This window comes from Streptomyces sp. NPDC031365, from assembly GCF_055569765.1.
In genome coordinates, this window is sequence record NZ_JBVIIM010000004.1 from 270,307 (window position 1) to 382,956 (window position 112,650).

The following is a 112,650-nucleotide window of genomic DNA, read 5'->3' on the forward strand; positions in this document are numbered from 1 at the left end:
CCACCTTCTTTGCGGCCCCCCCCTTCCCCCTCCCCCCCCCCCCCCGCCCCCCCTCCCCCCCCCCCCCCCCCCCCCCCCCCCCCCCCCCCCCCCCCCCCCCCCCCCCCCCCCCCCCCCCCCCCCCCCCCCCGCCGCTGGTTGCGTTGCCTGTCAGGGCTCGTCGCGCCTGGCGGCCTCCTCCGCGGCCTCCTTGGCTTCGACCTCAGGGTCGAGCGCGCTCTGGTCGCTGCCGTCCACCGACGCCAGCTTCGTCGAGCCCGACACATCCGTCGCGGCCGGAGGCTCCACCAGCCAGTCCGGGTTGGCCTGCTTGTCCCACCACTTCCAGGCGGCGAAGGCGCCACCCGCGACGGCGCTCACGATCAGCGCCATCCTCGCGGCACGGCCGGCCCGCGCCCGCCGCTGCTGCTTGCGGATGATCTTCTGGATCTGCTGGACCGACACCTGACCCCGCAGGGCGGCCAGCGCGGCGGCACTGCGGGCCGCGGCCTCCTCCCTCGCGGGCCCAGCGGCGGCCACCGCCTGTTCGATCACCGGCCGGGAGTAGTCCGCCGCCTGCCGAGCGGCCATGCGCGTACGGACGGCGGCCTGGTGGGCGGCCTGGTCGACCTTCGGTGGTACATGCGTCCGGGCCTGCTCCAGATACGGCTGCACATGGGCGCCGTACTGGACACGGGCTTGTCCGGCGGCCTGCGTCACCTTGGGCGCCAGCCGTACGCGGGCCTCCTGTGTGTAGTGCGCGGCCCTGACCTTGGCCGTGTCGGCGTAGGGCGCCACCGCTTCCGCGGCGTGCAGCACGCTGTCCTTCGCCGAACCGGTCGCGGCGCGCACGCTGTCGATGCGGGTCACGGGTTCCTCCTCCTCGGTGGCGTACGGTATTTCGACTTTCCACCCTTTTACGGATCATGCCTGCCGGGTCGCTCTGAGGCATGCGCGGACAGGCATACGGGTGCCGGTGAAGTCGATCGATTGCGATACCACGTGCGATAGCAGATGAATCGGGCAATGGGAGCTTGTCGTCGACAATGTCACGGATCGTCGCCTTGTGCCCCCGCCGCGGGGGCACAAGGCCTGTTTTCCACAAGCAGAACGGCCCGGTTGCCCGCGTGTGCATCGAGGTCGGGCGACTGGGCGCCCCGTCCGTGCGAGGATCAGGGCGTCACGGAAAGACAACGGAAGGCACATCGTGGCTGAGCAGCTCCACGCCACCCTGAAGACCAATCACGGCGACATCGAGGTCCGGCTTTTCCCGAACCACGCGCCGATTACGGTCAAGAACTTCGTCGAGCTCGCCAAGGGCGAGCGGGAGTGGACCCACCCCCAGACCGGTAAGAAGACCACGGACCGGCTCTACGACGGCACGGTCTTCCACCGGGTGATCAGTGGCTTCATGATCCAGGGCGGTGACCCGCTGGGCAACGGTACCGGTGGTCCCGGCTACCAGTTCGAGGACGAGTTCCACCCCGACCTGCGCTTCGACAAGCCCTACCTGCTGGCGATGGCCAACGCGGGGCCGGGCACGAACGGCTCGCAGTTCTTCATCACCGTCTCCCCGACGGCGTGGCTGAACCGCAAGCACACCATTTTCGGTGAGGTCGCCGACGCCGCGAGCCAGAAGGTCATCGACACCATCGCGGCCACGCAGACCAACCCGCGCACCGACCGCCCGCTGAACGACGTGGTAATCGAGTCGGTCGAGTTCCGCGAGGGCTGAGCACCTCGTCCCCGGAGTGCGAGAGCCCTCGAAGGGAACCAATCGCCCCGCCCATCCGTAAGGATGGGCGGGGCGGGGCTTTTCCACACGACCTAGGGGATCCCATGGACGACCAGGCTGCCGGCAGCGCGCAGGACGCCCAGCGCGTCCCTGTCTGCTATCGCCACCCCGACCGCGAGACCGGCATCCGCTGCACCCGGTGCGAGCGGCCGATCTGCCCCGAGTGCATGGTCAACGCCTCGGTCGGTTTCCAGTGTCCGGAGTGCGTCCGTGGGGGGTCGGGTACGGGACACGCGCCCTCGGCCTCCATGCCCCGCACGATCGCGGGCGGCACCATCACCGCCGACCCCCGGCTGCTGACCAAGATTCTCCTCGCGATCAACTTCGCGGTGTTCATCGCTGTGCAGATCCGGCCGTCTCTGCTGGATCCCCTCGTGCTGGTCGGTACCTGGCCGCCGGAGCCGTTCCTGCCCAGGGAGGGTGTGGCCCAGGGTGAGTGGTACCGCCTGGTCACCTCGATGTTCACGCACGAGGAGATCTGGCACATCGGGTTCAACATGCTGGGTCTGTGGTGGCTCGGCGGACCGCTGGAGGAGGCCCTCGGCCGCGCCCGCTACCTCGCGCTCTATCTGATCTCTGGCCTGGCGGGCAGCGCGCTGACCTATCTACTGGCCTCGGGCAGCAGTGCCTCGCTCGGTGCGTCCGGCGCGATCTTCGGTCTGTTCGGCGCGATCGCCGTACTGATGCGCCGGCTCAACCAGGACATGCGTCCGGTTGTCGCCCTGCTGGTGATCAACGTGATCATCACCTTCGGCTGGGGCAACATCGCCTGGCAGGCTCACCTGGGCGGGTTCGTGGCCGGTGTCGTGATCGGGTACGCGATGGTCCACGCCCCGCGGGAACGGCGGGCGCTGGTGCAGTACGGCACATGTGCGCTCGTGCTGGCCGTGGTCCTCGGGATGACCCTGCTGAGGACGGCGCAGCTTACCTGAGCAATGTGGTTGTCCACAGATTGTCGCGGATCTTGTGCACAGGGTGCGATGTGGCCGGTGGTCTGGATGATCACCTTGCGTTTACGCAGGTCAGAGGGTGACGAACAAACTTTCGGCTGCCCGGTATTTCTGTCACACCGGCGTCAACCTTCGAAGAGTTATCCACAGATCGGGTTCCCTGTCCACATGTGGAAAAGGCCTGTGGATAACTCAGTGGATACCCCTGCCCAGAGCTGATGGACGGCTCTGGGCAGAGCAGCGCTCCCGTAGGGCGGGCGCTGCTACTTCCACTGCGTCGAGACGCCGAATCCGGCGGCGATGAACCCGAAGCCCACCACGATGTTCCAGTTGCCCAGGGTATCGATGGGCAGCGAGCCGTCGGTGACGTAGAAGACGACGATCCAGGCCAGGCCGATGAGGAACAGGGCCAGCATCACCGGTGCGACCCAGGCGCGGTTGGTCAGCTTGAGGGCGGTCGTCTGCTTCGCCGGAGGAGGCGTGTAGTCGGCCTTCTTGCGGATCCGTGACTTCGGCACGAGGGTCTCTCCTGTCGATGCGCTGCGTGGCCGCGCAGGGAACTGGGTGGGGCTCGGAGCAGCGTACTAGGGGACTCTGAGCGCTCCCCCGGGCGTCCGTTAGCGTAGTGCTTCCGCGGCGCCGAAGGAGATAAGGGTACGTTGAGCAATTCTGCCGACTTCCCCGGACCGGAATCCAGTCCTGTCCGCCGACGCCGTGTCCGGCCGGTGCGGATCCTCACCGCGGGTGTCTTCGCGCTGGCGGGACTCATCTTCTTCACCAGCTTCGACACGGCCAAGGGCACCAACATCCGCACCGACGCCTCGCTGCTGAAGCTGTCCGACCTGATCCACGAGCGCAGTCACAAGAACGGCGAGCTCGAAGAGTCCAACGGCGCGTTGCGCGAGGACATCGAGTCCCTCGCCGAGCGGGACGACGGCAGCACCGAGGCGGAGGACGACAGGCTCGCCGATCTCGAGAAGCGTGCCGGCACGCAGAAGCTCAAGGGCGAGGCGATCACCGTCACCCTGAACGACGCCCCGCCGGACGCCACCGCCAAGCTCCCCGGCTACCCCGAGCCCCAGCCCGACTACCTGGTCATCCACCAGCAGGACCTCCAGGCCGTGGTGAACGCGATGTGGCAGGGCGGCGCCGAGGGCATCAAGGTCATGGACCAGCGGCTGATCTCCACCAGCGCGGTGCGGTGTGTGGGCAACACCCTGATCCTCCAGGGACGCGTCTACTCACCCCCGTACAAGATCACGGCGGTCGGGGACCCGGAGAAGCTGAAGAAGGCGCTCTCCGCCTCGTCGGCGATCCAGAACTACATGGTGTACGTCAAGGTCTACGGACTCGGCTGGCAGGTCGAGGACGAGGGCACGGTGACGCTGCCCGGCTACGCGGGCACGGTCGACCTGCACTACGCGAAGCCCGTGGAGTAGCGGCCGTCCGCGGACGGCCGGTGCCCGATGTTTCACGTGGAACATGCCCGGACATCGAGGCGATCGGCTCCGCGCCGCGTACAGGTGGGTATGCGCGGCCGGGCCCGTACGGACTTCACGCAGCCTCTGGAGGCCGGGAAATCGGAGGGGTCGCGCCGTTAGTCTGGTGGCGTACGGCGTGGGTCTGGTGCCGTGGTACGAGGGAAGGGACGGCATGTACAGCTGGATCTGGCGGCATCTGCCGGGCAATGGACTGGTGCGGGCACTCATCTCACTGGTGCTGGTCACCGCCGTGGTCTACGTCCTCTTCCAGTACGTCTTTCCGTGGGCCGAGCCGCTGCTGCCCTTCAACGATGTGACGGTGGACAACCAGTGAGCGCGCGGATTCTCGTCGTCGACAACTACGACAGCTTCGTCTTCAACCTGGTCCAGTACCTGTACCAGCTGGGCGCCGAGTGCGAGGTCCTGCGCAACGACGAGGTGGCCACGAAGCACGCCCAGGACGGCTTCGACGGGGTGCTGCTGTCGCCGGGTCCCGGCACCCCCGAGGAGGCCGGCGTCTGCGTGGACATGGTGCGGCACTGCGCCTCGACCGGGGTTCCGGTCTTCGGGGTGTGTCTCGGCATGCAGTCGATGCAGGTGGCGTTCGGCGGGGTGGTGGACCGTGCGCCCGAGCTGCTGCACGGCAAGACGTCACCGGTGACGCACGAGGGCAAGGGCGTCTTCGCCGGGCTGCCGTCCCCGTTCACGGCGACCCGCTACCACTCGCTGGCCGCCGAGCCGGCCACGGTACCGGTGGAGCTGGAGGTCACGGCCCGGACGCCGGACGGCACGGTGATGGGGCTGAGGCACCGTGAACTGCTCGTCGAGGGTGTGCAGTTCCACCCCGAGTCGGTGCTGACCGAGCACGGTCACCGGATGCTGGCCAACTGGCTGGTGGAGTGCGGGGACGAGGGCGCGGTGGCGAGATCGGCGGGGCTCGCCCCGGTGGTGGGCAGGTCCACGGAGTGACCGCACTGCGCCCCGAGCGCGAGTCCGGCGCCCATGCCTACGGCGCCGGCGACCAGGGCACCTCGTACGGCGGGCAGCCGTACGGGGCGCCGGGTACGTACGGGGACGGCTGGAACGACAGCACCGCGGCTCCCGGCCCTCATGGGGGCGCCTCGGACAGTGCGGCGGCGCCCGGCTCCCCCGGCGGCGCGTCCGACAGCACCGCGTATCTGCCGCCGGTCGACGAGGAGACCGTGGCGCTGCGCATCCCTGAGCCGCCGGAGCGTACGGCGCGTGAGGACACCGCGTCGGCAGAGGGAGGCCGGGCGGCCCGCAGGAAGGCCGCCAGGAAGCGCCACGGGCGCCGTGGAGGCTCCCACAAGGCCCCGGAGGCCTCCAGGGACGCCGGAGGTCGAGAGGGGCCGTCAGGAGCTTCTGAGGGGGCGTCCCGGGCACCGCTGTCCCGGATGGAGGCGCGTCGGCAGGCGCGGGCACGCAAGGCGAGCCCTGCCGTCGTGGCGAGCCGGGCCATCGGCGAGGTGTTCATCACCTGCGGTGTGCTGATGCTGCTGTTCGTCACCTACCAGCTCTGGTGGACGAACGTGCGGGCGCAGGCGCAGGCCGGCCAGGAGGCCAGCGATCTCCAGGAGGACTGGGCGAACGGCGAGCGGAAGCCGGGGGCGTTCGAGCCGGGTCAGGGCTTCGCGCTGCTGCACATCCCCACGCTGGATGTCGTGGTGCCGATCGCGGAGGGCATCAACAGCAAGAAGGTGCTCGACCGGGGCATGGTGGGCCACTACGCGGAAGGCGCGCTGAAAACGGCGATGCCGGACGCGAAGACGGGCAACTTCGGACTCGCGGGGCATCGCAACACACACGGGGAGCCGTTCCGGTACATCAACCGGCTGGAGCCGGGCGACCCGATCGTCGTCGAGACACAGGGCGAGTACTTCGTCTACAAGATGGCGTCCTTGCTGCCGGTGACATCGCCGAGCAATGTGAGCGTCCTCGATCCGGTCCCGAAGGGATCGGGCTTCACCGGGCCGGGCCGTTACATCACGCTGACCACGTGCACTCCGGAGTTCACCAGCAAGTACCGCTTGATCGTCTGGGGCAAGATGGTCGAGGAACGGCCGCGCAGCAAGGGCAAGCCGGATGCGCTCGTCAGTTAAGGGCAGAGGAAACGTGGCAGCGACCGCCGACGACACCGAACAGCACACCGACCCGTCCGCGTCCTCACCGTCGCGTGCGCACCGCCGCCGTCGTATGGGGCCGGTGGCGATGGTCGTCAGCTTCTTCGGGGAACTCCTCATCACCGCGGGTCTGGTGCTCGGCCTGTTCGTCGCCTACTCGCTGTGGTGGACGAACGTTGTCGCGGACCGAGCGGCGGACGAGCAGGCGGACAAGGTCCGCGACTCCTGGGCGCAGGGGTCGGACGACGGCGGGAGCCGTGGCGCGCCCGACTCCTACGACAGCAGGAACGGCATCGGCTTCCTTCACGTACCCGCGATGACCGGTGACGAGATCCTCGTCGAGAAGGGCACCTCGATGAAGGTCCTCAACGACGGCGTCGCCGGCTACTACACCGACCCCGTGAAGGCGGCCCTGCCGACATCCGGCAAGAAGGGCAACTTCTCCCTCGCGGCCCACCGGGACGGCCACGGCGCCAAGTTCCACGGCATCCACAAGATCGGGAAGGGCGACCCGATCGTCTTCGAGACGAAGGACAAGTGGTACGTCTACAAGACCTACGCGATCCTTCCCGAGACCTCGAAGTACAACGTCGACGTCCTCGGGAAGATCCCGAAGGACTCCGGCAAGCAGAAGGCCGGCCACTACATCACGCTGACCACCTGCACGCCGGTGTACACCAGCAAGTACCGCTACATCGTCTGGGGCGAACTGGTCCGCACGGAGAAGGTGGACGAGAACCGCACTCCGCCGAGGGAACTGCGCTGACGCAGGTCATGGCGCCGACACCACGCGGGACAGTCCGCGAAGGAAAGGAGCCCCGGCCCTCTCGGAAGAGGGCCGGGGCTCCTGCCGTGTGCCGTGCGGTGTCCCGCGGGTTCAGTCGTCCTCGTTGCCGCCGGTGAGGCCGCCGAAGATGCCGCCGTTGTTGCCGCCGTTGTCGCCGCCCTGGTTCGAGGTGAACAGGGTGACGGCGGAGCCCTTCTCCACCTGGGTGCCCTGCGGCGGGTTGGAGCCGAAGACACGGGAGTTGGGGTCCTGCGACCCGGCGACGCTGCCGACCGCGAGTCCGGACTCCTGGAGCATCCTCTGGGCGTCCTTGAGGGTCTGGCCGTTCACGTTCGGGACGGCGACCTGCTCCTTCTGCTTGGCCTTGCCGACGAAGATCTGCACCTGGGAGTTCTTGTCGACCTGGGTGTTCGCACCCAGGCTGGTGCGGATGACCTTGCCGACCTGGTTCGGGTCGTCGGTTTCCTCGTCGACGCAGTTGCCCACGAGGTCGTTGTCCGTCATCTGTGCCTTGGCCTCGTCACAGGTCTTGCCGATGACGTCCGGGACCGTGGACTTGGCCTCTTCCTTGGCGACGGTGAGGGTGATGGTGGTGCCCTTCTCCACCTCTTCGCCGAGACCCGGGTCCTGCTCGAGGACGGTGCCCGGTTCCTGGGCGTCCACCTTCTCCTTGACCTCGACGACGAACTCGTACTTGTCGCCCTCGAGCTCGGCCTTGGCGTCCTCGACCTTGTCGCCGACGACGCTCGGGACCGCCACCTTCGGCGCCCCGGTGGAGACCACCAGGTTGACGGTGGAGTCCTTCTGGACCTTCGTGCCGGCCGTCGGGTCCTGCGAGCAGATCTTGCCCTTGCCCTGGTTCTCGCAGGGCTTCTCTTCGAAGCTGAGTTTCAGATCGGCGTTGACGGCGAGCTGTTCGGCGCTCGCTTTCGTCTCGCCGACGAAGCTGGGGGCCGCGACGGTGTCGTTGCCCACGCCGCCGCTGCCGCTGATGGCCCAGCGGCCGATCAGGATCGCGCCGATGAGGACCAGGACGCCCGCCACGACCAGCAATATCGTCGAGGTGTTGTTCTTCTTCGGCTGGCGGCGCCGGCTCTGACGGTCGTCGTAGCCGTAGCCGCCGTCGTCCGGGTTCATCGGCGGCAGCATCGAGGTCGCCGCACTGGGGTCCGCGCCCTGGCGCAGGGCCGTCGTCGGCTGGTCGTCCGGGTAGCCGCCGTAGCCGACCGCGCCCAGTGCCGCGGTCGCCGCGACGGGCTGACCGTCGAGGCAGGCCTCGATGTCGGCGCGCATCTCGTCGGCCGACTGGTACCGGTAGTCGGGGTCCTTGACCAGCGCCTTCAGTACGATCGCGTCCATCTCGGGCGTGATCTCGGGGTCGAAGACACTCGGCGGCTGCGGTTCCTCCCGTACGTGCTGGTAGGCGACCGCGACCGGGGAGTCGCCCACGAAGGGCGGGCGGACGGTCAGCAGCTCGTACAGCAGACAGCCGGTGGAGTACAGGTCGGAACGTGCGTCGACCTGCTCACCCTTGGCCTGCTCCGGCGAGAGGTACTGCGCGGTGCCGATGACGGCGGCGGTCTGTGTCATCGTCATGCCGGAGTCGCCCATCGCGCGGGCGATGCCGAAGTCCATGACCTTGACCTGGCCGTTGCGCGTCAGCATGACGTTGGCGGGCTTGATGTCGCGGTGGACGATGCCGGCCCGGTGGGAGTACTCCAGCGCCTGGAGGATGCCGATGGTCATCTCCAGCGTCCGCTCCGGCAGCAGCTTGCGGCCGCTGTGCAGGAGCTCACGGAGTGTGGAGCCGTCGACGTACTCCATGACGATGTACGGGATGGAGACCCCGTCGATGTAATCCTCGCCCGTGTCGTAGACCGCGACGATCGCGGGATGGTTGAGCGAGGCGGCCGACTGGGCCTCCCGGCGGAACCGGGCCTGGAAGGACGGGTCGCGCGCGAGGTCCGCGCGCAGCGTCTTCACCGCCACGGTGCGGCCGAGGCGGGTGTCATGCGCGAGGTAGACCTCCGCCATGCCACCACGGCCGAGCACATGGCCCAGTTCGTACCGGCCGCCGAGGCGACGCGGCTCTTCCATAGCTACCTACCAGCCCTCTCCGTCGGTCCCGACCGGCAGGTATCTGCGGTCGGAGGCTGCGTTCCGGGCCTACCGTACCCGGCTCGATTTGTGTGACCTGGCCAAGTGCGTCAGCCGATACAGGACCGGTACCGCAACGTGCACCGATGTGAAGCGGACGTGACCGGGGTCACTGCTTGCCTTTGACGACCGCCTCCATCACGCTCTTGGCGATCGGGGCCGCGAGGCCACCGCCGGAGATGTCGCCGCGCACGGCGTCCTCGTCCTCGATGACCACCGCCACGGCGACGGGCGAGCTGCCGTCACTGCTCTTGGCGTAGGAGATGAACCACGCATAGGGGTTCTTGCTGTTGTTCTCACCGTGCTGGGCCGTGCCCGTCTTGCCGCCGACCGTGACGCCGGGGATCTGCGCGTTCCTGCCGGTGCCGTCGTTGACGACCGTCTCCATCATCGACTGGAGGATCTGGGCGTTCTTCGCCGACATCGGCTCGCTCAGCTTCTCCGGGTCCGTCTTCTCGATGGTGTCCAGGCTGGGGGCCTGGAGTTCGTCGACCATGTACGGCTTCATCAGGGTGCCGTTGTTGGCGATGGCCGCGGTGACCATGGCCATCTGCAGGGGGGTGGCGGCGGTGTTGAACTGGCCGATGGAGGAGAGCGCGGTCTGCGAGGGCTCCATGTTGTCGGAGAACACGGAGGCGCTGGCGCGTACCGGGGTGAACTGCTCCTCGGTGAACCCGAACTTCTTGGCCGTCTCCAGCATCTTGTCGTTGCCGAGGTCGGCGCCGACCTTGCCGAAGACGGTGTTGCAGGACACCCGCAGCGCCTCGCGCAGGGTGGCGTCCTTGCAGGGGAGGTTGCCGTCGTTCTTCAGTTCGGTCCTGGTGCCCGTCATGACCCACGGCAGCGGGGTGTCGGTCTTCTGGTCCGCGTCGTCGACCAGTTCGTGCTCCAGCGCGGCGGCCGCGGTGACGACCTTGAAGGTCGAGCCGGGCGGGTAGACCTCGCGCAGTGCCCGGTTGAGCATCGGGTCGTCCGGGTTGTTCTTCTTCTGCAGCTTCTGCCAGGCCTTGGTGTCCGTGTCGAGGCTGTTGCCGGCGATCGTGGACGGGTCGTACGACGGGAAGGAGGCCAGGGCAAGGATCTTGCCGGTGGACGGCTCGATGGCGACGACGGAACCCTTGCCGCCCTGCTTCTCCAGACCCTCGTAGGCGGCCTTCTGCGCGGCGCCGTTGAGGGTGGTGACGACGTTGCCGCCCTCCTTCTTCTTGCCCGTCAGCATGTCGAGCGTGTTGCGGAAGAAGAGACGGTCGTCGTTGCCGGTGAGGATGCCGTCCTCGATGGACTCCAGCTGGTTGGCGCCGAAGGCCTGGGAGACGAAGCCGGTGACGGGCGCCCACATGGCGCCGTCCTTGTAGGTGCGCTTGTACGCGAAGTCGCCCTTGGTGGCCTTGTGCCCGGTGATGGGCTCGCCGTCGACGATGATGTCGCCGCGCGGTGAGGCGTACCGCTCGATCGCCACGCGGCGGTTGTTCTCGTCGTTCCTCAGCTTGTCGGCCTCGGCGTACTGGATCCAGTTGTTCCGGACGAGCAGGGCGAGGATGAGCAGGCCGCAGAAGATCGCGACCCGGCGCAGGGGCTTGTTCACGGGCGGACCACCTGGGTCATCTCGGCGTCGGGGTTGGCGGCGGGGGCGGGCGCCGGGCGGCGGGCGGTGTCGCTGATTCTGAGCAGGATGCCGATCAGCGCCCAGTTGGCGATGACGGAGGAGCCTCCGTACGCCAGGAAGGGCATCGTCATACCGGTCAGCGGGATCAGGCCCATGACGCCGCCGGCGACGACGAAGACCTGGAGCGCGAAGGCGCCGGACAGGCCGATGGCGAGCAGCTTGCCGAACGGGTCGCGCGCGGCGAGGGCGGTCCGTACGCCACGCTCCACGATCAGCGCGTAGAGCAGGATCAGCGCCATGACGCCGGCCAGGCCGAGCTCCTCGCCGAAGGTGGCGAGGATGAAGTCGGAGTTGGAGGCGAAGCCGATGAGGTCGGAGTTGCCCTGGCCCCAGCCGGTGCCGAGGGTGCCGCCGGAGCCGAAGGCCCACAGGGCCTGCATGGCCTGCTCGGAGTGGACGATGCCGTCGCTGACCCCGGCGCGGCTGAGCTCGTACTCGCGCATCGGGTCGAGCCAGGCCTGGACGCGCGTCTGGATGTGGGGCTCGAAGCTTGCCACGCTGACGGCGCCGACCGCGGACATCAGCAGGCCGAACACGATCCAGCTGGTCCGCTCGGTGGCGACGTACAGCATGATCACGAACATGCCGAAGAACAGCAGCGAGGTGCCGAGGTCGGTCTCGAAGACGAGGATCAGGATGGAGATGATCCAGACGACGATGATCGGGCCGAGGTCGCGTCCGCGGGGCAGGTAGAGCCCCATGAAGCGGCGGCTGGCGAGGGCCAACGCGTCGCGTTTGACCATGAGGTAGCCCGCGAAGAAGACCGCGAGGACGATCTTGGCGAACTCGCCCGGCTGGAGGGTGCCGAGACCGGGGATCTTGATCCAGATCTTGGCGCCGAAGACGTTGTGCCCGAGGCCCGGAACCAGTGGCAGGAGCAGCAGGACCAACGCCCCGGCCATGGAGATGTAGGTGTAGCGCTGCAGGACGCGGTGGTCCTTGAGGAAGAACAGCACGGCCACGAACAGGGCGACGCCGAGCGCGGAGTACATCAGCTGACGTGGTGCCGCCTCGACGAACGTCCTGCTCGCCTGCAGCCGCTCCGAGTGGTCCAGGCGCCAGATGGCGACCAGGCCGATGCCGTTCAGCAGCGTCGCCAGCGGCAGCAGCAGCGGATCGGCGTACGGGGCGAACTTCCGTACGGCGAGATGGCCGACGCCCGCCATCAGGCCGAGGCCCAGGCCGTAGCTGAGCAGCCCGGAGGGTACCTCGCCGTTGAGTGCGAGCCCCACGTTGGCGTAGGCGAAGACCGGGATGACGACGGCGAACACCAGCAGTGCGAGCTCGGTGTTGCGTCGGCTGGGTGCGCCGATCGCGCCGATCGTGGACGTGTGCTGCGTCGACGGGTTCGTTGTGCTGCTCATCGTGTGACAGGGCCTCTCACGGCTTGCCTACTGCTTACCGCACAGCGAGACGACCTTCTGCTCCTCCTCCGAGAGGCTGGGGCCGGGGCTGGAAGTGGGTGCGGTCGTGGACGGGGGCGTGGTCTGCTCCGGGGCCTTCGCCGAGCCCGAGGGGGTCGGCGACGGCGAGGCCTTGGACGTGAAGGAGACGGGTGTGGTTCCCGTCGTGCCTCCGGCCTCGCCCTCACCGGTCTTCGCGTTCTTCTCGCTCTCGGCGGCGCGCCGCTCGGCCTGCTTCTGGCACGCGGAGGCCTGCACCGACAGTTCCTCGATCTTCTCCCGTGCGCCGTACAGGTCGCCTTCGGCGATGGTCGCCTCGACCAGCTTCCGCTGGTAGGGCGGCAGGTACTTGAGTTCGATCTCGGGGTGGTCCTTCTCGACCTTCGAGAGCGAGATCCACGCCAGGTCCTGGCTGATGCCCCGGTAGAGAGCCACGTGCTCGCCCTTGGTGCCGACGTAGTACTGCGTCTGTGTCCAGCGCCAGCCGCCGTACATGGCGCCGCCGAGGACGGCGAGGGCGAGCAGGCTGTACACGGACCTTTTGAGCCACCGGCGGTTCTTGGCGGGTTTGACGAAGTCGTCGTCGCCGTAGTCGAAGCCGTCGGTGGGGATGAATCCGGTGACGTCGCCGCTGCCGGGCGGGCCGAACTCGCCGCCGCCGTGCCCTCTCCGGCGGCCGAGGCCGGAGGCGCGGCCGGCGGGCGTCTGCATGATGCCGTTGTCGTGGAGTTGGTTCTGGTTCTCGGCGACGGCGCCGACCACGACCGGGGTGTCGGACAGCTGCCCGGCGAGGGTGTCACCGGTGTCGAGGTCCAGGACGTCCGCGACGATCACGGTGATGTTGTCGGGACCGCCGCCGCGCAGGGCCAGTTCGATCAGGTTCTGGACGGTCTCCTCGGGTCCCTGGTAGCTCGCCAGGGCCTCCTCGAGGGTCTGGTGGGAGACCACGCCGGACAGACCGTCGGAACAGATCAGGTACCGGTCGCCGGCCCGGACCTCGCGGATGGACAGGTCGGGTTCGACGTGTTCGCCGCTGCCGAGGGCCCGCATGAGCAGGGACCGCTGAGGGTGGGTGGTGGCCTCCTCCTCGGTGATCCGGCCCTCGTCGACCAGACGCTGCACCCAGGTGTGGTCCTGGGTGATCTGGGTGAGGACACCGTCGCGCAGGAGGTAGGCACGGGAGTCGCCGACGTGCACCATGCCGAGGCGCTGACCGGTCCACAGCAGGGCGGTCAGGGTGGTGCCCATGCCTTCGAGCTGGGGATCCTCCTCGACCATCATGCGCAGCTGGTCGTTGGCGCGCTGGACGGCCGTGCCGAGGGAGGTCAGCAGGTCGGAGCCGGGGACGTCGTCGTCGAGCGCGACGATGGTGGAGATCGCCTCGGAGGAGGCGACCTCACCGGCGGCGGCACCGCCCATGCCGTCGGCGATGGCGAGCAGGCGGGGGCCGGCGTAACCGGAGTCCTCGTTGCCCTCCCGGATCATCCCCTTGTGCGATCCGGCGGCGAAGCGCAGGGACAGACTCATGCGCACCTCGCCTGTCGGCTCCGGGTACAGCCGGTCGTGTCGAGCCACACTGCCCACCCTCCGGTCGGGAGCGCGCCGGGCCCCTGGGTGGGGACCCCCACTGCGTGCTCGCTCCGCTCGCTCATTGTCGTACTACTTCCGCAGCTCGATGACGGTCTTGCCGATGCGGATCGGTGCGCCCAGCGAAATCGGCGTGGGGGTCGTCAGCCGCGTCCGGTCCAGGTAGGTGCCGTTGGTGGAACCGAGGTCCTCGACGATCCACTGGCCGTCGCGGTCCGGGTAGATCCTGGCATGGCGGCTGGAGGCGTAGTCGTCGTCCAGCACGATCGTGCTGTCGTGCGCCCGGCCCAGGGTGATGGTCTGGCCCTGGAGGGCGACGGTGGTGCCGGTGAGGGTGCCCTCGGACACGACCAGCTTGGTGGGGGTGTTTCGGCCGCGGCGGCCGCCGCCGGACTGCTGGCGCTGCGGCGGTGGCGCCTGGCGGGCGGCTTGCTGCGCCCGGCCGGCGTCCCGTCGGGATCCGCGCTGGGTGACGCGGGTCCCGAACAGGTCACTCCGGATGACCTGCACGGCCACGATCACGAACAGCCACAATACGGCCAGGAACCCCAGCCGCATGACCGTGAGGGTCAGCTCTGACATTGCCCCCGCTTCACCCTTCGGCTTGCCTATAGATAACGGTGGTGCTGCCCACGACGATTCGCGAGCCGTCGCGGAGCGTAGCGCGGGTGGTGTGCTGTCCGTCCACCACGATGCCGTTGGTGGATCCGAGATCCTGGATCACCGAGGGCGTTCCGGTCCGGATCTCGCAGTGCCTACGGGAGACGCCGGGGTCGTCGATCCGCACGTCCGCTTCGGTGCTGCGGCCCATCACCAGGGTGGCGCGGGAGATCTGGTGGCGGGCGCCGTTGATCTCGATCCAGTAGCGGGTGCGTCCGCCGGACGCGGGTGCGGCGGGGGGCCGCTGGCCGCCCGTCGGCTGCGGGTAGCCGTAACCGCCGGGTCGGCCGCCGGGGGGCGGCGCGGCCGGCATGGGCGGGACACCCGCGGGGGCGGCCGGCGGATAGCCGTAGCCACCGGGACGGCCGGCCGGCGGGGCGCCGTAGCCACCGGGACGGCCGGGCGGCGGGGCGCCGCCGGGGCCCGCGGCTGAGGGCCCCCCGGCCTGGCTGGCCGAGGAGGCGAGCGTGCGGCTGCGGACCCGGTACAGGCCGGTGTCGAGGTCCTCCGCCTTCTCCAGGTGCACCTTGATGGGACCCATGAAGGTGTAGCGCTGCTGCTTGGCGTAGTCGCGCACCATACCGGCGAGCTCGTCGCCGAGCTGGCCGGAGTACGGGCTGAGGCGCTCGAAGTCCGGGGTGCTCAGTTCGACGATGAAGTCATTGGGCACGACGGTGCGGTCGCGGTTCCAGATGGTGGCGTTGTTGTCGCACTCCCGCTGGAGCGCTCCCGCGATCTCCACGGGCTGCACCTCGGACTTGAACACCTTGGCGAAGGTGCCGTTGACCAGACCTTCGAGACGCTGCTCGAACTTCTTCAGGACTCCCATGGGGCACCTCCTCCGTCGCTGCCGTCCTGTGTACTGCCCCGTGCACCGTTTTGTGCACCGCTTACCTGGTACTGCTTACTGATCGTATCCACGCGCCGCTCGATCGGCTGGTTCCCCCTGCCCGCCCGGTCGACGGGTGTCGACGCATGACGGAGTTCCCTGCGGGGCTCCTCTTCGAACTCCTTCGGCCGTGCTCGTGCGCGTCGTTCTGCCATGGATCGTAGAGGGGGCCGCAAACCAGTGTCCCGCACCCGACTGTGGACTCCGCCCGGCTTCTGGGGAGACGGGTACGACCGGTACGAGGTTGATACGTGAAGCAGTCGCCGTTGTTGCGCGGCGCGCGCCGGGGAGGGGCCGACAGAGGCGGTCGCGGGAGGCGGTCGAGGGTGGTCGTCGGCGGTCGCGGGCGGTCGTGGCCGGTCGGGCCGGGGCGGGAGAAAGGGATGTGAATCCACCCCGGCCAGCGTGCTAATGTTCTGGGTGTCGGAAGGCGCAAGGCCCCATGGGCAAGGGCTCGAAGACACACCCAATGCGCGGGTGGCGGAATAGGCAGACGCGCTGGATTCAGGTTCCAGTGCCCGCAAGGGCGTGGGGGTTCAACTCCCCCCTCGCGCACACCGTCGAACGGGCGGCATCCATCGGATGCCGCCCGTTTCGCATGCTCGGGCGAGCATGGGGCGGGGTGTCGTGTGAGGAACATCTCATGATCCATTTGGTCGCGGGGTGCCTTTATGCCCGGTTGTGGCAGGGCGCGGGGAGGCCGTGCGGAGGGTCGCGCGGAGGCACGGAGAAGGCTGTGGGGGACTGGCTCGCGGTGGTGTGCGGCGGTCGGGCCGGCGTGGACTGGCGGAGCAGGGACCGGTCCGTCGGCCGTGGCGTGCTGTTGGGGCCGTGCTGTTCGGGGCCGAGTCCGGCGGGGTCCGTGCGCGGTCCTCACGCCGCCCGCCCCGGCGCTGCGGCGTCCCGGAGATTGAGGGCTCAGGAGGGCGGCTGGAGGCCGTGTGCCGGTGGAGGACTGGGGAGAACGGCCGGAGCGGCTTGGGGGTGAGCCGGGTGGCGGGACCTGCTCGCGGGTGGTGGCCGATCGCAGGGCTGCCGGGCGGTGGAGGGTGAGCGGGGTGCTGAGAGCGGGCCGGGCGAGGCGGGTGGTGAGGCCGGCCTGCTCGTGGGTGGTGGCTGAGAGCGGGCCGGGCGGTGGGGTCTACTCGTGGGCGGTGGCTGAGAGCGGGCCGGGCGAGGCAGGTGGTGAGGCCGGCCTGCTCGCGGGCGGTGGCCGAGAGCAGGCCGGTGGAATCTACTCGCGGGCGGTGGCCGATCGCAGGGCCGGGCGGCGCAGGGTGAGCGCGGCCCGGGCGACGGCGGCGGCTGTGGCGAGGGCGGCGCAGGCCGTCGCGACCCGGGCGAGGGCCGGCCAGGGCAGGGCGAGGGGGGCGGGAGCCGACTGGAGGGTCAGGGCTGCCCACATCCCGGCCAGGTTGAGCGCGGTGACGGTCACGCCGAGGACCGTGCCGATCGCGACCGCCGTCAGGGCCTCGCCGCCCACCAGCCGCAGCACCTGCCACCGCGTGGCGCCGGCCAGCCGCAGCGCCGCGAGATCGCGCCCTTGGTCGGAGGTCGCCATGACCACGGTGTTGACCAGGGAGATGCTCGTGTAGAGCAGGGCGATGCCGAGGACGAGGAGGAGGCCGTAGCGGGTGGTGCGTGTGGTTCCGGGATATGTGGCGGAGAGCCACCGCTCCGCGGTCAGGACGGTGCCGCCCGCGGTCCCCACTGCCTGCTCCAGACCGGCGGCCACCACGCGCGCGTCCGCACCGGCCACGACGGCGACGTCGACCCGGTCCACGCGCGCGCCCCGCGCGTTGGCGGGCGTGACGTAGACGCCGTTGTCGCCGGTGCCGGTGGCCATCACCGCGGCGATCCGCAGGGTTCGCTCCGTGCCGTCCCCCAGCCACACGCGGACGCGCTGCCCGACCGTGTGCCGCTCCCACTCCTCGTTGACGATGACGGATCCGTCATCGAGGTCGGTGACCTTCCCCGCGGTGAGCGGCAAACGCGCGGTGGCCGCCAGAGCGCCGGGGTCGACGGCACGCGCCCCGGATCCGATCAGTGCCACGCCCTCCTCCAGGACGTACACCGCGCTGGGCGCACTGGCCGAGATGCGCGCGCCGGGCACCGCGCGGAGCCGGTCCAGCGTCCGGGCGTCGAACGCGCCGTCCCCGGCGGCCGTGACGACGAACGCCGCGGTGGTCCGCTCCCGGGTCTCGGCGGCCCTGGCCCGGTCCAGGGTCGCTGTGGCGCCGAGCAGCGAACCCGCGAGGGCCACCGTGGCCAGGACGGGCGCCGCGACCGCGGCCGTACGGCGCACCCCGGCGACCGTGTGCTCGCGCACCAGGAGTCCGCCCGCCCCCGGGAGCCGGGCGGGCAGCGCGGTCAGCAGTCGGGCCAGCGGGCGCACCACCAGCGGTGCGAGCAGTGCGGCGGCGGTGATCAGCAGCATGGGCCGGGTGACGTAGGTCTTGCGGTGCAGCAGGTCGCCGGGGTCGCAGAAGAGCGCGACGACGAGCGTCACCGCGGCCGCCAGCAGCAGAACCCCGCCGCACAGCCACCGCCCCGGCGTCATGGCTCCGGTGTCGGCGGACGCCTCGCGCAGCGCCTGGACGGGGCCCGTGCGCCCCGCCCGCCAGGAGGCCGCGACCACCCCGCACAGGGCGACGAGAAGTCCGGTCCAGAACGCCACGTGGTACGGCCAGGTCGCGTCGCCGATCGTGAACCAGCCGGGTGCCAGTCCCCCCTCGGCCACCCACGCGGCCAGCCGGGGTGCCGCACGCCCGCCGAGCGCGCAGCCGGCGGCCGAGGCGAGTACGCCGACCACCAGGGCCTCCAGGAACACCGTCCGCCGCAGCTGCCCCGGGGTGGCCCCCACGACGCGCAGCAGCCCGAACTCCCGGCGGCGCCGGTCGACCGCGAAGGCGAAGGTGGATGCCACCACGAACACCGAGACGAAGGCGGAGACGCCGCCGGCCGTGCCGAACAGGGCGTTCATCGCGGTCAGCGCCTCCCTGTCGCGCTCGGGACCGGCGTCGGCGAGGCGACGGTCGTCACCGGTGAGGACCCGGACGCCCTCCGCGCCGCGCACCGCACCCCGTACGGCCGCCGGGTCGGCGTCCACCACGAGCTGGAGGACGGCGGGGGACAGCTCGGCGGCGCGCGCGTCGGTGTGGAAGAGGGCGTGCTCGAAGCCGCGACCGGCCACGGTGCCCACTACCCGTACGGTGCCGTGATCCGTGCGGACCCGCTCTCCCGGCCGCGCCCAGTCACCACTGACCACGACCTCGTCGTCCGTGCGGGGGGCGCGGCCGGAATCGATCTCGTACGGGGCGAACGCGGCGGTGGACCAGGGGTGGCCGGTCAGGTCATCGGGTCCGCCCTTCGTGCGGACGGGGTAGGAGCGGTCCACGACGACGGTGCCGAGGCGGCGCAGCTTCGCCACGGTCGCGTCCGGCACCGCGCGGGAGTGCGCCAGCTTCCCGGTCCGGTCGCCGTTCGGTGTCGGGACGCGCACCGTGTCGGCGCCCTTGACCACCACGGGGGCGGCGGCGAACCGTTCCGGCCCCCGCGCGGGGGCGTCCAGCGAGGAGGCGAGGGCGAGTCCCATGACGGTGAGCAGGGCCACGCCGAGCGACAGGGCGGTGAAACTGCCCGCGAAGGTGAGCAGGCGCGCACGCACAGTGCGCAGGGCGAGGCTCAGCACGCGACGGCCTCCAGCCCGGTCATCCGCGCGGCGATGGCGTCGGCCCCCGCTCCGGCCAGTTCACCGTGGACGCGGCCGTCGACCAGGAAGACCACACGGTCCGCGCGGGAGGCGGCCACCGGGTCGTGGGTCACCATGACGACTGTCTGCCCCTCACGGTCGGCCATCTCCCGCAACAGCGCGAGCACCTCGTGCCCCGTCCGGGAGTCCAGCGCCCCGGTCGGCTCGTCGGCGAACAGCACCTCGGGGCGGGTGATCAGCGCCCTGGCCAGCGCGACGCGCTGCTGCTGACCGCCGGACAGCTGGGCGGGCCGGTGCCGGGCGCGGTCACCGAGACCGACCTGATCGAGCGCCGCGCGGATCCGGGTCCGGGGAACGCGCCGGCCGGCCAGCCGCAGCGGAAGGGCGACGTTCTGCTCGGCGGTCAGCGCCGGCAGCAGGTTGAACGCCTGGAAGACGAACCCGATCCGCTCGCGGCGCAGCAGTGTCAGCCGTCGTTCGCCGAGCCCGGTCAGCTCGGTGCCGCCCAGGGTGACCGAGCCCGAGGTCGGCCGGTCCAGTCCCGCGGCGCACTGCAGCAACGTCGACTTGCCGGAGCCGGAGGGGCCCATCACGGCGGTGAAGCTCCCGCGCGGGAAGGCGAGTGAGACCTTCTCCAGCGCGCTCACCGCGCTGCCGCCCGCCCCGTACCTCCGGCTCACGCGACGCAGGGTGATCGCGTCGCCGTCCCCGTGGTCCATGTCCCACTCCCCTGTTCGTCCCGGCCGTCGCGGGCTCACCGACGAGGGAAACGAAACCGTCCGGGAGCCGGCCCGCGCAGTGCGGCTGGGGTGAGAAGAGGGGTAGGGCCAGGCATACCCCGAGACCTCCGTCAGGGCCCATGGCCTCCGCGCGGCGCCGGCTTCTACGGTGATCCGCATGCAGCCCCGCAATCCCTGGCAGGCCATGACCCGCCCCGGCTACGTGCTGTCGGTGTGGCCGTGGCGCTCGGCCGGATATCTGCTCACCGGTGCGGTGGCCGGGGCCCTCGTGCTCGTGGGCCTCGTGGTGTCGGTGGCGGCCGGCAGTGTGCTCGCCATCGTCCTGGTGGGGCTGCCGCTGCTGCTCGGCACCGCGCTCGGGGGTCTGCCGGTGGCCCACCTGGAGCGGTGGCGGCTGCGACTGGTCGACGGCGAGCCGGCACCGGACCCGCACGTGCCGCCCTCCGCCCCCGGCCTGAGGGCTTGGCTCACCACCCGGCTGCGGGAGCGGGCCACGTGGCGGGAGCTCGGCCACGCCCTGCTGTTCGCGTGCCTGCTGTGGCCCGTCGACGTCCTCGCGTTCACGGCCGGCCTGCTCCTGCCGGCCGCGGTGGCCGCCACCCCGCTGCTGATGGCCACGGCCGGGGAGGGCCAGGAGGCGAAGGTCCTCAAGCTGTGGACGGTCACCAGCTGGCCGGCGGCGGCCGGTGTCGCCCTGCTCGGCATCCTCCTGCTCGCTCTGGGCGCCTACCTGCTGGCCATCGCGGCCGGTGCCCGCGCGGGACTGACCCGGCTGCTCCTCTTCCCGCGCGAGGTCGAACTCGACGCCCGGGTGAGCGAGCTGACCCGTTCCCGGGTGCGTTTGGTGGACGCGTTCGAGGCGGAACGACGGCGCATCGAACGCGATCTGCACGACGGGGCCCAGCAGCGTCTGGTCGCCCTGACGATGACGCTCGGGCTGGCCCGCCTGGACGTACCGCCCGGCCCGCTCGCCGACCAGCTCGCCAAGGCGCACGAGGAGTCCGGCCGGGTCCTTCAGGAACTGCGGGAACTGATCCACGGCATTCATCCCCAGGTCCTCGCCGACTACGGCCTGGCGGCCGCGGTCGGCGACGCCGCGGACCGGTCCGCCGTGCCCGTGGACGTGGAGCTGAGCCTCAGCGGCCGGCTGCCCGCGTCCGTGGAGGCCGCCGCCTACTTCGTGGTGTGCGAGGCGCTCGCCAACATCGCCCGGCACAGCGGTGCGAGCCGCGGGCGGGTGGAGGGCGAGCACCGCGACGGACGGTTGCTGCTGGAGATCCATGACGACGGGCGGGGCGGCGCACGGGCCGGGACGGGCAGCGGGCTGACCGGACTGGCCGACCGGGTGTCGGTGCTCGATGGCAGACTCGCTGTGTCCAGTCCGCCGGGTGGACCGACCCTGCTGCGTGTGGAGATCCCTTGCGTCCCCTGCTCGCCCTGACAGACGGCCGGGCGCTGCGGGTCGTGCTGGCCGAGGACAGTGTGCTGCTGCGGGAGGGCCTGACCGGTCTGCTCCAGAGGTGCGGGCACGAGGTGGTCGCCGCGGTCGGTGACGCCGAGGCGCTGATCGCCGCCGTCGGGGAGCACGACCCGGACATCGTGGTGACGGACGTCCGGATGCCGCCGGGCTTCCAGGACGAGGGCCTGCACGCGGCCGTTCGGCTGCGCGCCGAGCGGCCCACGCTGCCCGTCCTCGTCCTCAGCCAGTACGTCCAGCGCCGGTACGCCGCCGATCTGCTGGACTCGGGTGACGGCACGGGTGTGGGCTATCTGCTGAAGGACCGGGTCGGTCAGGTCGAGGATTTCGTGACCGCGCTGGGTGACGTCGCGGCCGGTGCCACGGTGGTGGACCCCGAGGTCGTACGGCAGTTGCTGCGCCGCCGCCGAGACCCGCTGCAACGGCTGTCCCCGCGGGAGCGCGAGGTGCTGGCGCTGATCGCGGAGGGCAGGTCCAACAGCGCGGTCGCGCGTGAGCTGGTGGTGTCGGAGGCGGCTGTCGGCAAGCACGTCGGCAGCATCTTCGCCAAGCTGGACCTGCCGCCCGCGGACGGGACGCACCGACGGGTGCTGGCGGTACTGGCCTACCTCAGGGCCTGATAGGACAAACCGACGGAACGGTTTTCAGGGGCCGGCCGTCATGTGTGTCCGGTACCAGGGCGCGGACCGTGCGAAGGCGGTCGCGAAGCCGTCACCCGGTGAGCAGTCCAGGTCTTTCCAGAAGCCGTCGTCCGTGAACCAGTGGTCCACGGTGAGCATGTCGAGGTGGTGCAGCGCGCGGGGGGATCCGGCGGCCCGCGCGCGGGCCGTGGCCATGTCCACGCGGGCGCCGTCGTCGGGCCGCTCCACCTGCTCGCACACGGCTGTGAGCAGCTCGGAGGCGGGCACCGGGTCCGGGTGGTTGACGTAGTGGGCGCCGGGTCCGTGGTGCGGGGACAGGGCTGCGGCGACGACCGCGCGGCCCAGGGTTTCGACGTCGATCATCGACTGGAGGGCCGAACAGCCGGTGATCGTCGCGGACAGTTCCCGCAGCAGGCCCACCAGCCCGGGGACCACCCAGCGGTCGCCCTCGCCGTGCACCAGGTGGGGGCGCAGCACCAGGCCGCCCGCGTCGAGGACATGCCGTTCGGCCGCCGCGCGGGTGCGGCTGGTGGCGGAGACGGGTGCGACCGGGGCCTCGCCGGGCCGCACGCCGTGGAAGGGGCCCCGGCCGTGGACGGCGGCCGTGCTCACATACACGATCCGGCGCACCCCGGCCCGTAGGGCCTCGTCCACCAGGGCTTCGGTGCCCAGGTCGTTGACCGTCGCGACGGCTTCCGGGGCGCCGCCCACGCGGGAGGCACAGTGGACGAGCACGTCGATGCCGGCACAACTGCCGTGCAGCGTGCGGGGGTCGGCGAGGTCGCCGGGTACGGTCTTGGTGTCCTTCGGCCCTCCCGGCGTACGGCGGGACAGCGGCCGGACGTGGATGTCGGGGTGTCTGCGGGCCGCTGCGGCGACCCGGCTGCCGATGAAGCCCGTCGCACCGGTGACCAGGAGGGTGGCGGTCACGTCAGCGACCGTACCGGGGCGGTGGGCGCGCAGGTGAGAGTGGCGGCGAAGACGGGCTCGTCGTCCTGCCGTCCCGACACCCGTACGGTCACCTCGTCCTCACTCTTCTTCAGTACGTCGGCGTGCACCCAGCAAGGGCTGCCCAGTTCGGCGTAGCGGCTGAAGGAGACGGACAGTTCGGACGGCAGGAAGGGCAGTCGGCCCGATGCCGCGGTCGCCGCCTGGCGGGCGGCCTCGAACAGGACCATCCCGGGGACGTGGTCGTTGGGCCGGGGGAAGAGCACCGGGTGTGAGGTGTCGACGCGCAGGAGCCAGGTGCCGGGCCGGTCGGCGGGGGCGAGGACGACGTCCTCCGAGCGGTGACGGCCCACCTGTTCGGGCGGAACCGGGGCCGGCAGCGGTATTCGTCCGTGTCTCGCGGCCAACTGGCGCGCTCGCAGGCGGCGGTAGGCGGCCGGTGAGGTGCATCCCGTGCTGCCGGTGCCGCGGGCGACGAGCAGGCCCGCGCGGTGGAACTCCATGGTCGTGCGCATACCGTTCAGGCCGCGGCCCCGCCGGCGGACCTCGGAGCAGACGACGTCGACGGTGACCGGTTCGGCGGCGTCGGCGAGCAGTAACGCGGCGGGGTCGGTGGAGATCTCCAGGTCGTGCATGACGAAGTGGGTGTCGGCCGGGGCGCCGAACTCGGCGTGCGCCAGGACCATCGAGGTCTGGCGCAACGTTTCGCCGACGATCATCGGATCCTGGTGGCGGCCGTCGAGAGGGCCGAAGAAGGGGTGTCCGGCGGGCCAGTCGGCGGTGACGCGGAAGTGTTCGTCCGAGAGCCGGATCCATCCCACTGGGAAGACGTCGGCCGCGCGGGGACGGTGGGCGAGTTCCGGTGTGACCAGGGTGCCGGGGACGGGCCGCCCCGGCGCGTTGGCGAGTGAGGCCCGCTGTCCGGTCTCATCCTCCAAGGGTGCGCTCAAGTAATCCGGCTGCGGCATGAGGAACCCCCGGGATCGGCAATCTGGCTCCGGTCGGTTCACCCTAAGATACGGACGAGACGGTTTTTTCCAAGGGTGATCCACATCGCCGGATTGGCGCTCACGCGCCCCGCAGCGCGGCAGGCCGCGGCGCGGCTTTACCCCGGCGGCACGGTGACTGCACGGTGCGACCCACGAGATCCACCAGGATCCACGCAGATCAGGAGGCACCCGATGGCGCGACAGGAGCGCGCGATCCGCACCCGGCGGATCATTCTGGAGGCGGCGGCCGCCGTGTTCGACGAACGCGGATACACCTTGGCGACCATCGGGGAGATCCTGGAGCGGGCCGGGGTCACCAAGGGCGCGCTGTACTTCCACTTCGGTTCCAAGGAGGAGCTGGCGCTCGGGGTGTTCGAGGAGCAGTTGGCGATCTCCCTGCCGCCCCAGTCGAGCAAGCTGCAGGAGCTGGTCGACTCCGGTCTGGTGCTGGCCATGCGGCTGCGGACGGAGCCGCTGGTGCGGGCGAGCGTCGGACTGGCACTGGACCAGGGTGCGCTGGGCCTGGACCGCACCCCGGCGTTCGGCATGTGGATCGACCAGACCACCCGGACGCTGGCCGAGGCGAAGACGGGTGGCGAGCTGCTGCCGCACGTGGATACGACGGAGACGGCGGAACTGCTGGTCGCGAGCTTCTCCGGGGTGCAGCTGCTGTCGCAGCTGCGCTGCCAGCGACAGGACCTGGAGCACCGGGTCGTCGTGCTGTTCCACCACATGCTGCCCGGCATCGCGGTTCCCGCGGTGCTGGCCCGGCTGGACATCTCCCAGGATCGTGCCGGGCGGCTGCTCGCCGAGGGACGACTCCAGCCGGTGGCGGGGAACGTGGCGGAGGCCGGGTAGGCACCGGAGGGGGGCAGCCCGGTTGTCCACAGGACGGGGGCGGGGCGGGCTGCTTGTCCACAGGGGGAGAGTTGTCCACAGGGGCCTGACGCTTTTCGGCCACCGGTTGTACGGTCTGCACGTTCGATGTCGACGCGTGTGTACGGCACGCACAGGTACGGGGGAGGCGGTTGCCGTGACGGAGCTCGTTGCCGGGGTGGCCGGGACCGAAGGTGTCGCCGGGGCGGCGGAGGCCGGCCCGGCCGGCGGCGCGGACCCGATGCGGCGGCTGCCGCGGGTGCCCGGGTTCGCCGAGTGGCCGGCCGCGGGCACGCCCAAGCAGGAGGGCCGGGCGCTGCGCGCGGAGGTGCCGCGCGGCGCACACGCCACCCTCGACCCGGACGCCTCCCGCCCCGACGCGGTCGGCGCCGTCGAGGAGTCCAGCCGCGGCAGACTGCCGGAACTGGCCCCGATCCGGGTGGGCAGGATGGCGGCGACACCGTTCGCCTTCCTGCGCGGATCGGCCGGTCTGATGGCGTACGACCTGGCCCGCACGCCCATGACCCGGATCGGCGCCCAGATCTGCGGTGACGCCCACGCGGCGAACTTCGGCCTCTACGGGGACGCACGCGGCGGACTGGTCATCGACCTGAACGACTTCGACGAGACCGTGCGCGGCCCCTGGGAGTGGGACCTCAAGCGGCTCGCCGCCTCGCTGGTGCTCGCCGGGCGGGAGGCAGGCGCGGACGAGGACATCTGCCGCGCGGCGGCCCACGACGCCGTCGGCGCCTACCGGCGCACCATGCGGCTGCTGGCCAGACTGCCGGCGCTCGACGCGTGGAACGCCATCGCGGACGAGGAACTCGTCTCGCACACCGACGCCCACGATCTGCTGGGCACGCTGGAGCGGGTCTCGGAGAAGGCCCGCGCGAACACCAGCGGCCGGTTCGCGGCCAGGTCCACCGAGCCGACCGGGGACGGCGGACGCCGCTTCGTCGACGCGCCGCCGGTGCTGCGCCGGATACCGGACGCCGAGGCCGCCCGGGTGGCAGCCTCCCTCGAGGAGTACCTGGGCACGCTCCCGCCGGACCGCCACCCGCTGCTCGCCCGGCACGCGGTGCACGACGTGGCGTTCCGCGTCGTCGGCACCGGCAGCGTGGGCACCCGCTCGTATGTCGTGCTGCTCCTGGACCACCGGGGCGAGCCGCTGGTCCTCCAGGTGAAGGAGGCCCGCCCCTCGGCGCTCGTACCGCATCTGGCGACGGCCGGCTTCGACGCCCCCGAGGCCGGGCACGAGGGCCGGCGCGTGGTCCACGGCCAGAAGCGGATGCAGGTCATAAGCGACAGCCTGCTGGGCTGGACGACGGTCGACGGCCGCCCCTTCCAGGTGCGTCAGTTCCGCAACCGCAAGGGCAGCGTCGACCCGGCGGCGCTGGCCGCCGACCAGGTCGACGACTACGCCCGGATGACCGGAGCCCTGCTGGCCCGCGCCCACTCGCACAGTGCCGACCCCCGTCTGATCGCCGGCTACTGCGGCAAGAACGACGAGCTGGACGAGGCTGTGGCCACCTTCGCCGTCTCCTACGCCGACCGCACGGAGGCGGATCACACGGATCTGGTGAGGGCGGTGCGGTCGGGACGGATCGCGGCGGAGACCGGGGTGTGAGCGGGCGTCCCGGGCAGGCGCGCACGGCCGGCCGGGCAGTGCGCCACCGGAGCGGGCGTGACGTCCGGCCGGGTGGCCTACGCTGTCCGGGTGACGACCTCGGAAGGTGAGCAGGGTGGCGGCGGCGCGGAGCGGACGCCCGGTGGCGGTGACGCGGCGCGGCCCGAGGACCGGCTGGAGCAGGCCGTACGGGCGGCCGAGCAGGCGCTGATCGAGTTCGAGATCGCCGTGGAGACCTTCCGCGTCGAGGTCGAGAACTTCTCCCGGCTGCACGAACGGAAGCTCGGCCCGGTGTACGCCCGCCTCGAGGAGCTGGACGCCCGGATCCTGGAGGCGAAGGCGTCCCGCAGCGACGACCCCGATGACCGGCGCCTGGCCGACGAGGCGCGTGCCCGGCTCATGCCGATCCCCGGCGTCGAGGAGCTGATGAACGGCTGGATGGACGGGGACGGTCTGTTCCCCGAGGCCACCGCCATGCTCACGGACCAGCCGGTGCGGCCTCCGCAGCGGGTGCGGCCCAGCGAGGAGGCCCGCAAGCTCTACCGCGACCTCGCCCGCAAGGCCCACCCGGACCTGGCGCAGGAGGACGAGGAACGTGCCCGCCGCGAGGAATTCATCACCCGCGTCAACGCCGCCTACGCCCGCGGCAGCGAGGCGGAGCTGCGGGAACTCGCCGAGGAGTGGGCCGCCGGCCCGGAGCTGAAGCGCGTGCCGAGCGCCGGTGAGGAGCTCTACGCCCGCCTCGAATGGCTCTCCCGGCGCAAGGAACTGCTCACGCTGGTCGCCAAGGAGCTCGAGGAGAGCGCCATCGGCTCGATGCTCCGCCTCGCCCCGGACGACCCCGACCGGCTGCTCGAGGAGATCGCCGGTCAGCTTCAGGCACAGGTGACCGAGCGCGAGGCCGAGCTGGCCGCTCTGCTGGCCTGAGCTCGCGTCCGCCGGGTCGGGTAGCGTCGTGGGCATGAGTTTTGGAGCTGGTGTGCCCACGGTCCAGGTCGCGGACCTCAAGGACGGCGACTTCCTGCTGGACGTCCGGGAGGACGACGAGTGGAAGGCCGGTCACGCCGAAGGGGCGCTGCACATCCCCATCAGCGAGTTCGTGGCCCGCTACGGGGAGCTGACCGGGGCCGCCCCGCAGGACGGCCGCGTCCATGTGATCTGCCGCTCCGGGGGGCGGTCGGCCCAGGTCACGATGTACCTGGCGCAGCAGGGTATCGACGCCGTGAATGTGCAGGGCGGCATGCAGGTGTGGGAGTCCGCCGGCCGCCCGGTCGTCACCGACGACGGAGAGCCGGGGCACGTCCTCTAGCGGGCCGGGGCCGCGGGCTCCTACCGGTCGAAGTCCAGTTCCACCCTCTCCGTCACCGGATGCGACTGGCAGGCCAGGACGTAGCCCGCTTCCGTCTCCTCCGATTCCAGTGCGAAGTTGCGGTCCATCCGCACCTCGCCCGTGACGAGGAAGGCGCGGCAGGTGCCGCACACCCCGCCCTTGCAGGCGTAGGGCGCGTCGGGCCGGTTGCGCAGCACCGTGTCCAGCAGGGACTCGCCGGCCCGGACGGGCCAGGTGCCGCCGCGCCCGTCGAGCCGGGCGGTGACCGTGCTGTGCGCGGGGGCGGGCGTCGTGGAGACGGTCGCCGTACCGGCGTCCACGTGGAAGACCTCCTGGTGGACGCGGGAGCGGGCGACCCCCAGTCCGCGCAGCGCCCGCTCGGCGCCTTCGACCAGTCCGTACGGCCCGCACAGGAACCAGCCGTCCACCTGTTCCACCGGCAGCAGCGCCGGCAGCAGCCCGGTCAGCCGCTCCTGGTCCAGCCGTCCGGACGGCAGTCCCGCCTGCTGCTCCTCACGGGAGAGCACCGTCACCAGCTGGAACCGCTCGGGGTAGCGGTCCTTCAGGTCGGCGACCTCCTCCAGGAACATGGTGGAAGCGGTCGTCCGGTCGCTGCGGATCAGGCAGAACCTGGCCTTCGGTTCGCGGGCGAGGAGGGTCGAGACGATCGACAGCACCGGGGTGATACCGCTGCCACCGACGACCGCCGCGTACCTGCCGGGCGCGGGAGGAAGCGTGAAGCGGCCGGCCGGGGTCATCACCTCCAGCTCGTCGCCGAGGCCGATCTCCTTGAGCGCGAACGTGGAGAAGGCGCCGCCCTCGACCAGCCGCACACCGACCCGGAGGGTGCTCGGCGCCTCGCCGTTGGGGGCGGGGGAGCAGATGGAGTAGGTGCGCCGTATCTCCCGTCCGTCGGCGGTGCGCCGCAGGGCCAGATGCTGGCCGGGGGCGTACCGGTACTCCTCGCGCAGGTGTGCGGGGACGGCGAGGGTGAGGGCGACGGAGTCGTCGGTGAGCCGGTCGACCGCGGCCACCCGGAGCCGGTGGAAGCGGGCCATCACAACTCCTTGAAGTGGTCGAACGGTTCACGGCAGGCGAGACACCGGCGCAGCGCCTTGCACGCGGTGGACGAGAAACGGCTGAGCAGTTCGGTCTCGGCGGACCCGCAGTGCGGACAGTGGACGGGGGCCGGTCCTTCGTCCGGCCGGGTGGTGCGGGTCGCCCCGAGCTCCACCCGCACCGGGCCGGAGGAGGCCGCCCGCACGCGGGGCGGGGCGATGCCGAACTCCCGCAGTTTGCGCCGCCCTTCGTCCGTGATGTCGTCGGTCGACCAGGCGGGCGCGAGCACCGTGCGCACGGTGACCTCGCGCACCCCGTGCTCGCGCAGCACCCGCTCTATGTCGAGGCTCATCGCCTCGATGGCCGGGCAGCCGGTGTAGGTCGGGGTCAGTTCGACCTCGACGGATTCCGCCCCGCGCAGGTGCACCGCGCGCACCACGCCGAGCTCGCGCAGGGTCAGCACCGGGAGTTCGGGGTCGGGCACCGATCCCGCGAGCTCCAGGAGTTCCGCCTCCAGCGGGGTGGTGGTCACCATGCCGCCCCCGGGTGGCTGCGGTGCAGGTGCTGCATTTCGGCGAGCATCCGGCCGAAGGGTTCGGTGTGCAGGCCCTGACGGCCCGCACCGGCCGCCCATGCTCCCGTGCGTGGGCCCTCGGGAAGCGTGAGCGTGGACCGGCGCAGCACCTCGCCGGTCCACTCCAGCCAGGCCGCCTCGAGACCGGTCCAGTCGACGTCGACGCCCTCGACCGGCTGGAACATCTCGCCGGTGTAGCGCCATAGGGCGTCCACGGCCCGCTGCATCCGCGCACGGCTCTCGTCCGTGCCGTCACCGAGGCGCAGGGTCCACTGCTCGGCGTGGTCGCGGTGGTAGGCGGTCTCCTTGACGGCTTTCCCGGCCAGCGGCGCGAACGGACCGTCACCCGCGGCCAGTTCTCCGTACAGGAGGAACTGGTGGGCGGAGAAGAACAGCTGTCGGGCAATGGTGTGGGCGAAGTCGCCGTTGGGCTGTTCCACCAGCTGGAGGTTGCGGAAGGCCCGCTCCTCGCGCAGATAGGCGAGTTCGTCCTCGTCGCCGACCATCGACAGCAGGACCCGGGCCTGGCCCAGCAGGTCCAGGGCGATGTTGGCGAGGGCGACCTCCTCCTCCAGCACGGGGGCGTGGCCGGCCCACTCGCCCAGGCGGTGGGAGAGCACCAGGGCGTCGTCTCCGAGGGCGAGCGCGGCGGCCGTGGCGGCGGTGGTCCCGGCGGGTGTCGTCGTCACAGGTGCTGCACCCCCTCGGGGATCTCGTAGAACGTCGGGTGCCGGTAGGGCTTGTCGGCGGCCGGTTCGAAGAACGGGTCCTTCTCGTCGGGAGAGGAGGCGGTGATCGCGGTCGACGGAACGACCCAGATCGAGACGCCCTCGCCGCGCCGGGTGTACAGATCGCGGGCGTTGCGCAGGGCGAGCTCCGCGTCCGGCGCGTGCAGGCTGCCGGCGTGGGTGTGGGACAGTCCCCGGCGCGAGCGCACGAAGACCTCCCACAGGGGCCAGTCGGTGTGGGTCATGCTCGCGTCGCTCCTGTCTCGCCGTTCATGTGCTTGGCCGCGTGGGCCGCTGCCGCGTCCCTGACCCAGGCGCCCTCCTCGTGGGCCCGCCTGCGCCGGGTCAGGCGCTCTTCGTTGCACGGGCCGTTGCCCTTGAGGACCTCCCAGAACTCCGCCCAGTCGATGGCGCCGAAGTCGTGGTGCCCGCGCTCCTCGTTCCACTTCAGGTCCGGGTCGGGGAGGGTGAGACCGAGGGACTCGGCCTGGGGAACGCAGATGTCGACGAAGCGCTGGCGCAGCTCGTCGTTGGAGTGGCGCTTGATCTTCCAGGCCATCGACTGCGCGGAGTGCTGCGACTCGTCATCGGGCGGGCCGAACATCATCAGTGACGGCCACCACCAGCGGTCCACCGCGTCCTGTGCCATCGCGTGCTGCTCCGTGGTGCCCTTGCTGAGGGCCAGCAGCAGCTCGTAGCCCTGGCGCTGGTGGAAGGACTCCTCCTTGCAGACGCGGACCATGGCGCGCGCGTACGGTCCGTAGGAGCAGCGGCACAGGGGTACCTGGTTGGTGATCGCCGCGCCGTCCACGAGCCAGCCGATCGCGCCGACGTCCGCCCAGGTCAGCGTGGGGTAGTTGAAGATCGAGGAGTACTTCTGGCGGCCGGAGTGCAGCTTGTCGAGCAGTTCTTCGCGGCTGGTGCCGAGCGTTTCGGCGGCGCTGTAGAGGTACAGGCCGTGCCCGGCCTCGTCCTGCACCTTGGCCATCAGGATCGCCTTGCGGCGCAGCGAGGGCGCGCGCGTGATCCAGTTGGCCTCCGGCTGCATGCCGATGATCTCGGAGTGCGCGTGCTGTGCGATCTGCCGGACCAGCGTGGCTCGGTAGGCGTCCGGCATCCAGTCGCGCGGCTCGATCCGCTCGTCGGCGGCGACGGCCGCGTCGAAGGCGTGCTCGCGGCCGGCGGTGTCGTCCGCGCCCGCCATCACGTCGTACGCCCGGCTGCCCGCCGTATCGCGGGCGGCTGCTGTCGCCATGAGGTCCCCCTCGACCTGGATTTCCGGAGCACGCTCCCGACCGATCGTTCGGTTCGTGCGATTCCATGGTGAGACGGGCACCGCGAGGTGTCAACCGCTGTGGATAACCTGCGGGTGCCGCTGTGGACCACGGTGCTCGGCCCGCGCATGTGGTGACGGCCACAGCGGGAGTCCAGGGGGACTGTGCCCGGGCGTCCGGTGGTGAGTACCGTTCCGTGCGACGCGGCGGAGCGGTCGTGCGGGGCGGGACGAATCCCCGCGGCCGGGGTGAAGCGGCGACGGACCGGGATCGGTGGATCGGGGCGGAATGAACGCGTACGACAAGGGCTCGGACGCCCGGCACGGGCCTGCAGGGCAGGGCAGCGGGCCGGACCCGAGTCCCGCCCCGCCCGTGTACCCGGCCGGCCCGCCCGTGCCCGGGGTCCCGCCGGTCGGCCCCGTCCACCCGGCGGCGTACGGCCCGCCCCCACCGCACTCCCCCGACCCCGGCCCCGATTCCGGCCCCGGTCCCGTCCCGGGGCACGGCCCCGCCCCCATGACGGGCCCGCCCGTCATGGGGGCGGGCCCGCCCGCCGAACCCCGTACCGGCGTGGCCGCCCTCTCTCTGCGCTACCGGATCGGCGCCGCGCTCGCGCTCGCGGGCGTCGCCGTGGGGGTGTGTGTCCACCTCGGCATGATGTTCCTGCACGTCGCGCCTTCGAACACGGTCAGCAAGCAGCACGGCGAGACGATCCAGAACTGGGTCTACCCGGAGTTCGAGCAGAACTGGAAGCTGTTCGCGCCGAACCCCCTGCAGCAGAACGTCGCCGTCCAGGTGCGTGCCGAGATCCGTACGGCGGACGGGACGTCACGGACCACCGGCTGGTACGACCTGTCCGCGCAGGACGGCCGGGCCATCGAAGGCAACCCGCTGCCCAGCCACACCCAGCAGAACGAACTGCGTCGCGCCTGGGACTTCTTCGTCTCGACGCACGACGACGAGAACCGGCCGGTGGGTTTGCGCGGGGCACTCTCCGAGGCGTATCTGCGCCGCATCATGGCGATGCGCCTCGACCGCGCGGGCGCGGCCGGTGCGGACGGTGTCGTCGACCGCGTCCAGGTCCGCTCGCGCACCACCAACGTGCCGCCGCCGGACTGGAGCGACGAGAAGATCTCCACCACGCCCGTGTACCGCACCCTGCCCTGGTGGTCACTGCGCGAGGACGAGACCCGGGGAGGTGTCGGGTGAACCGCTTCTCGCCGGTCCTCTCCCGGGTGATCGCCCGGGGCACCGACTCCGCGCTCGGCCCGCACCAGACCGCCGTGATCCGCATCGGCTTCAGCCTGACCTGGCTGCTGTTCCTGCTGCGCGAGTTCCCGCACCGCCAGGAGCTGTACGGCCCCGACGGGCCCTGGGACTTCGGCCTCGCCGAGCAGCTGGTCGGGACGAACGGCGCCTTCACCGTGCTGCTGTGGTCCGACAGCCAGATCTGGTTCGAGGCGGTCTACACGCTGGCCGCGCTGTGGAGCCTCCTGCTGCTGCTGGGCTGGCGCACCCGCACCATGTCGGTGCTGTTCATGGTGGGGGTGCTGGGGCTGCAGAACCGCAGCGTGTTCATGGGGGACGGCGGCGACAACGTCCTGCACCTGATGGCCGTCTACCTGGTCTTCACCCGCTGCGGCCAGGTCTGGTCACTGGACGCGTGGCGGACGCGCCGCGCGGCCGAGGCCGGCGCGCGGGGGGAGCGACCACGTGACCGGGTCGGCCCGGCCCTGTGGAGCGTGCTGGGTTTCCTGCTGCTCCTGGCCACACTGGCGGGACGGATGGACGGGGACTGGTTCATACCGGCGCTGCTGTGGGCCGTTTGGCTCGCGCAGGCGCTGTGGTGGCTGGTCGGACGTCGCGCGAGGACCGCCCAGCCGCGGATCCTGCTGGACGTCGTCGCGAACACCGTGCACAACGGCGCGCTGCTGGTGATCATGGCGGAGGCGTGCCTGATCTACGCCACGGCCGGCTGGTACAAGGTGCAGGGCTCCCGCTGGCAGGACGGCACCGCCGTCCACTACCCGCTCCACCTGGAGTACTTCTCCCCCTGGCCGGCCCTCGCGGACCTGCTGACGGCCAGCGGGGGCCTGGTGATGCTGGTGACCTATGCGACGGTCGCCGTACAGGTCGCCTTCCCGTTCACCCTGTTCAACCGGCGGGTCAAGAACGTCCTGCTGAGTTTCATGATCCTTGAGCACGCGGTGATCGCCGTCGCGCTCGGGCTGCCCTTCTTCTCCCTGGCGATGATCGCGGCCGACGCGGTCTTCCTGCCGACGTCCTTCCTGCGCCGTCTGGGCAACCTGGCGGCACGCGTGCGTGGGAGGCTGCGCCCGCGCGGGGGCCGGGCACCGGTTCCGGGACCGCGGTCCCCGGCCGACCCGCCCGTCGGCGGGATCCCCGCTCCGCTGGAGGCGGCTCCGGCAGCCGGTGGGGCGCCGGGCCCGCGCACGTAGGCTGCAGGCCATGACCGACCCCGCCCGCACCGCGGGACCCGAGAACCCGGCCGACCCGGTGTCCGCCTGGCGCCGCCTGGCCGGCGAAGCCGTCCTGCTCGACGGATTCCACGCGCTCAAGCACGCGGTGCGCTTCGGGGCGGAGGTGCGGACGGCGCTCGCCGCGGACCGGGGCGCCGCGCTCGCCCTCGCCGACGAACTGGCCGGGGACGTACGGGAGGCGCTGGCGGAGCTGCTGACCGAGGTGCCGCACGAGACGTACGCCTCGCTCGTGCCGCGCCCGCACCCGACCGCCGTGGCCGCCCTCGCCGTACGCCCCTCCCGCGCGGGCAACCTGGAGAAGCTGGCGCACACGCCGCGCACCGCGCCCGTGGTGGTCCTGGACAACCCGCGCAACCTCGGCAACGCGGGCGCGGTGATCCGGCTGGCCGCCGGTTTCGGGGCGACCGGTGTCGTGACCACCGGCACGCTCGATCCCTGGCACCCCACGGTGGTGCGCGGCGGGGCCGGGCTGCACTTCGCCACCGCCGTGGAGCGGATGGCCGTCGGAGAACTGCCACCGGGACCGGTCTTCGCGCTCGACCCCGAGGGCGAGGACATCCGCTCCCTGAAGCTGCCGGACGACGCGCTGCTCGCCTTCGGCTCCGAGCGCAGCGGACTGTCGCCCGAACTGCGCGCGCGGGCCGACCATCTGGTGGCGCTGCCGATGCGCCCCCAGGTGTCCAGCTACAACCTCGCGACCAGTGTGGCCATGACGCTGTACCACTGGAGCGCAACCGGGGGCGCACCTCACGCCTCCTAGGCCTCCTTGCGGACCTCGACCACCCGGAACCGGTTGGCCACGAAGGCGCCGTCGCACAGGGCCGCGTTGGCCGCCGGGTTGCCGCCGGAGCCGTGGAAGTCGGAGAAGGCGGCCGTCTGGTTGACGTACACCCCGCCGGTGAGGTTCAGGGAGAGCTGGGCGGCCTCCTCCAGACAGACCTCACGCACCGTCTCCTCGACCTCCGGGGACGTCGTGTACGCGCCGACCGTCATCGCGCCCTTCTCGCGGACCGTCCGCCGCAGCAGCTCCGCCGCGTCGTCGGCCGAGTCGACGGCGACGGCGAAGGAGACCGGGCCGAAGCACTCGCTCATGTAGGCGGCCTCGGCGTCCGGCTTCGCACCGTCCAGCTTCACGATCACCGGCGTACGGACCACCGCACCCGGGAACTCGGGGTGGGCGATCTCGCGGGAGGCGAGGGCGACCTCGCCCAGACCGGCGGCGGCCTCCAGCCGGGCCTTGACGTCCGGGTTGACGATCGCGCCCAGCAGCGCGTTCGCGCGGGCGTCGTCGCCCAGCAGGCCGTCGACGGCCTTCGCGAGGTCGGCGGCGACCTCGTCGAACGACTTGGGGCCCTGATCGGTGGCGATGCCGTCGCGCGGGATCAGCAGGTTCTGCGGGGTGGTGCACATCTGGCCGCTGTACAGGGACAGGGAGAACGCCAGGTTGGCCAGCATCCCCTTGTAGTCGCCGGTCGACTCCACGATCACCGTGTTGACGCCGGCCTTCTCCGTGTACACCTGCGCCTGGCGCGCGTTGCCCTCCAGCCAGTCGCCGAACTCGGTGGAGCCGGTGTAGTCGATGATCCGGATCTCCGGGCGGGTGGCGAGGGTCTTGGCGATGCCCTCACCGGGCCGCTCGGCGGCCAGCGCCACCAGGTTCGGGTCGAAACCCGCCTCGGTGAGCACCTGGCGGGCCACCTGGACGGTGAGCGCGAGCGGCAGCACCGCGCGGGGGTGCGGCTTGACCAGGACCGCGTTGCCGGTGGCGAGGGAGGCGAACAGGCCCGGGTAGCCGTTCCACGTCGGGAAGGTGTTGCAGCCGATGACGAGACCGATGCCGCGCGGGACCGGGACGAACTGCTTGGTGAGCGCCAGCGGGTCGCGCTTGCCCTGCGGCTTGGTCCACTCCGCGGTGTCCGGCGTGCGGACCTGCTCCACGTACGCGTAGGCCACCGCTTCCATGCCGCGGTCCTGCGCGTGCGGACCGCCCGCCTGGAACGCCATCATGAACGCCTGACCGGAGGTGTGCATGACCGCGTGGGCGAACTCCATCGTGCGGTCGCTGATCCGCTTGAGGATCTCCGCGCAGACCACCGCGCGGGCCTCCGCGCCCGCGTCGCGCCAGGCGCGCATCCCGGCCTTCATGGCGGGCAGCAGCTCGTCCAGGTCCGCGTGCGGATAGCTCACGCCCAGCTCGATGCCGTACGGGGAGGTCTCGCCGTCCACCCAGCCGTCCGTGCCCGGCTGGCCGAGGTCGAGGCGGGTGCCGAGCAGGGCGTCGAACGCGGCCTTGCCCGCCGCCATGTCCAGGCTGCCGTTCTCCCCGTACGCCTTGGGGTGCTCGGGGTGCGGGGACCAGTACGCGCGCGTGCGGATCGCTTCCAGCGCCTGGTCCAGGGTGGGACGGTGGCGGGCGATCAGCTCGTGCGCCGTGAGTTCGGCGGCCATGCGGGACCAACTCCTCGTCTCAGGAACTCTTCGTCGAGCTCATGGACCTGTGCGGAAACGTAGGCAGGAACGGGCGGTCAGAGTTAGGGTAACCGAACGATCGGTCGGGACAAGGGGGTCCGCCGCATCTGTGGAAAACCCCGTGCGGGAGGATCGCGCACATGACAGCACTCGACCTCAGCAGTCCCGTGGCCGTGGTCGGCACCGGCACCATGGGCCAGGGAATCGCCCAGGTCGCGCTGGTCGCGGGCCATCCTGTGCGGCTGTACGACGCCGCCCCGGGGCAGGCCCGGCAGGCGGCCGACGCCATCGCCGCCCGGCTCGACCGGCTGGTGGAGAAGAAGCGGATCGGCGCCGCCGAGCGGGACGCCGCGCGTGCCCGTCTCCAGCCCGTCGACGAGCTGAGCGGTCTCGCCGGCTGCTCCCTGGTGGTCGAGGCGGTCCTGGAGCGGCTCGACGTCAAGCAGGAGCTGCTGCGGGCGGTGGAGGACGTCGTCTCCGACGACTGCCTGCTCGCCACCAACACCTCCTCCCTGTCGGTCACGGCGATCGGCGGCGCCCTGCGCGTGCCCGGACGCTTCCTGGGCCTGCACTTCTTCAACCCCGCGCCGCTGCTGCCGCTCGTCGAGGTCGTCTCCGGGTTCGCGACCGACGTCACCAGCGCCACGCGCGCGTTCGAGACCGCCCGCGCCTGGGGCAAGACACCCGTCGCCTGCGCCGACACCCCCGGCTTCATCGTCAACCGCGTCGCCCGGCCCTTCTACGCCGAGGCCTTCGCGGTGTACGAGTCCCAGGGCGCCGACCCGGCCACCATCGACGCGGTGCTGCGCGAGTCCGGCGGTTTCCGGATGGGCGCCTTCGAGCTGACCGACCTCATCGGCCAGGACGTCAACGAGTCCGTCACCCACTCGGTGTGGCAGTCCTTCTTCCAGGACGTGCGCTTCACGCCGTCCCTGGCGCAGCGCCGGCTGGTCGAGTCCGGCCGGCTCGGCCGCAAGACCGGGCACGGCTGGTACGACCACCGGGAAGGCGCCGAGCGTCCCGAACCGCACACCGCCGAGCCCGCCGAACCGCCCGCGTACGTCGTCGCCGAGGGCGACCTGGGACCGGCCTCGGAACTGCTCGCCCTGATCCGTGAGGCGGGCATCGAGGTGCGCGCGCAGGACGAGGACGGCGGCACCCGGCTGGTGCTGCCCGGCGGCGGACAACTGGTGCTCGCCGACGGCCAGACCTCCGTGGAGTTCCTCGACGTCGTCTACTTCGACCTCGCCCTCGACTACCGCACGGCCACGCGGATCGCCCTGTCCCACTGCCAGGACACCTCCGCACGGACCGTCGCCGAGGCCGTCGGCCTGTTCCAGGCGCTCGGCAAGAAGGTCAGTGTCATCGGGGACGTCCCCGGAATGATCGTCGCGCGGACGGTGGCCCGGATCATCGACCTCGCGCACGACGCCGTCGCCAGGGGCGTGGCCACCGAGGACGACATCGACACCGCGATGCGGCTGGGCGTCAGCTACCCCCTCGGCCCCTTCGAGTGGGGCCGCCGTCTCGGCCGCGGCTGGGCGAGCTCCCTGCTCGCGGATCTGCACGAGCGCGAACCGTCCGGCCGCTACGCTCCCTCCCTCGCCCTCTCCCGCCACGCGTGCGCCACCGGGAAGCGGGAGGACACCCCATGACCACCGCCAGGCGCGACACGTACACGCCGGAGACGTTGCTGTCCGTCGCCGTCGGGGTGTTCAACGAGCGCGGCTACGACGGCACCTCCATGGAGCACCTCTCCAGGGCCGCCGGCATCTCCAAGTCGTCGATCTACCATCACGTGGCCGGCAAGGAGGAACTGCTGCGCCGCGCGGTGAGCCGGGCGCTGGACGGGCTCTTCGGCATCCTCGAGGAGGAGCACGCGCGCGTGGGGCGCGCCGCCGAGCGTCTGGAATACGTCGTACGGCGCATGGTCGAGGTGCTGATCGCCGAGCTGCCGTACGTGACGCTGCTGCTGCGGGTGCGCGGCAACACGGACACCGAACGGTGGGCGCTGGAGCGGCGCCGCGAGTTCGACCACCGGGTAGCCGCGCTGCTGAAGGCGGCGGCGGCCGAGGGGGACGTGCGCGAGGACATAGAGGTGCGCCTGGTGACCCGGCTGGTCTTCGGGATGATCAACTCGATCGCGGAGTGGTACCGGCCGGACCAGCGCGGCATGGATGAACGCGAGGTGGCCGACGCGGTGGCGCGGCTGGCCTTCGGAGGGTTGCGCAAGGCCGTCTGAGGCCGTTCCCGGCCGACCCCTGCGCCGTCTCAACCCTGGGGCTCCAGGTCCTCCTCCTCGAACACCAGCAGGGTGCGCGTGCTCAGTACCTCGGGGATGGCCTGAAGCCGGGTGAGCACCAGTTCGCGCAGCGTCCGGTTGTCGGGCGTGTGCACCAGCAGCAGTACGTCGAAATCCCCGCCGACCAGCGCGATGTGGGAGGCGCCGGGGAGCTGTCTGAGCTGCTCGCGGACCGTGCGCCAGGTGTTCTGGACGATCCTCAGCGTGATGTAGGCGGACGTCCCGTGACCGGCCCGCTCGTGGTCGACACGGGCCCCGAAGCCCCTGATGACGCCGTCCTCGAGGAGCCGGTTGATCCGCGCGTAGGCGTTCGCGCGGGAGACATGGACCCGTTCGGCGACCGAGCGTATGGACGCGCGTCCGTCCGCCTGGAGCATGCGCAGGATGTCCTGGTCGATCGCGTCCAGGGGCCGCGCGGGAGGCGGCTGCCCCATCCCCTCCTGGCTCTCGGCCATTTGTTCAGATGCCACCCGCCCCCACCTCTCCGCTGTGGACGTACTGCATCCATCACAGGGTGTGGAGAACCGTTTGTCCACAGCCTGGTGCCACCTGTAGCCAAAATGTGCCGGCGACCGAACAATCGGTTGGTGAGGCGCGTCACAGACGCCGCGCCTCCGACATCCCACGAGGAGGTGCCGTCATGACGGTCATGGAGCAGCGGGGGGCCTACCGGCCGACCCCGCCGCCCGCCTGGCAGCCCCGTACCGACCCCGCGCCGCTGCTGCCGGACGCGGAGCCGTACCGTGTCCTCGGCACCGGGGCCGCCGCCGAGGCCGACCCGGAGCTGCTGCGCCGGCTGTACGCGGAGCTGGTGAGGGGCCGTCGGTACAACGCGCAGGCCACCGCCCTCACCAAGCAGGGCCGTCTCGCGGTCTACCCCTCCAGCACCGGCCAGGAGGCCTGCGAGGTCGCTGCCGCGCTGGTGCTCGAAGAGCGCGACTGGCTCTTCCCGAGCTACCGCGACACCCTTGCCGTCGTCGCCCGCGGGGTGGACCCCGTGGAGGCCCTCACCCTGCTGCGCGGCGACTGGCACACCGGGTACGACCCCCACGAGCACCGCGTGGCCCCGCTGAGCACCCCGCTCGCCACCCAGCTGCCGCACGCCGTGGGTCTTGCGCACGCCGCCCGCCTCAAGGGCGACGACGTCGTCGCGCTCGCCATGGTGGGCGACGGCGGCACCAGCGAGGGCGACTTCCACGAGGCGCTGAACTTCGCGGCCGTCTGGCAGGCGCCGGTGGTCTTCCTCGTGCAGAACAACGGCTTCGCGATCTCCGTACCGCTCGCCAAGCAGACCGCGGCCCCGTCGCTGGCCCACAAGGCCGTCGGCTACGGCATGCCCGGCCGCCTGGTCGACGGGAACGACGCCGTCGCCGTGCACGAGGTCCTGGCCGACGCCGTGCGCCGCGCCCGCGCGGGCGGCGGTCCGACCCTGGTCGAGGCGATCACGTACCGCGTGGAGGCGCACACCAACGCCGACGACGCGACCCGTTACCGGGGCGACGCCGAGGTGGAGACCTGGAAGCAGCACGACCCGATCGCACTGATCGAGCAGGAGCTGACCGGGCGCGGACTGCTCGACGAGGCCGGCGCCGAGACCGCGCGCCAGGACGCCGAGGCCATGGCCGCATCCTTGCGGGCCCGCATGAACCAGAACCCCGCGCTCGACCCCATGGACCTCTTCGCGCACGTCTACGCCGAGCCCACCCCCCAGCTGGAGGAGCAGCGGGAGCAGCTGCGGGCCGAGCTGGCGGCCGAGGCCGGGCCGGAAGAAGGGGCGCAGCGATGACCACCGTCGCCGTCAAGCCGGCCACCATGGCGCAGGCCCTCACGCGCGCGATGCGCGACGCCATGGCCGCCGACGCGTCCGTGCACGTCATGGGCGAGGACGTCGGCGCCCTCGGCGGTGTCTTCCGGGTCACCGACGGGCTCGCCAGGGAGTTCGGCGAGGACCGCTGCATGGACACGCCGCTGGCCGAGGCGGGGATCCTGGGTACGGCCGTCGGCATGGCCATGTACGGCCTGCGCCCGGTCGTGGAGATGCAGTTCGACGCGTTCGCCTACCCGGCGTTCGAACAGCTCGTCTCGCACGTGGCGAAGATGCGCAACCGCACGCGCGGGAAGATGCCCCTGCCGCTCACCATCCGTGTCCCCTACGGCGGCGGCATCGGCGGCGTCGAGCACCACAGTGACTCCTCCGAGGCGTACTACATGGCGACTCCGGGGCTCCATGTCGTCACGCCCGCGACCGTCGCGGACGCCTACGGCCTGCTGCGCGCCGCCATCGCCTCCGACGACCCGGTCGTCTTCCTGGAGCCCAAGCGGCTGTACTGGTCGAAGGACTCCTGGAACCCGCAGGAGCCGACGGCCGTTGAACCGATAGGCCGTGCGGTGGTGCGGCGCTCCGGCCGTAGCGCCACGCTCATCACCTACGGGCCGTCCGTCCCCGTCTGCATGGAGGCGGCCGAGGCGGCCCGGGCCGAGGGCTGGGACCTCGAGGTCGTCGATCTGCGCTCCCTGGTGCCGTTCGACGACGGGACGGTGTGCGCCTCGGTACGGCGGACGGGACGCGCGGTCGTCGTCCACGAGTCGGGTGGCTTCGGCGGCCCGGGCGGTGAGATCGCGGCCCGGGTCATGGAGCGCTGCTTCCACCATCTGGAGGCGCCGGTGCTGCGTGTGGCCGGGTTCGACCTGCCGTATCCGCCACCGATGCTGGAGCGCCACCACCTGCCCGGTGTGGACCGGATCCTGGACGCCGTGGGGCGCCTGCAGTGGGAGGCCGAGAGCTGATGGCACAGGTGCTGGAGTTCAAGCTGCCCGACCTCGGTGAGGGACTCACCGAGGCGGAGATCGTGCGCTGGCTGGTGGAGGTCGGTGACGTCGTCGCCGTGGACCAGCCGGTCGTCGAGGTCGAGACGGCCAAGGCGATGGTGGAGGTGCCCTGCCCCTACGGCGGTGTGGTCACGGCCCGCTTCGGTGCGGAGGGCACGGAACTGCCCGTCGGTGCTCCGCTGCTGACGGTGGCGGTGGGGGAGGCGGACGAGGGCCGCACGGGCGCCGGCGCGGACGCGGGGGACGCGGGGGACGCCGCGGACGCCGGGGGAGCACCCGGCCGGGGACCGGCCACTGAGGGCTCCGGCAATGTCCTGGTCGGCTACGGCACCTCCGAGGCACCGGCCCGGCGCCGCCGGGTGCGCCCGGGGGAGACGGCACCAGCCGCGCCGGCCCCCCGCGCTCTGAACGGGCAGTTCAGGACCGCGGAGCCCGCCGACGCGCAGGCTCCCGCCTCCGGGGCCGCGGACGGACCCGTTCCGGTGATCTCCCCCCTGGTGCGCAGGCTGGCCCGGCAGAACGGCCTTGATCTGCGGGAGATGACCGGCTCCGGGCCCGACGGGCTGATCCTGCGGGCGGACGTGGAGTACGCGCTGCGCGCCGCCGGCACCCAGGGCCGTACGGACGTGCCGGCCGAGACACCGCGGACGGCGGGCGTACCGGCACCGGCCGGTCCCACGAGCACCCCGGCCCTCACCCGCGTCCCCCTCAAGGGCATCCGCGGTGCCGTCGCCGACAAGCTCTCCCGCAGCCGCACCGAGATACCGGACGCGACCTGCTGGGTGGACGCCGACGCGACGGAACTGATGCGGACCCGCGCGGCGATGAACGCGGCCGGCGGGCCGAAGATCTCCGTCCTCGCTCTGCTGGCCAGGATCTGCACCGCCGCGCTCGCCCGCTTCCCCGAGCTCAACTCCTCGGTGGACACCGGGGCCAGGGAGATCGTCCGGTACGACGGCGTGCACCTCGGCTTCGCCGCCCAGACCGACCGGGGGCTCGTGGTCCCCGTCGTACGGGACGCGCACACGCGGGACGCGGAGTCGCTCACGGCGGAGTTCGCCCGGCTGACCGAGGCGGCCCGGGCCGGGTCGCTGACGCCCGCGGAACTCACCGGCGGCACCTTCACGTTGAACAACTACGGCGTGTTCGGTGTCGACGGTTCCACACCCATCATCAACCACCCCGAGGCCGCCATGCTCGGCGTCGGCCGCATCGTCCCCAAGCCGTGGGTGCACGAGGGCGAGCTGGCAGTGCGGCAGGTCGTGCAGCTCTCGTTCACCTTCGACCACCGGGTCTGCGACGGCGGTACGGCGGGAGGCTTCCTGCGGTACGTGGCGGACTGCGTGGAGCAACCGGCGGTGCTGCTGCGAACGCTGTGAGTCCGCTTGCGACTCCTTCGCGGTCTCACCGACCGTGTCCGCGTGCCCCCGCGTTCACCGTGATCGTGGGGGCACGCATACTCGGGGGGTGACCGAGTATCAGCCACCCGGTGATCCGCCCGGTGATCCGCCCGGCGGTCCCTCCGGGCCGTCCACTGGCGTGTACGACGCCGTCGTGCTCGCCGGCGGTGCCGCCCGGCGGCTGGGGGGCGCCGACAAGCCCGGTGTGCGCGTCGGCGGACGGGCCCTGCTCGACCGGGTGCTCGCGGCCTGCGCCGACGCCCGCACCACGGTGGTCGTCTCCGACTCCCGGCCCACCGCACGGCCCGTGGTCTGGGCCCGCGAGGAGCCCCCGGGCGGCGGACCCCTGGCCGCGCTCGACGCCGGTCTCCGGCACACCACGGCCGGCCATGTCGTCCTGCTCTCCGCCGACCTGCCGTTCCTCGGCCGCCGCACCGTCGAGGCGCTGCTGGCCTCCCTCGGCAGCGGCACGGCCGACGGCGTGCTGCTGACCGACTCCGACGGCCGGGACCAGCCGCTCGTCGCCGCTTACCGGGCCGCGTCCCTGCGCCGCGAACTGACCGCGCTCACCGGCCGGCACGGCGGTCTGAGCGGACTCCCCCTGCGCCGGCTGACCGGCGCTCTCGACCTCACCCGTATCTCCGACCCGGTGGCGTCCTTCGACTGCGACACCTGGGACGACATCGCCACTGCCAGGGCACGCATCAGGGAGCATGGACACGTGTTGGATGAATGGATTTCCGCAGTCAAGGACGAGCTGGGCATCGACCTGGACGTCGACACCGGCGTGCTGCTCGACCTCGCCCGCGACGCCGCCCACGGCGTGGCCAGGCCCGCCGCGCCGCTGACCACCTTCCTCGTCGGCTACGCCGCCGCGCGGGCGGGCGGCGACCGTGAGGCCGTCGCCGAGGCGGCCCGCAAGGCCGCGGCGCTCGCGCTGCGCTGGGCGGAGGAGGACACCCGGCACACCCCGGACGCCCCATCTGCCACCGCCGCCGAGCCCGCCCCCGAACCCGATACCCGCCCGGACGCCGGATGACCGCCCACGGCACCCGGACCGACAAGGACGCCGACGATCTCGACGTCGAGGAGGCGCTCGCCCTCGTGAAGGATCGCCCCGAACGCTCCGTCGGCGACCACACCCCCGGTGGCAGGACGAGCCACCCGCACCATCGGGCAACCGCCTGGGCCGAGGCCCGCGCCCTCGCCGAACGCGCACCTCGCCACGGCACCCGAAGCCGCACCGGCTGTCTGACCCCGGTGGCCGTCCCCCTCGCCTCCACCCTCGGTCTCACGCTGGCCGCCCCCCTCACCGCCCTCACCGACCTGCCCTCCTTCGACACCTCGGCGATGGACGGCTGGGCGGTCTCCGGCCCCGGCCCTTGGGACGTACGGGAGGAAGGCGTCCTCGCCGGGCATGCCGGGCACGCACCGCTCACCGACGGCGAGGCCGTCCGTATCGCCACGGGCGCCCGTATCCCTCCGGACACCACCGCCGTGCTCCGCAGCGAACACGGCCGCACCGATGACAAGGGCCGGCTGCACGCCACCGCCACCGGCCGGGCACCGCACACCGTCACCCACGGCCAGGACATCCGCCCCCGCGGCCAGGAGTGCCGCAGCGGTGACCAGCTGCTGCCCGCGGGCACGCAGGTGACCCCGCCCGTCCTGGGCATGGCCGCCGCCGCCGGATACGACACCCTCATGGCCGTCCCCCGCCCCCGCGCCGCCGTGTTCGTCCTCGGCGACGAACTGCTCGGCGAGGGACTGCCGCACGACGGGCTGATCCGGGACGCGCTCGGCCCGCTGCTGCCGCCCTGGCTGCGCGCACTCGGCGCGGAGGTCACCGACGTAGGCCGGGTCGGTGACGACGATCAGGCGCTGTACGAGGCGATCCGCGCCTGTGACGCCGATGTCGTTGTCACCACCGGTGGCACCGCCGCGGGCCCGGTCGACCATGTGCACCCCACGCTGCGCCGCATCGGCGCCGAACTGCTCGTGGACGGCGTCATGGTGCGCCCGGGCCACCCCATGCTCCTGGCCCGCACCAAGGACAACCAGTACCTCGTCGGCCTGCCCGGCAACCCGCTGGCCGCCGTCTCCGGCCTGCTCACCCTCGCCGAGCCGCTCCTGCGGACCCTCGCGGCCCGCCCCGCCCCCGAGCCGTACATGCTGCCGCTGCGGGACGCGGTGCAGGGTCACCCGAACGACACCCGGCTGATTCCCGTCGCCCTGCGCGGCGACCGGGCGCTGCCGCTGCTCTACAACGGTCCGGCCATGCTGCGTGGTATCGCGGCGGCCGACGCGCTCGCTGTCGTACCTCCGGGTGGTTCGGGGCCCGGTGGGGAGGCGGAACTGCTCGACCTGCCCTGGGCGTCCGGGGGAAGCGGGGTGTGTTTCACGTGAAACTTCCGGGTCAGGACGCCATCGCTCGCCAGGCGGACGAACATCTGGTGACCCATCGGGTGAAACTCCCGAGGAAGCTGGTGGAGCATCCGATCCGCCAGGTCACCAAGCGGCTGTCGGTGGCTCTGGTGGTGCTCGTGGTGACGGCGTTCGTCGTGTACGCCGACCGTACGGGCTACAACGACAACTCCGACGGATCCATCGATCTCCTCGACGCGTTCTACTATGCGACCGTCACCCTCTCCACCACCGGGTACGGCGACATCACGCCGGTCAGTGACGGTGCCCGGCTCACCAACATCTTCGTCATCACGCCGTTGCGCGTGCTGTTCCTGATCATCCTGGTCGGCACCACCCTTGAGGCCCTCACCGAACGTACCCGGGAGGAGTGGCGACTGAACCGCTGGAGGTCCGCCTTGCGCGATCACACCGTTGTCGTCGGGTTCGGGACCAAGGGAAGGTCCGCGATCAAGACGGTCTGTGCGACAGGACTCCGGAAGGAGCAGGTCGTGGTGGTCGACCCCAGTGCGAAGGCGATCGAAGCGGCCACGGCGGACGGCTACGCGGGCGTCATAGGGGACGCCACGCGCAGTGAGGTGCTGAAGCGGGCCGAGGTGTACCGGGCACGGCAGATCATCATCGCGACGCAGCGCGACGACACGGCGGTCCTGGTAACGCTGACGGCGCGGCAGCTCAACCGCGGTGCGAAGATCGTGGCCGCGGTGCGCGAGGAGGAGAACGCCCCGCTGCTGAAGCAGTCGGGCGCCGACGCGGTCATCACCAGCGCCAGTGCGGCCGGGCGGCTGCTCGGGCTCTCGGTGCTCAGTCCTTCGGCCGGCATGGTCATGGAGGACCTCATCCAGCAGGGGACCGGGCTCGACATCGTCGAGCGGCCGGTCATAAAGGCCGAGGTGGGCAAGACTCCGCGCGAGACCAACGACCTGGTGGTGAGTGTCGTACGCGGACACCGGGTGCTCGGCTACGACGATCCGGACGTCGGGACGCTGGAGCTGACCGACCGGCTGATCACGATCGTGCGGGCGACGCCGGGCACCCAGATCGCACCCGACATCCGCCCGCTCCCCCGGAGCTGAGCCCCGGCCCCCGGAGCTGAGCCCCGGCCCCCCGGCCCCCGGCCCGGCTACTTGCGGTTGTAGAGCCGCATCGTGACCGGCCCGAAGACGAGCACGAACAGTGCGGCCCAGCCGAGCGTCCAGGCGACCTCGTCGGCCGGCCAGTCGCCCGCCATCAGTCCGCGCACCGCGGACGCGAGGTGGGTGACGGGGCTGTTGTTGACGAACGCCTGGAGCCAGCCCGGCATGGTGCGCGGGTCGACGAAGACGTTGGACAGGAAGGTGAGCGGGAAGATCACCATCATGCTGACGCCCATCACCGACTTCTCCGTGCGCAGCATCAGCCCGAACATCGTCCAGATCCACGAGAAGGCGAAGGAGAACAGCACCAGCAGCGCGATGCCGGCGAGCACTCCGTGGACCCCGCCGTCCGCGCGGTAGCCGAGGATCATGCCGACGGTCAGCATCACCACCGACGCGATGGTGTAGCGCAGGGCGTCGCCGAGCAGATAACCGACCATCGTCGACGGCCGCCAGATCGGCAGGCTGCGGAACCGGTCGAAGACACCCTTCTCGATGTCCGTGTTGACCGAGACGCCGGTGTACATCGTGATCATCACGACCGACATCACCAGGATGCCCGGCAGCAGGAACTGGATGTACGCCTTCGGTGAGCCGGCCAGTGCTCCGCCGAACAGGTACGTGTACATCAGCACCATCATGATCGGGAACGCCGTGACGTCGAAGAGCTGCTCCGGCACGTGCTTGATCTTGAGGATGGCGCGCCAGCCGAAGGTCAGAGAGGCCGACCAGGCGCTGGGCCGCTGGGGCCGCTCCTTGGCCACCAGCAGCTGGGCGAGGGAGTCGGCGCGCACCGGGGCGAGTTCGGCGCTCTCGGTGGTGGTCGTGGTGCTCATGCGGCGACCTCGTCCTTCGGGTCGTGGGCGGAGCCGGAGGCGGGCTGTTGGGTGTCATGGCCGGTGAGGGCCAGGAACACCTCGTCCAGGCTGGGCTGGCCGAGTGAGAAGTTGTCGACGGTGACGCCGGCGCGGGCCAGTTCGTTCAGCGCGCGTGCGGCCTGCTCGGCGGCGGTGTCGTCGCTCGCGGCCGTGGTGAGGTGGGCGGTCAGGGCCACCGGGTCGGGCTCGTTCTGCACCTGCGTGCCGAGCGCGCGGCGCAGCAGGTCCGAGGCGAGCGGCCGCTGGCCGGGGTCCCGCAGCCGCAGGTGGACGGATCCGGCGCCGACGGACGCCTTCAGTTCGCCCTTGGTCCCCTCGGCGATTACCCTGCCGCGGTCGATGACGGCGATCCGCGAGGCGAGCTGGTCGGCCTCGTCCAGGTACTGCGTGGTCAGCAGCACCGTGGTGCCCTGGGCGACGACCGCGCGCACGATGTCCCACACCTGGTTGCGGCTGCGGGGGTCGAGGCCGGTGGTCGGCTCGTCGAGGAACAGCAGGTCGGGGGTGTTGAGGATGGAGGCGGCGATGTCGATACGGCGCCGCATGCCGCCCGAGTAGTGCTTGACCTGCTTCCCGGCCGCCTCCGTGAGGCCGAAGGCCTCCAGGAGCTGGGCGGCGCGGGTGCGGGCGGAGGGCTTGCGATGGCCGAGGAGACGGGCCAGCAGGACCAGGTTCTCGGTGCCGGTGAGGTCCTCGTCCACGGACGCGTACTGGCCGGTGAGGCTCACCCGGCCGCGCACCTCGTCGGCCTCGCGGACGATGTCGTGGCCGAAGACACGGGCCTCGCCGCCGTCGGGCCGCAGGAGGGTGGCGAGCATCTTCACGGTGGTGGTCTTGCCCGCGCCGTTCGGTCCGAGGACGCCGTACACCGTGCCGGCCGGCACGGTCAGATCGACCCCGTCGACGGCCCGTGTCTCACCGAAGGTTTTGACCAGGCCCACGGTCTCGATCGCCGGGCCGGACGATTGCGTACTCATGCTGGGGGTCCTTCCGCGTGCTCGGGCTACGCAGGGAGAGACCTTCACCGTCGCGCGAACTCATCGGTCCCGCACATGGATTTCCGCTCGCCGTATCCGTGGCCCCCGCGCTCCCAGGGGTACCGTCCCCCTCATGCATGCGATCACGATTCCCGAACCCGGTGGGCCCGAGGCGCTGGTGTGGGACGAGGTCCCCGATCCGGTGGCCGGTCAGGACGAGGTCCTGGTCGAGGTGGTGGCCGGGGCCGTCAACCGGGCCGACATCCTCCAGCGGCAGGGCTTCTACAACCCGCCGCCCGGCGCTTCGCCCTACCCCGGTCTCGAATGCTCCGGGCGGATCGCCGCGCTCGGTGACGGGGTGAGCGGCTGGGCCGTCGGCGACGAGGTCTGCGCGCTGCTCGCGGGCGGCGGTTACGCCGAGAAGGTCGCCGTCCCGGCCGGGCAGCTGCTGCCCGTACCCGCAGGGCTCACCGTCGATCAGGCGGCGGCGCTCCCCGAGGTCGTCTGCACGGTCTGGTCGAACGTCTTCATGGTCGCCCACCTCCGCCCCGGCGAGACCTTCCTCGTGCACGGCGGCTCCAGTGGTATCGGCACCATGGCGATTCAGCTCGCCAAGGCCGTCGGTGCGACGGTCGCGGTGACGGCCGGCACCGCGGAGAAGCTGGAGCGCTGTGCGGAACTCGGCGCCGACATCCTGATCAACTACCGCGAGCAGGACTTCGTCGCGGAGCTGAAGCGGGCCACCGACGGGGCGGGCGCGGACGTCATCCTCGACAACATGGGCGCCAAGTACCTGGACCGCAACGTGCAGGCCCTCGCCGTCAACGGCCGGCTGGCGATCATCGGGATGCAGGGCGGCGTCAAGGGCGAGCTGAACATCGGTGCCCTCCTCGCCAAGCGCGGCGCCATCAGCGCGACCTCGCTGCGGGCCCGGCCGGCCGGGGAGAAGGCGGCGATCGTGGCGGCCGTACGGGAACACGTCTGGCCGCTCATCGCCGGTGGCCATGTCCGTCCCGTCGTCGACCGGGAGATCCCGATGCCGGACGCGGCCACCGCCCACCGGGTCGTGGAGGACAGCGGCCACATCGGCAAGGTCCTGCTGGTCACACCGGAGTGACCCGGTCCGCCGGGTCAGCGGCAGGGCCTGCGGGGCCGTCGGGTCAGTCGACTGGGGGTTGGCCCTGGTCGGCCGGTCAGTGGATCGGTTCGTGCGGGCGGGAGGCGGTGGTCGTCAGCCCCAGGTGCCGGGCGAGTTCGGCGTCGTCCGGAGCGGACAGCAGGACACCGTCCGGGAACCGCACCAGCGGCAGGGCGCCCCGGCCGCTCGGCCGGCAGTCCGAGGGCTTCCGGGCCGCGCTACGGTGATTGCCGCCTCGGTCTCCGCGTACGCGGTGAGCACCACCCGGCGGGCGTCCGGGTAACGGCTGACCGCCTCCAGCAGGAACTCCACGCCGGTGATCTCCGGCATCCGCTGGTCGACGAGGAACAGCGCCGGGTCGTGGCCCCGCTCGTCCAGCGAGTCGAGGATCTTCAGGGCGTCTGCGGCGGAGGAGGCGCCGAGGATGCGGTAGCGGTCGCCGTAGGCGCTGCGCAGGTCGCGGCGGACGGGCCCGCAGTACCTGGGGGGGTCGTCGTCGACGGCGAGGCCCCGCTCCGTTGAACCAGGGTTCCTCAGCCGGAGGCCCGGCGCACGGGCACGTCGGTGAGGACCGGCCCGGGGTGCCGCCGGGGCGCGGGATCCGCGTGAGCGTGCCCGGCATCGCGGATCCCGGACTCGGCGGGGGCGCCGTACCGGTTCGGCGTCGACTCGCCGGACCTCAGCCGGAGGCCTGGCGCATGCGCAGGGCGATGAAGGCGAGGCCGAAGCCGAGGCCGATGAGGACCAGGCCGCTGCCGAGGGGCAGGATGCGCAGGACGGGTTCGGTGCTCGTGACCGCGTGGGGTGCCGCCGCCCCGGACGACGTGGAGGGCACCGGCACCGCCGCCGAGGAGGCCGGCGCCTCCGGAGCGGTGTCATCGGCCCCGGGTGCCCTGGACGCCGCCTCCTCGCCCACGTCCGGCCGCTCGGCCCCGTCCGCCTCGCCCCGCTGCTCCCGCTCGCGTGACTCGGTGTCCCGCGGGTCCTCGGCCGCCTCGTGCCGCCCGGGCCACTCCCGGCCCTCGCCCGGCCGGCTCCCGGCCCGCGACGGCCGTTCGGAGGGGGAGGACGAGGAGGACGAGGAGGACGAGGAGGACGACGAGGGCGACGTCGAGGACGAGGCGGAGGGCACGGGCGTGCGGGACGTCGGACCGGCGCCGACCTCAGCGGCTCCGTAGGCCACAGGCGTCGCCGCCGTCGCCGTACCGACGGGCCCCGTGGCAGGGCCGTACGGCATCACCGCCGCCCCCGCCCCCAGAACTACCGTCGCCCCCACTACACGCAGCCATGGAGTCACGGCCGTGACCTCCCGCGCCGGCCGGTGCTCGGTCACACCGTCGGCAAGATGGGCCGGATGGACGCCCAACAGCCTCGCATTCCGCAATGAGCCCGGCATTCCGGACGCGTCCATCGGGTGGATCCCCCCGCGGACCCGACTTCCGGGGGCACCGCCGAGGCGGACCACGGGTGTGCGCGACAATGGCGGCATGGAGATGCCGAGGAACGAACGGTCGCCGGAGAATCCGCAGATCCTGGTCGTCGGCCAGGACGGGATGGCGCTCAGCGGAGGCGCCGGGGACGAGGATTCCCGCGAGACCCCGGTGACGGAGCAGGTGGAGCAGCCGGCGAAGGTCATGCGGATCGGCAGCATGATCAAGCAGCTGCTGGAGGAGGTGCGAGCGGCTCCCCTGGACGAGGCCAGCCGGGCCAGGCTCAAGGAGATCCACTCCAGTTCGGTGAAGGAGCTGGAGGACGGTCTGGCCCCGCAGTTGGTCGAGGAGCTGGAGCGGCTCTCCCTGCCCTTCACGGACGAGGGGACCCCGAGCGACGCCGAACTGCGGATCGCGCAGGCCCAGTTGGTGGGCTGGCTGGAGGGCCTCTTCCACGGCATCCAGACCACGCTCTTCGCCCAGCAGATGGCGGCCCGCGCCCAGTTGGAGCAGATGCGCCGAGCGCTTCCGCCCGGCGTCGGCGACGGTCCGGAGGAGCCGCCCATGGGCGGCCGCTCGGGTGGCCCGTACCTGTAACCGCCCCACTTGTCCTGCCCGAACGACCCGAAGGGGCCCGGCATCCGATGCCGGGCCCCTTCGCCGTGTCGTGTACGGCCGGAGTCAGGACGGCGGGTTGCCCGTCGAGACCTTGAGCGTGATCTCCGGCATGTCCTCGGGGTCGACGTCCGTGCCGGCCGGCGGGAACTGCTCCCGGACGGAGCCCTCGCCGTAGGTGTTCTCATCCACGTTGATGATCTTGATGCTGCTCCAGCCGGCGGCCTGGAAGCACTCCTTCACCGACGTGATGTGCTTGAACTTGAAGTTGGGGAGCCGGACCTTGTCCGGGTCGTTGTACGACTCCTGCGGCTCCTCGCACTCCTCCGCGTCGATCTTCTTCGACGTGTCCGGCCCGCGGTAGCCCTCCGCCTTGGTCGCCGACGCCGACGCCGAAGGGCTGCTGCCCCCGCCGCCCTGCGGGTCCTTGTCGTCGCCGTTCATCAGCAGCGCCGCGATCAGTCCGCCGACCGCCAGCACGGAGACGGCGATCGAGCCGATGATGACCGGCTTGTTCCGGCCGCCGCCGCCCCGGCCGGAGCCCGACGTCTGCGGCGTGATGTTGTACGGCGGCGGGGTCGACGTCCCCTGCTGTGCGGAGTACGCCGCCGGGGAGGGCGTCTGGTAACCGCCGTGCTGCGGATAGCCGTACGCCGGGGCGGGACCGGCCGGGGCCGGAGTGCCGTACGGGTTCGGCGGCGGGGTCGGCTGGTACGGCGTCTGCACGTTGCCCGTGGGTGCCGTGCTCGCCTGGTCCACCGGTGGGAACACCGCGGAGCCGACGCCCGCGCCGCTCTGCGTCTGCGTGCCCGGCACGATGCTCGGCGCAGCCGCCCGGAAGGACTGCGACACCCGCAGGCACTCCCCGCGCATCGCCTCCGCGCTGGGAAAACGCTCGTTCGGGTTCTTCCTCAGCGCGCGGGCGATCAGCGCGTCCACGGCCGGCGGCAGCGAGCGGTTGATGGAGGACGCGACCGGCGGCTCCTCCTGGACATGCGCGTACGCGATGGCCAGCGGCGAGTCCGCCTCGAACGGCAGCCGCCCGGTGACCAGCTGGAACAGCATGATGCCGACCGAGTAGAGATCGGAGCGCGCGTCCACACCCCGGCCGAGCGCCTGCTCCGGCGAGAGGTACTGCGGGGTGCCGACGACCATGCCGGTCTGTGTCATCGATGTCACACCGGACTGCATGGCGCGGGCGATGCCGAAGTCCATCACCTTGACCACACCGCGCTTGGTCATCATCACGTTGCCCGGCTTGATGTCCCGGTGGACCAGCCCCATCTCGTGGCTGATCTCCAGCGCCGCCAGCACGTCCGCGGTGATCTTCAGCGCCTTGTCGGCGGGCATCGCGCCCTGCTGCCGGGTGTCCTCGTCGAGCACGGACCCCAGCGGGCGGCCCTCGACGTACTCCATGACGATGTACGGCGTCGTCATGCCGTCCACATCGTCCTCGCCGGTGTCGAAGACCGACACGATGTTGGTGTGCGTGAGCTTCGCCACGGACTGGGCCTCGCGGCGGAAGCGCTCACGGAACGCCTGCTCCCGGCCGAGTTCCGTGTGCAACGTCTTGATGGCGACCTGACGGTCGAGCACGCTGTCGTAGGCGAGGTACACCGACGCCATGCCGCCCTGGCCGAGCAGGTCCCGCAGTTGGTAGCGTCCACCGGCGAGCGCCCGCCCCACGTACTGGCCCTCTGCGCCGTCCTGGCTCATGTTCCGCGTCCCCCGTAGCCTCTCCGGCGCCGCCGTCGGTGACTGTCTCGTCGTAGATCCAATGTGCTATTCCCGGCCAAGTCTGCCCCAGGCCACTGACACGTCAAGCGCGGTGCCCGTTCCGTGACCGTACGCGAAAGAAGCGTCGCGGAAGCGTTACAGCGGTCGTACTACCGGTACACGGAATTTGCACGACAGTACGGAGAGCGGGTTTCATGACCGGTCCGTCTGGTGCCGGCCCCGGCAGCCCGTCCCGCACCGGAGCCTTGTGCAAAGGCTGTAGCGTGGGCCGACGGAGACCGTAACAACACCGCGCGCACCGCGGGCAGAAACGACGGCGAGGACTGATGGCACAGCAGCAGCGCGCTCAGGGCCCGTCCGACCCCGAGGCGACTGGCGGCGGCATCTCGGACGCGCCGGACAACTGGGGCAACGGAGGGCTCGTCGGCGACGGCCGGTACCGGCTGACCCACAGACTCGGCCGGGGCGGAATGGCCGAGGTGTTCGCCGCCGAGGACGTACGCCTGGGCCGCACGGTCGCCGTCAAGCTGCTGCGTGCCGACCTGGCCGAGGACCCCGTCTCCAAGGCGCGTTTCACGCGTGAGGCGCAGTCGGTGGCCGGTCTCAACCACCACGCGATCGTCGCCGTGTACGACTCCGGCGAGGACGTCATCGGCGGCCAGTCGGTGCCGTACATCGTGATGGAGATCGTTGAGGGCCGCACCATCCGCGACCTCCTGCTGAACGCCGAGGCACCCGGACCCGAGCAGGCGCTGATCATCGTCTCCGGGGTCCTGGAGGCGCTCGCCTACTCCCACCAGCACGGCATCGTGCACCGCGACATCAAGCCGGCCAACGTCATCATCACCCACAACGGCGCCGTGAAGGTGATGGACTTCGGCATCGCCCGCGCGCTGCACGGCGCGTCCACGACGATGACGCAGACCGGCATGGTCATGGGCACCCCGCAGTACCTCTCCCCGGAGCAGGCGCTCGGCAAGGCCGTCGACCACCGCTCCGACCTGTACGCCACCGGCTGCCTGATGTACGAACTGCTGGCGCTGCGTCCCCCCTTCACCGGTGAGACGCCGCTGTCGGTGGTCTACCAGCACGTGCAGGACATCCCCACGCCCCCGTCGGAGGCGTCGGACGCCTGCCCGCCGGAGCTGGACGGCCTGGTCATGCGCTCCCTCGCCAAGGAGCCCGACGACCGTTTCCAGACGGCCGAGGAGATGCGCGGACTGATCCAGTACGCGCTGCAGATGCTCTACGACCAGGGCGGCCACACCGGCACCTGGAACACCGGCCCGGTGGACATGCACGACGGCCCGCGCACCCCGGCGGCCGGCTTCGCGGGGGCGGCCGTGCTGCCGCACCCGGACGCCGCCGGTACGACGGCGCTCCCACAGCCGATCCTGCCGGGCGGATACGGCAACGGTGACGACGGCGGCTTCGAGGGCAACGGCAACCAGGGCAGCGGACGCGGCAAGCTGTGGATCCTCGCGGTGCTCGCGGTGATCGCCGTCGTGGCGGGTGTCGCGCTGGCCCTCAACAACAAGGACGACGACGGGGGCGGCACCAAGACCGACCCGTCGCCGTCCGTCTCGCAGAGCACCGAGGACAAGAAGACCAGCGAGGCCCCGAGCGACGACACGACCGAGGAGACGACCGATCCCGGCACGGACCCGGGCAGCGGCTCGGGCGGCAACGGTGACTGGACGCCGTCGTACACGCCGTCCTGGACGCCGTCGCAGACGGAGACGGGTGAACCGACGGGTGAGCCGACCGGTGAGCCGACGGGCGAGCCCACCACACCGGCGGACCCCGGGACCGAGGACCCGCCGGACTCGCCGCCCGTGACGCTGCCGACGGGTGACACCGAGGGCGGGGACAACGGCGGCGAGGTCGGCGGCGGCGGAGAACCGGGCGGCGGCGGCGAGTAGCGGGCGGAGACGGCGGCGAGGCCGGGCGCGCCCGGCTCGTCGTACCGTCCTGGCGCCCGAACGCCGCTTTCCGTGCACCCTGTGCCTCTTTTCGCGGCACCCCGTGCCGTCACGAAATCGGCTCTTCCCGTGTCCGGGGTTCCGGGATAACGTGCCGTTGCTCCGGCCTCCTGCAAGGCTGTGACCAGCGCGCCTTCGGGGCCTTTCTCGATTTACTTGGAAACCCAAGCAAAATCGCAGGTCAGAGGGGTTTCACAGAAATGTGGAGCACTGGGTAACGTGCTTGTTGCAGGGCGCTCGCCGGGGCACCTGTCACGCCTGTTCCCGGCCGAGTGGCACCCACCCCGTGCCCGGTGGTCGAGAAACAGGTGAGCCGCACTGGCCTACCGGCAACCCCGGGGGCCGGACCGACGGAGGAGCACACGTGACCGTGGAGAGCACTGCCGCGCGCACACCGCGACGCAGCGCCGGAAGCAAGGCCGGCACCACCGGCGCCAAGCGCACCACCAGCACCACCAAGAAGGCCCCCGGCGCGGGGAAGAGCGCCGAGCCCGCCCTCGTCCAGCTGCTGACGCCCGAGGGCAAGCGCGTCAAGAACGCCGAGTTCGACAAGTACGTCGCCGACATCACCGCCGACGACCTGCGCGGTCTGTACCGCGACATGGTGCTCACCCGCCGCTTCGACGCCGAGGCCACCTCGCTGCAGCGCCAGGGCGAGCTGGGCCTGTGGGCATCGCTGCTCGGGCAGGAGGCGGCGCAGATCGGCTCCGGCCGGGCGCTGCGCGACGACGACTACGTCTTCCCCACCTACCGTGAGCACGGCGTCGCGTGGTGCCGCGGGGTGGATCCGACCAACCTGCTCGGCATGTTCCGCGGTGTGAACAACGGCGGCTGGGACCCGAACGGCAACAACTTCCACCTGTACACGATCGTCATCGGCTCCCAGACGCTGCACGCCACGGGCTACGCGATGGGCATCACCAAGGACGGCGCGGACAGCGCCGTCATCGCCTACTTCGGCGACGGTGCCTCCAGCCAGGGCGACGTGGCCGAGGCGTTCACCTTCTCCGCGGTCTACAACGCCCCGGTGGTGTTCTTCTGCCAGAACAACCAGTGGGCGATCTCCGAGCCGACCGAGAAGCAGTCCCGCGTGCCGCTGTACCAGCGCGCGCAGGGCTTCGGCTTCCCGGGCGTGCGCGTGGACGGCAACGACGTGCTGGCGAGCCTGGCCGTCACCAAGTGGGCCCTGGAGCGGGCCCGCGCCGGTGAGGGCCCGACGCTGGTCGAGGCGTTCACGTACCGCATGGGCGCGCACACCACCTCCGACGACCCCACCCGCTACCGCCACGACGACGAGCGGGCAGCCTGGGAGGCCAAGGACCCGATCCTGCGCCTTCGCCGCCACCTGGAGTCCGCACACCACGCGGACGAGGCGTTCTTCGCGGAACTGGAGGCCGAGAGCGAGGTGCTGGGCAGGCGGGTGCGCGAAGCGGTCCGTGCCATGCCGGACCCGGACCACTTCGCCATCTTCGAGAACGTGTACGCGGACGGCCACGCGCTCGTGGACGAGGAGCGGGCGCAGTTCGCCGCCTACCAGGCGTCGTTCGCGGACGACAACGGGGGTAAGTGAGATGACGGACAAGATGGCCCTGGCCAAGGCGATCACCGAGTCGCTCCGGCGTGCCATGGACGAGGACCCGAAGGTCCTCGTCATGGGTGAGGACGTCGGCAAGCTCGGCGGCGTGTTCCGGGTGACGGACGGGCTGCAGAAGGACTTCGGCGAGAGCCGCGTCATCGACACCCCGCTCGCCGAGTCGGGCATCGTCGGTACGGCGATCGGCCTGGCCCTGCGCGGCTACCGCCCGGTGGTCGAGATCCAGTTCGACGGCTTCGTCTTCCCGGCGTACGACCAGATCGTCACGCAGCTCGCGAAGATGCACGCCCGCGCGCTGGGCAAGGTCAAGATGCCCGTCGTCGTGCGCATCCCCTACGGCGGCGGCATCGGCGCCGTGGAGCACCACTCCGAGTCCCCGGAGTCGCTGTTCGCGCACGTGGCGGGCCTGAAGGTGGTCTCCCCGTCGAACGCGTCGGACGCGTACTGGATGATGCAGCAGGCCATCCAGAGCGACGACCCGGTGATCTTCTTCGAGCCCAAGCGGCGTTACTGGGACAAGGGCGAGGTCGACACCGAGGCGATCCCGGGCCCGCTGCACACCGCGCGCGTGGTGCGCGAGGGCACGGACCTGACCCTCGCCGCCTACGGCCCGATGGTGAAGCTCTGCCGGGAGGCCGCCGACGCCGCGGCCGAGGAGGGCCGCTCCCTGGAGGTGCTGGACCTGCGCTCGGTCTCCCCGATCGACTTCGACTCCCTCCAGGCGTCCGTCGAGAAGACCCGCCGGCTGGTCGTGGTCCACGAGGCACCGGTGTTCTTCGGTTCCGGCGCGGAGATCGCCGCGCGGATCACGGAGCGCTGCTTCTACCACCTGGAAGCACCGGTACTGCGGGTGGGCGGCTACCACGCCCCGTACCCGCCGGCCCGTCTGGAGGAGTCCTACCTTCCGGACCTGGACCGGGTGCTCGACGCCGTCGACCGCTCGCTGGCGTACTGAGGAGAGGGTCGTGACGACGATGACGAGCGCGTCCGTACGCGAATTCAAGATGCCGGACGTGGGCGAGGGCCTCACCGAGGCCGAGATCCTCAAGTGGTACGTCCAGCCGGGTGACACGGTCACCGACGGCCAGGTGGTCTGCGAGGTCGAGACGGCGAAGGCGGCCGTCGAACTGCCCATCCCCTACGACGGTGTGGTCCGCGAACTGCACTTCCCCGAGGGCACCACGGTCGACGTCGGTACGTCGATCATCGCGGTGGAGGTCGCGGGCGGCGCGGCCCCCGCGGCGGAGGAGGCACCCGCCCCCGCACCCGCCGAGGAGCCCGACGAGAAGCCGGCCGCCCGCCAGCCCGTCCTGGTCGGCTACGGCGTGTCGACGTCCTCGACGCGCCGCCGCCCCCGCAAGACGCCGGTTCCGGACGCCGCCGCCGAGCAGGCGGCGGTGGCCGTCCAGGCGGAACTGAACGGCCACAGTGCCCCCGCCGCCCCCGCTCCCGCCGTTCCCAGGGAACGCCCGCTGGCGAAGCCGCCGGTGCGCAAGCTGGCGAAGGACCTGGGCGTCGACCTGGCCACGGTCACGCCGACCGGCCCGGACGGCATCATCACCCGCGAGGACGTCCACGCGGCGGTGGCGACCTCGGCACAGGAGCCGGCCGCCCCGGCGGCCGTGTCCGCACCCGCCGCTGCCGCCCAGGCCGCACCGGTGTCGTACGACACCGCGCGGGAGACCCGCGTCCCGATCAAGGGGGTGCGCAAGATCACGGCGGCGGCGATGGTCGGCTCCGCCTTCACGGCGCCGCACGTCACCGAGTTCGTGACGGTGGACGTGACGCGCACGATGAAGCTGGTCGAGGAGCTCAAGCAGGACAAGGAGTTCACGGGCCTGCGCGTGAACCCCCTCCTGCTGATCGCCAAGGCCCTGCTGGTCGCGATCAAGCGCAACCCCGACGTCAACGCGTCGTGGGACGAGGCGGCCCAGGAGATCGTGGTCAAGCACTACGTCAACCTGGGCATCGCGGCGGCCACCCCGCGCGGTCTGATCGTCCCGAACATCAAGGACGCCCACGCCAAGACGCTGCCGCAACTGGCCGAGTCCCTGGGCGAACTGGTCGCGACGGCCCGGGAGGGCAAGACCTCCCCCGCCGCGATGCAGGCGGGCACGGTGACGATCACCAACGTCGGCGTCTTCGGCGTCGACACGGGCACGCCGATTCTCAACCAGGGCGAGTCCGCGATCCTCGCGGTCGGCGCGATCAAGCTCCAGCCGTGGGTCCACAAGGGCAAGGTCAAGCCCCGCCAGGTCACCACCCTGGCCCTCTCCTTCGACCACCGCCTGGTCGACGGCGAACTGGGCTCCAAGGTCCTGGCCGACGTGGCGGCGATCCTGGAGAACCCGAAGCGCCTGATCACCTGGGCGTGAGGCCCACGAACCGGATGGGTTCATGAGACAGGAGGGGCGCCGCAGCTTCGGACTGCGACGCCCCTCCTGCCGTTCCGGTCCGCTCGGCCCGGATGGAGCACGTACCACCCGTAAGCGTCGGAGGCTGGTGCCGCCGAGTTTGCCGCTGGAGGACGGCTCCGGCTCGGCGGCGAGGGCATTGATCGCTTTCACCAGTGGCTTCACCGCATCGCCGTCTCGGGCGCGGAGCCGTTTGAGCCCTTCGGAGGCAGTCCGCTCCCAGGTGATCGTGTAGCTCACGAGACCTCGGCTCCCGCGACGAAGGCGTTGATCTCGTCCTGGGTCGCCGTGGGCCCTTCCACGAGCCGTGCGTACAAGGAGACGGTCACGTCGGCGAAGTCGACGGCCTGCTCGCGTGAGTCCCCATTCGGCGCGGAGTCGGCGAGCGCCTGCGTCCACCAGTGGTTCAGGAAGGCGTCGAAGCCACCGGGATCACCCAGGGCGCTCAGCTCCGCGTAGAACTCGGTGCGCCGGTCGATGCGGAGAGCCGTACCGATCCCCTCCACGGTGCGGGGTACGACGTTGCCGGCGAACCCGGTGGTGTCTTGCGCCTCGGCCACCGCGTCCTGCCACTCGCCTGCCATCCGAGCCTCCCTTCGCCGTGAAGTCACAGTACTGCCGCGGTGCGTCGGCCGACGCCTGAGCGGACTACGCATCGGCCCTCCCCGTCACGGTCAGTTCGGCCCACACCGTCTTGCCCACGCGAAGCCGCTCCACCGACCACTTGTCCGCCAACATTTCCACGATGAGGAGGCCGCGCCCGAACTGGGCGTCGAGGTCCGAGGTCCTGCGCTGCGGAGGTCGCTCCCCCTTCGGGTCCGTGACGGCGATGCGCAGGGCGCCGCCGGTGAGGGAGGTCTCCACCCGGAACAGCCGGTCCCGCAGACAGCCGTGCAGCAGGGCGTTGGTGCACAACCCGCTCGTGGACGCCGTCGTCGAACGCTCTGCGGCGTGCGGCCGGTGACCGCTTCCGACATCCCCGGTAGACCCTTTGACGTGGTGCTGTGCGACCTCGACAACGTGATCCGCTTCTACGACACGGCCCCACTGGCCGAGCTGGAACGCGCCGCGGGACTGGCCGAGGGCACCACCAAGGACGTGGCCTACGCGCCTGACGTGGATCTGCCGCTCCTGCTCGGCAAGATCACCAAAGAGGAGTGGGTGCACTCCATCGCGTCGGCACTCTCCGGCCAAGTGCCGCAGGCGTACGCTCGTCGGCTGGGCAGGGCACTCGCCGATGCCCCGTTCCGGGCCGATGGCGCGGTGGTGAGCCTGCTGCGTCAGGTGAAAAGGCATGCCCCCCTGGTCCTGGTGACCGATGCGACCCTGGAGCTGGAGCGCGACCCGGAGGCGATGGGGCCGGCGGATCTCGCGGATCACATCGTCAGCAGCGCGCGGGTGGGGGTGGCCAAGCCCGACCGGGAGATCTACGAGATCGCAGTCCAACGGGTGGGAACCACCGCCGGCCGGTGCTTGTTCGTGGACGACCGGCTGGAGAACGTCGAGGCCGCCGTCACAGTCGGGATGACCGGTGTGCACTACCGCGAGCCCGCCGATCTCCGGAAGGGGCTGTGCTCCGTGGTCGGCGCCGAGGCCGATGCCGCAGCCCATGCCTGGAAGGAGCCCGCCCACTCTCGGCACCACTTTCTGCCTGCGGAAACGATGAGACCGTAACCTCCGGTTGGGGTCTCGGGGTTGCAGTCATCCACAGGGAAAAGGGGCCCACCCGTGCAGGCGGGCCCCGTCGTGTCCGTGCGTCAGATCTTGCCGAAGCCGTAGCCCAGGAGCTTCTTGGCGTCCTTCTCGCGCTGGGCGGCGGAGGAGGAGGCGAGGACCGTGCCGATGACCGTCTTGCCGTTGCGGGTCGCGGCGAAGACCAGGCAGTACTTGGCCTCCGGGCCCGAGCCGGTCTTCACGCCGATCGTGCCGCTGTAGTTGCTGAGCAGCGTGTTCGTGTTGGTCCACGGCGCCATCGTGCGGGTGCCGCCCGACTTCGTCTTCGTCTTGGCCGTGTACTTCTTCGTCTTCACGATCGAGCGGAACGTCGAGTTCTTCATCGCGCTGCTGGCGATCTTCGTCAGGTCGCGCGGCGTGGAGTAGTTCTTGCCCTTGCCGATGCCGTCGAACGAGTCGAAGTGGGTGTTCTTCAGGCCCAGTTTCTTCGCCTCCGCGTTCATCTTGCCGATGAACGACTTCACCCGCGCCGACCGCGTCGTGCCGCTACCGAACTTGTCGGCCAGCGCGTATGCCGCGTCGCAGCCGGACGGCAGCATCAGTCCGTACAGCAGCTGGCGCACGGTGACCTTGTCGCCGACGATCAGCCGTGCCGACGAGGCGTTGTTCTTCACGATGTAGTCGCTGTACGCCATCTGGATCGTGACCTTGGCGTCCAGGTTCAGGTTCTTCTGCGCGAGCACGACCTTCGCGGTCATGATCTTCGTCGTCGAGCCGGTCGAACGGCGGGTGTTGTCCGTCTTCCCGTACAGCGTCTTGCCGTTCGCGTTGTTCATCACGAAGCCGCCCTTGGCGACGATCGTGGGCGCGGCGGCGGCTGCGTAGTAGGCGGCTGCCTGAGCGGCGGCGGCCCGCACGGGGGCGGGCTGCGCGGGAGCGGCCTGCGCGGGTGCTGCGTAGAGGGCTCCGGTCGAGAGCATGGCGCCGGTGGTCACGGCGACGCCGACGGCTCTGCGGAGGCGGATGCCCTGAATGCCGATCTTCAAGTCAGATACCCCGAATACCTTGAATGGCCGAGTGAGGCGGCCAAGTTGAGGTGCGGCCACACAGGAGGGGCCGCATATGTCTGACTGCTGCGCGGAGCGGATGGTTGTGCGGGAGGCGGGGTGACTTTCCGAGGGCGTCGGTCCGCATCGTGGACGTACGATTCCATGCGTACGTGTTGTATCTATCCTGTCCGCATGACCAGCCTGGCTCCCGTGAAGCAACCGCCCGCCGCCGAGCGCGTCTACGGTCACGTCAAACAAGGCGTCCTGGACCGCCGTTACGAGGGCGGCACGCTGCTCACGGAAGGCGAGCTGGCCGAGGCCGTGGGGGTCTCGCGCACCCCCGTGCGCGAAGCGCTGCTGCGGCTGGAGGCCGAAGGGCTGATCAAGCTCTACCCGAAGAAGGGCGCTCTCGTCCTGCCGGTCTCCGCCCAGGAGATCCACGATGTCGTGGAGACCCGGCTGCTCGTCGAGGAGCACGCCGCGAGGAAGGCCGTCCCCGCGCCCCCCGGTCTCATCGAGCGCCTCGAGCAGCTGCTCGCCCGGCAGAGGGAACAGGCCGCCGCCGGTGATTTCGCCGCCGCCTCCGTCACCGACCGGTGCTTCCACGCCGAGATCGTCCGCAGCGGCGGCAACGAGATCCTCTCCCGCCTCTACGACCAGCTCCGCGACCGCCAGCTGCGCATGGGCGTCGCCGTGATGCACTCCCACCCCGATCGCATCGCCAAGACCCTCGCCGAGCACGGGGAGATCCTGCAGGCGCTGCGCTCGGGTGACGCGGAGGCGGCCGTCGGGGTCGTCCAGCGGCACGTCGGCTGGTTCTCCCACCTGGCCAGGGGAGAGGTGCGATGAGCGGCGTCACCCGGCCCGGTGATCCTCCCCCAGAGGGGGCACCCCCAGGCGGGCGGCGCGCCCTCGCCGTGTGGGGGATCGGCGTCTCCGTCTACTTCGTCGCCGTCATCTTCCGTACGTCCCTGGGGGTGGCCGGCCTCGACGCCGCCGACCGCTTCGGGGTCAACGCCTCCGCCCTCTCCACGTTCTCCATCCTCCAACTGCTGGTCTACGCGGGCATGCAGATACCCGTCGGGCTGCTGGTGGACCGGCTCGGCACCAAGAAGGTACTGAGCATCGGAGTCGTGCTGTTCACGGCCGGGCAGCTCGGCTTCGCGTTCTCCCCCTCCTACGGCATGGCGCTCGCCTCACGGGCGCTGCTCGGCTGCGGTGACGCGATGACGTTCATCAGCGTGCTCCGGCTGGGCACCCGGTGGTTTCCGGCCCGGCGCGGGCCGCTGGTCGCGCAGATGGCCGGGCTGGCCGGCATGGCGGGCAACCTCGTCTCCACGCTGGTGCTCTCCCGGCTGCTGCACGGCATCGGCTGGACGGCGGCGTTCGCCGGCAGCGCGGTCGCCGGGGCCGTGGTGTTCGTGCTGCTGCTCCTCTTCCTCAAGGACGACCCCGAGGGGCACGAACCGGGGCCCGTCCCGCACCGGGGCGCCGCCTATGTACGCCGTCAGATCGCCGCGTCCTGGCGGGAGCCGGGGACCCGGCTGGGACTGTGGGTGCACTTCACCACCCAGTTCCCCGCGATGGTGTTCCTGCTGCTGTGGGGGATGCCGTTCCTGGTCGAGGCGCAGGGGCTGTCGCGGGCGGTCGCCGGTGAGCTGCTGACGCTGGTGGTGCTGTCCAACATGGCCGTCGGGCTGGTCTACGGACAGGTCGTCGCCCGGCACCACGGGGCGCGGCTGCCGCTGGCACTGGGAACGGTCGCCGCGACGGCGTCGCTGTGGGCCGCGACACTGGCCTACCCGGCGGATACGGCACCGATGTGGCTGCTGGTCGTGCTGTGCACGGTGCTGGGGGCCTGCGGGCCGGCTTCGATGCTCGGGTTCGACTTCGCGCGGCCGGCGAATCCGCCGGAGCGGCAGGGGACGGCGTCCGGGATCACGAACATGGGGGGCTTCGTGGCCTCCATGACCACCCTGTTCGCGATCGGGGTGCTGCTGGACGCGACCGGGGGCGACTACGCCGTCGCCTTCTCGTCGGTGTTCGTGCTCCAGGCGCTGGGGGTCTCGCAGATTCTGCGGTTGCGGAGGCGGGCGGCGCGGGCCGAGCGGGAGCGGTTGGTCGCGAGCCGGGTGACTTCGGTGCACGTGCCTGTGTAGGTGCCCGGTGTGGTGGTGGGGGGCCGGGCGGGGAGTGGGACGCGTGGCCGACGCTGCCGGGTGCCTCCCCCACCGGCCCCCTGCCCCACTCCCGGCTTCGCTCGAGCGGGGATACCCCATCGCCCCCGGGGTGCCTCGCCCAGGCCCCTTCGGGCTCTGGGCGAGGCACGGCGCAGCGGCGGCGGGCAGCCCCGCCGGGACGGTCCGCCTCTACGCCGTGACCGTGAAGTACCGGAGGATCGCCCCCGCCAGGTCCAGGTCGCCCTCCGTCTTCACCCGGTCCGCCACCGCCTCCGGTGTCACGCGGCCGCACGCCAGACGGACGTAGGTCTCCCAGTCGAGGGTGAGGGTGGCGGCCGGGCCGAGGGCAGGGGCCGTTTCCAGGGTGCCGCGGCCCTGGATGTCGACGCGGATCGTGCGCAGGAACTCCACCGGACCGTGGACGTCGATGACGACGGCCGAGCTGCGCGGTGCCTGCGCCCGCTCGGCGACCACGCGCGGCAGCTCGGCGAGCAGCACGTCCCGGGCGACGTGCGCGCCGGGGGAGTCGAGGTTGCCGGGGCGGCCGAGGGCCGTGCGCAGGTCCTGCTCGTGCGCCCACACGTCGAAGGCGTGCCGGCGCATGGCCTCCTCCAGGGTCAGCTCCGTGCCGAGCGGGCCGCGCACCTTGGTGCCCGGCTCGCGGTTCTCGTTGCGCAGCTGCCGGTTGCGGCGGATGATCATGAGCTCCAGCTCGGAGGTCATCTCCGGCGCCGTGTGGTGACGACGGACGTCGACCTGCATCTCCATGTACCGCTGGTGGTCGTTGGTGACGTGGAACAGGTCGCGCGGCAGCGTGTGGATGGGGCGCGGGTCGCCGTACATCTCGGAGTCCAGGCCGATGACGTGCGAGACCACGTCACGGACCGACCAGCCCGGGCACGGCGTCCGCCGGTTCCAGTCGGCCTCCGGGAGCGGCTGCACCAGCTCGGATATCGCCTCGATCGAGTGGGTCCAGGCGTCGGCGTAGGGCTGGAGGGTGGGATGCAGACTCACGGAACGGGACCCCTCGGCGGTCGGTACACGGGCAGGTTGTGGCGGCGGTGCCAGTGGGCGGTGGCTGCACTGCGTGGGTGTCTCGGGTCTCCCCCGGTTCTCGGCTTCGCTCGAACAGGGGGGACCCCCAAGTTACGCTGCTGAGTGGCACCCCTGCAGTGCTTTCGTGTGACGATCGTAGGCCCGTGTGCGCGGGTCGAATGCCAGGACGGTGGTAGTGTGCGCGCTTCCTTGCTCCAAGTCGCCGTGAACGAGGACGAATCGGTCGAATCACGTCGGCGCCGGGTCGCCGGGATGGTACGGGATCAGGCCGGTGCCGATCTCGTTGTGCTCCCGGAGCTGTGGACCACGGGTGCGTTCGCGTACGACGGGTTCGCCGGCGAGGCGGAACCGCTCGAGGGTCCGACCTTCGAGGCAATGGCCAAGGCCGCGAGCGACGCGGGCGTGTGGCTGCACGCGGGCTCCGTCCCGGAGAGGGACCCGGACGGCCCCCTCTACAACACCTCTCTCCTCTTCTCCCCCTCCGGCGATCTGGCCGCCGCCTACCGCAAGATCCACCGCTTCGGCTTCGACAAGGGCGAGGCCGTGCTGATGGCAGCGGGCGACGCCCTGGTGACGGTCCGTCTTCCACAGACCGTGCTCGGTGTGGCCACCTGCTACGACCTCCGTTTCCCCGAACTCTTCCGCGGGCTCGTCGACGCCGGCGCCGAGACCTTCGTCGTCCCGGCGGGCTGGCCGGAACGCCGCCGGTCCCACTGGACGCTGCTGGCACAGGCGCGGGCCGTGGAGAACCAGGCGTTCGTCCTCGCGTGTGGAACGGCCGGGACGCACGCCGGAGTTCCGCAGGCGGGTCACTCGATCGTGGTGGATCCCTGGGGCGAGGTCCTGGCCGAGGCGGGCCCCGGGGAGGAGGTCCTCACGGTCGACTTCGACCCCGCGACGGTGGCGGGCACCCGCGAACGCTTCCCGGCCCTGAAGGACCGCGTCCTGGGCCTGGACCGCCCCGGCCCCCGGCCCTAGTCCCCCTCCCGTTCCTTCTCCCCGAGCTGAATCACGCACACCGCCACCGCGATCAGCAGCGCCGGGTCCGCGTCGTCGCGGACGACGTCGATGCCGTAGGTGTCCCGGATGGTCAGCCACCGCCGTGAGATCACGGCGAGCAGTTCACCGTCGTACTCGACGGCGAACTCCCGGTCGAGGATCCGGCCGCTGACGTCCAGCTCGGTGCTGCCGTCCGCCAGGACCACCCGGTAATGGTTGCGCAGCAGGGACATCCGTTTGCGCCGGACGGTGGCGAGCGGCTCGCCGTCCCGTTCGATCACCATCGTGTCCCGCAGCGCGAACATCTTCTGCCGGATGTCGATCAGCACCCGCCCCTCGGTGTCCTTCAGCTCGAAGGTGTCCCGCAGCCGCATGGCCTTGCCGTCGACGAGGAAGACCCTGTTGCCCCGGTCGTCCTCGATCCAGTAGTCGTCCCCGATCCCCAGAATCCGGTCCCGTACGAGAAATCTCATGCCCCAGGACTTCCCCGCCCCCGTTCCCGAAACCTGGCGTCTAGCCCGACGGGCCGAGCCCCGTCACCCGGACCGGTCCGCGTCCACGGCCGGCCGCCCTCGCGGGGCGAGGCTTACGCGCGCTGCGCTCCCCCTGCCGTGGGGAGCGCTCTCCCGCTGCTCCGAGACGGCCACGCGCTGAGGGCCTCCAGCACCGGAAGGGCGCGGGAGAGACGATTCTCCCGCGCCCACAAACGTGTCGACCCCCGGGGTCAGACGCCGTACCCGTCGCTGTAGCCGTCGCGGGTGTGCGGCCGGGTGGTGTCGTCGACGACCGGGGTGGCGGGTGGTACGACGACCCGCCGGCGCCGGGCGATGCTGCTGAAGGTCGCGACGCCGATCAGGCCGACGATCATGAAGATGACGCCGACCAGGTCAAGGTTGACACCCTGCATGTCCCAGTCGGTCGCGAACGTGAGGATTGCTCCTGCGGCGATGAGGATGATGCATCCGCCGAGGCCCATGAGTGTCGCCTCCCTGTCCGGTGTCTCCGGTGCGCACCGGGTACCCGGGCGGGCGGTTCCCATGCGCCGTGGCACGGGGAGCAGTTGACTAGTCCCCCAGGAACGCCACGAGCGCGTTCGCCAGCAGGAACGGGTCGTCGGCGCCGCACAGTTCGCGTGCGCTGTGCATCGACAGGATGGCCACGCCGATGTCGACGGTCCGGATGCCGTGCCGGGCCGCGGTGATCGGGCCGATGGTGGTGCCGCACGGCATCGCGTTGTTGGAGACGAAGGACTGGAAGGGGACGTCCGCCTTCTCGCAGGCCGCCGCGAACACCGCCCGGCCCGAACCGTCCGTGGCGTAGCGGTTGTTGACGTTGACCTTGAGGATGGGGCCGCCGTCGACGCGCGGGTGGTGCGTCGGGTCGTGCCGCTCCGCGTAGTTGGGGTGGACGGCGTGGCCGGTGTCGGAGGACAGACAGACGGTGCCGGCGAAGGCGCGTGCCCGGTCCTCGTACGAGCCGCCGCGCGCGAACACCGAGCGTTCCAGGACGCCGCCGAGCAGCGGGCCGTCCGCGCCGGTGTCGGACTGGGAGCCGTTCTCCTCGTGGTCGAACGCGGCGAGCACCGGGATGCCGGAGAGGTCCGGGCCCCGGCCCGCCGCGGCGGCCAGCGCGGCCGTACCGGCGTGTACGGAGAGCAGGTTGTCCATGCGTGGGCCGGCCACCAGCTCACGGTCGCGCCCCAGGTAGGCGGGCGGCTCGACGGGGTGGACCATCAGGTCCCAGCCCGTGGCCTCGCCGGTGGAGAGACCGGCGGTCTCCTCCAGGAAGGCGATGAGGTCGCCGTCGCGGACGCCCTCGCCCATGCCCCAGACCGGCTGCATGTGCCGCTGCTTGTCGAGCTTGAGGCCGTCGGTGTTCACCGAACGGTCCAGGTGGATGGCGAGCTGGGGGACTCGCAGCAGCGGACGGTCGACGTTCACCAGACGGGTGGAACCGTCGCGCAGGGACAGCCGGCCGGCCAGGCCCAGGTCCCGGTCGAGCCAGGAGTTGAGCAGCGGACCGCCGTAGATCTCGACGGCCACCTGGCGCCAGCCGTGCGCCCCGCTGTCGGGCCGGGGCTTCACGCGCAGCGTGGGGGAGTCGGTGTGGGCGCCGACGATCCGGAAGGGGGTGTGCGCGGCGGCGCCCTCGGGGACGTACCAGGCGATGATCGCACCGCCGCGCAGCACGTACTTGCCGCCGGTCGTCGCGTCCCAGACGTCCGTCTCCGCGACCTGCCGGAAGCCCGCCTTCTCCAGCCGCTCGGCGACGTTCGCCACGGCGTGGTACGGCGTGGGGCTCGCCGCCAGGAAGGACATGAGGTCGTCGGTGTGGCCGCGATCGAAGCGGGGGGGTTCGCTCATGGGTTCACCTTAACGAGAGCGAGGGCCCGCCCCCCTGTGCGGGAGCGGGCCCTCGCCTGCGCCGGTACGGCTCGTCCGTCAGGTCTGTACGGAGTCGTCCTAGAACGCCGCCTCGTCCAGCTCCATCAGGTCCAGCTCGACACCCTCGGCGATCTTGCGGGCCAGGGTGACGCCCGGAAGGACGGTGGCCGCGAAGAACTTCGCCGCGGCGATCTTGCCGGTGTAGAAGGCCTTGTCCTTGGCGGTCGCCGTCGCCAGCTTGTCGGCGGCGACCGCGGCACCCTTGAGGAGCAGGTAGCCGACGACGACGTCGCCGGAGGCCATCAGCAGGCGGGTGGTGTTCAGGCCCACCTTGTAGATGTTCTTGACGTCCTGCTCGGTGGCCGCGAGGTCGGTGAGCATCAGGCCGACGACGGCCTCCAGCTCGACGGCGGCCTTGGCCAGGTGCTCGCGGGCGCCCGCCAGCTCCTCGCCGCCCTCACCGAGCGCCAGGAACTTCTTGATGTCCTCGGCGAGCGAGTTCAGGGCCGCACCCTGGTTGCGGACGATCTTCCGGAAGAAGAAGTCCTGGCCCTGGATGGCGGTCGTGCCCTCGTACAGGGTGTCGATCTTGGAGTCCCGGATGTACTGCTCGATCGGGTACTCCTGCAGGAAGCCGGAGCCGCCGAAGGTCTGCAGCGACTGGGCGAGCTGCTCGTAGCCCTTCTCGGAGCCGTAGCCCTTGACGATGGGGAGGAGCAGGTCGTTGAGGGCGTGCTCGGCGGAGACGTCCTCGCCCGCCGCCTCCTTCACCGCGATGGTGTCCTGGACGGACGCGGTGTAGAGGACGAGGGCGCGCATGCCCTCCGCGTACGCCTTCTGCGTCATCAGGGAGCGGCGCACGTCCGGGTGGTGGGTGATGGTGACCTTCGGGGCGGCCTTGTCCATGAAGTTCGCCAGGTCGGGACCCTGGACGCGCTCCTTGGCGTACTCCAGCGCGTTCAGGTAGCCCGTCGACAGCGTGGAGATCGCCTTCGTGCCGACCATCATCCGGGCGAACTCGATGATGCGGAACATCTGGCGGATGCCGTCGTGGCGGTCGCCGATCAGCCAGCCCTTGGCGGGGTGCTGGTCGCCGAAGGTCATCTCGCAGGTGTTGGAGGCCTTCAGGCCCATCTTGTGCTCGACGTTCGTGGCGTACACGCCGTTGCGCTCGCCCAGCTCGCCGCTCTCGAAGTCGAAGAGGTACTTCGGGACGAGGAAGAGGGACAGGCCCTTGGTGCCGGGGCCGGCACCCTCGGGGCGGGCCAGCACGTAGTGGAGGATGTTCTCCGACATGTCGTGCTCACCGGAGGTGATGAAGCGCTTCACGCCCTCGATGTGCCACGAGCCGTCCTCCTGCTGCACGGCCTTGGTGCGGCCGACGCCCACGTCCGAGCCGGCGTCCGGCTCGGTGAGGACCATGGTGGAGCCCCACTGCTTCTCGACGGCGATCTGCGCGATCTTCTTCTGGACGTCATTGCCCTCGTCGTGCAGGATCCCGGCGAAGGCCGGACCGGAGGAGTACATCCACACGGCCGGGTTCGCGCCCAGGATCAGCTCGGCGTACGCCCAGATCAGCGAGGGCGGAGCGGTGGTGCCGCCGATGCCCTCGGGCAGGCCGAGGCGCCAGTACTCGGAGTCCATGAAGGCCTGGTAGCTCTTCTTGAAGGACGGCGGAACCGGTGCCGTGCCGGTCTCCGGGTCGAAGACCGGCGGGTTGCGGTCGGCGTCGGTGAAGGACTCGGCCAGCTCGTTCTCCGCGAGGCGGGTGAGCTCGTCGAGGACGCTCTTCGCGGTCTCGGTGTCCATCTCCTCGAACGGGCCCGTGCCGTACAGCTTGTCGCGCCCGAGTACCTCGAAGAGGTTGAACTCGATGTCGCGGAGATTCGACTTGTAGTGCCCCATGGCGACGGCTCCGTAAGAGAGGGATCGGCGAGGCACTGACTCCTCGCACCTAGTACGCATACCAACAAGTAGCTACGATGATGCTACCCGTCGGTAATAAGAAGCAAGCCCTATCCGGACATCTGTGACCCGGTCCTCCCGTCGGGTCGTTAGTCTGTGCGGCATGTACGGCTACGACCAGAGCGCGGGGACTCAAGCGGGTTACGTCCCGCCGCAGCAGCAGATGCCGGGCGGATACGGGCAGCAGACGCCGCTGTATCCCGAGCCGTCCGCGCCCTCGCTCGCCGACGCCGTGCGCGCGTTCACCACGGGTCAGATGGCGGCCGAGGACTTCCAGCAGATCTTCGCCACCTCCAAGGTCTACTGCCCGCGCGGTGACAACCCCGGATTCCTCGCCCTGCACAACACCCAGCAGCCGGTGATCCCGATGTTCACCTCGCTCAAGGAGCTGCGGCGGTACGCGGGCAAGGAGTCCAAGTACTTCGTGATCACCGGCGCCGAGGTGATCGACCTGCTGCCGACCGGCTACGGCTTCGTGGTCGACATGGAGGGTGAGCACCGGATGGTCTTCGACGCGAAGGCCGTGGAGCAGATGGTCGAGTTCGCCATGCGCCGGATGTACGGCTGAGGCGAGGTCCGCGCGTCCGCGGGTCCCGCGACGCCTTGCTCCGCGGACGGCCCGCCTGTGCCCGCACGAAAGCCCGGAGGGAATTCCCTCCGGGCTTTCTCCGTTCCCGGTGGCAGGAAGTTCAACGCTCAACTAAAGTGGGCGTACCCGAGGAGGTACCGACATGCCTGCAGTGACCGTCGAGAACCCGTTGACGCTGCCCCGTGTGACCGCGCCCGCCGATGCCGCGGCACGTCCCGTGCTCACCGTCACGACCGCGCCCAGCGGTTTCGAGGGCGAGGGCTTCCCGGTGCGCCGGGCGTTCGCCGGGATCAACTACCGCCATCTCGACCCGTTCATCATGATGGATCAGATGGGCGAGGTGGAGTATCAGCCTGGGGAGCCGAAAGGGACCCCGTGGCATCCGCACCGCGGCTTCGAGACCGTCACGTACATCGTCGACGGGATCTTCGACCACCAGGACTCCAACGGGGGTGGCGGCACCATCACCAACGGCGACACCCAGTGGATGACCGCGGGAAGCGGTTTGCTGCATATCGAGGCGCCGCCGGAGCAGCTCGTGATGTCCGGCGGGCTCTTCCACGGGCTCCAGCTGTGGGTGAACCTCCCCGCCAGGGACAAGATGATGGCGCCGCGCTACCAGGACATCCGCAGCGGCAGCGTCCAGCTCCTCACCTCCCCCGACGGCGGCGCGCTGCTGCGCGTCATCGCCGGTGAGCTGGACGGCCACGAGGGCCCCGGCATTACGCACACGCCGATCACGATGGTCCACGCCACGCTGGCGCCGGGTGCCGAGGTCACCCTGCCCTGGCGGGAGGACTTCAACGGGCTGGCATACGTCATGGCCGGGCGCGGGTCGGTCGGTGCCGAGCGGCGCCCGGTCCACCTGGGCCAGACCGCGGTCTTCGGCGCCGGCGGCTCGCTGACCGTCCGCGCGGACGGGAAGCAGGACTCGAACACGCCGGACCTGGAGGTCGTCCTGCTCGGCGGCCGGCCGATCCGTGAGCCGATGGCCCACTACGGTCCGTTCGTGATGAACACCAAGGACGAGCTCATGCAGGCCTTCGAGGACTTCCAGAAGGGCCGGCTCGGCACGGTTCCCGCCGTGCACGGGATGTCGGAGAAGGGCCCGCAGGAGGCCTGACCTGCCGGCCGCGGGCGGCCCTGCCCGTCGGCAACGACGGTGCCCGGAGACTGCCCGGACCAGGCAGTGATCCCGGCCGCGGACGGACGCGATGATGTCCGTACGCGGCCGGACGGCTGCCGGGGCACGGGAGGGACGGGGCGCGATGAGCGAACGCCGGGTCATACGGACGATGCTGCGGCGGATGGAGAGCGGGGAGCCCGTCGAGGTCACGCGCACCCTGTCGTCCACGACGAGGCTCGCCCGGCTCGCTGCCATGGCCCAGCAGTTCGGATACGAGTACGCCGATGTGCGGCAGGGCGGCGGGCCCCAGGGCAACGGCTACGTGATCACGGTCGTGCCCGATCCCCGCCCGGGGGCCCGCGCGCGGGCCGCGCGGAACAGGACGCGGTACCCGCACGCGAGCAGTGGGGACGAGCTGCCGGACATCGACCCCCGCGAGGTGGAACTCCTCAAGGCCCGTCTCACGTACGACATGAGCACCATGTACACCACGAGGCAGCTGGTCCTGCTCACGGGGATCGGCGCCGTCCCCCTGGCCCTGCCCGTCGGCTTGGCGCTCGGTGCGGGCACCACGGCCGTCGTTGTCCTCACCGGCGTCGTCTGGGCCGCGCTGATGGCCCTCCTGCCTGTCGGGTTCGCCGTGAACCGGCGCTTCAAGGCCAAGTACGCCGGTCTGCTGCGGGCCGCCGGGTTCACGCCGGTGACGGACCCGGGCGGGCGGGTGCGCTACGTGCCGCCGGGCGGGCGGCTTCCCGGGCACGGCGATCCCTTCGCGTGAGGTGAGAGCACCGGCCGCTCAGCGGGTCACCGCCCGTCGGGGCCGACCCCGTCCTTCTCGTACAGCTCGAACCAGATGCTCTTGCCCTCGCCGCGCGGGTCGACGCCCCAGGTGTGGGCGAGGAGTTCGACCAGGACCAGACCGCGGCCGGAGGACGCCAGCTCACCCGGTCTGCGCAGATGCGGCAGGTCGTCGCCGGCGTCGGTGACCTCGATGCGGATCCGGCGGCCGTCTCCCCCGTCGGTGACCTCGGCGAGCAGCAGGGCGTCGGCGTCGGTGTGCACGAGGACGTTGGTGAGCATCTCCGACAGCAGCAGCTCCGCCGAGTCCACCTGGTCCGTCGAGGACCAGTCGTGCAGCAGCTCCCGCAGCTGGTGCCGGGCCACGGCGACCCGCTCGGGCTCGGCCTGCGCCACGGTCAGCATCGTGCGGCGCACCGGCGGCCGAACGGTGTCCTGCGCGCCGCAGCCGCAGCCGTCGCCCTGCCGGGAAAGGAGCAGGACGGCGATGTCGTCCTCGCGCCGGTCGATCAGCGGGCCGGTGGTGTGGTGGGAGGAGGGCCCGTGCACCGCCTGGACCAGGGCGTCGGCCAGTTCCTCCTGGTTTCCCGTGTGCTCCTCGAGGATGCCGCGCAGGCGCCGCCAGCCGGTGTCCAGGTCGTGCCCACCGGTCTCGATCAGCCCGTCCGTGCAGATCATCATGGTCTCGCCGGACTCCAGGATCAGCCGCGTGGTGGGGTAGTCGGCGTCCGGGTCGATACCCAGCGGCAGCCCGCCCGCGGTCGGCCGGGCCAGCACCGTCGCGTCGGCCATGCGGATCACCGGGTCCGGATGCCCGGCGCGGGCCACCTCCAGTACGCCGCTCACGGGGTCGACCTCGGCGTACAGACAGGTCGCGAAGCGCAGATCGGCCGGGTCCTCCTCGCCGATGCCGTGCAGGAAGCGGGAGGCGCGGGAGAGCACCGCGTCGGGCCGATGACCCTCGGACGCGTAGGCCCGCAGGGCTGTCCGCAGCTGGCCCATCAGCCCGGCGGCCCGTACGTCATGCCCCTGGACGTCGCCGATGACCAGGGCGAACCGTCCTGCCCCGGACTTCGTCCGTGAGGTGCCCCCGGGCAGCGGGATCACGTCGTACCAGTCGCCGCCGACCTGGAGTCCGCCACCGGTGGGGATGTAGCGGGCGGCGATGCTCAGGCCCGGGATGCCCGGGCCGAGCTTCGGCATCATCGAGCGCTGGAGACCGTCGGTCAGTGCCCGCTCGCTCTCGACCGTGCCCGCGCGGGACAGCGCCTGGGCCAGCATCCGAGCCACCGTGGTCAGCACGGACCGCTCGTCCGGGGTGAAGGCGACCGGGTAGGCGAACGCCGCCAGCCAGGCGCCCATGGTGCGGCCGGACGCGGTCAGCGGCAGGAACGCCCAGGAGCGGCGTCCGAAGCGCCGGGCAAGCGGCCAGGTGAGGGGGTAGCGGGTCTGGTACTGCTCCGGGGAGGAGATGTAGACCGCGCGGCCCGTGCGTACCACCTCGGCGGCCGGGTAGTCCGTGTCCAGCGGCATGTAGAACGGGTGGTCGGCGCCGGGTTCGTGTCCGTGGTGGCCGATGATCGTGAGCCGGTCGCCCTCCACCCCGAACACGGCCAGTCCGTCCGGCGAGAACCCCGGCATCGACAGATTGGCCGTGACCCGCAGTACCTCCTGCGTCGACCGGGCCTCCGCCAGCGCACGGCCCGCGTCCAGCAGGAACGCCTCCCGTGAGCGCCGCCAGTCGCCGGTGACCGCGCTGCGCCCGGCGGCGGTTCCCGGTGCCGGCTCGGTGACCTCCTGGAGGGAGCCGGTCAGCACATACCCCTTGCGGGTGCGGTCGAAGGAGGGCTTGGAACGGCTGCGCACGACCCGCACGACCCGCTGCTGGTCGTCCATGATCCGGATCCGCACCTCCGCGAGGGTGCCCTCGGCGACGGCGAGCTGGACCACTCCGGTGATCTCGTTCCAGTCGACGGGGTGCAGGCGCGCCCGGACCTGGGCCTCCGTGAGGGTGACCTCCCGGGCGGGCAGCCCGAGCAGCCGTGCTGCCACGGCGTCGACCGTGACCAGCCCGGCGGCGGTGTCCCAGTGCCACACACCCGTGGCGAGTGCGGCGAGGATGTCCCCCAGGGCAGGCAGGGGCTCACCAGTACGCATTGCACCACTTTATGAAGATGCTGTCGGAAAGTTCCACCGCACCCCACTCGTCGGCGCAGAGAAGTGATCTTGGCCCGGCCGGTAGTCTTGGGGGAGTTTCACGTGAAACAACGACCCCGATCCGCGAAGGCTGGATGAACGACGATGCATCGGTACAGGTCCCACACCTGCGGCGAGCTCCGCGCCACTGACGTCGGCACCGACGTCCGGCTGAGTGGCTGGCTGCACAATCGGCGCGACCTGGGCGGCATCCTCTTCATCGATCTGCGCGATCACTACGGCATCACGCAGCTTGTGGCGCGACCGGGTACGGAGGCGTACGAGGCGCTGGACAAGCTGTCCAAGGAGACCGTGGTCCGCGTCGACGGCAAGGTCGTCTCGCGCGGTACGGAGAACGTCAACGCCGAACTCCCGACCGGTGAGGTCGAGGTCGAGGTCGGCGCGGTGGAGGTGCTGGGCGCGGCCGCCCCGCTGCCCTTCACGATCAACGCCGAGGACGGGGTCAACGAGGAGCGGCGTCTGGAGTACCGCTTCCTGGACCTGCGCCGCGAGCGCATGCACCGCAACATCCTGCTGCGTACGTCGGTGATCTCGGCGATCCGCCAGAAGATGACGGCGTTGGGCTTCAACGAGATGGCGACGCCGATCCTGAGCGCCACCTCCCCCGAGGGCGCCCGTGACTTCGTGGTTCCCTCCCGGCTGAACCCCGGCAAGTTCTACGCGCTGCCGCAGGCCCCGCAGCAGTTCAAGCAGCTGCTGATGATCTCCGGCTTCGACCGCTACTTCCAGATCGCGCCCTGCTTCCGTGACGAGGACGCCCGCGCGGACCGTTCGCCGGGCGAGTTCTACCAGCTCGACGTGGAGATGAGCTTCGTCGAGCAGGAGGATGTCTTCCAGCCGATCGAGAAGCTGATGACCGAGCTGTTCGAGGAGTTCGGCAACGGCCGTCATGTGACGTCGCCGTTCCCGCGTGTCCCGTTCCGCGAGGCGATGCTGAAGTACGGCTCCGACAAGCCGGATCTGCGCGCCCAGCTGGAGCTCGTTGACATCACCGACATCTTCGAGGGCTCGGAGTTCAAGGCGTTCGCCGGCAAGCACGTGCGTGCGCTGCCGGTGCCGGACGTCTCGGGCCGGCCGCGCAAGTTCTTCGACCAGCTCGGCGACTACGCGGTCTCGCAGGGCGCGAAGGGGCTGGCGTGGGTGCGGGTCGGCGAGGACGGTGCGCTGAGCGGCCCGATCGCGAAGTTCCTCACCGAGGAGAACGTCGCCGAGCTGACCAAGCGGCTCTCCCTGGCCCCCGGCCACGCGGTGTTCTTCGGCGCGGGCGAGTTCGACGAGGTCTCCAAGATCATGGGCGCGGTGCGGGTCGAGGCCGCCAAGCGCGCCGGTCACTTCGAGGAGAACGTCTTCCGCTTCTGCTGGATCGTCGACTTCCCGATGTACGAGAAGGACGAGGACACCGGCGCGATCGACTTCTCCCACAACCCCTTCTCGATGCCGCAGGGCGGTCTGGAGGCCCTGGAGACGCAGGACCCGCTGGACATCCTGGGCTGGCAGTACGACATCGTCTGCAACGGTGTCGAGCTGTCCTCCGGCGCGATCCGGAACCACGAGCCGGAGATCATGCTCAAGGCGTTCGAGATCGCGGGTTACGACCGGGAGACGGTCGAGGAGAAGTTCGCCGGCATGCTCCGCGCGTTCCGCTTCGGCGCCCCGCCGCACGGAGGCATTGCCCCCGGCGTCGACCGCATCGTGATGCTCCTCGCCGACGAGCCGAACATCCGCGAGACGATCGCCTTCCCGCTCAACGGCAACGCGCAGGACCTGATGATGGGCGCGCCGACGGAGCTGGACGAGACCCGTCTGAAGGAACTCCACCTGACGGTCCGCAAGCCACAGCCGAAGTAGTCCCGACGGCAGCAGCAGCGAAGGGGCCCGGAACCGCCGAGACGGCCGCCGAGACGGTTCCGGGCCCCTTCCGCGTCCGAGGGCCTTCAGGCCGCCGGGCCGTCCTCGGTGAAGAGGTCTTCGGCGCGCTCGACCGTGCCGGAGCGGTCGAGCCAGTCGTTGAGGCGGTCGAGGTCGGTGCAGGCGGTGATGCGCTCACGGACGTCGTCGGAGAGCGGGAGGCCCCGTACCTCCAGCACGCGCACGATCCCCCGGGCCTCACCCCGGGCCTCACCCCGGGCTTCGCCCCGGGCCTCACCCCGGGCTTCGCCTTCGGCCTTGCCCTCCAGGTACTTCTCTTCGAAAAGCGTTCCATGCCCCGGGAAGTGGGTGACGACGTTCTGCATCAGTTTCCTCCAGTTCTTCCTGGTCGGAGTGGACTCAAGGCCGACCTCCACCACCTCGAACCAGTACTTCGTGATGTCCGGATCGAAAGAGGCGAGTCCGCAGGCGACCGTTTCCAGTATGGCGTTCGCCCGCCGGCTTTGGCTGTGAACGATGGCCGAGAGTGCCGCCAGGGCCGGCTGCTGGACCACCACCGTCTCGTCGGTGACCTCGGGGACCGTCTGCGGGCCCAGGACGAACGGGCGGGTGACCTGGGTCGTCCAGGGGCCCACGGTGCACTCGAACGGGCCCATCGCCCAGGCAGCCGTCGAGCGGTCGCGGCAGACCGCGACCAGTAGTACGGGCAGGTCGTACTTCGCGCGCAGGTATGCGACGTAGTACGCCCAGCTGTTCGCCTTGTCCGGGTCCTTCTTCGTCTGAGCCTCGACGGCCAGGACGAAGTGCTCACCCATGTCGGGTTCGAACATGAGGACCGTGTCCGCGCGGCGCTCCATCGGGCGGATTTCGGTGACGTCGGCGGAGAGCTCGTGGAAGTCCGTCTTTACGGGCGGCGGAAGGCCCAGCGCTTCGAAGACGGGCGTGAGGGCCTCCGGGTGATTCCGGAAGAGCTGGTGGGAGGCCTCGTGTGTTGCTGTGACCATGAGCGCAAGCCTGGTGCGCTCATGGTCTATGCGTAGGGCATATGTGGGATGTTCACCCGATCGGGTCAGCGGGCCACGAACTGGGTCAGGATGGCCTGGACTTCGTAGATGTCGACGCCCTTGGTGAAGGTCTTCTGGATGGGGGTCGGGGAGCCCGAGAGCCAGATCTTCAGTTCGGCGTCGAGGTCGAAGGTGCCGGCGGTCTCCACCGCGAAGTGGGTGATGCTGCGGTAGGGGATGGAGTGGTACTCCGTCTTCTTGCCGGTGATGCCCTGCTTGTCGACCATGATCAGGCGGCGGTCCGTGAACAGGATGGTGTCGCGGATCAGCAGGAACGCGGCGTGCACCTGCTCGCCCTGGCCCAGCAGACGGGCGTAGTCCTGCTGTGCCTGGGCCGGGTCGATGGTGTGCGCGTTGCCGAAGAGTGCCATGGAACGGGTCCCCCCACGTGAGCGGTGACGGCGGCCGGGCGCCGGCCGTCCTCACGTGATCTTCGCAAAGGGAGGGGCCCGGGAGAAGGTGTGTTCGTCTCCTGGGCCCTGCTGTAGCGCGCGCGTTACGTGGTGGGTGACGGGCGGGCGCCGACGGAGGCGGAAGAGAGCCGCAGAGGCCCGGAAACAAGCCGTTTCCGGGCCTCTGGACGTACGCGATACGTCCTATGCGGTCGGCTTCTCCTCGAGACGGGGGAACAGCACCGCGCCCTTGGTGACCGTCGAGCCGGCGGGCAGTCGGCCCCAGTCGGCGACCTCACTGATCTTCTGGTCGGCGAGTGCTCCGAGGGACGCGTCCGCGCCGAGGGAGTCCCAGAGCTTCTGGGAGGTTTCCGGCATGACCGGGTTGAGGAGGACGGCCACCGCGCGGAGGGACTCCGCGGCCGTGTAGAGGATCGTCGCCAGGCGGGCCCTGCCCTCGTCGGAGGTGTCCTTGGCGACCTTCCACGGCTCCTGCTCCGTGATGTAGCCGTTGACCTGCTTCACGAAGTCGAAGACGGCCAGGATGCCGCCCTGGAAGTCCACCTCGTCGCCGATCTTGCGGTCCGCTTCCGTGACGGCCTTGGTCAGGCCGTCGTGGATCGCCTGCTCCGCGTCGCCGTCGGCCGCCGACGCCGGCAGCTCGCCGCCGAAGTACTTGCCGACCATCGCCGCCACGCGGGAGGCGAGGTTGCCGTAGTCGTTCGCCAGCTCGCTGGTGTAGCGGGCCGAGAAGTCCTCCCAGGAGAAGCTGCCGTCCTGGCCGAAGGCGATCGCGCGCAGGAAGTACCAGCGGTACGCGTCCACGCCGAAGTGCGAGGTCAGGTCCTGCGGCTTGATGCCGGTCAGGTTGGACTTGCTCATCTTCTCGCCGCCGACCATCAGCCAGCCGTTCGCGGCGATCTTCCCGGGCAGGGGGAGGCCCTGCGCCATCAGCATCGCCGGCCAGATGATCGCGTGGAAGCGGAGGATGTCCTTGCCGACCAGGTGGACGTCGGCGGGGAACGTCGACTCGAACTTCTCCGGGTTCTCGTTGTAGCCGACGGCGGTGGCGTAGTTCAGCAGCGCGTCGATCCACACGTAGATGACGTGCTTGTCGTCCCACGGGACCGGCACGCCCCAGTCGAACGTCGAGCGGGAGATGGAGAGGTCCTGGAGGCCCTGGCGGACGAAGTTCACGACCTCGTTGCGCGCGGACTCGGGCTGGATGAAGCCGGGGTTGGCCTCGTAGTGGGCGAGCAGCTTCTCGCTGTACTCGCTGAGCTTGAAGAAGTAGTTCTCCTCGCTGAGGATCTCCACCGGCTTCTTGTGGATCGGGCACAGCTTCTGGCCCGCGTACTCGCCCTCGCCGTCGAGCAGCTCGCCGGGGAGCTTGTACTCCTCGCAGCCCACGCAGTACGGGCCCTCGTAGCCGCCCTTGTAGATCTCGTCCTTGTCGTACAGGTCCTGCACGAACTCCTGGACGCGGTCGGTGTGCCGCTTCTGTGTGGTGCGGATGAAGTCGTCGTTCGCGATGTCGAGGTGCTCCCACAGGGGCTTCCAGGCCTCCGTGACGAGCTTGTCGGCCCAGGCCTGCGGGGTGACCCCGTTGGCCTCGGCCGTGCGCATGATCTTCTGACCGTGCTCGTCCGTGCCGGTGAGGTACCACACCTTCTCGCCGCGCTGGCGGTGCCAGCGGGTGAGCACGTCGCCTGCGACGGTCGTATAGGCGTGGCCCAGGTGAGGAGCGTCGTTGACGTAGTAAATGGGGGTCGAGACGTAGTACGCCTTCGCTCCCTGCTTCTCTGATCCAGTGGCCGCCATGGTCGAAATCCTACTGGCCCGGCGGGGGGCGGCTCACACGCGTTTCGGGGGGCGGACGGGATCCGTCCGCCCCCCGAGGGGTGGTGAGGGGTGAGGCCGGGGTTACGGGCGCCAGGAGGCCAGCACGCCCTCGTACAGCTCCTTGTCCGTGAGCTCGCGGGGGGAGGGGCCCGCGTGGAAGAAGGAGGTGTTCTCCGTCTTCAGTTTGCGGAGGTAGTCGAAGGCCTTGTTGTCGTGCTCACCGAAGGCGACGAAGGAGAAGAACACGTTGGGGTGGTTCTTCGCCGCGTCGGTGAGGGCCTGGGTGGCGGGGGTCTTGGCGTCGGGGGCGCCGTCGGTCTGGAAGACCACCAGGGCGGGGGTGCCGGCCTCCTCGTTGGCGTGCTGCGCGAGGACCGCCTCGACGGCGGCGTGGTAGCTGGTACGGCCCATGCGGCCGAGCCCGGCGTGCAGCTCGTCGATCTTGTTCTCGTGGTCGGTGAGGGTCAGCTCGCCGGTGCCGTCGAGTTCGGTGGAGAAGAAGGTGACGTGGACGGTGGCCTCGGTGTCGAGGTGGGCGGCGAGGGCGAGGGTCTGCTCGCCGAGGGCCTGGGCCGAGCCGTCCTTGTAGTACGGGCGCATGGACGCGGAGCGGTCGAGTACGAGGTAGACCTTGGCGCGGGTGCCGGTGAGGTCGTTCTTCTCGAGGGCTGTGGTCGCGGCCTTGTAGGCGGGGGTGAGGAGCATTGCATTGGGCTGGGCAGGGGGTTCGGCCTCGGCTTCGCCTTCGGCCGGGGATTCGTTCCCACCCGCACCACCCGTGCGGCTTTCGTCGTCGGGTGCGGGTGGCCCCTGTGGGGCGTCCTCGCCGTCGGCGGCTGCGGGTGAGCCCTCGGCTGCGGGGGCGGGGGCGGGGGCGGGCTCGGGGGCCGCCTCCGGTTCGGGCTCCGCCTTCGCCTCCGGTTCGGGTTCGGCCTTCGCTTCCGGCTCCGGCTCCGGCTCGGGCTTCGCCTTTGTTTCCGGCTTTGCTTCCGCTTCCGGCTTGGCCGCTGCCTCGGGCTCGGTCTCGGTCTTGGTCTCGGGCTTTGTCTCCGGCTCCGGAGTGGGCTCCGGCTTGGCCTTCGTCTCCGGCTCCGTCTCGGCTCCCGCCTCGGTCTCCGGCTCCGGCTCCGGGGTGGCCTTCGTTTCCGGCTCCGCCTCGGCCTCCGGCTCAGCCTTCGTCTCGGCTTTCGCCTCCGGCTCCGGGGCTGACTCCGGCTCCGGGGCCGGCTCCGGTTCGGGCTTTGTCTCGGCCTCGGGCTCGGGGGTCGGCTCGGGGGTTGCTTCCGGTTCCGGGGCGGGGGCCTTCGCCGTGGTGGGGGACGGGGGGTCGTCCGAGCCGGTGGGCTCGGGGACCGTGATCTTGTCGAATGCGGCGCTGACGAGGTCGTGTTCGTCTCCGCGGGGTTCCGGGACCGAGGGCGCGGCGGACGCCGGCGCCGGGTTCGGTTCCGCGGACGGGGAGGGAATCGTCGGTGTGCTCGCGGCGGGCTCCGGAGCCGGTTCGGGCGATGTCGGAGCGGCCGTTTCCTTCGGCTCGGCGGCCTGCGCCGCACCCTCCGCTTCGGTGGTGCTCGCTTTGCGTGACCGTCCGAACGCGTTCCGCAGGAGAGTGAGAATGCCCATGTGCGCAACCCTTCGCGTGAGTTGATGCCCGTCAATCCCTGGCCAGGACGGACACGTAAGGTTAGCGGCCCGCAAGGGCGATCTTGGGCAGGGTGGGGTTTGCGGAATCGTATATGTCAAGAGCGCGATCCGGCCTGCCGGTGAAGGTTTCGGCTCACTCGGTGCAACTTCCTTAATGCTGCCGCAGGTTCACTCGCCGTTCATCAGGGCGCCCGGCTGCCGCACATATGTGCTCCTACCGTCACGCTGACACCACGGGCATCCAAGGAGAAAATACGTGCGAAAGCTGCTGCCGTTGATCGGAACGCCGTCCGGTTCGCACCCTGGCGGGCGGTCCGCCATGACTTGTCGTTTCCGGTGTGGTGACGCCTGTTTCCACGAGGTGCCCAACACCAGCTCCAACGAGTACGTCGGTGACGTGATCGCCGGCGCCCTCAGCCGCCGGTCCATGATGCGCGCCGCCGCCGTCGTGACCGTCGCCGCGGCCGGCGCCGGGGCGGTCGGCATCGCGGCCGCGCCCGAGGCGCAGGCGGCGCCCGCCGCCAAGCGCCGCGGCCCTCACCACACCCCCAAGGGCGCCCGCGGTCTGCGGTTCACGCCCGTCGCGCCCAACACGACCGACGCCGTCACCGTGCCGGAGGGTTACCGGCAGAACGTCGTCATCCGCTGGGGCGAGCCCATCCTGCGCGGTGCGCCCGCTTTCGACCCGGAGCGGCAGAGCGCCAGGGCGCAGGCCGGACAGTTCGGGTACAACTGCGACTACCTCTCGCTGCTGCCGCTGCGCGGGGAGCGCGGCCGGCAGCTGCTCGTCGCCAACCACGAGTACACCGACGAGATGCTCATGTTCCGCGACTACGACCCGGAGAACCCCACCCGCGAGCAGGTGGAGATCGCCTGGGCCGCGCACGGGCTCGCCGTGGTCGCCGTCGAGGAGGAGCGCGGGAACGGCAAGCTGACGCCCGTCACCCGGCACCACCTCAACCGGCGGCTCACCGCCACCTCCGAGTTCCGGCTCACCGGGCCCGCCGCCGGGTCCGACCTGGTGAAGACCTCCACCGACCCCAGCGGCACCAAGGTGCTCGGCACCCTCAACAACTGCGCCGGCGGCACCACCCCGTGGGGCACGACCCTGCACGGCGAGGAGAACTTCAACCAGTACTTCGCCCACGGCAGCAGCGCGACCGACAAGCGGTACGGGATCGGCAGCGGCGGCACCGAGCGCAAGTGGGAGCGGTTCGACAAGCGGTTCGACCTCGCCCAGGAGCCGAACGAGGCGCACCGGTTCGGCTACGTCGTCGAGCTCGACCCGTACGACCCCGACTCCACCCCGCGCAAGCACACCGCGCTCGGCCGGTTCAAGCACGAGGCGGCGACCGTGCGGCTGACGCACGACGGGCGTCCGGTCGTCTACACCGGGGACGACGAGCGGTTCGACTACTTCTACAAGTTCGTGGGCAGCAAGCGGATGCGGCACGGCAGCAGCCGCTGGGCCCGCGAGCACAATCTCTCGCTGCTCGACGAGGGCACGCTGTACGTCGCCAGGCTGACCGGTGACTCGCCCGCCATCGAGATCGACGGGACGGGCAAGCTGCCGAAGGACGGCGAGTTCGACGGCAGCGGTCAGTGGATCCCGCTGGCCACCGCGACCGCCGACGGCGCCGTCTCGCACGTGGAGGGCATGACCGCCGAGGAGGTCTTCGTCTTCACACGCCTCGCCGGTGACAAGGTGGGTGCCACCAAGATGGACCGGCCGGAGGACATCGAGCCCAACCCGGTCACCGGCAAGGTGTACGTCGCCCTCACCAACAACTCCCGGCGCGGTGTCGACGCCAACCCCAAGGCGGACGAGGCCAACCCGCGCCACGCCAACAAGCACGGTCATGTGCTGGAGCTGACCGAGCGCTGGAACCGGCCGGAGAGCACCCGCTTCGCCTGGTCGCTGTTCCTGGTCGCGGGCGACCCGGAGGATCCGGCGACGTACTTCGCGGGTTTCCCGAAGGACTCCGTCAGCCCGATCTCCTGCCCGGACAACCTCGCCTTCGACGACCACGGCAACCTGTGGATCTCCACCGACGGCAGCGCCCTCGGCTCCCACGACGGCCTCTTCGGCGTCGCCACGCGCGGGGACCGGCGCGGTGAGCTGAAGCAGTTCCTGACCGTGCCGACGGGTGCGGAGACCTGCGGCCCGGTCATCCAGGACCGCCGGGTGCTGGTCGCCGTGCAGCACCCGGGCGAGGTGGACGGGGCGACCGTCGACACGCCCGCCAGCACCTGGCCCGACGGGCCCGGCACGTACGTCCGTCCGGCCGTGGTCGCGGTGTGGCGCGCGGACGGGCGGGACATCGGCGTCTGACGTCAGCCGGACGGGGAGAGGCTGGGGCCGGGGCCGGGCACCAGCTCCTCCAGCTCCTCCAGCTCCTCCAGCCACTCCCGGTACGCCGGTACCTGGCGTGCCACCTCCCGGTACGCGTCGGCCAGGTCGGGGTAGACGCCCTCCAGCTCCGTGTCCGTGCGGGCCGCCAGCAGCAGCTGCACGCCGAGCGGATCGCCGTACAGCCGGCGGACCGCCGTCTCGGGGCGGGAGGGCGAGGTCGGCTGGCACACGGTGACGACCTCGCCGATGGCGACCAGCGACGCGGCGGTGTGATAGTCGCCGTGCAGCACGCGCGGGCTGATCCCGGCGGCGTGCAGGACACGGCGTACGGCGTCCCACTCGCCGTCGACCGCCGGGTCGATCATCCACCGGTCGCCGGCCAGGTCGGACAGGTGGACGACCGGATGCGCGGCGGCCGGATGGTCGGCAGGCAGGGACACGAACTGCGGCTCGCGCTCGATGAGGACCCGGGTGCGCAGGCCCTCGGGGACGCGCAGCGGGCAGCCTTCGACCTGGTGCACGAAGGCCACGTCGAGTTGGCCGTCGGCGACCATGCGCAGCAGGGCGTTGGCGGAGACGTCCATGTGCAGGGTGGGTTCCTGCCAGTGCCGGCGCAGTCGGCGCAGCCAGCCGGCCAGTGCCCGGCTGGCGGTGGAGCCGATGCGCAGCTGCCGGTCGCCGACGGCGGCGGCGCGGGCCTCGGTGACCAGGGAGCGCAGCTCGGTGACGAGCGGGCGGGCACGGCTGAGCACCAGCCGGCCCAGTGGGGTGGGGCGGCAGCCGGTGCGCGCACGCACGAACAGGGCGCCGCCCAGCTCCTGTTCGATGCGCCGCAGCTGCGTGCTCAACGAGGGCTGAGCCACGCCGAGTTGACGTGCGGCGCGGTGCAGACTGCCGGTGTCGGCGATCGCGCACAGCGCCCTGAGGTGCCTGACCTCGAGCTCCATGCCCTGGGAGGGTAAGGCGGAAGTTCAGGTTTCACCAGACACACAAACCCCGTCCGTTCAGGCGGAGTCGGGCGGCCGGGACCGCTTGGCCGGAGTCCGGCGATAGGGCGGTCCTATCACCGGTTGCCATCATCACACCGACCGTACGGGCACGGACACTCACCGATGACACGTGGCTCAACCCCCACCTCTAGGAGTCATCGATGCGCATGCGCCTTCCCCTGTCCGTGCTCACCGCCGCCGGCCTGAGCGTCACCGCTCTCGGCCTCGGCGCCACCCCGGCCACGGCGGCCCCCGCCCCCCTCGACGCCGCCGCGTCGTTCGCCGCGTACGACGGTTCCTCGGAGGAGGCCGCGGCCAACCGCGCGTTCTTCGAGGCCGTGCTGAAGTCGGCGGCCGAGAAGCGGGCCGCCAGCCCGTCGGGCGCGGCGGCCGTCACCGTCGTGTACAACGCCTCCCGGGCGCCCTCGTTCGCCACGCAGATAGCCCGGAGCACGCAGATCTGGAACAGCTCGGTCTCGAACGTGAGACTCCAGGCGGGCACGTCGGGCGCCGACTTCTCGTACTACGAGGGCAACGACTCGCGCGGCTCGTACGCCTCCACGGACGGGCACGGGCGGGGGTACATCTTCCTCGACTACCGGCAGAACCAGACGTACGACTCGACGCGGGTGACCGCGCACGAGACGGGCCATGTGCTCGGTCTGCCGGACCACTACTCGGGGCCCTGCAGCGAGCTGATGTCCGGGGGCGGTCCCGGGCCGTCCTGCACCAACGCCTACCCCAACTCCACGGAGCGGTCGCGGGTGAACCAGCTGTGGGCGAACGGGTTCGCCGCGGCGCTGGACAAGGCGGAGAAGGCGTTGCAGAAGTCCTCGCGGTAGCCGGTAGCCGGTAGCCGGTAGCCGGGGTCCCGGTTACCGGCGCCTGGAGTCCGCCAGGTGCACGGTGTGGTGGCGGTCCGGGGGGTGTGGCGCAGCCCGGCGTTTGCGGGGTGCCGCCGCGCCCACCCGTGCCTCCCCCAGTGCCTCAAGGGCCTGGGAGGTACCCCCAGCGGCACGATTGGCCGCAGTCGGACGCGGGGCGGGACCGCCCGCAGTCGGGCCCCGCGCCTCGGCTACGTTCCGCGGTGCAGGGTCAGGTCGACGACCAGTGCGCGGTGGTCGGTGCCGGGGAGGTCGAGGAAGCGGGCCCGGTTCGCGGCGAACTCCTCGGACACCAGGACGTGGTCGATCTGCGTGCCGAAGGCCGGCGTGGTGCGGGTCGGCCACGTCGGGGTCCGGTCGGCGCCGTCGAGACGGGCCGCGTCGCGCAGACCGGTGTCGAGGATGCGGCGGAACGCCGCGTGGTCCTGCGAGGCGTTGAAGTCCCCGGCGAGCACGGCCGGGGTGTCCGGGGCGGCGGCGGCCGCGTCGCGCAGCCGGCCGAGCTCCCGCTGCCACAGGCGGACCTGCTCGGGCAGCGGCGGCATGGGATGGGCGAGCTGGAGCCGTACGGTGTGCCCGTCGACGTCGGCCACGGCGCCGGGCATGCCCATGGTGCCGGGGACGCCGTCGGTGGCCTCGAGCGGGAAGCGGCTGAGGATGACCGAGCCCTCGGAGCCGCCGCCCTCCACGGCCTGCCGGTGCGGATGGGAGTCCGCGAGCTCCCGCTTCAGGGCCGCGTCGCAGGTGTACTCGCACTCCTGGACGAACACGATGTCCGGTTTCTCGCGGCGTACGGCGTCGATCAGCGCGTCGGTGGCCTGTCCGAACTCCACGTTGGAGGTCAGCACCCGCAGCTCGGCGACGGGCGGCCCCGCGGGATCACCGGTCTTGCCGTACGGCTCGATGAACCAGGCCAGCAGACCGAGCAGGGCCACCCCCCACACCGCGCCGGTCCACCAGCGGGCGAGCAGGGTGAACAGCAGGCCGGCGGCGGTGGGAACGAGCAGCCACGGCAGGAAGGCGAGCAGTTGGGGCACGGGGGTGATGCCGTCGGTGTCGGCGGTGCGGCAGCCGACGACCGCGCTCACCCCGGCGAACAGCAGCCCCGCACACCAGGCACCGAACCGTCGCCCTCCCCCGGGCCGCCGTCCGCTCCCGTCGCCCGTGACCGTCGGGTCGGCAGTGGCAGTGTTCAACGTTCCGGCCTTCCGCTCACGGGTGCGATGCCCCGAATCCTCCCTCAGAGACGAGGGAGCGTGGCGGGCGGTTGCCGGTGACGGCTGTCCGGGGCGGTCGCGGGGGACGGGGATGCGCGGCCGGTTGCGTGGCGGCCGGTCAGCCAGGAGGCCAGGGCCACGGTCAGGCCCAGCGCGAGCAGCAGCCAGGACGCGGTGCGCAGGGTGGCGGTGAGGGCGTCGTAGATCGCGGCCGCGGCCGGGCGGTGGAGGCGGTCGGGCAGGTCGGCCAGGGTGATCCGGCGGCCGACGGTGACCGCGAGGGCCAGGAGGGCGCCGCCCAGCGCCGTGCCCAGTCCGGTGGCGGTGAGTGCGCGGCGGCGGCAGGCGGCGACGGCGATCCCGGTGACGGCGAGGACGACGGCCGAGAGCGGCAGCCAGAACGCGGCGGCGTCCAGCACGTGGTACCCCCTTCGGAGTCCGGCCACCTCCTCGGCCGGAACCACCGCGACCTCGGTGTGTTCGACGGGGATGCGGTGGGCGTAGGGCATGTGGTCGACGGTGAGCCGCTGTCTTACCTGCGTGGTGACGGGTGCGAGGTCCACGGTGACCGGGCCCCGTGGGGTCACGTCGTCGCGCAGGGCGTGCAGGACGGCGTCGTGGACGGCTCTGTTTCCCGCGTCCCACGCGGTGCGGAACGCTTCGGTGCGGGTGAAGGAGTGGACCGCGTCGCGTACGAACGGGGCGAGGGTGGCATCCGCCGGTGATGCGGTTTCCGGGGCCAGTTCCTGTACGACCGCGTCCCCTACGGCGTCGGCCACCGCGTCGCGTACGGCCGGGTCGGTGGCCAGGGGTGCCATGGCGCTGACGTAACGGCCGGTGTCGGCCAGACCGAACGCCGCCCAGGCGGCGAGGGTGCCGCAGGGGGCGAGGAGGCAGGCGAGGGCGACGAGGGTTGCGGAGAGGGTGTTGCGCAGCCGTGTGCGGCGGGGTTCGGGTTCGTCACGGGGGACCACGACTCCAGGCAAGGTGCATGAGGCCGCGTGCGCGAGTGCTGGGGGCCCGAACGGGCGGTGGGCCCGCGGCGTCAGGTGGTGCGGTGGCCCTGGGCGTCCTCGCGTGTGTAGAAGCGGTAGAACATCACGCCGAAGACGCCTGCCGCGACCCCCAGCGCCAGTGCCGTGGAGCGCAGGACGCTGCCGCCGGACTGGCTGAAGAGGAAGCCGACCGCGATGCCGCCGAAGGCCGCCCACACCACCGCGTGCACCTCGCGCCGCAGCTTCGGGGCCACGGCCAGGAGCGCCATGAGGACCACGGCGAACACGAGCGCGGTGAGGAAGCCGAACAGGAGGTTCCAGCCGGTGATGGGCCCGCCGTAGCGCCGGTTGGCCGCCGCCCAGAAGCCGTACACGAGCCCGAGGAGGACGGGAAGCGCGACCAGCGCCGCCTTGTGGGCCCGCCCGCTGAAGACGTCCGTCGTGCCGCCCCGCTCGATCGCTCGCCGGGACCGGGGTGCCGCGTGCGCCATGAGAGCACTCCTCTCTCCTCGCCCCCGCCTACCAGGGCACACCCGCCGGGGTCCGTCGGCAAGTCGGCCGGGCGGTCCCCGGCGGTCCCCGGGGACCGGATGCGGGCCGCACGTCCCCGTGTTTCGCTGGGGCGGTGAGTCCGGACAGCGGGGGATACGGCCTGCACGACCGGTACCCGCGGGCCGGCCGCCGGGATGTCGTGCACCGGCACGAGATGCTCCGGGTCAGAGGCCGCAGCGTCGCCTGGGTCCCGCCCCTGCTCCTGCTCGTGACCATCGTGGTGATCGACTACAACACCGGCGGCGAGTTCCGGACCATCTCCTGGATCGTGCTGGTGCCCGGCATCGCCGCCGCGATCTGCGGGGTGTGGGGCACGTCCCTGTTCGCCGTCCTGGCGATCGTCGCCTACACCATGGTCGACAGTGCCTGGCCGCACCAGTTCCAGGCGGGGCTGGCGGACTTCATCCTCGTCATCACCGGCGGCGTCCTCGCCACGCTGGCCTGTGTGGTGCGGGTGCGCGGTGAGCGCCGCGCCCTGCACATGCGGGACGTCACCGACACCGTCCGCCAGACCGTGCTGCGTCCCCTGCCGCCCGGCTGGGGCGGCCTGGAGCACGCCGGGGTCTATCTCACCGCGGACGCCCAGGCCCGGGTGGGCGGCGACTTCTACGACATCCAGCCGGGCCCGCACGGCACCCGTGTCTTCGTCGGTGACGTGCAGGGCAAGGGGCTGGGCGCGGTGGAGACGGCGGCGGTGCTGCTGGGCGCGTTCCGGGAGGCCGGCTACCACGAGCCGGAGCTGATGGGCGTCGCCGACCGGCTGGAGGACCGGATGGTGCGCCACCGCGAGTACACCACCGCGGTCGGCCGGGCCGACGGCGACCGGTTCGCCACCGCCGTACTGCTCGGCTTCCCGGCGGGCCGCGACGATGCCGTGGACGCCGTCGTCTTCGGCCACGAACCCCCGCTGGCCGTCGGCCCCGGTGGCGTACGGATCCTGCCGGTCGCGGGAGGGCTTCCGCTCGGTTACCGCGACCTCGCCCCCGGGGCGCCGCCGCGGACGCGCCGGTTGCCGCTGGCCGCCGACGAGACGCTGCTGCTGGTCACGGACGGGGTGACCGAGGCACGGGACGCCGACGGACGCTTCTACCGGCTCGCCGAGCACGTCTCCCGCGCGGTGGCGGCGGACCCGCGGATCGCCGCACCGGCCCGGCTGGTCGCCTTCGTACGGGACGGCACGCTGCGGCACTGCCGGGGCCATCTGGCCGACGACACCACGGCCTTCGCGGTGCGGCGCACCCGCACGACGGGTCGCGAAGGGCACGAAGGGGGACGTTCACGGTACTGACCCCACCCTTTGCGGCCGCAGCGGATACCGTGCTGCCGTAGCTGATCGACAGGGGAGGGGACCATGCCCGGAACCGTGCTGCTGCTGGCGGCCGCACCGCTGGGCCGCGGGCGGCTGGTGGACGCGGCGTCCGTGCTCCCGGTCCTCGCCGCGGTACCGCCCTCCGTGCTGTCCGGCACCGACACCGCGAACGTCGTCGAACTCGCCGACCCGCTCCAGCCGCAGGCCGTACTGACCCGGCTGCGCGCGGCCGCCGCCGCCCCGGGACCCCTGACCGTGTACGTCGCCGGCCAGCTCCAGCTCGACCGCCGACAGCGGCTGCCGCACCTGGCGCTGGCCCGGACCACCGCGTCCACCGTGCGGTACACGGCGCTGCCCTGGCACTGGTTCCGGGAGGAACTGCGGCTGCGTCCGGCGGGCGCGACGACCCTGATCCTCGATCTGCACACCGACGCGGAGACCTGGCAGTCGCTGTGCGCGCCGCGGCCGGCGGGCCCGGACCCGCTGGACGTCGGCCGGGACAACGCCGTGTACGGGCACATCGCACCGCCGCCGTCCCGTCGTACGGTCGCGGCACCGGCGTACATGAAGGCGGTCGCCACGATTCTGCGCAGTGGACGGCGGCCACCGGTGGAGGAACTGCACCAGCGGGCGCTGGCCCGGATCGCGCCGGAGAGCGCGGGCACCGGTCTGGTGCTGGAGCGGCACGGGCCGCTCCCGGGCGATCCGCACGCGGCCGTCACCGCCGCCGTGCGCTCCGGCCGGCACGAGGACGCCGACGCGCTCGCCGCGCGGCTTGAGCAGGCGGCCCGTCTCGCCCATGGGCCCGTCTCCGAGGAGGCGATGCACTGGAGCGAGGTCCGGGCGGATCTGGCGATGCTGGCCGGGGACGCCGCGCGCAGTTGCCGTACCTGGCTGTCGGTGGCCACGACGCGGCTGGCCGCGGGGCAGCCGGTGGACGCGCCCGCCGTCGAGGCCGCCGTGGACCGGGCACACCACCAGTGGGGCCGGATCGACGACCCGGTCCACGCCCGTGAACTCGGCGCAATGCTGGCCGAGCTGCGGGGCCGTGTGCCCGGCCGGCAGGAGGGTGCGCTGGACCATGTGCGCCGCCAGCTGCGGCAGTTGCAGACACAGAGCTGAGTGACGTACGAACCCTCCCCAGCGGGCGACCGCGATGCCATGATGGTGAGTCATGGCTGAGGGGGACGGTGTGGCCAACCAGGGTATTCGCGTACGCCTGGACGGGACGGCGACCGAGAGAGACATCGGGGCGCTGCGCATGTGGCTGGAGCGGGAGCAACCGCTCGACGAACGGGTGCACGCCGGCGAGTTACGGATCCACGAACGGCCCAGGCCGGACGGCACCGGTGCCCCGATGGGTGTCGGCACGGAGATCGTCCTCGTCGTCACGGGGGCGGGCGCGGCCGTGTTCTTCCAGGAGCTGCTGGAACAGGTCAAGCGGGCGGTGTCGGCCTGGCGCGCCAATCGGGCCGCCGTCGAGGCCGGCGATCCGCCGGACGCGGAAGTCGAACCGGTGAACGTCGACGACAGGTAGGCCGGTGACCCCCCACGGCCCGCGCGAGCGGGTGAACCGGGCGCTGCTGGTCGGCGTGTCGGAGTACGACTTCACCGAGCCGCCGCACGGAGTGCCCGGCGACCTCCCCGCGGTCAAGCACAACGTGAACCGGATGCGCGAGGTGCTGGAGCGCGGCGGGGCCTTCGGCGAGCGGGAGATCAGGGTCGCCCACTCGCCGTCCCTGGACGACTTCGGCCGGGCGCTCGGAGCGGCGGCGCATGAGGCGGAGGGGGTGTTGCTGCTCTACTTCGCCGGACACGGCGCCATCCCCAGCGCGGCCGACGAGCTGTTCCTGCAGATGCGCAACGCCCGGGTGTTCGCGGGCGAACGGACCGTGTTCCCCGGCGCGGAGACGTTGACGACCGTACTGACGGTGCTGACGACCAGCCCGGCCCGGCGGATCGTGGTGATCCTCGACTGTTGCTTCGCGGGCAACGCCGCCTGGGTCCTGGAGAGCTTCCGCGAGAAGTCGCGGGTGCTGCTGCTGATGAGCGTGCAGGCCAACAACCGCATCGACGCGGGCGACCCGACGACGCCGACACCGTTCACCACCGAACTCGCGGCGCTGCTCGAGGGGAGGGCGGACGGCGGGGCGCGACTGTCGGAACTCATCGAGCCGCTGCGGGCACGGATGGCCGCGCTCGGTCACCGCACGGTGCGCGGTGAGCCGTGGGTGCCGCGGCTGCGGACGGAGCACGGCGTGGATGTGCTGCTGACGCGGAAGGCGGTACGGGTCGCGCCGCGTCCGGGACCCGTCGTGGTGGAGCCGGCCGGGGGCACGGGTGTGGCGGAAGGTGACGGGGACGCGCCCGGATCCGGCGGTGGTCGCGTGGAGACCGTGCCCGTCGGGCCGAAACTTCCGCCTGCCGGCGGCTCCGGAGAGGAACACCAGGAGGGGCGGTCGGGTGCCCGGACGTCCCTGCGGCCCCTTGGCCTTCCCGCGCTCCTCGGCCGGTTACGCGCCTTCGTCTCCCGTACGGTCCGCTCCCGGCTGCCCGGTTCGCAAAACCCGTCGGGAAGCCCGGGCAAGGGCGCGTCCAAGCCGGAGGGCCGGCCCGGGGACGGGATACCGGGCGGGCCTCAGGGCGGGGCTCAGGGCGGGATGTCCGAGGGCGCCCCCGGTGGGACGTCGGGCGGGACGTCCGAGGGCACTCCCGGTGGGACGTCGGGCCAGGGCTCCGGCGGGCGCCGGGCAGGAGAGCCCGGCCGGCGAACCGCGCTCCGCGTCGTCCTCCCGGCCGTGTTCGCCGCCGGACTCCTCGGCCTCGGAGGCTACGGCCTCACCGGGGTCATCGGCGCCGACGGCGCCCCCTGCGTTCCGGCGCTGGAACTGAGGGTGCTGACCGACCCGGATCTGGAACCGACCGTCCGTGCCGCCGCCGACGCCTATCTCACCTCCGACGAGAACACCACCGGCGACGGCTGCCGGCGCACCGGCGTCACCGTCTACAGCGCGGGTTCGTCCGACGTGGTCGGTGCCCTGCACAGCCGGTCGGGCGCCTGGCACGAACCCCACGACGAGGACGTCAACCCACAGCGGGACATCGGCCCGCAGCCGGACGTCTGGATCCCCGCCTCCCGTGCCGACGCCGACCGGGCCGTGGACGGCCGGGACACGGACGCCGTCGCCGTCCTGGAACCCGACGAGGAGCCGCTCGCCTACTCCCCCGTCGTGCTCGCCGTCCCGCACGCCATGGCCTCCGAGGCCCTGCAGGACCGTACCGGCCTCTCCCTGACCGAGATGATCGACGACCTCACCGCGCTGCACGAGGACGCCGCCGTGCACCGTCCCGACCCGGAGTTCACGGACGTGGGACTGCTCGCCACGGTCGGCCTGTACGGCGCGCAGGCGAGTGGCGTCTCCCGGGGGGAAGAGATGGTCGCCCAGTTCGGGTCGCCCTCCCCCACGGCCGCCGAGCTGCTGTGCACGCTGCCGGACAACGATGCCGTGGACGACCGCACCGCGGCCCTCGTCCCGGAGTTCCTGCTGCTCAGCGGCGTCGGCTGCGACCACTCCACGCGCAGCCCGCGTATGGCCCAGTACCCGCAGGACGTCCCCGGCGTGGAGCCGGTGTTCGTGCGGGTCCGCTGGCGGGGCGCCGACCGCGACGAGGAGGCCCGGGACGCGTCGGTGGCCGGCTTCCGCGACTGGCTGACCGGTGAGGGGGGCCGGGCGGTCTTCGCCCGGGACGGCTTCCGTGCCGCGGACAGCCGGGAACTGCTGGACCGGAGCGAGGTCACCGAACACGGATTGCTGAGCGCGCCCACTCCGCTCGACGAGTCGGCCGGCCGGGACGCGATGACCCGGGCGCTGCGCGCCTACCAGGACGCCGGTGGTCCCGGGCGGGTGCTGTTCCTGCTGGACAGCTCCGGTTCGATGGCCGGCCGGTGGGAAGGGCCGAGCGGCGGCCCCGGGCTGCTGCGGCAGTCGCTGGGCGGACTGGGCGGTCGGGACGAGTACGGGGTGTGGGCGGTGGCGGGCACCGGCGACCGTCCGTACGAAACGCTCCTGGACCTCGCCGTGCACCGGCGGGCCGACGCCGAGCGCGCCGTCGGCGCAGGCGCCCGGGTCCGGGACGCCGAGGCCGATCCGCACGCGGCGCTGCTCGCCGCGCTCGACGAGATGAAGGGCCGCGCGGCCGACGACGGACGGCCGCAGCTGATCGTGCACCTCACCGACGGCGAGGACAACGACCGGCTGACCGGCAGGCGCCTGGACGGTCTCCTCGACCGGGCGCGCACCTCCGGCGTCCCGGTGACGGTGGTGTCCCTGCAGAGCGGGGGCTGCGATCCGGACCGGCCGGACCACCGGATCGCCGAGGTGAGCGGCGGTCGCTGCCTGGACGCCGGTGACGATCTGGGCGCGGACCTCCTTGACGAGGTCGCCCGCGCCGGAACGGGGGAGGGCTGATGGCCGGAGCGGGGGGAGGGCCGGTGGTCCGACGGTTCGCCGTGCTGCTGTCGCTGCTGCTGGTGCTGGCCGCCTGCACCGGTGGCGGGGACGGGGGCGGTGGGCCGGCCTCGACCGACGCGCGGGACGTGCACGGCACGATCGTCGTCGTCAGCGGCCGGGACGTCACCGGCAAGAACGGCGTACGCCAACAGCTCATCGAGGCCTGGAACCTGCGTGAGCAGCGGGCCGGATCGCAGTTCCAGGCCCGGCTGGTGGAGCTGCCGGGCAGCGCCGACGAGCAGCGCAGCCAGCTGCTCGGCGCGCTGCAGTCCCGCAGCGCCGACTACGACGTGGTCAACCTGGACGTCACCTGGGTGCCGGAGTTCGCCGCGGCCGGGCTGATCAGGGAGCTGCCGGAGGACCTGGTCGACCGTGACGTCATCCCGTCCGTGGCCGGTACGGCCCGGTGGGACGGCAAGGTGTACGCGGCGCCGTTCAACAGCGATGTCGGCCTGCTGTACTACCGGCGCGACTATCTGGAGCAGGCCGATGTCGAGCGGCCCGACCCGCGCGACGGTCTCACCTGGGGGCAGCTGCAGGACCTCGTCGAGGCCCTCGACGCCCGTCTGGACCGGGGCGCCTACCGCAAGGGCTGGACGACCCAGCTGGCCGCGTACGAGGGACGTACGGTCAACGCGGTGGAGGCGTTCGCGTCCGCGGTGGAGGACTTCGCGCTGGTCGACGAGGAGGGCCACTACACGGGGACCGTCGAGGAGCTGGCCGAGGGGATCGCGGAGCTGCGCCGGCGCACCGATCCGCCGTACACCCTCCAGGACGCCGGCCGCTCCGACGAGGCGGCCTCGCTGAGCGACTTCGCCGAGGGGCGTACGGCGTTCCTGCGGCACTGGCCGTACGCGTATCCGGCGCTCTTCAGGACGTTCACCGAGAAGCAGCTCGGGGTGGCCCCGCTGCCCGGGAGGGCGGTGCTCGGCGGGCAGAACCTCGCGGTGACCAAGGCGTCGCCGCGGCCCGACAAGGCGGCCGACCTGATCCGGTTCCTCACCGGAAGGCAGAGCGAACGGTGTCTGCTGGAGGCGGGGTTCGCGGCGACCCGGACCTCGGCCTACGAGGACGGGGAGCGCTGCACGACGGTCACCGCCGCGCCGTCCGTGTCACCCAGGGGCGAGGGCGCCGACCAGGTGCCGCGCGACGAGGACGGCCGTCCTCTCTACGCCGACAGCATTCTGAAGGAGGCCCTGCGCGACGCGGTGCACCGGCCGAGGACCCCGCTGTACGGGGCGTTCACCCAGACGCTCACCGCCCAGCTCGGCCCGCTCCTCGGTGACGATCCGCCGGGCGACGAGGCGCTGGCGGAGCGGCTGGACGAGGCACTGCGCAGGGCGCTGCCCGGCTGACGGGTGCCGCCGCGCCGCACCGCCCCTACCGCACCGCCGCTTCCACGGGCACGGCGGTCTGCCGGTCCGGCTCGGGATCGGCGGCCTTGGCCGGGCCCGCGTTCGCCGCCAGGACCAGCGCCGCGACCGCGGTGACGGCCGCGGCGAAGCCTCGGGCGTAACGCTCGGTGGTGCGTGTGCGTCCCAGCACGGCGACCTCGCAACAGCGATGGGTTAAGCAGGTTTAATACGCGGTTTAACCTAAGGGCTGCCGGACACGAACGGCAAGAGTCACTGGGGGAGTTGGCATGGGGGAGCGGGACGAGCAGGGGACCATCGGGCGCCGGGTGCAGCGGTTGCGCGTGGAGCGCGGCCTGACCCAGAAACAGCTGGCCGAGCCGGTGTACACGCCCGCGTACATCTCCACGCTGGAAGCCGGACGGGTGCGTCCCTCCGACGACGCGCTGCGCCATCTCGCCGACCGGCTGGGAGTCGAGTTCGACGAACTGGCGACCGGACGTCCGGCCCGGCTGGTGACCGAGTTGCGGCTGCGGCTGACCGAGGCGCAGCGCACGCTCGCCGTCGGTGAGGCCGGGGCCGCGGTGGAGCAGTACAACGGGCTGCTCGCCGAGGCGGAGTCGCACGGACTGGCCGCGGAGCAGGCCGCCGCGTTGCTCGGGCTCGGGGAGTGCGCGCTGGAGACCGGCGAGCTGGCCGAGGGCCGCCAGTACTTCGAGCAGTCCGAGGCCCGGCTTGCTGACGCGCCGCTGACCGCCCGGGTGCCGGCGCTGCGCGGGCGGGCCGTCGCGCACTACCTCGCGGGGGAACTGCGGTACGCGGTCTACCTGCTGGAGTCCACGCTCGACGAGCTGAACCGGGGCGGCCTGCACGACCCGGACGCGCTGGTGCTGCTCTACGCCAGCGTGATCGGGCCGTACATGGACATGGGCGCGCACGTGCGGGCCGCGCAGGCGGCGGAGTTCGCGCTGGCGCTCGCGCCGCAGTCCGGCGACCCGGCGCTGGTGGCACGCATGCACCGCTCCGTCGCCCGCACGCTGCTCGCCGAGGGCCGTCTGGCCGAGGCGGACGCGTCGCTGGTCAAGGCGGCGGAGCTGTACCGGGGGCTGCGACTGCGCACCGAACTGGCCAACTGCCACTGGATGCGCGGGTACGTGTACGCGCAGAACGGCGAACTGGAGCGTGCCGAGGAGGAGATGCGCGAGGCGCTGGACATGCTGTCCGCCACCCGCGCGGCCCTCTACAGCAGTCAGCTGACGGTCGAGCTGGCCGACGTACTGCACCGGCGTGGCCGTTCGCGGGAGGCGGCGGCCCTGCTGCGGGACGTGCTCGGCGGGCTGTCCTCCGAGCGGGGCGCCGTGCACGCGGCGGCCGCGCACCGACTGCTCGGCATCATCGCCGAGGACGCCCGCCGGCCCGAAGAGGCGGAGGAGCACTACGTCCGCGCGATGAGCCTGCTGGAGCGTGCGGGCGCCGCCGGTGACCTGGCCGACCTGTGCCGCCTCCTCGGCGACCTCCTGCGCCGCACCGGCCGCATCGAAGCGGCCCTGGACGCCTACCGCACCGGCCTGGGCCACCGCACAGCCCCGGGCACGACCACCTTGGGCCCGGCCCCGGCCCACCCCCAGATATGACCCCCACCTCCGGCCCGTCCCTGGCCGATCTCCGGCCCACTTCCGGTCGGCTCGTCGCCGGCTTGCCTCCGCCAGGCCTGTCCCCGGCCTACCGCCGGCCTGTCCCCCCGTCGACCTTCCGCCCGCCTCTGGCCGGTTCGCCGGCCGGCCTCCGGTCCGTCTTCCGGAGTGCGTCACCGGCCCCGGCCGTCCCCGGCGTAAAGGCTGGGGATCCGCCTCACCTGCCGTCCCCTGGCTCACCCCGCCCGCCCCGCCCCGCCCCGGCTCGGGGCGGCGCGGCGCGGCGTTTCGGGGACGGCTGGGAGGGTAGTCGGGGGGCGCTTTCGGACGTGAACGGGAGGCGGTGGGCGTGCGGCCCAGGGACGACCCTGGGGGACCGGGGCCGGGACCGGACCACCCGGGCCGGGGTACCGGTGGCGGGGCGTACGAGCAGGTTGCCGAGGCGATCGCGACGGGGCTGCGCGGGGCCGGGCCCGCCGCCGCACCGGGACGGCTCTGCGCCGTGGCCGTCGCCCTGCTGCCGGTGAACGGCGCCAGCGTGTCCCTGCGCGGTGACGGGTTGCCCGTACAGCTCGCCGCGTCCAGCACGCACGCAGCGCATCTCGCCCAGCTCCAGGCGACGTTGGGCGAGGGCCCCTGCCGCCACGTCCTGGAGACCCGCCGCCCCGTGCTCACCCGCGACCTCGCCGACGACGACTGCACCCACCGCTGGCCCGTCTTCGCGCAGCAAGCGCTCGGCGCCGGTGTCCGGGCCGTGTACGCGCTCCCCCTCGGCAGCGGCGACGTCTGCGTCGGCACCCTCGACCTGTACCGCGACACGCCCGGCGGACTCACCGCCCGCCAGCTCCACACGGCCCGGGTCGTCGCCGGCGTCATGACGGTGGCGCTGATGGACCTGCCGTACGGCCTTCCGGACGGGGACGAACCCTGGCTCGGCGGTCTGGCCGCCGAGCACGACCGCGTCCACCAGGCCGTCGGCATGATCATGGTCCAGCTCGGCATCGGCGCCGACGAGGCCCTGGCCCGCCTGCGCGGCGACGCCTTCGCCCGTGGCCGCACGGCCCTCGAGGTGGCCCTGGACGTCGTTTCCCAACGTCGTCGCTTCGACGCCTCCTGAGCGCGGGCCACTTAGGGTGGGCGACCATGGACATAGCCATCCTCTTCCTCACCTCCGTCGTGATCCTCGGCATGATGACGGTCCAGAGCCGTCTCTCCCGTGCCGACCGCCGCGCCGCCCGCATCGAGCGCAAACTCGACTTGGTTTTGGGCCACTTGGGGCTTGAGGAGGAGATCCCGAGAAGGGACGAGATCGTCGGCCTGGTCCGCCGGGGCAAGCAGATCCAGGCGATCAAGCTGTACCGCGAGACCACGGGCGCGGACCTGCTCGAGGCCAAACAGGCCGTGGACCGCCTGGGCTGAACCCGGCGGCCCCACCGTCTTCAGATCTGTACGCGTCCCTGGCGGCCGATTTCCGCCAGGCGGTCCGCGCCGAGCTGGGTCGCCGCCTGGGTGACCTCCGGCAGGACCGCGCCGAAGCCACCGTTGGTGAGGGTGATCGTTTCCTCGCCGACGCGGACCGCCGCGACGTCCACGGCGAAGGAGGTCCGTACTCCGTCGGAGGCCTCCCCGGTCATGCGCAGGCGCAGGCCGGACCGGGTGTCGCCCGCCTCCGGGAGCGGGAGCCGCGTCACCTCGACGGTCTGGTTGCCGGCCCGGACGGTCGTCGCCCGGAAGCGCGCGCACTTCTCGGGCAGGGTGCCCAGCCAGGTCAGCACGCGGTCCACGTCGGCCGGACGGTACGCGGCGATCTGGTAGCGCAGCTGGGTGTCGTTGTAGGTGTCGTCGAGGGCGACCGTGGCGCGCGGGCCGGACGGGGTGCCGAAGAGCTCCTCGGTGTAGAGGACGTCGAGGAGGCGGCGGCAGTCGGGGTGGTCGGTGGTCCCCTTGAGCAGTCCGTCCCGCCAGGTCGCCGCACCCCGGCTGGTCATCCACGGCTCCCCCAGGTCCGTCTCGGTGATCAGTGCCTCCCGCAGCTGTGCCTCGCCCAGCGCGGGCGGGGACGGTGCGGGCCGCTCGCCGGCGGAAGCGGCGGAGGACGTGGACGCGGACACCGTCGGCTCCGGGGGCTGGGAGACGCCCTCGGGCAGTGGGCGGGGCACGTCCCGGGTGTCCGCCATGCACGCGGCCGTGGTGAGCAGGGCCGTCACCGACAGCGCGGAGGCGGCGAGGGCGCGGGCGGCGGCCAGGGCATGAGTCATCGGGGTGCCTCCTGGGGGACCGGGCCGTCCACGAGCGGACGTGCTCTTTACGGCACCACCGAGCCGGACGCCCCACCAGCGCGGCGAGCCGTTTGGGTGAGAGGTGACCGTGCCGGCGGATGCCCAGGCGCCGGGAGTCCGCGGACGGGCGCTGCGTGCTTCCGTCAGGAGCACATCGCGCGCAGCCCGGGGGCGGCCGGCCGTGCCGGGTTGGGGTGAAGTGGTCGAGGAAACACCGGGCACACCGGTCACAGGGGCCACAGTGCGACTTCCCGTTGATCACTACACCCCATCCGCAACCTGCGGTGATGCGAGGAGGGTTACGCCATGTCCCTCATATGACCATTTCGGGAATGGATGATTCCGTTCAATCCGTGTGTTCACTTTTAGGTTGGTGTGGACAGATTCCCGCCGTCACCCGCACGCACCCAGAGGAGATCGTGTGACCGACCGCACCCCCACGTCCGACGCCCGGCCGCCGCACCCCGCACCCGACGCCACGCCCGATCTCTCCTCCCGGAACCCCGACTGGTGGCGGCAGGCCGTCGTCTACCAGGTCTACCCCCGCAGCTTCGCCGACGGCGACGGCGACGGACTCGGTGACCTGCGCGGCATCACCCGGCGCCTCACCCACCTCGCCGCCCTCGGCGTGGACGCCCTGTGGCTGAGCCCGTTCTATCCCTCCGAACTCGCCGATGGCGGCTACGACGTCGCCGACCCGCGCGACGTCGATCCTCGCCTGGGCACCCTCGACGACTTCGACGCCCTGGTCGGCGAGGCCCATCGACTCGGCCTGAAGGTGATCGTCGACATCGTCCCCAACCACACCTCCCACCAGCACGTCTGGTTCCAGGAAGCGCTGCGGGCCGGCCCCGGCTCACCCGCCCGCGACCGCTACGTCTTCCGTGACGGCCGGGGGGAGCGGGGCGAGCTGCCGCCCACCGACTGGCAGTCCGTGTTCGGCGGCAGTGCCTGGCAGCGGGTTCCGGACGGGCAGTGGTACCTGCACCTCTTCGCCGCCGAGCAGCCCGACCTCGACTGGGGGCACCAGGACGTCCGCGACGACTACCGCGCCACCCTGCGGTTCTGGTCCGACCGGGGTGTGGACGGCTTCCGGATCGACGTGGCGCACGCCCTCACCAAGGACCTGAGCGAGCCGCTGCGCGACCTCGGCGATCACGCGGCGGGCGGTGAGACCGCCCTCGCCGGGTTCGCGCCCGGCACCCACCCCTTCTACGACCGCGACGAGGTGCACGAGATCTACCGCGACTGGCGCAAGATCCTCGACGCCTACTCGCCACCCCGGATGGCCGTCGCCGAGGCATGGGTCCCCGGCGCCCGGCGCGCCCTGTACGCACGCCCGGACGAGCTGGGCCAGGCCTTCAACTTCGAGTACCTGCAAACCCCGTGGGACGCGCGGGAGCTGCGCCGGGTCATCACCGACTCGCTCGCGACCGCGCACGCGGCCGGTGCCTCGGCGACCTGGGTGCTCTCCAACCACGACGTGATCCGTCACGCCTCCCGGCTGATGCTCCCGCCGGGCACCGACGAGAACGCCTGGCTGCTGTCGGGCGGTCATGCCCCCGCCGTCGACCTGGACGCCGGACTGCGCCGGGCCCGGGCGGCCACCCTGCTGATGCTGGCGCTGCCCGGCTCGGCGTACGTCTACCAGGGTGAGGAACTCGGCCTGCCCGAGGTCGCCGACCTGTCCACCGAGGTCCTCCAGGACCCGATCTGGGAACAGACGGGGCACGTCCGCAAGGGCCGCGACGGATGCCGGGTGCCACTGCCGTGGACGACCACCGGCCCGTCGTACGGCTTCGGGGCGGGCGGTGCCTGGCTGCCGCAGCCGTCCTCGTTCGCCGCGTACGCCGTCGAGGCGCAGGACGGGGTGGCGGGTTCGACCCTGGAGCTGTACCGCACGGCCCTGCGGCTGCGCCGCAAACTCCTGGCCGACGAGACGCTGACCTGGGCGGAGGACACCCCGGCCGGTGTCCTGCGGTTCGACCGCGGTGACGGCTGGCGCTGCGTGACCAACCTGTCCCCCGACCCCGTCTCCCTCCCGGCCGGCGAGGTCCTGCTGACCAGCACACCCCTGGAGGACGGCCGCCTCGGCCCTGACACGACGGCATGGCTCAGCCACTGACCGCACGGTGCCCGCCCCACCCCGCCGTCGCCATCGTGGCCCTGCGGCCCTGCGGCCCTGCGGCCCGCCCCGACGGGCCGGAGCGGGCCGGCGAGGTGAGATTTCCCGTCGGCGCCCTTCGGGGGCCATGTCGGGGTGGGTGCGGGGGAGGGCTCTCCGGGGGTATGCGGGAGGGGGCGCCGAGGGGCAGCTTGTGCGGCCGACCGGCCGGTCCGGACCGGGGTGGGCACGGGATGGGGTGGCACGGGAGCCCGCGACGGGGTCGGTCGCCCGCGCCCCGGTGGGCCCGTCCGCGGCGGCCGTGGCGGGACGGAGCCTTCCCGTTCGTTCTGGCGGTGCCCGCCGACGCGGTGCCGGGAACCCGGCTGGGCGGCTGTGTCCTGCGGCTCGCGGACGCGGACGGTGTGCCGCTGGAAGGGCGGCCGGTGATCACCCGCTGGGCCCGCGAGGGCGACTGGACCACCCTGAACGGGGTGAGCGCGTCGAGCGGGCAGATCCAGATCACCGTAGGTCAGTAGCGCACCGCCCGTGCCACCTCGGGGCGGGCGTCGGAGGGCAGGTCGTGCGAGCTGCGCGCGGTGGCCTGCGCGGACTCACCCGCACCCACGTCGTCCACGGTCACCAGGGCCACGTCGACCACGTCGTCGTTCGCGTCCCTGAAGTCGATCTGCACCAGGAACGACCGCGCCGAGTCGTCACTGTTGCGCACGGTCACCTCGACGGATGCGCGGCCGTCCACCGGGACGGACGGGGAGCCGAGGGTGACGTCGTCCTTGACGTCGAAGCCCCGCGTGAACTCCTCGAACCGGCGCCCGGCCTCGGCCGTCGCCGACTCCCACGCCTCGGTGGCCCGGGAGGCCGCGGAGGCGGTGGGCGGTTCGGCGCCGTCCCCGTCGCCGGTGCAGCCGGCCAACGCGCCGGCCAGCAACGCCGTCAGCGCGACCGCGCCCGCGGCCGCGCCACTACGTCGGCTCGCCATCTCAGACGTGCCCCGGGCCTCCGCTGCCGAAAGCCCCGCTGGATCCGGGCAGCCAGCGCTTGCGGTTCTGGTCCTTGCCGGTCCTGGAACCGGAGTGATGGATCTCGTAGGGCATGAGCCTGGATCCGCTCCGCTCCACCCGCGGCATCTCGTCCGGCTCCCGCATTTCCCGCATCTCGTGGACCGCGCCGCCGTCCGGCAGCTTCGGCTGTTGCTCGGGGGTGGGGCGGGGGGACTCCTGGTCCATGACCCGCATTCCGACACGAACGGCCCAGATCAGCGCGCCGGCCACGATCAGCCCGCCGATGAAGGCCGCGGTCACGTTCCACACGTTTTGGCTGACGGCCAGAAGTTCATACGTTGCGGTGCTCATGCCTCCGAGTATGGATGAGAAATAGTGATAAAGCTCCCGGAATGCCTGAATTGTCGAGGGAGGGTCGGGCTGCCCCCGTGACCGCCTCCGCAGGGCCGGTCGAGGGGTCCCCTCGACCGGCCCGCCCTCTCATTCGGCCCGCCCCGGCGGGCGGCCGGTCCCGGCCCATGGCAGATTGCGGCCAGAGGGAAGGCCGGGACGGGCCGTCGCGTCCCCACGTGTGCAGCTCGGGGCCCGGCCCCGGCCTTCCCGCATCCGCATCCGCGTTCCTGCACCGTCGGCCGGGCGACCGTCCTCTCCGCCTCCGGGGCGCCGGTGGACCGGGCGGCCCCCCGGGGGCCCGGGCCGGCGACGTTCTGTGCCTTCAGCCCGCCCGGTCGTCCGTCCCGGTCGTCCCTCCCGGACGTACGGGCAGTGCCGTGAGGTTGCGCAGCAGCGTGCCCGAGCGCCAGGTGAAGGGCTCCGGGGCGGCGAGGGCGAGAGCGGGGTGCCGTTCCAGGAGGAGGCGGAGCGCGACGGCGGCCTCCACGCGGGCGAGCGGGGCACCGAGGCAGTGGTGCGCTCCGTGTCCGAAGGCCAGGCGGCCCTGAGGACGGCGGGTGATGTCGAAGCGGTCGGGGTCGGGGAAGGCGAGCGGATCCCGGGAGGCCGCGGCGAGGGAGACGAGGACCGCGTCACCGGCGGCCACCCGGGTGCCCGCCAGGTCGAGCGGATCCGCCGCGAAGCGGAACGTGCCGGCGTGGGCGGGGGAGTCGAAACGCAGCGACTCCTCGATCGCGGGCCCGGTCAGCGCGGGATCGGCGCGCAGCAGAGCGAGCTGGTCCGGGTGGGTGAGGAGGCGGTACACGGTCGCCGAGATCAGATTGACCGTCGTCTCGTGACCGGCGACGAGGAGCAGGAAGGCCATACCGAGAAGTTCCGCGGGGGCGAGGGCGGCCTGCGTGCCGGACGGGTCGGCGGTCGTGGTCAGGTCCGCCGGCAGGAAACCGTCCGGTGCGCGGGTCTTCTCGGCGATCAGCTCGGTGAGGTAGCCGGTCAGCGCGGCCCGCGCCGCCTCCCGCGTCACCACCAGCCACGCGTCCCCGCTCCCCGGAACGTGGACACGGTGCACCGGTCCCCCCGGCCCGCAGGGCCGCGAGCACGGAGAACGGGTCGGCGGCCAGGTCGTGGCCGAGGGGGCCGGCTGCTCCAGGGTGGGCACCCGCACGTCGCCGTCCTCTCCGCGCTCGCCGCGACCAGCTGACGGGCACCATGGCGGCCGGTGAACAGGCCCGGACCGCGCCGGATGCCTGGACGGGGCTGACCGGCTACCTCCACGCCGTCTTCACCACCCTGGCGGCCGACCGGGGCACCAACGACCTCATGACCACCCGTGTGCCGGACATCGAGGTTCTCCGGACCGTGCACGCCCACAACCGCCGGACCGTCGACCTGCTGCTCAACCGGGCCCGTGACCAGGGCACCGTGCGCCCCGACGCCACCACCGAGGACCTGCTGTTCGCCCTGGCCGCCCTCGGCCGCGCCGTTCCGCCCCTCGTCACGGCCGCCCCACCCGATGCCTGGCACCGTCCTCTGGCCCTGCTGCTCGACGGGTTCCGCGCCGCACCGCCACACCCCCCCCCGGCAGGGCTCTCACCGAGGCCGAACTCGGGAACGCACTCGGAGAGATGCGACCGCACCGCACCCGCCCGGCCGGAGATCCGAAGGGGGAGGCGAGGCGTAGTGGCCGGAGGGGAGCGGCCGGGACGCACCGGGAGTCCCCGCCACGGAACCGGACGGAACGGCATCTGCCTCCGCCACGACAGTTTTTCCACCGGGGCGACTAGAGTTCTCCCGCGGGGAACCCGTCCCCGTGGCGGGCCGTGCCTTCTGTGGTCCGCGGAGAGGTGCGTATGCCTTCGGAAGGTCAGCCGTACGCCGACGGCCGGCAGCCGGACCGGGACCGGCTCCCCGTCGCCGACCGGCTCGACGACGACCACTTCCCGGCCTACACCATGGGCAGGGCCGCCGAACTGGTCGGAGCCACCCCCGCGTTCCTCCGGGCCCTGGGCGAGGCACGGCTGGTCACCCCGACGCGCTCCGGGGGTGGCCACCGCCGCTACTCGCGCCACCAGCTGAGGCTGGCCGCCCGGGTCCGCGAGCTGGTCGGCCAGGGCACACCGGTCGACGCCGCGTGCCGCATCGTCAGCCTCGAGGAGCAGCTGGAACAGGCCGAACGGGCCAACGAGGAGCTCCGTCGGCGGGAGGCGGGCGCGGTCCCGGGAGGCCGGTGAAAATCTATCGCCGTCGGAACAGTATTTCCGCTCCCGCTGCGGAAAATCTCTTTCCCTAAACACGCCGCCGGTGTTTAATTCCAGTGATTTTCCTCGCTTGCCGCGGATATGGATCGTGCTAGGCTGACGTCAGTTGCAGTTGTGGTTGCCAGTTTGCTACCGGTTCTCCGGGCAGGTGATCATCGCGACGATGGAGGGATTCGTAAAGTGCGGGTTCCGACACTGTCTCAGGAGATTTGATATGGCCACCGGTACGGTGAAGTGGTTCAACTCGGAAAAGGGCTTCGGCTTCATCGAGCAGGACGGCGGCGGCGCTGACGTGTTCGCCCACTACTCGAACATCGCCACCTCGGGCTTCCGTGAGCTCCAGGAAGGCCAGAAGGTGACCTTCGACGTCACCCAGGGCCAGAAGGGCCCGCAGGCGGAGAACATCGTTCCCGCCTGACCTGTACGCAGGGTTTCAGGAGCAGGGGTCCGCACTTCGGTGCGGGCCCCTGCTCCTTGTTTTCCCCTGCTTCTTCACCAGACTTTCGCCCGGCGATCAGACCGCCGGGCGGGGGCATGCGGGCCGCCGGGCGCGCGCGTACGGATCACCGCGACCGCAACCGTGCCGCCCGCAGCGCGTCCACCGCGATCCTCGCCGCCGTGCCGATCACCGCGTCCGCCGCCGGAAGGGTGGCGGCGGTGTGCGCCGTACGGGTGAACACGGCGACGGCGTAACGGCCGCCGTCCGGGTACTCGACGACCCCCACCTCGTTGCGCAGAGTCGGCAGGCTGCCGGTCTTCCCGGCGACATGGACGTCGTCGAACGGAAACCCGGAGGCCAGCCGGTGCGGCCACACCTGGAGCCCCATGATCCGCCGCATGGCCGCGCCGTGTTCCGGCGTACAGGCCTCGTCCCGCCACACGGCGGCCAGCAGACGGGTCAGGTCGCGCGGAGTGCTGCGGTTGGTGCGGGCGGGGTCCAGGGCCCGCAGCCGGGTGATGACCCGCGGGTCGGCGAGCGCGCGGGCGCCGTCCGGACCGGCGTCCTCCTTGACGGTGGCGAGCATGTCACCGAAGGAGTGAACGGCGAGCGTCCGCGTGAGCCCGAGCCGGGCCGTCGTCGCGTTGACGGCGTCCAGACCCACCCGGCGCAGCAGCAGATCGGCGGCGGCGTTGTCACTGACCGCCATCATCAGATACGCCAGATCCCGCAGGGACAGCCGGGCAGCGTCCAGCATGGCGGCCAGTCCGGTGGGCCCCGTGGTGCGCCCGTCGGGCAGGCACTCGACCTGCTCGGTGAGGTCCAGCCGGCCCGCCGCGGCCTGTTCGTGCAGCGTGAGCAGGACACACAGCTTGTGGATACTGGCCGTGGGCACCGGCTGGTCCGCCCCGGCGTCGAGCTGCCCGCCGGAGTCGATGTCGAGGGCGTGCAGCCGGCCGGTGACGCCGGCGTCGGCGAAGGCCGCGTGGATGCGGGCGACGGCGTCGGTCACAGCCAGTACTCCGATGCCGGACGCAGGTGCAGGGGGCGGGTGGGCACGTCGGGGGTCGCGCCGGCGGCGGTGCGCAGCGCGTGCGTGGCCGCCTCGGCGAAGGCGTGCACGGCGGCGTCGCCGCGCCCCTTGGGCCAGACGGCGGAGTGCCGCAGCGCCGGCGCCCCGCCGGTGAGCGGACGCCACACGACGTCCGGGTCCCCGTCCCCCGCGGGTGGCCGGGAGTCACGCGGGCACAGGGCGACGGCCCCGGCGGACAGCACCAGCCCGCGGACGAAGGCGTCGCCCTGGCCGTGACGTACGGCGGCGGGGGTGAAGCCGCCCCGGGCGCAGGTGGTCAGCAGGTCGTCGTAGACGGCCGGGGCCGCCGCGCGGGGGAAGAGGATCAGGTCGTGGCCGGTCAGCGCGACCAGGGGCACCTCGTCGAGCCCGGCCGCGGGAGTCCCGCGCGGCAGCAGGACACCGAGCTCCCGCCGCAGCACCGGGCCCAGTTCCAGGCCGGAGACGTCGCACGGATGGTGCACGATGCCGACGTCGAGTTCGTGGGCCGCGAGCCGGGCGAGCTGCTGTGCGGTGGGCAGTTCGTGCAGTTCCAGCTCGAGACCGTGGTGACGGCGCCCGAAGTCCGCGAGCAGCGCGGCGACGGTCCCGCCCGAGAGGTCCGGGGGGAGGGCGGCCCGCAGCAGCCCTGTCTCGCCGTCGCGCACCCGGCGCGCGGTGGCGAGGAACGACTCCGAACGGGCGAGGAGTTCACGGGCCTCGGCCAGCAGCAGCCGCCCCGCCTCGGTGATCGTGACCTGACGGCTGGTCCGCTCGAAGAGCCGGACGCCCAATTCCCTCTCCAGTCGCTGGACGCGCTGCGACAGCGGCGGCTGGGCCATCCCCAGACGGGCCGCCGCACGCCCGAAGTGTGACTCTTCTGCAACAGCCACAAAGCACTCCAGGTGCCGCACCAGGTCCACGACCAGTAATCATATCGGGTATTAATCAATCCATGATTGATAGCGGACTTGGACGGACGGTCCTCCCCACTGTTGTTGTCGGGGCATGAACTCCTCTCTCGTATTCCCCCCTGATGGTCCGCGCCGCCACCGCCCCCGCAGAACGGCCAAGTCCCTCACCGCGGTGGCCGCGGTGGCCGCGGTCGCCCTGGGCGGGGCGTACGCGGCCGGGCTCGGCCCCTTCGGGGGCGAGCCCGGACCCGACCCCGAGGCGGTGGCCGAGGCCCGCGCGTTCCTCGCCGACTGGGCTGCCGGACGACTGCCGCAGGCCGCCGCCCGTACGACCGGACCCGACCGCGCGGAGCAGGTGCTGGCGAGCTTCACCACCGGACTCGACATCGGCACACCACGGTTCACGGCCGGAGAACCCGAGGAGACCGGTGACGGCACCCTCACCGTGCCCTTCACCGCGAAGATGCCCGTCACGGGCCTCGGCACCTGGACCTACAGCTCAGAACTGCCCCTGCGGGAGCACAAGGACGGTGCCTGGAAGGTGGAGTGGAAGCTCTCGCTCGTCCACCCGAGGCTCACCGGCACGGAGAAGTTCCGCCTGGAGCGCGAGGAGACCGCGCCGGTCGAGGCCACCGACCGTGACGGCGAGACCCTCTCGGCCGCCACCCACCCCTCACTCGCCCCCGTCCTGGCCCAGCTGGCCGGAGGCGCGGACGGCGGTGGCCCGCGCGGCGCCGTACAGCTCGTCGACCGGACCACCGGGGAGGTGCGGCGCACCGAGGCGTCCTTCGGCGGGAAGGACACCGTCAGGGACGACGGACCCGTCCGCACCACCCTCCACGCCGGCTGGCAGTCGGCCGCCGAAGGCGCCCTTGCGAAGGCCGACGGCAAGAACGCCGCGCTCGTCGCCCTGCGCATCGACGACGGCGAGATCCTGGCCGTGGCCAACGCGCCCGCCTCCGGCTTCAACCGCGCCGTCTCCGGCACCTACGCGCCCGGCTCCACCTGGAAGATCGTCACCAGCAGCGCCCTGCTGCTGAAGGGCGCGGTCGCACCCGACGACGTCGTGGACTGCCCCAAGTACCTGACGGTGGGCAAACGGTTCCAGAACGTCGAGACCTCCGCACACCCCGGCGCCACCTTCCGCAAGGACTTCACCGAGTCCTGCAACACCGCGTTCATCAGCCTGCGCGGCAAGCTCGGCGAGGGCGAGCTCGGCGACGTGGCGGAGAAGTACTTCGGGGTCGGCCAGACCTGGCACGTGGGTGTTCCCTCGTACGACGGTTCGGTACCGGTCCCGCGCGACGCCACCGAGAAGGCCGCCTCGATGATCGGGCAGGGGCGAATTCAGGCCAACCCGTTGATCATGGCGTCGGTCACCGCCACGGCCGTATCGGGCACCTTCCACCAGCCCTCGCTCGTCGACGGCACCGAGGACTCGACCAGCACCACCCCGCTGCCGCCGGAGGTGGTGACCCAGCTGCGCGCACTGATGCGGGCCACCGTCACCGAGGGCACGGCCCGCGTCCTGGCCGGCCTGCCCGGCGGCATCGGTGCCAAGACCGGCACCGCGGAGGTCTCCGAGGACCAGGACAACAACGGCTGGATGGTCGCCCACCGGGGCAATGTGGCCGTGGCCTGCGTGGTCGAGGAGGGCGTCACCGGAGGCGGTTCGGCGGGACCGGTGATCGAGGCCCTGCTGTCCGCCGTACCCGAGTCCTGACCGCACCGTCCGAAAGCGAGCGTCTCCCCGTGACCCCACACCCCTCCCGCCGCGCGCTGCTGCTGGCCGCGGCCCTCGCCCCCGTGGCCGGATGCGCCACCGACGACGCACCGGCGCGCGAACGCGGCCGGGGCGGCACGGCGACGTCCGGCCGCCCCGCGCCCGCGCCCGTGAAACCCCGGAGTCTCACCGACCTCGAACGCGAGTACGGCGCCCGCCTCGGGATCCACGCCCTCGCGACCGGCACCGGGGCCACCGTCGTCCATCGTGCCGACGAACGCTTCGCGTTCTGCTCCACCTTCAAGACGCTCGCCGCGGCCGCCGTCCTGGACCGCCGTCCGCCCGCCCGCCTGGGCGAACGCGTCACCTACACCCGGGACGACCTCGTCCCCTACTCACCCGTCACCGAGAAGCACACCGGAACCGGCATGACCGTCCGGGACCTCTGCGACGCCGCCGTCCGGCACAGCGACAACACGGCCGCCAACCTGCTCCTGCGCGACCTCGGCGGCCCGCGCGCCCTCACCGCCCACCTGCGCGCACTCGGTGACTCCGTGAGCCGCCTGGACCACGGCGAACCCGAGCTGAACAACAACCCGCCCGGGGACCCGCGCGACACCACGACCCCCCGGGCCGTCGCCGCCGACTACCGCGCCCTCGTGCTCGGCGACGCCCTGCCGGCCGCCGGGCGGGCCCTTCTGACGGACTGGCTCGTCCGCAGCACCACCGGCGGCCGGCGCATCCGGGCCGGCGTCCCCCACGGCTGGAGGACCGGCGACAAGACCGGTACCGGCCCCTGGGGCCGGGCCAACGACGTCGCCGTGCTGTGGCCCGGGCGTGGCGCCCCGCTGGTGCTGGCGGTCCTCACCGACCGCCCCGACCGCGACGCCGCCCCCAGCGACGCGCTGATCGCCGAGGCCACCCGCCGCGTCCTCGCCGCCCTCGGCTGAACCGAGGGGGCCGTTCTCGTCGTCATCCCTGCTTGGGCGCGGCCTGCTGGACCACCTCGAAGGACCACAGCGTGGCGTCCGTGGCCGCCGGACGGGGCTTGTCGCCCTGCGCCCCGCTGCCCGCCCCGCCGTGCGCGGCCTGGCCGCGGCCGGCCATCCAGCGCTGGAAGTCCTCCTCGGTCCGCCAGCGGGTGTAGACGAGGTAGGTGTCGGTGCCCTCGACGGGGCGCAGCAGCTCGAACCACTCGAACCCGTCCGAACCCTCCACCGCCCCCGCCCGCGCGGCGAACCGCTGCTCCAGCGTCTCGCGCTGCTCCTCCGGGACCGTGAGTACGTTGATCTTGACGATGCTCATGTCCCGATTGTTCCGCAGGGGCGGCACGGGACGCGCGGCGGGTCAGCCGAGGCAGATCACCAGGAGGCAGAGCCGGGAGGAGTCGGACTCGGTGGCCGGCGGTGTGGAGGGGGCGGTTCCGGAACTCTCGCCCTGGTCCGTGCCACCGGTGCCGTTGTCGGCGGCCGGAGGCGGGGGCGTGGACGTGGGCGGGGCGGTCGTACCGGAGCCGGAGGCCGGTCCGGAGGCCTGCTCCGGGTCCGCGTCCGCATCCCTCTCCCCGACCGCGTCCGAGCGGGCGCCCGAGCGGGAGACGGCGTCCGGGGCCGTCGTCCGTGGCGGGGACGTCTGCTCCGTCCGGGTCGCGGGGGCGTTGTCCGTGCGGTCGCGGGACGGCGTGGTGGAGGCCGGCGTGGCGCCGTCCGGCGTGCGGCGCCTGTCGTCGGCCGGGGGCGACTGCGCCGTACGGTCAGGGGAGACGGTGGGGGAATCCGGGCCGGCGGAGCCGTCCGCGGGGCCCGTCGCGCCGCCCATGCCCTGGATGTCGGGTGCGGTGGCGGCCTGGGTGCGGTCACCGGTGCCGCTGTTCGCCGAGGTGAGGGTCAGCCCGCCGCCCACGAGGGCCACCGCCGTGGCGACCAGGGCACGCCGCTGGGTCTTCTTCCAGCGGGCCAACTGCCGCCGCCGCGCCGCACGGCCGGTGCCCGAGAGCGCGGGCGTCTCGCCCGGCACGTCTGGCGGCACGTCACCGGGCCGTGCCGCGGGGGACGTTACGGCGGGGGGACCGGTGGCAGTGGTCGCCGCTACGGGAACGGTCTGACCGCCGATGGCGCTGGGCGCGATGTCGGGGGCGTAAGCACCGCAGCCGGGGCAGACCAGGGCGCCGTTCAGATGCCGGCGGCACGTGGAGCAGTAGTCCATCCGCTGTCTTCCTGAGTTGTCGTACCGGCCGCCCGGAAGGTGACCGGTCCGAGCAGGGGACAGCAACGCTAGCCAGACCCGCCACCCACTGTGTGCAGCCCGTGTGCCGCTCCTGCGCACATTCTCCGTGCGCCGCGCGAGAAGGTCGTGAGCATGCGTGCCGCATCACCGCACAACGGACACACTGCTGACCGGTGTTCAGGATGTGGCCGGAAGTCGGCCTTGACGCCGTACCGAGGTGCCGCGTTGGCTTTCCAGCCACTTGGCCGCCCACGCCGCACGACCGCCCGGAAGGCACCCCACGTGAACCCGCGTACCACCC

The 112,650-nt window shown here is 71.7% G+C and carries 103 protein-coding genes, 1 tRNA gene and 2 pseudogenes (1 of these 106 only partly in view); 57 read left to right on the plus strand and 49 right to left on the minus strand.

The window, feature by feature from the left end; all coding sequences use genetic code 11:
• Positions 1-150 precede the first annotated feature (150 nt).
• Entirely contained in the window at positions 151-849 is a 699-nt protein-coding gene (locus tag ACZ5C2_RS09160; protein WP_468788220.1) for a DUF5324 family protein, read from the minus strand.
• Positions 850-1,186: 337 nt separating this feature from the next.
• Between ACZ5C2_RS09160 and ACZ5C2_RS09165 the strand changes: the two genes are divergently transcribed.
• Together ACZ5C2_RS09165 and ACZ5C2_RS09170 are read left to right on the plus strand one after the other, a co-directional pair.
• On the plus strand, positions 1,187-1,714 hold the full coding sequence (locus tag ACZ5C2_RS09165) for a peptidylprolyl isomerase (RefSeq protein ID WP_468788222.1): 528 nt from the start codon (positions 1,187-1,189) through the stop codon (positions 1,712-1,714).
• Positions 1,715-1,818: 104 nt separating this feature from the next.
• Positions 1,819-2,706 carry a rhomboid family intramembrane serine protease gene (locus ACZ5C2_RS09170; protein WP_468788224.1) on the plus strand — a complete coding sequence of 296 codons (888 nt, stop codon included), beginning with the start codon at positions 1,819-1,821 and terminating at the stop codon, positions 2,704-2,706.
• A gap of 281 nt (positions 2,707-2,987) precedes the next feature.
• On the opposite strand, the gene crgA is transcribed toward ACZ5C2_RS09170, so the two are convergent.
• Complete coding sequence (gene crgA / locus ACZ5C2_RS09175) at positions 2,988-3,242, minus strand: cell division protein CrgA (protein WP_468788226.1); 255 nt, start codon at positions 3,240-3,242, stop codon at positions 2,988-2,990.
• Positions 3,243-3,383: 141 nt separating this feature from the next.
• On the opposite strand from crgA, the gene ACZ5C2_RS09180 reads away from it, so the two are divergent.
• The 5 genes from ACZ5C2_RS09180 (at position 3,384) to ACZ5C2_RS09200 (ending at position 7,112) form a co-directional block, all read left to right on the plus strand.
• On the plus strand, positions 3,384-4,163 hold the full coding sequence (locus ACZ5C2_RS09180) for a DUF881 domain-containing protein (protein WP_468788228.1): 780 nt from the start codon (positions 3,384-3,386) through the stop codon (positions 4,161-4,163).
• A 214-nt stretch (positions 4,164-4,377) separates the two neighbouring features.
• A complete protein-coding gene (locus ACZ5C2_RS09185) occupies positions 4,378-4,539 on the plus strand; it encodes a hypothetical protein (RefSeq protein ID WP_181007601.1) in 162 nt (53 codons plus the stop codon).
• Positions 4,536-5,174 carry an aminodeoxychorismate/anthranilate synthase component II gene (locus tag ACZ5C2_RS09190; RefSeq protein ID WP_468788230.1) on the plus strand — a complete coding sequence of 213 codons (639 nt, stop codon included), beginning with the start codon at positions 4,536-4,538 and terminating at the stop codon, positions 5,172-5,174. Before ACZ5C2_RS09185 ends, ACZ5C2_RS09190 begins: the two co-directional genes overlap by 4 nt.
• Positions 5,171-6,325, plus strand: a complete 1,155-nt coding sequence (locus ACZ5C2_RS09195) for a class E sortase (protein ID WP_468788232.1) — start codon at positions 5,171-5,173, stop codon at positions 6,323-6,325. The genes ACZ5C2_RS09190 and ACZ5C2_RS09195 overlap by 4 nt, the downstream gene beginning before the upstream one ends.
• Before the next feature lie 13 nt (positions 6,326-6,338).
• Complete coding sequence (locus tag ACZ5C2_RS09200) at positions 6,339-7,112, plus strand: class E sortase (protein WP_468788234.1); 774 nt, start codon at positions 6,339-6,341, stop codon at positions 7,110-7,112.
• A 111-nt stretch (positions 7,113-7,223) separates the two neighbouring features.
• Here the strand turns inward: ACZ5C2_RS09200 and pknB are convergent, their stop codons facing one another.
• The 6 genes from pknB to ACZ5C2_RS09230 all read right to left on the minus strand — a co-directional run bounded on the left by pknB (position 7,224) and on the right by ACZ5C2_RS09230 (position 15,435).
• Entirely contained in the window at positions 7,224-9,230 is a 2,007-nt protein-coding gene (gene pknB / locus ACZ5C2_RS09205) for a Stk1 family PASTA domain-containing Ser/Thr kinase (RefSeq protein WP_468788236.1), read from the minus strand.
• A 169-nt stretch (positions 9,231-9,399) separates the two neighbouring features.
• Positions 9,400-10,875, minus strand: a complete 1,476-nt coding sequence (locus tag ACZ5C2_RS09210; RefSeq protein ID WP_468788238.1) for a peptidoglycan D,D-transpeptidase FtsI family protein — start codon at positions 10,873-10,875, stop codon at positions 9,400-9,402.
• Positions 10,872-12,320, minus strand: coding sequence for an FtsW/RodA/SpoVE family cell cycle protein (locus ACZ5C2_RS09215; protein ID WP_468788240.1), 1,449 nt, complete (start codon positions 12,318-12,320; stop codon positions 10,872-10,874). The genes ACZ5C2_RS09210 and ACZ5C2_RS09215 overlap by 4 nt, the downstream gene beginning before the upstream one ends.
• A gap of 27 nt (positions 12,321-12,347) precedes the next feature.
• Positions 12,348-13,934, minus strand: a complete 1,587-nt coding sequence (locus tag ACZ5C2_RS09220; protein ID WP_468788242.1) for a Stp1/IreP family PP2C-type Ser/Thr phosphatase — start codon at positions 13,932-13,934, stop codon at positions 12,348-12,350.
• Positions 13,935-14,018: 84 nt separating this feature from the next.
• A complete protein-coding gene (locus tag ACZ5C2_RS09225; protein WP_398368356.1) occupies positions 14,019-14,528 on the minus strand; it encodes an FHA domain-containing protein FhaB/FipA in 510 nt (169 codons plus the stop codon).
• A 10-nt stretch (positions 14,529-14,538) separates the two neighbouring features.
• Positions 14,539-15,435, minus strand: a complete 897-nt coding sequence (locus ACZ5C2_RS09230; RefSeq protein ID WP_468788245.1) for an FhaA domain-containing protein — start codon at positions 15,433-15,435, stop codon at positions 14,539-14,541.
• A gap of 531 nt (positions 15,436-15,966) precedes the next feature.
• Here ACZ5C2_RS09230 and ACZ5C2_RS09235 point away from each other — a divergent pair.
• A tRNA-Leu gene (locus ACZ5C2_RS09235) sits at positions 15,967-16,050 on the plus strand.
• A 679-nt stretch (positions 16,051-16,729) separates the two neighbouring features.
• Here the strand turns inward: ACZ5C2_RS09235 and ACZ5C2_RS09240 are convergent.
• Both ACZ5C2_RS09240 and ACZ5C2_RS09245 read right to left on the minus strand, forming a co-directional pair.
• Positions 16,730-19,186, minus strand: coding sequence for an ABC transporter permease (locus ACZ5C2_RS09240; protein WP_468788247.1), 2,457 nt, complete (start codon positions 19,184-19,186; stop codon positions 16,730-16,732).
• The gene (locus ACZ5C2_RS09245; RefSeq protein ID WP_468788249.1) at positions 19,180-19,926 is read right to left on the minus strand and encodes an ABC transporter ATP-binding protein; all 747 of its coding nucleotides are present in this window, start codon (positions 19,924-19,926) and stop codon (positions 19,180-19,182) included. The genes ACZ5C2_RS09240 and ACZ5C2_RS09245 overlap by 7 nt, the downstream gene beginning before the upstream one ends.
• Before the next feature lie 178 nt (positions 19,927-20,104).
• Between ACZ5C2_RS09245 and ACZ5C2_RS09250 the strand changes: the two genes are divergently transcribed.
• Both ACZ5C2_RS09250 and ACZ5C2_RS09255 read left to right on the plus strand, forming a co-directional pair.
• The gene (locus ACZ5C2_RS09250) at positions 20,105-21,388 is read left to right on the plus strand and encodes a sensor histidine kinase (protein WP_468788251.1); all 1,284 of its coding nucleotides are present in this window, start codon (positions 20,105-20,107) and stop codon (positions 21,386-21,388) included.
• Between the two features lie 23 nt (positions 21,389-21,411).
• On the plus strand, positions 21,412-22,044 hold the full coding sequence (locus ACZ5C2_RS09255; protein ID WP_468788552.1) for a response regulator: 633 nt from the start codon (positions 21,412-21,414) through the stop codon (positions 22,042-22,044).
• 24 nt (positions 22,045-22,068) lie between these two features.
• On the opposite strand, the gene ACZ5C2_RS09260 is transcribed toward ACZ5C2_RS09255, so the two are convergent.
• Positions 22,069-22,995 (minus strand): NAD-dependent epimerase/dehydratase family protein, encoded by a 927-nt coding sequence (locus tag ACZ5C2_RS09260; RefSeq protein ID WP_468788253.1) that lies wholly within the window; start codon positions 22,993-22,995, stop codon positions 22,069-22,071.
• On the minus strand, positions 22,992-23,951 hold the full coding sequence (locus ACZ5C2_RS09265) for a ScbA/BarX family gamma-butyrolactone biosynthesis protein (protein WP_468788255.1): 960 nt from the start codon (positions 23,949-23,951) through the stop codon (positions 22,992-22,994). Before ACZ5C2_RS09265 ends, ACZ5C2_RS09260 begins: the two co-directional genes overlap by 4 nt.
• Before the next feature lie 243 nt (positions 23,952-24,194).
• On the opposite strand from ACZ5C2_RS09265, the gene ACZ5C2_RS09270 reads away from it, so the two are divergent.
• From ACZ5C2_RS09270 to ACZ5C2_RS09285, 4 genes are all read left to right on the plus strand, one after another.
• Positions 24,195-24,860 (plus strand): ScbR family autoregulator-binding transcription factor, encoded by a 666-nt coding sequence (locus ACZ5C2_RS09270; RefSeq protein ID WP_468788257.1) that lies wholly within the window; start codon positions 24,195-24,197, stop codon positions 24,858-24,860.
• Between the two features lie 259 nt (positions 24,861-25,119).
• Positions 25,120-26,505, plus strand: coding sequence for a DUF2252 domain-containing protein (locus tag ACZ5C2_RS09275; protein WP_468788554.1), 1,386 nt, complete (start codon positions 25,120-25,122; stop codon positions 26,503-26,505).
• Between the two features lie 90 nt (positions 26,506-26,595).
• Entirely contained in the window at positions 26,596-27,432 is an 837-nt protein-coding gene (locus ACZ5C2_RS09280; RefSeq protein WP_468788259.1) for a hypothetical protein, read from the plus strand.
• Between the two features lie 52 nt (positions 27,433-27,484).
• On the plus strand, positions 27,485-27,814 hold the full coding sequence (locus ACZ5C2_RS09285) for a rhodanese-like domain-containing protein (RefSeq protein WP_468788556.1): 330 nt from the start codon (positions 27,485-27,487) through the stop codon (positions 27,812-27,814).
• Positions 27,815-27,834: 20 nt separating this feature from the next.
• Here ACZ5C2_RS09285 and paaE read toward each other — a convergent pair whose 3' ends face one another.
• The 5 genes from paaE to paaA are packed head-to-tail and all read right to left on the minus strand — an operon-like array spanning position 27,835 to position 31,451.
• Complete coding sequence (paaE, locus tag ACZ5C2_RS09290) at positions 27,835-28,893, minus strand: 1,2-phenylacetyl-CoA epoxidase subunit PaaE (RefSeq protein WP_468788261.1); 1,059 nt, start codon at positions 28,891-28,893, stop codon at positions 27,835-27,837.
• Positions 28,893-29,429, minus strand: a complete 537-nt coding sequence (gene paaD / locus ACZ5C2_RS09295) for a 1,2-phenylacetyl-CoA epoxidase subunit PaaD (RefSeq protein WP_468788263.1) — start codon at positions 29,427-29,429, stop codon at positions 28,893-28,895. Before paaD ends, paaE begins: the two co-directional genes overlap by 1 nt.
• Positions 29,423-30,157, minus strand: coding sequence for a 1,2-phenylacetyl-CoA epoxidase subunit PaaC (paaC, locus tag ACZ5C2_RS09300; RefSeq protein WP_468788265.1), 735 nt, complete (start codon positions 30,155-30,157; stop codon positions 29,423-29,425). Before paaC ends, paaD begins: the two co-directional genes overlap by 7 nt.
• Positions 30,154-30,441, minus strand: coding sequence for a 1,2-phenylacetyl-CoA epoxidase subunit PaaB (gene paaB, locus ACZ5C2_RS09305; RefSeq protein WP_184819245.1), 288 nt, complete (start codon positions 30,439-30,441; stop codon positions 30,154-30,156). The genes paaC and paaB overlap by 4 nt, the downstream gene beginning before the upstream one ends.
• On the minus strand, positions 30,438-31,451 hold the full coding sequence (gene paaA / locus ACZ5C2_RS09310) for a 1,2-phenylacetyl-CoA epoxidase subunit PaaA (RefSeq protein ID WP_468788267.1): 1,014 nt from the start codon (positions 31,449-31,451) through the stop codon (positions 30,438-30,440). Before paaA ends, paaB begins: the two co-directional genes overlap by 4 nt.
• 307 nt (positions 31,452-31,758) lie before the next feature.
• On the opposite strand from paaA, the gene ACZ5C2_RS09315 reads away from it, so the two are divergent.
• Genes ACZ5C2_RS09315 through ACZ5C2_RS09325 form a run of 3 tightly spaced genes read left to right on the plus strand, consistent with a single transcriptional unit; the run spans position 31,759 to position 34,731 of the window.
• Positions 31,759-32,679, plus strand: coding sequence for a DUF5819 family protein (locus ACZ5C2_RS09315; RefSeq protein WP_468788269.1), 921 nt, complete (start codon positions 31,759-31,761; stop codon positions 32,677-32,679).
• A complete protein-coding gene (locus ACZ5C2_RS09320) occupies positions 32,676-33,929 on the plus strand; it encodes an HTTM domain-containing protein (RefSeq protein ID WP_468788271.1) in 1,254 nt (417 codons plus the stop codon). Before ACZ5C2_RS09315 ends, ACZ5C2_RS09320 begins: the two co-directional genes overlap by 4 nt.
• Positions 33,930-33,939: 10 nt before the next feature.
• Positions 33,940-34,731, plus strand: coding sequence for a TrmH family RNA methyltransferase (locus ACZ5C2_RS09325; RefSeq protein WP_468788273.1), 792 nt, complete (start codon positions 33,940-33,942; stop codon positions 34,729-34,731).
• On the opposite strand, the gene paaN is transcribed toward ACZ5C2_RS09325, so the two are convergent.
• Entirely contained in the window at positions 34,728-36,419 is a 1,692-nt protein-coding gene (paaN, locus tag ACZ5C2_RS09330) for a phenylacetic acid degradation protein PaaN (protein ID WP_468788275.1), read from the minus strand. The two genes, ACZ5C2_RS09325 and paaN, sit on opposite strands and share 4 nt — an antisense overlap.
• Before the next feature lie 161 nt (positions 36,420-36,580).
• Here paaN and ACZ5C2_RS09335 point away from each other — a divergent pair, with 161 nt between their 5' ends.
• Together ACZ5C2_RS09335 and ACZ5C2_RS09340 are read left to right on the plus strand one after the other, a co-directional pair.
• Positions 36,581-38,095, plus strand: a complete 1,515-nt coding sequence (locus ACZ5C2_RS09335; RefSeq protein WP_468788277.1) for a 3-hydroxyacyl-CoA dehydrogenase — start codon at positions 36,581-36,583, stop codon at positions 38,093-38,095.
• On the plus strand, positions 38,092-38,682 hold the full coding sequence (locus ACZ5C2_RS09340; protein ID WP_468788279.1) for a TetR/AcrR family transcriptional regulator: 591 nt from the start codon (positions 38,092-38,094) through the stop codon (positions 38,680-38,682). The genes ACZ5C2_RS09335 and ACZ5C2_RS09340 overlap by 4 nt, the downstream gene beginning before the upstream one ends.
• 29 nt (positions 38,683-38,711) lie before the next feature.
• On the opposite strand, the gene ACZ5C2_RS09345 is transcribed toward ACZ5C2_RS09340, so the two are convergent.
• Complete coding sequence (locus ACZ5C2_RS09345) at positions 38,712-39,197, minus strand: Lrp/AsnC family transcriptional regulator (protein ID WP_468788558.1); 486 nt, start codon at positions 39,195-39,197, stop codon at positions 38,712-38,714.
• Between the two features lie 185 nt (positions 39,198-39,382).
• On the opposite strand from ACZ5C2_RS09345, the gene pdhA (ACZ5C2_RS09350) reads away from it, so the two are divergent.
• From pdhA (ACZ5C2_RS09350) to ACZ5C2_RS09375, 6 genes are all read left to right on the plus strand, one after another.
• Complete coding sequence (gene pdhA / locus ACZ5C2_RS09350) at positions 39,383-40,528, plus strand: pyruvate dehydrogenase (acetyl-transferring) E1 component subunit alpha (protein WP_468788281.1); 1,146 nt, start codon at positions 39,383-39,385, stop codon at positions 40,526-40,528.
• Entirely contained in the window at positions 40,525-41,529 is a 1,005-nt protein-coding gene (locus ACZ5C2_RS09355) for an alpha-ketoacid dehydrogenase subunit beta (protein WP_468788283.1), read from the plus strand. Before pdhA (ACZ5C2_RS09350) ends, ACZ5C2_RS09355 begins: the two co-directional genes overlap by 4 nt.
• Positions 41,529-42,950, plus strand: coding sequence for a dihydrolipoamide acetyltransferase family protein (locus ACZ5C2_RS09360; protein ID WP_468788285.1), 1,422 nt, complete (start codon positions 41,529-41,531; stop codon positions 42,948-42,950). Before ACZ5C2_RS09355 ends, ACZ5C2_RS09360 begins: the two co-directional genes overlap by 1 nt.
• Positions 42,951-43,038: 88 nt before the next feature.
• Entirely contained in the window at positions 43,039-44,010 is a 972-nt protein-coding gene (locus ACZ5C2_RS09365) for an NTP transferase domain-containing protein (RefSeq protein WP_468788287.1), read from the plus strand.
• A complete protein-coding gene (locus ACZ5C2_RS09370) occupies positions 44,007-45,377 on the plus strand; it encodes a molybdopterin molybdotransferase MoeA (protein WP_468788289.1) in 1,371 nt (456 codons plus the stop codon). Before ACZ5C2_RS09365 ends, ACZ5C2_RS09370 begins: the two co-directional genes overlap by 4 nt.
• A complete protein-coding gene (locus tag ACZ5C2_RS09375) occupies positions 45,374-46,471 on the plus strand; it encodes a potassium channel family protein (RefSeq protein WP_468788291.1) in 1,098 nt (365 codons plus the stop codon). The genes ACZ5C2_RS09370 and ACZ5C2_RS09375 overlap by 4 nt, the downstream gene beginning before the upstream one ends.
• A 47-nt stretch (positions 46,472-46,518) precedes the next feature.
• On the opposite strand, the gene ACZ5C2_RS09380 is transcribed toward ACZ5C2_RS09375, so the two are convergent.
• Together ACZ5C2_RS09380 and ACZ5C2_RS09385 are read right to left on the minus strand one after the other, a co-directional pair.
• Positions 46,519-47,367, minus strand: coding sequence for an ABC transporter permease (locus ACZ5C2_RS09380; RefSeq protein ID WP_468788293.1), 849 nt, complete (start codon positions 47,365-47,367; stop codon positions 46,519-46,521).
• Complete coding sequence (locus ACZ5C2_RS09385; protein ID WP_468788295.1) at positions 47,364-48,386, minus strand: ATP-binding cassette domain-containing protein; 1,023 nt, start codon at positions 48,384-48,386, stop codon at positions 47,364-47,366. Before ACZ5C2_RS09385 ends, ACZ5C2_RS09380 begins: the two co-directional genes overlap by 4 nt.
• A gap of 133 nt (positions 48,387-48,519) precedes the next feature.
• Here ACZ5C2_RS09385 and ACZ5C2_RS09390 point away from each other — a divergent pair, with 133 nt between their 5' ends.
• Complete coding sequence (locus ACZ5C2_RS09390) at positions 48,520-49,503, plus strand: NAD(P)H-quinone oxidoreductase (RefSeq protein WP_468788297.1); 984 nt, start codon at positions 48,520-48,522, stop codon at positions 49,501-49,503.
• A 700-nt stretch (positions 49,504-50,203) separates the two neighbouring features.
• On the opposite strand, the gene ACZ5C2_RS09395 is transcribed toward ACZ5C2_RS09390, so the two are convergent.
• A complete protein-coding gene (locus tag ACZ5C2_RS09395; protein WP_468788299.1) occupies positions 50,204-50,761 on the minus strand; it encodes a hypothetical protein in 558 nt (185 codons plus the stop codon).
• A gap of 250 nt (positions 50,762-51,011) precedes the next feature.
• On the opposite strand from ACZ5C2_RS09395, the gene ACZ5C2_RS09400 reads away from it, so the two are divergent.
• Complete coding sequence (locus tag ACZ5C2_RS09400; protein WP_468788301.1) at positions 51,012-51,551, plus strand: bacterial proteasome activator family protein; 540 nt, start codon at positions 51,012-51,014, stop codon at positions 51,549-51,551.
• 84 nt (positions 51,552-51,635) lie between these two features.
• On the opposite strand, the gene ACZ5C2_RS09405 is transcribed toward ACZ5C2_RS09400, so the two are convergent.
• Positions 51,636-53,285: a protein kinase domain-containing protein gene (locus ACZ5C2_RS09405; RefSeq protein WP_468788303.1), complete on the minus strand. Its 1,650-nt coding sequence runs from the start codon at positions 53,283-53,285 to the stop codon at positions 51,636-51,638.
• A gap of 347 nt (positions 53,286-53,632) precedes the next feature.
• Between ACZ5C2_RS09405 and ACZ5C2_RS09410 the strand changes: the two genes are divergently transcribed.
• The 4 genes from ACZ5C2_RS09410 (at position 53,633) to ACZ5C2_RS09425 (ending at position 59,257) form a co-directional block, all read left to right on the plus strand.
• Positions 53,633-55,228: a protein kinase domain-containing protein gene (locus ACZ5C2_RS09410; RefSeq protein ID WP_468788305.1), complete on the plus strand. Its 1,596-nt coding sequence runs from the start codon at positions 53,633-53,635 to the stop codon at positions 55,226-55,228.
• A gap of 424 nt (positions 55,229-55,652) precedes the next feature.
• Positions 55,653-56,858 (plus strand): pyruvate dehydrogenase (acetyl-transferring) E1 component subunit alpha, encoded by a 1,206-nt coding sequence (gene pdhA, locus ACZ5C2_RS09415; protein ID WP_468788307.1) that lies wholly within the window; start codon positions 55,653-55,655, stop codon positions 56,856-56,858.
• A gap of 1 nt (position 56,859) precedes the next feature.
• Positions 56,860-57,837 (plus strand): alpha-ketoacid dehydrogenase subunit beta, encoded by a 978-nt coding sequence (locus ACZ5C2_RS09420; protein ID WP_468788309.1) that lies wholly within the window; start codon positions 56,860-56,862, stop codon positions 57,835-57,837.
• A 19-nt stretch (positions 57,838-57,856) separates the two neighbouring features.
• Entirely contained in the window at positions 57,857-59,257 is a 1,401-nt protein-coding gene (locus tag ACZ5C2_RS09425; RefSeq protein ID WP_468788560.1) for a dihydrolipoamide acetyltransferase family protein, read from the plus strand.
• A 275-nt stretch (positions 59,258-59,532) separates the two neighbouring features.
• Here the strand turns inward: ACZ5C2_RS09425 and ACZ5C2_RS09430 are convergent, their stop codons facing one another.
• The gene (locus ACZ5C2_RS09430; RefSeq protein ID WP_468788311.1) at positions 59,533-59,880 is read right to left on the minus strand and encodes a hypothetical protein; all 348 of its coding nucleotides are present in this window, start codon (positions 59,878-59,880) and stop codon (positions 59,533-59,535) included.
• A gap of 64 nt (positions 59,881-59,944) precedes the next feature.
• Entirely contained in the window at positions 59,945-60,211 is a 267-nt protein-coding gene (locus tag ACZ5C2_RS09435; protein WP_468788313.1) for an ATP-binding protein, read from the minus strand.
• 45 nt (positions 60,212-60,256) lie between these two features.
• Here ACZ5C2_RS09435 and ACZ5C2_RS09440 point away from each other — a divergent pair, with 45 nt between their 5' ends.
• Complete coding sequence (locus ACZ5C2_RS09440) at positions 60,257-60,970, plus strand: HAD-IA family hydrolase (protein WP_468788562.1); 714 nt, start codon at positions 60,257-60,259, stop codon at positions 60,968-60,970.
• 83 nt (positions 60,971-61,053) lie between these two features.
• Here the strand turns inward: ACZ5C2_RS09440 and ACZ5C2_RS09445 are convergent, their stop codons facing one another.
• Entirely contained in the window at positions 61,054-62,016 is a 963-nt protein-coding gene (locus tag ACZ5C2_RS09445; RefSeq protein ID WP_468788315.1) for a D-alanyl-D-alanine carboxypeptidase family protein, read from the minus strand.
• A gap of 195 nt (positions 62,017-62,211) precedes the next feature.
• Here ACZ5C2_RS09445 and ACZ5C2_RS09450 point away from each other — a divergent pair, with 195 nt between their 5' ends.
• Both ACZ5C2_RS09450 and ACZ5C2_RS09455 read left to right on the plus strand, forming a co-directional pair.
• A complete protein-coding gene (locus tag ACZ5C2_RS09450) occupies positions 62,212-62,868 on the plus strand; it encodes a GntR family transcriptional regulator (protein WP_468788317.1) in 657 nt (218 codons plus the stop codon).
• Complete coding sequence (locus ACZ5C2_RS09455) at positions 62,865-64,178, plus strand: MFS transporter (protein WP_468788319.1); 1,314 nt, start codon at positions 62,865-62,867, stop codon at positions 64,176-64,178. Before ACZ5C2_RS09450 ends, ACZ5C2_RS09455 begins: the two co-directional genes overlap by 4 nt.
• A 210-nt stretch (positions 64,179-64,388) precedes the next feature.
• On the opposite strand, the gene ACZ5C2_RS09460 is transcribed toward ACZ5C2_RS09455, so the two are convergent.
• Positions 64,389-65,213, minus strand: coding sequence for a maleylpyruvate isomerase family mycothiol-dependent enzyme (locus tag ACZ5C2_RS09460; protein ID WP_468788321.1), 825 nt, complete (start codon positions 65,211-65,213; stop codon positions 64,389-64,391).
• Positions 65,214-65,432: 219 nt separating this feature from the next.
• Here ACZ5C2_RS09460 and ACZ5C2_RS09465 point away from each other — a divergent pair, with 219 nt between their 5' ends.
• Positions 65,433-66,233 (plus strand): carbon-nitrogen family hydrolase, encoded by an 801-nt coding sequence (locus ACZ5C2_RS09465; RefSeq protein WP_468788323.1) that lies wholly within the window; start codon positions 65,433-65,435, stop codon positions 66,231-66,233.
• Here the strand turns inward: ACZ5C2_RS09465 and ACZ5C2_RS09470 are convergent.
• The 4 genes from ACZ5C2_RS09470 to ACZ5C2_RS09485 form a co-directional block, all read right to left on the minus strand.
• Entirely contained in the window at positions 66,230-66,727 is a 498-nt protein-coding gene (locus ACZ5C2_RS09470) for an LURP-one-related/scramblase family protein (RefSeq protein ID WP_468788325.1), read from the minus strand. The two genes, ACZ5C2_RS09465 and ACZ5C2_RS09470, sit on opposite strands and share 4 nt — an antisense overlap.
• Before the next feature lie 251 nt (positions 66,728-66,978).
• Positions 66,979-67,230, minus strand: coding sequence for a DUF6458 family protein (locus tag ACZ5C2_RS09475; RefSeq protein ID WP_468788327.1), 252 nt, complete (start codon positions 67,228-67,230; stop codon positions 66,979-66,981).
• 88 nt (positions 67,231-67,318) lie between these two features.
• Positions 67,319-68,617, minus strand: a complete 1,299-nt coding sequence (locus ACZ5C2_RS09480; RefSeq protein ID WP_468788329.1) for a M18 family aminopeptidase — start codon at positions 68,615-68,617, stop codon at positions 67,319-67,321.
• Between the two features lie 99 nt (positions 68,618-68,716).
• The gene (locus tag ACZ5C2_RS09485; protein ID WP_468788331.1) at positions 68,717-70,543 is read right to left on the minus strand and encodes an acyl-CoA dehydrogenase; all 1,827 of its coding nucleotides are present in this window, start codon (positions 70,541-70,543) and stop codon (positions 68,717-68,719) included.
• 163 nt (positions 70,544-70,706) lie between these two features.
• Here ACZ5C2_RS09485 and ACZ5C2_RS09490 point away from each other — a divergent pair, with 163 nt between their 5' ends.
• From ACZ5C2_RS09490 to ACZ5C2_RS09500, 3 genes are all read left to right on the plus strand, one after another.
• Positions 70,707-71,171 (plus strand): SseB family protein, encoded by a 465-nt coding sequence (locus ACZ5C2_RS09490; RefSeq protein WP_468788333.1) that lies wholly within the window; start codon positions 70,707-70,709, stop codon positions 71,169-71,171.
• A gap of 163 nt (positions 71,172-71,334) precedes the next feature.
• Positions 71,335-72,315, plus strand: a complete 981-nt coding sequence (locus ACZ5C2_RS09495) for a pirin family protein (protein WP_468788335.1) — start codon at positions 71,335-71,337, stop codon at positions 72,313-72,315.
• 145 nt (positions 72,316-72,460) lie between these two features.
• Positions 72,461-73,096: a hypothetical protein gene (locus ACZ5C2_RS09500; protein WP_468788337.1), complete on the plus strand. Its 636-nt coding sequence runs from the start codon at positions 72,461-72,463 to the stop codon at positions 73,094-73,096.
• Between the two features lie 26 nt (positions 73,097-73,122).
• On the opposite strand, the gene ACZ5C2_RS09505 is transcribed toward ACZ5C2_RS09500, so the two are convergent.
• Positions 73,123-75,273: an ATP-binding SpoIIE family protein phosphatase gene (locus ACZ5C2_RS09505; protein WP_468788339.1), complete on the minus strand. Its 2,151-nt coding sequence runs from the start codon at positions 75,271-75,273 to the stop codon at positions 73,123-73,125.
• 144 nt (positions 75,274-75,417) lie between these two features.
• Here ACZ5C2_RS09505 and aspS point away from each other — a divergent pair, with 144 nt between their 5' ends.
• The gene (aspS, locus tag ACZ5C2_RS09510; protein ID WP_468788341.1) at positions 75,418-77,181 is read left to right on the plus strand and encodes an aspartate--tRNA ligase; all 1,764 of its coding nucleotides are present in this window, start codon (positions 75,418-75,420) and stop codon (positions 77,179-77,181) included.
• A gap of 86 nt (positions 77,182-77,267) precedes the next feature.
• On the opposite strand, the gene ACZ5C2_RS09515 is transcribed toward aspS, so the two are convergent.
• From ACZ5C2_RS09515 to ACZ5C2_RS09530, 4 genes are all read right to left on the minus strand, one after another.
• Positions 77,268-78,206, minus strand: a complete 939-nt coding sequence (locus ACZ5C2_RS09515; protein ID WP_468788343.1) for a hypothetical protein — start codon at positions 78,204-78,206, stop codon at positions 77,268-77,270.
• Positions 78,207-78,271: 65 nt separating this feature from the next.
• On the minus strand, positions 78,272-78,637 hold the full coding sequence (locus ACZ5C2_RS09520; protein ID WP_468788345.1) for a PH domain-containing protein: 366 nt from the start codon (positions 78,635-78,637) through the stop codon (positions 78,272-78,274).
• A gap of 225 nt (positions 78,638-78,862) precedes the next feature.
• Positions 78,863-80,479 carry a methionine--tRNA ligase gene (gene metG, locus ACZ5C2_RS09525; protein WP_468788347.1) on the minus strand — a complete coding sequence of 539 codons (1,617 nt, stop codon included), beginning with the start codon at positions 80,477-80,479 and terminating at the stop codon, positions 78,863-78,865.
• 102 nt (positions 80,480-80,581) lie between these two features.
• Complete coding sequence (locus tag ACZ5C2_RS09530) at positions 80,582-82,123, minus strand: VWA domain-containing protein (protein WP_468788349.1); 1,542 nt, start codon at positions 82,121-82,123, stop codon at positions 80,582-80,584.
• 277 nt (positions 82,124-82,400) lie between these two features.
• Here ACZ5C2_RS09530 and ACZ5C2_RS09535 point away from each other — a divergent pair, with 277 nt between their 5' ends.
• Positions 82,401-84,476: a PhoX family protein gene (locus ACZ5C2_RS09535; RefSeq protein WP_468788351.1), complete on the plus strand. Its 2,076-nt coding sequence runs from the start codon at positions 82,401-82,403 to the stop codon at positions 84,474-84,476.
• Positions 84,477-84,478: 2 nt separating this feature from the next.
• On the opposite strand, the gene ACZ5C2_RS09540 is transcribed toward ACZ5C2_RS09535, so the two are convergent.
• Positions 84,479-85,444: a LysR family transcriptional regulator gene (locus ACZ5C2_RS09540; RefSeq protein ID WP_468788353.1), complete on the minus strand. Its 966-nt coding sequence runs from the start codon at positions 85,442-85,444 to the stop codon at positions 84,479-84,481.
• Between the two features lie 203 nt (positions 85,445-85,647).
• Between ACZ5C2_RS09540 and snpA the strand changes: the two genes are divergently transcribed.
• Positions 85,648-86,328: a snapalysin gene (gene snpA / locus ACZ5C2_RS09545; RefSeq protein ID WP_468788355.1), complete on the plus strand. Its 681-nt coding sequence runs from the start codon at positions 85,648-85,650 to the stop codon at positions 86,326-86,328.
• A 233-nt stretch (positions 86,329-86,561) separates the two neighbouring features.
• Here the strand turns inward: snpA and ACZ5C2_RS09550 are convergent, their stop codons facing one another.
• The 3 genes from ACZ5C2_RS09550 to ACZ5C2_RS09560 all read right to left on the minus strand — a co-directional run bounded on the left by ACZ5C2_RS09550 (position 86,562) and on the right by ACZ5C2_RS09560 (position 89,073).
• On the minus strand, positions 86,562-87,566 hold the full coding sequence (locus tag ACZ5C2_RS09550) for an endonuclease/exonuclease/phosphatase family protein (RefSeq protein ID WP_468788357.1): 1,005 nt from the start codon (positions 87,564-87,566) through the stop codon (positions 86,562-86,564).
• Positions 87,567-87,610: 44 nt separating this feature from the next.
• Positions 87,611-88,561: a hypothetical protein gene (locus ACZ5C2_RS09555; RefSeq protein ID WP_468788359.1), complete on the minus strand. Its 951-nt coding sequence runs from the start codon at positions 88,559-88,561 to the stop codon at positions 87,611-87,613.
• 71 nt (positions 88,562-88,632) lie between these two features.
• The gene (locus tag ACZ5C2_RS09560) at positions 88,633-89,073 is read right to left on the minus strand and encodes a hypothetical protein (RefSeq protein WP_468788361.1); all 441 of its coding nucleotides are present in this window, start codon (positions 89,071-89,073) and stop codon (positions 88,633-88,635) included.
• Between the two features lie 215 nt (positions 89,074-89,288).
• Here ACZ5C2_RS09560 and ACZ5C2_RS09565 point away from each other — a divergent pair, with 215 nt between their 5' ends.
• From ACZ5C2_RS09565 to ACZ5C2_RS09585, 5 genes are all read left to right on the plus strand, one after another.
• A complete protein-coding gene (locus ACZ5C2_RS09565) occupies positions 89,289-90,422 on the plus strand; it encodes a PP2C family protein-serine/threonine phosphatase (RefSeq protein WP_468788564.1) in 1,134 nt (377 codons plus the stop codon).
• Between the two features lie 63 nt (positions 90,423-90,485).
• A complete protein-coding gene (locus tag ACZ5C2_RS09570) occupies positions 90,486-91,565 on the plus strand; it encodes a hypothetical protein (RefSeq protein ID WP_468788363.1) in 1,080 nt (359 codons plus the stop codon).
• Between the two features lie 52 nt (positions 91,566-91,617).
• Positions 91,618-91,980, plus strand: coding sequence for an effector-associated constant component EACC1 (locus ACZ5C2_RS09575; protein ID WP_468788365.1), 363 nt, complete (start codon positions 91,618-91,620; stop codon positions 91,978-91,980).
• Positions 91,981-91,984: 4 nt separating this feature from the next.
• Positions 91,985-94,912: a vWA domain-containing protein gene (locus ACZ5C2_RS09580; RefSeq protein ID WP_468788367.1), complete on the plus strand. Its 2,928-nt coding sequence runs from the start codon at positions 91,985-91,987 to the stop codon at positions 94,910-94,912.
• Entirely contained in the window at positions 94,912-96,309 is a 1,398-nt protein-coding gene (locus ACZ5C2_RS09585; protein ID WP_468788369.1) for an extracellular solute-binding protein, read from the plus strand. The genes ACZ5C2_RS09580 and ACZ5C2_RS09585 overlap by 1 nt, the downstream gene beginning before the upstream one ends.
• Positions 96,310-96,334: 25 nt before the next feature.
• Here ACZ5C2_RS09585 and ACZ5C2_RS09590 read toward each other — a convergent pair whose 3' ends face one another.
• Positions 96,335-96,499, minus strand: coding sequence for a hypothetical protein (locus tag ACZ5C2_RS09590; protein WP_468788371.1), 165 nt, complete (start codon positions 96,497-96,499; stop codon positions 96,335-96,337).
• A gap of 97 nt (positions 96,500-96,596) precedes the next feature.
• Here ACZ5C2_RS09590 and ACZ5C2_RS09595 point away from each other — a divergent pair, with 97 nt between their 5' ends.
• From ACZ5C2_RS09595 to ACZ5C2_RS09605, 3 genes are all read left to right on the plus strand, one after another.
• Positions 96,597-97,940, plus strand: a complete 1,344-nt coding sequence (locus ACZ5C2_RS09595; protein ID WP_468788373.1) for a tetratricopeptide repeat protein — start codon at positions 96,597-96,599, stop codon at positions 97,938-97,940.
• Between the two features lie 343 nt (positions 97,941-98,283).
• Positions 98,284-99,057 (plus strand): GAF and ANTAR domain-containing protein, encoded by a 774-nt coding sequence (locus ACZ5C2_RS09600; protein WP_468788375.1) that lies wholly within the window; start codon positions 98,284-98,286, stop codon positions 99,055-99,057.
• A gap of 26 nt (positions 99,058-99,083) precedes the next feature.
• Positions 99,084-99,359 carry a hypothetical protein gene (locus ACZ5C2_RS09605; RefSeq protein WP_468788377.1) on the plus strand — a complete coding sequence of 92 codons (276 nt, stop codon included), beginning with the start codon at positions 99,084-99,086 and terminating at the stop codon, positions 99,357-99,359.
• Positions 99,360-99,379: 20 nt separating this feature from the next.
• On the opposite strand, the gene ACZ5C2_RS09610 is transcribed toward ACZ5C2_RS09605, so the two are convergent.
• Entirely contained in the window at positions 99,380-100,198 is an 819-nt protein-coding gene (locus tag ACZ5C2_RS09610; RefSeq protein ID WP_468788379.1) for a hypothetical protein, read from the minus strand.
• A 442-nt stretch (positions 100,199-100,640) separates the two neighbouring features.
• Here ACZ5C2_RS09610 and ACZ5C2_RS09615 point away from each other — a divergent pair, with 442 nt between their 5' ends.
• Positions 100,641-102,344: a glycoside hydrolase family 13 protein gene (locus ACZ5C2_RS09615; RefSeq protein WP_468788381.1), complete on the plus strand. Its 1,704-nt coding sequence runs from the start codon at positions 100,641-100,643 to the stop codon at positions 102,342-102,344.
• Positions 102,345-102,679: 335 nt separating this feature from the next.
• Complete coding sequence (locus tag ACZ5C2_RS09620; RefSeq protein ID WP_468788383.1) at positions 102,680-102,862, plus strand: hypothetical protein; 183 nt, start codon at positions 102,680-102,682, stop codon at positions 102,860-102,862.
• Here the strand turns inward: ACZ5C2_RS09620 and ACZ5C2_RS09625 are convergent.
• The 3 genes and pseudogenes from ACZ5C2_RS09625 to ACZ5C2_RS09635 form a co-directional block, all read right to left on the minus strand.
• The gene (locus ACZ5C2_RS09625; protein WP_468788385.1) at positions 102,856-103,323 is read right to left on the minus strand and encodes a hypothetical protein; all 468 of its coding nucleotides are present in this window, start codon (positions 103,321-103,323) and stop codon (positions 102,856-102,858) included. The two genes, ACZ5C2_RS09620 and ACZ5C2_RS09625, sit on opposite strands and share 7 nt — an antisense overlap.
• A 1-nt stretch (position 103,324) precedes the next feature.
• A complete protein-coding gene (locus ACZ5C2_RS09630) occupies positions 103,325-103,696 on the minus strand; it encodes a DUF6479 family protein (RefSeq protein ID WP_468788387.1) in 372 nt (123 codons plus the stop codon).
• Positions 103,697-104,060: 364 nt separating this feature from the next.
• Positions 104,061-104,750 (minus strand): annotated as a pseudogene (locus ACZ5C2_RS09635) (cytochrome P450); the annotation flags it as partial.
• 197 nt (positions 104,751-104,947) lie between these two features.
• Here ACZ5C2_RS09635 and ACZ5C2_RS09640 point away from each other — a divergent pair.
• The 3 genes and pseudogenes from ACZ5C2_RS09640 to ACZ5C2_RS09650 all read left to right on the plus strand — a co-directional run.
• Positions 104,948-105,238, plus strand: a pseudogene (locus tag ACZ5C2_RS09640) (SbtR family transcriptional regulator); the annotation flags it as partial.
• Positions 105,239-105,588: 350 nt separating this feature from the next.
• A complete protein-coding gene (locus tag ACZ5C2_RS09645) occupies positions 105,589-105,969 on the plus strand; it encodes a MerR family transcriptional regulator (protein WP_468788389.1) in 381 nt (126 codons plus the stop codon).
• A 241-nt stretch (positions 105,970-106,210) separates the two neighbouring features.
• Positions 106,211-106,414, plus strand: coding sequence for a cold-shock protein (locus ACZ5C2_RS09650; RefSeq protein WP_004985680.1), 204 nt, complete (start codon positions 106,211-106,213; stop codon positions 106,412-106,414).
• A gap of 145 nt (positions 106,415-106,559) precedes the next feature.
• Here the strand turns inward: ACZ5C2_RS09650 and ACZ5C2_RS09655 are convergent, their stop codons facing one another.
• On the minus strand, positions 106,560-107,447 hold the full coding sequence (locus ACZ5C2_RS09655) for a serine hydrolase (RefSeq protein ID WP_468788391.1): 888 nt from the start codon (positions 107,445-107,447) through the stop codon (positions 106,560-106,562).
• A complete protein-coding gene (locus tag ACZ5C2_RS09660) occupies positions 107,444-108,379 on the minus strand; it encodes a LysR family transcriptional regulator (protein WP_468788393.1) in 936 nt (311 codons plus the stop codon). The genes ACZ5C2_RS09655 and ACZ5C2_RS09660 overlap by 4 nt, the downstream gene beginning before the upstream one ends.
• A 115-nt stretch (positions 108,380-108,494) precedes the next feature.
• Here ACZ5C2_RS09660 and ACZ5C2_RS09665 point away from each other — a divergent pair, with 115 nt between their 5' ends.
• Positions 108,495-110,123, plus strand: a complete 1,629-nt coding sequence (locus ACZ5C2_RS09665; RefSeq protein ID WP_468788395.1) for a penicillin-binding transpeptidase domain-containing protein — start codon at positions 108,495-108,497, stop codon at positions 110,121-110,123.
• A 29-nt stretch (positions 110,124-110,152) separates the two neighbouring features.
• Positions 110,153-111,073, plus strand: a complete 921-nt coding sequence (gene bla / locus ACZ5C2_RS09670) for a class A beta-lactamase (RefSeq protein ID WP_468788397.1) — start codon at positions 110,153-110,155, stop codon at positions 111,071-111,073.
• Positions 111,074-111,095: 22 nt separating this feature from the next.
• On the opposite strand, the gene ACZ5C2_RS09675 is transcribed toward bla, so the two are convergent.
• Both ACZ5C2_RS09675 and ACZ5C2_RS09680 read right to left on the minus strand, forming a co-directional pair.
• Positions 111,096-111,428, minus strand: a complete 333-nt coding sequence (locus tag ACZ5C2_RS09675) for an antibiotic biosynthesis monooxygenase family protein (RefSeq protein ID WP_468788399.1) — start codon at positions 111,426-111,428, stop codon at positions 111,096-111,098.
• Between the two features lie 42 nt (positions 111,429-111,470).
• Positions 111,471-112,328 carry an SCO2400 family protein gene (locus tag ACZ5C2_RS09680; protein ID WP_468788401.1) on the minus strand — a complete coding sequence of 286 codons (858 nt, stop codon included), beginning with the start codon at positions 112,326-112,328 and terminating at the stop codon, positions 111,471-111,473.
• A gap of 303 nt (positions 112,329-112,631) precedes the next feature.
• Here ACZ5C2_RS09680 and ACZ5C2_RS09685 point away from each other — a divergent pair, with 303 nt between their 5' ends.
• Positions 112,632-112,650, plus strand: partial view of a sugar ABC transporter substrate-binding protein gene (locus tag ACZ5C2_RS09685; RefSeq protein WP_468788403.1) — the start only. Its footprint extends 1,121 nt past the window's final position; 19 of the gene's 1,140 nt are visible here — the first part of the coding sequence; its start codon is at positions 112,632-112,634; the stop codon falls past the right edge of the window.

Coding starts and splice junctions, on each gene's coding strand:
- ACZ5C2_RS09170 (WP_468788224.1), top strand. CDS start 1,819: ATGGACGACCAGGCTGCCGGCAGCGCGCAGGACGCCCAGCGCGTCCCT.
- ACZ5C2_RS09185 (WP_181007601.1), top strand. CDS start 4,378: ATGTACAGCTGGATCTGGCGGCATCTGCCGGGCAATGGACTGGTGCGG.
- pknB (WP_468788236.1), bottom strand. CDS start 9,230: ATGGAAGAGCCGCGTCGCCTCGGCGGCCGGTACGAACTGGGCCATGTG.
- ACZ5C2_RS09215 (WP_468788240.1), bottom strand. CDS start 12,320: ATGAGCAGCACAACGAACCCGTCGACGCAGCACACGTCCACGATCGGC.
- ACZ5C2_RS09225 (WP_398368356.1), bottom strand. CDS start 14,528: ATGTCAGAGCTGACCCTCACGGTCATGCGGCTGGGGTTCCTGGCCGTA.
- ACZ5C2_RS09230 (WP_468788245.1), bottom strand. CDS start 15,435: ATGGGAGTCCTGAAGAAGTTCGAGCAGCGTCTCGAAGGTCTGGTCAAC.
- ACZ5C2_RS09245 (WP_468788249.1), bottom strand. CDS start 19,926: ATGGACCACGGGGACGGCGACGCGATCACCCTGCGTCGCGTGAGCCGG.
- ACZ5C2_RS09250 (WP_468788251.1), top strand. CDS start 20,105: ATGCAGCCCCGCAATCCCTGGCAGGCCATGACCCGCCCCGGCTACGTG.
- ACZ5C2_RS09270 (WP_468788257.1), top strand. CDS start 24,195: ATGGCGCGACAGGAGCGCGCGATCCGCACCCGGCGGATCATTCTGGAG.
- ACZ5C2_RS09275 (WP_468788554.1), top strand. CDS start 25,120: ATGCGGCGGCTGCCGCGGGTGCCCGGGTTCGCCGAGTGGCCGGCCGCG.
- paaE (WP_468788261.1), bottom strand. CDS start 28,893: ATGGCCCGCTTCCACCGGCTCCGGGTGGCCGCGGTCGACCGGCTCACC.
- paaD (WP_468788263.1), bottom strand. CDS start 29,429: ATGGTGACCACCACCCCGCTGGAGGCGGAACTCCTGGAGCTCGCGGGA.
- paaB (WP_184819245.1), bottom strand. CDS start 30,441: ATGACCCACACCGACTGGCCCCTGTGGGAGGTCTTCGTGCGCTCGCGC.
- paaA (WP_468788267.1), bottom strand. CDS start 31,451: ATGGCGACAGCAGCCGCCCGCGATACGGCGGGCAGCCGGGCGTACGAC.
- ACZ5C2_RS09315 (WP_468788269.1), top strand. CDS start 31,759: ATGAACGCGTACGACAAGGGCTCGGACGCCCGGCACGGGCCTGCAGGG.
- ACZ5C2_RS09325 (WP_468788273.1), top strand. CDS start 33,940: ATGACCGACCCCGCCCGCACCGCGGGACCCGAGAACCCGGCCGACCCG.
- paaN (WP_468788275.1), bottom strand. CDS start 36,419: ATGGCCGCCGAACTCACGGCGCACGAGCTGATCGCCCGCCACCGTCCC.
- ACZ5C2_RS09335 (WP_468788277.1), top strand. CDS start 36,581: ATGACAGCACTCGACCTCAGCAGTCCCGTGGCCGTGGTCGGCACCGGC.
- ACZ5C2_RS09340 (WP_468788279.1), top strand. CDS start 38,092: ATGACCACCGCCAGGCGCGACACGTACACGCCGGAGACGTTGCTGTCC.
- ACZ5C2_RS09345 (WP_468788558.1), bottom strand. CDS start 39,197: ATGGCCGAGAGCCAGGAGGGGATGGGGCAGCCGCCTCCCGCGCGGCCC.
- pdhA (WP_468788281.1), top strand. CDS start 39,383: ATGACGGTCATGGAGCAGCGGGGGGCCTACCGGCCGACCCCGCCGCCC.
- ACZ5C2_RS09355 (WP_468788283.1), top strand. CDS start 40,525: ATGACCACCGTCGCCGTCAAGCCGGCCACCATGGCGCAGGCCCTCACG.
- ACZ5C2_RS09360 (WP_468788285.1), top strand. CDS start 41,529: ATGGCACAGGTGCTGGAGTTCAAGCTGCCCGACCTCGGTGAGGGACTC.
- ACZ5C2_RS09370 (WP_468788289.1), top strand. CDS start 44,007: ATGACCGCCCACGGCACCCGGACCGACAAGGACGCCGACGATCTCGAC.
- ACZ5C2_RS09380 (WP_468788293.1), bottom strand. CDS start 47,367: ATGAGCACCACGACCACCACCGAGAGCGCCGAACTCGCCCCGGTGCGC.
- ACZ5C2_RS09385 (WP_468788295.1), bottom strand. CDS start 48,386: ATGAGTACGCAATCGTCCGGCCCGGCGATCGAGACCGTGGGCCTGGTC.
- ACZ5C2_RS09390 (WP_468788297.1), top strand. CDS start 48,520: ATGCATGCGATCACGATTCCCGAACCCGGTGGGCCCGAGGCGCTGGTG.
- ACZ5C2_RS09395 (WP_468788299.1), bottom strand. CDS start 50,761: ATGCCGTACGGCCCTGCCACGGGGCCCGTCGGTACGGCGACGGCGGCG.
- ACZ5C2_RS09400 (WP_468788301.1), top strand. CDS start 51,012: ATGGAGATGCCGAGGAACGAACGGTCGCCGGAGAATCCGCAGATCCTG.
- ACZ5C2_RS09405 (WP_468788303.1), bottom strand. CDS start 53,285: ATGAGCCAGGACGGCGCAGAGGGCCAGTACGTGGGGCGGGCGCTCGCC.
- ACZ5C2_RS09410 (WP_468788305.1), top strand. CDS start 53,633: ATGGCACAGCAGCAGCGCGCTCAGGGCCCGTCCGACCCCGAGGCGACT.
- ACZ5C2_RS09420 (WP_468788309.1), top strand. CDS start 56,860: ATGACGGACAAGATGGCCCTGGCCAAGGCGATCACCGAGTCGCTCCGG.
- ACZ5C2_RS09425 (WP_468788560.1), top strand. CDS start 57,857: ATGACGAGCGCGTCCGTACGCGAATTCAAGATGCCGGACGTGGGCGAG.
- ACZ5C2_RS09430 (WP_468788311.1), bottom strand. CDS start 59,880: ATGGCAGGCGAGTGGCAGGACGCGGTGGCCGAGGCGCAAGACACCACC.
- ACZ5C2_RS09450 (WP_468788317.1), top strand. CDS start 62,212: ATGACCAGCCTGGCTCCCGTGAAGCAACCGCCCGCCGCCGAGCGCGTC.
- ACZ5C2_RS09455 (WP_468788319.1), top strand. CDS start 62,865: ATGAGCGGCGTCACCCGGCCCGGTGATCCTCCCCCAGAGGGGGCACCC.
- ACZ5C2_RS09470 (WP_468788325.1), bottom strand. CDS start 66,727: ATGAGATTTCTCGTACGGGACCGGATTCTGGGGATCGGGGACGACTAC.
- ACZ5C2_RS09475 (WP_468788327.1), bottom strand. CDS start 67,230: ATGGGCCTCGGCGGATGCATCATCCTCATCGCCGCAGGAGCAATCCTC.
- ACZ5C2_RS09480 (WP_468788329.1), bottom strand. CDS start 68,617: ATGAGCGAACCCCCCCGCTTCGATCGCGGCCACACCGACGACCTCATG.
- ACZ5C2_RS09485 (WP_468788331.1), bottom strand. CDS start 70,543: ATGGGGCACTACAAGTCGAATCTCCGCGACATCGAGTTCAACCTCTTC.
- ACZ5C2_RS09490 (WP_468788333.1), top strand. CDS start 70,707: ATGTACGGCTACGACCAGAGCGCGGGGACTCAAGCGGGTTACGTCCCG.
- ACZ5C2_RS09495 (WP_468788335.1), top strand. CDS start 71,335: ATGCCTGCAGTGACCGTCGAGAACCCGTTGACGCTGCCCCGTGTGACC.
- ACZ5C2_RS09500 (WP_468788337.1), top strand. CDS start 72,461: ATGAGCGAACGCCGGGTCATACGGACGATGCTGCGGCGGATGGAGAGC.
- ACZ5C2_RS09505 (WP_468788339.1), bottom strand. CDS start 75,273: ATGCGTACTGGTGAGCCCCTGCCTGCCCTGGGGGACATCCTCGCCGCA.
- aspS (WP_468788341.1), top strand. CDS start 75,418: ATGCATCGGTACAGGTCCCACACCTGCGGCGAGCTCCGCGCCACTGAC.
- ACZ5C2_RS09515 (WP_468788343.1), bottom strand. CDS start 78,206: ATGGTCACAGCAACACACGAGGCCTCCCACCAGCTCTTCCGGAATCAC.
- ACZ5C2_RS09520 (WP_468788345.1), bottom strand. CDS start 78,637: ATGGCACTCTTCGGCAACGCGCACACCATCGACCCGGCCCAGGCACAG.
- metG (WP_468788347.1), bottom strand. CDS start 80,479: ATGGCGGCCACTGGATCAGAGAAGCAGGGAGCGAAGGCGTACTACGTC.
- ACZ5C2_RS09530 (WP_468788349.1), bottom strand. CDS start 82,123: ATGGGCATTCTCACTCTCCTGCGGAACGCGTTCGGACGGTCACGCAAA.
- ACZ5C2_RS09540 (WP_468788353.1), bottom strand. CDS start 85,444: ATGGAGCTCGAGGTCAGGCACCTCAGGGCGCTGTGCGCGATCGCCGAC.
- snpA (WP_468788355.1), top strand. CDS start 85,648: ATGCGCATGCGCCTTCCCCTGTCCGTGCTCACCGCCGCCGGCCTGAGC.
- ACZ5C2_RS09560 (WP_468788361.1), bottom strand. CDS start 89,073: ATGGCGCACGCGGCACCCCGGTCCCGGCGAGCGATCGAGCGGGGCGGC.
- ACZ5C2_RS09565 (WP_468788564.1), top strand. CDS start 89,289: ATGCTCCGGGTCAGAGGCCGCAGCGTCGCCTGGGTCCCGCCCCTGCTC.
- ACZ5C2_RS09570 (WP_468788363.1), top strand. CDS start 90,486: ATGCCCGGAACCGTGCTGCTGCTGGCGGCCGCACCGCTGGGCCGCGGG.
- ACZ5C2_RS09575 (WP_468788365.1), top strand. CDS start 91,618: ATGGCTGAGGGGGACGGTGTGGCCAACCAGGGTATTCGCGTACGCCTG.
- ACZ5C2_RS09585 (WP_468788369.1), top strand. CDS start 94,912: ATGGCCGGAGCGGGGGGAGGGCCGGTGGTCCGACGGTTCGCCGTGCTG.
- ACZ5C2_RS09595 (WP_468788373.1), top strand. CDS start 96,597: ATGGGGGAGCGGGACGAGCAGGGGACCATCGGGCGCCGGGTGCAGCGG.
- ACZ5C2_RS09605 (WP_468788377.1), top strand. CDS start 99,084: ATGGACATAGCCATCCTCTTCCTCACCTCCGTCGTGATCCTCGGCATG.
- ACZ5C2_RS09610 (WP_468788379.1), bottom strand. CDS start 100,198: ATGACTCATGCCCTGGCCGCCGCCCGCGCCCTCGCCGCCTCCGCGCTG.
- ACZ5C2_RS09625 (WP_468788385.1), bottom strand. CDS start 103,323: ATGGCGAGCCGACGTAGTGGCGCGGCCGCGGGCGCGGTCGCGCTGACG.
- ACZ5C2_RS09630 (WP_468788387.1), bottom strand. CDS start 103,696: ATGAGCACCGCAACGTATGAACTTCTGGCCGTCAGCCAAAACGTGTGG.
- ACZ5C2_RS09645 (WP_468788389.1), top strand. CDS start 105,589: ATGCCTTCGGAAGGTCAGCCGTACGCCGACGGCCGGCAGCCGGACCGG.
- ACZ5C2_RS09650 (WP_004985680.1), top strand. CDS start 106,211: ATGGCCACCGGTACGGTGAAGTGGTTCAACTCGGAAAAGGGCTTCGGC.
- ACZ5C2_RS09665 (WP_468788395.1), top strand. CDS start 108,495: ATGAACTCCTCTCTCGTATTCCCCCCTGATGGTCCGCGCCGCCACCGC.
- ACZ5C2_RS09675 (WP_468788399.1), bottom strand. CDS start 111,428: ATGAGCATCGTCAAGATCAACGTACTCACGGTCCCGGAGGAGCAGCGC.
- ACZ5C2_RS09680 (WP_468788401.1), bottom strand. CDS start 112,328: ATGGACTACTGCTCCACGTGCCGCCGGCATCTGAACGGCGCCCTGGTC.